Below are 112,330 nucleotides of genomic sequence, written 5' to 3' on the forward strand. Positions count from 1 at the left end.
TGGCGCGAGACATTGAATTGTCTCTACACATATTCTTCTAGCGCTTAACAGAGCCATTCACTGTCTCGCGCGTCGCAAATATTATCCCTTCGCATGGAAACATGGCGAAGGTGTTGGTGTTTGGGATAACGAAAAGCCATAGTGATAAAGCCATCCCCCCACCCTTAATCCCTCCCCACCAGGGTCATCCCTGCGTAGGCCGGAGCGGCGCGAGCATGGAAAATGCATTGCACAATGGGGCACCAACAGGCGGGGGTGCCGGGGTAATGAGCGCAGCGCATGACGGCGGCGTGAAAAAACCGCCCAATCTCCCTCCCCCTGGTGGGGAGGGATTTAGGGTGGGGTGACAAACGCTAAGCGGCCTTGGCGCTCACCGCTTCTGAAATCCAACCGCCACCTAGAACTTCGGTATTGGGACTGTCATCTGCGTAAAACACACAAGCCTGCCCCGGCGAAACGCCATGCTCTCCGCCCACTAATTCCACCTCAACAATGCCATCCACAACGCTCAAGCGTGCAGGCTGTGGTGGGCGAGTTGAGCGAACCTTCGCTTCAATTTCAATCGGGCCGTCGCGTTCAATATCTGCGAGAGACTTTGCGCCAAGCCAATTCACTTGCTTCAACCGCACCGACCGGGTGGCCAAAGCTTCATATGGACCCACTATGACTTGTTTCGTGTCTGGATCCAATTTGACCACATACAAAGGGTCGGGCGCAGAAATGCCCAGGCCTTTTCGTTGTCCAATCGTATAATGGATGATGCCCTTATGCTCGCCCAAAACCCGGCCATCCAAATGCACGATTTCGCCGCCCTCCATTGCATCGGGCCGAAGTTTGGCGATGATTTGCGCATAATTGCCGTTTGGCACAAAACAAATGTCTTGGCTATCGCTTTTCTCGGCGACCACCAAACCCATATCCCGGGCAATATCACGCACCGCATCCTTGGTCATGCCACCCAATGGAAAGCGCAAATAATCCAACTGCTCTTGATCTGTGGCAAACAGAAAATAGCTTTGATCGCGCGCGTGATCGTTTGGGCGGAACATGCCCCAGCGGCCATCCTTTTCAAGCGATTGAATATAGTGACCCGTCACCAAAACATCAGCGCCAAGCTCTTTCGAAACACGCATAAGATCGACAAACTTCACAGTTTGATTGCACTTCACGCAAGGGATTGGAGTTTCACCACGCACATAACTGTTTGCAAAATCATCAATCACCGCCTCACGGAACCGGCTTTCGTAATCGAGCACATAATGGGGAATACCAATAGCTGCCGCCACCCGGCGGGCGTCATGAATATCTTGACCCGCGCAACACGCACCTTTGCGGTGCATGGCTTCGCCATGATCATAAAGTTGGAGGGTTACGCCAAGGGTCTCATATCCCTCTTGCGCCATAAGTCCTGCCACAACAGAACTGTCCACGCCACCAGACATCGCCACCACAACGCGGGTGTCCTCGGGGCGCTTGTTTATTCCAAGCGAATTCATTTTTTTCTCCATCCAAATTGGGGTTAAGGGCCAACGGATGGGGCGATTTACCAACTTTGGCGACGAAAAACAACGGTTTTTGCTATTCTTGAGATTACTAACATCGGCATTTTCTGCCCCCTGCCACGCAAAACTTGCCCTTCCCAACACAATTTCTCAAGCAAAGATAAATGCAAAACTGACCAACCAACTGAATTTACTGACATATCTCAAAAGCCAAAAACTGGCCCGCTACTTGCATAAATGTGGGTGGACACATGTCACAAGTTTCGATGAGTGGGTAAAAAAACGTGCAATTTGGTTTATCAGCAACGGCGAGTTTTCCAGGCTTTGATCTGGCAGGCGAAATAACGACCAGTACCAATGGTGCAAAACCTGGCCAGCCCGGCGAAGGCGGAACAGGCTTTGAAGCGCTCTTGGCCGCACTTGTTGGTGGCAACGCCAACAGTCCAACCACGCTCAACATCAAAGAATTGAACGTTGATGGAGTGTCCCCAGAAAGTCAGGACATTATCGATGCTTTGGCCGGAATGGCCGAAGCCTTGGTACCGCTGGCAAACGCATTTGACAAACTGCAGATCCCGACAACCGAGCAGCTAAATCAAGCACAAGCGGCTCTGGGCAAACTTGTACAAAGCATCAACGCACATCCGAACCGCCCAGAATTGTCCATCAAGGGTCCCATAGGCTCGTTTGCTGCACAATTGTCTCAGCTGCAAAAAGCGGGCAATGATGCGAACAAAGAAGGCCTCAGCGATTTTGCCAAAGTTGGCAATCTGATGGAAAGGCTAGACAAACTTTTAAGCCAGATGACGGGCGCAGCACCGAACCCAGGCCAAGACGGAACTGGTGAAAAGTCGGCTCTAAGCATTCATCAAATGGTGGATCGGCTTAATCAATTGGCACAAAAGCTGCCCGCATTGTCGGCACAATTCAGGGGCCAACTATCATTTGGAAATTCCATTCTTGAGGCGCAAACATCAAACGAACAGAAAACAATATTTGCGGCCGGTCAAGCTGATGAGCTCCGTGAGCCAGCGCCGGAAAGACAACAAGCTAGCACACCGGCTATCAAACTTGGCACAGTCGACGGATCCACGCCTAAAACCCAGACAGCAAATCTGAACGTTACCCCCCTTACACAAAATGGCTTGACTGCACAAAAGCAAGCCATCTCAGGTGCACCGCTACCAACACCTCAACAATCAACAACACTGCCCACAGGTGATCAAACAACGCTTCAACAAGTTACCGCCGGCACCCAGTCGACCACACCAGTGCCAACGAACAGCCAAGACGGGGCTGAGCCCGACGTGTTGGCCCAATTGGCCACGCTTGGACAACAGCAAAATACAGAAGCGAAAAAACTGCAGAACGCCCCCTCAACTGCTACATTTTCTGACGCACTTGCCAATGATGAAGGTACAGACGCGCAACTACCCCGCATGACTTTTGCTCAGGCAACGCGCGAAGCAAATCTGCAGGCCAACAACGCTTATCCTGAAGCAAACCGGCAAGCACTTGCTGCGGCAGCGACAGCGCCATTGCCCACAGAGTTAGACGCCGTTGAAACCGGCACCGAGAAGCTGTTGGCACAACATAAGATTGACACTTTCCAGCAGCAAACCAATCTAATCGATGCAGCGAAAAGTCAAACAGCTGGACGCCAAGTCAACATACCGGGCGTTGCATTTGAAATAGTCCGCCAATTCCGCGCTGGCATGCAGCGATTTGAAGTTCGATTGGACCCACCTGAGATGGGGCGAATTGACGTGCGCATGGAAGTTGACGGCAATAATGTTACAGCCCGAATGGTCGTTGAACGCGCAGAGACACTAGATCTCCTGCAACGCGACGCCCGTGTGCTTGAGCGCGCATTGCAGCAGGCAGGGCTAAATGCTGAGCGTGCAAACTTACAATTCTCACTCAAGCAAGATGGGCAGAGCGCGGGCCAAAACTTCCAAAATCAAGGACGTGAGCAAAACACGTCAAAATCCGCCGCACTTGATGCTTCAATTGAAGAACAAACTCGACTAAGCGAAACCACTATTTATCGCGGAACAACTGGCCCTGGCGGCCTCAATTTATGGGTTTAGGAGCTTAAAATGGAACTCGCACCATCGAGTGGCATTGGCGCCACAAAGTCTGAACTCGCAAGCTCTCGCAAAACCATTGCGGGTAACTTCAACACGTTTCTGAGCATCCTAACCACCCAACTCAAAAACCAAAACCCGCTCGACCCGATGGACACCAATCAGTTCACTTCGCAAATGGTGGAGTTTACAGGTGTTGAACAACAGCTAAAAACCAACGAGTATTTGGAAGCGCTGATTAAAGCAAATGAAGGTGCCTTTGCCTCTCAGGCAGTTTCCTATATCGGAAAAGCCGTCACTGCTTTTGGTGACAGCGCAGACCTTAAGGACGGCAAGGCTGAGTGGACTTACGGTCTAACGTCTGACGCGCCAGAGAGCAAAGTGACCATCAAAAACTCAGCTGGCGCAATTGTTTATACAGACGACGTGGCTATGACCCAAGGTGAACACACCTACACCTGGGACGGCAAGGGACCGGACGGTGCATCGTTGCCCGAAGGGCGATATAGCATCGATATTGAAGCTAAAAACGCCGATGGTAAGATCATCGACAATTACACAATGACCAAAGGAATTGTTGAAACTGTCGACTTTGCAGGATCGGAACCAATTCTTGTAATCAACGGCAACAAAGTCAAACTGTCGTCAGTCGCCAAGGTTGGTCTGGCCAGTTAGACCAATAGCCAAGTCTCGATTTCACACTGATTTACCACTAAACCGTCGCGCACCTGCCACACAGGCGACCACGAGCACACTGACAGCAATCATTTGCCAGTGTACCTGCTCTTGCATAATCGTTGCGGCCAACATCAACCCCATAAACGGTTGAAGCAATTGCAACTGGCTGATCGCTGTTACCCCGCCCAACGCCAATCCCCGATACCAGAAAACAAATCCAATTAGCATGCTAAAAACCGACACATAGGCAAGTGCGGTCCATTCATCCAGCTGCACATGAGCAACTGATGTGGGCATTGTCCAAACAGCGAGTGGCGCCATAACAGGCAAAGAGATGACCAAGGACCAAGAAATAACTTGCCAGCCGCCCAATCGGCGAGACAACTTTGCGCCTTGCGCATAGCCTAAACCACATACAATTATGGCAGCCACCATCAACAAATCCCCGTACCAAGAACCACTTCCGCCTTGCGACAGCGCAAATCCAGCCACCAACACACTTCCCAATATGGAGAAGAGCCAAAAAGCGGGTTGAGGCTTTTCGCCCCCCAAAACCACACCAAAAATTGCCGTTGAAAGTGGCAGCAGCCCGATGAACACAATGGATCGAGCCGAATTGATGTGCTGCAATGCCAAGGCTGTGAGCAGCGGAAAACCAACGACAACGCCAACAGCCACTATTGCTAGATTTAAGTAGTCCTTCCTCAATGGACGAGAGGCACCTAATCCCAATAACAAGCCCACTCCAAGCAAGCCCGCAATAGTGGCGCGCACCAAGGTGAGAAAAACCGGGTCAAACGCCCCAACAGCAATACGTGTTGCAGGCAGAGACCCACTAAAAATCATCACCCCAAGCAAACCAAGAACAAATCCATTTTCCCAAAATCGCATAACCTACTCCTATGCGATCCATTTTGCCCAACTTCCCCATTGCTTCGCCAGCCACAGTTCAGTACAGTTTGAGTAAAGTGTATTGATCACAAAGGCAGAACAGATGCCCCAGAACCACACCGCTTCAATCCCTTTGGTTGAAAAGGTAATGCAAGAAATCCATAAACGCATTTCCAGTCGCAAAGCCTTATCGGGGAGCAAGTTGCCATCCGTTCGAGATATGGCGAATAAAATGCAAGTGTCCAAATCCACCGTGGTTGACGCCTATGATCGGCTGGTGGCGCAGGGTGTAATATTTTCAAAACCAGGATCTGGATTCTATGCCTCAGCACAGGCGCATCCATTTTCAGTTGCAGATGCGGGGCCAAAGCTTGATCGCGACATCGACCCACTATGGCTAACAAGACATGCGCTTGAACCCCAAGATGCAAAATTTAAGCCGGGCTGCGGGTGGCTACCTTCACACTGGATGCCCGAAGATGAGATCAAAAAATCCCTACGCAACTTGGCGCGCGCAAACCATGCAGACTTAACTGAATATGCGCCCCCAAAAGGATTGCCCGCTTTGCGCGATTACCTGGCGCGACGATTGAGCAACTCTGACATTCAAGCATCGGCACAACAAATCATCATCACTGAATCTGGCACACAAGCCCTAGATCTGATTTGTCGCTTTCTGATCAATCCGGGCGACGTGGTACTGGTCGACGACCCATGCTATTTCAACTTTCATTCATTGTTGCGTGTGCATCGCGCAAACATTGTCAGCGTGCCCTATACCCCATCAGGACCGGACCTAGAGCAGTTTGAAAAGATCCTTTCAACACACGCACCTCGGCTCTACATTACCAATTCAGCGCTGCACAACCCAACCGGGGCAACACTTGCACCACACGTGGCCCATCGCCTTCTCAAAATAGCGGATCAACACAATCTCTTGATCGTTGAAGACGACATTTTCGCTGATTTCGAGTTAGAGCCGGCAACACGTCTTGCCGCGTTTGATGGTCTGGACCGTGTTTTGCACATAGGCAGCTTTTCCAAAACCCTAACCGCTTCTATTCGATGTGGATATATCGCAGCGCGTTCTGACTGGATTGAGGAGCTTGTGGACCTAAAACTTGCAACATCATTTGGCGGCGCAAACCTATCGGCCCAACTGGTCCATTCTGTGCTTATGGATGGCTCATACCGAAAACACATGAATCGTGTGCGGGGAAAACTGGCAGATGCAAGAACAGTCGTTAGCGCAAACCTTAAAAGAATCGGGTTGGTCCCATGGATCGAACCTGAAGCTGGGATGTTCTTGTGGTGCAAATTGCCAAATGGGTTGGATGCGGCAAAAGTTGCCGACGCTGGCATGAAACTTGGCATTGTGCTCGCGCCCGGAAACGCCTTTAGCCTATCTCAATCCGCACCCGAGTTTATGCGCATCAATGTCGCCCAAAGCACACACGCACATGTCTTTCCCCTTATTGAGCAGGCCATGGCGATTTCAACGATCAAATGACGCGCAAAATGCGCTCCCCACCTCACTCTCCTTAATTCTTTAACAAACACCCTTAACCAATTCTAACCATTGGCTTAGTCAAATTTTAAGGCTGGTACGCTAGGTTATAAACATAATTGGTCAGGTTTTTGAGTAGTGAGTAGAATGACCGCACAGATGCGTCCACGAGTAAAATATGTAATTGGTCCAGATGGCAGCCCTCTAACGATTGCTGATCTGCCACCAACAAACACCAGAAGATGGGTAATCCGCCGCAAGGCTGAGGTTGTTGCCGCAGTTCGTGGAGGATTGTTGAGCCTTGAAGAGGCCTGCACCCGGTACACGTTAAGCGTCGATGAGTTCCTTAACTGGCAAGCGGCCATCGACAAGCATGGCCTAGCAGGCCTGCGCACCACATGGGTTCAACATTACCGCGACCATTAAGTCGCTGAACCCAAATCACTTTTGCAGTATGAGTTAAATAGCCCGCGTTTATCGCGGGCTTTTTCGTGATCGGCACATTTTTCCCCACAAAACGCCCCTTTTGCATCAAAGATTAACACTATGTTTACCACCTCCTAGGTAATTTTTGCCTAGCGGGATGTTTCCCGCGTTTTCGATTGGGAATCAATATTTTGAGTTGGGTGGAAGAGTGAACGGATTTGGCGAGTTTCTGGCGCGGTTGGGCATAGCCCGAGTTGCTGCCATGGCCGTAACAGCGGTGCTGATGGTTGGATTCTTTGGGTTTCTGATTTTCAGGGTCACATCTCCGCAAATGGCCCCGGTTTATTCTGGACTTGAATTTGAGGATTCGGCTGCCATCGTCAAAGAACTGCGCACCATGGGCGTGCAATTTGAGATCAAAGGTGACGGCGAAAGCATTTTGGTGCCACGTGACCAGATCACCACAATCCGCATGAGCTTGGCTGAAAGCGGTTTACCCAACAAAGGCCAAGTGGGTTACGAAATTTTTGACCAACAAAACACCCTTGGCGCCACAAGCTTTGTACAAAACCTCAATCACTTGCGCGCCCTTGAAGGCGAATTGGCCCGCACGATTTCATCCCTCACCCGTGTCAAATCTGCCCGCGTTCACTTGGTTTTGCCAGAACGCGAATTGTTTCGCCGTGAAGCAAAACAACCCTCGGCTTCAATCGTTCTTGAAGTTCGTGGTGTTCTTTCAGCTGGCGAAATTCGCTCAGTGCAGCACTTGGTCGCTTCAGCGGTCGATAGTCTTACCCCAAACATGGTGTCCATTGTAGATAGCGCGGGGCAATTGCTCGCTTCAGGTTCTGACGGCCAAGAAAGCGCGCTCACAGCAATTGGTGAGGAGCGCACATTGGCAATGGAAACGCGCCTGCGTACGCGACTTGAGCAATTGTTGTCTAATGTGGTCGGCGCAGGCCGTGCACGTGTACAGGTGAGTGCAGAACTCGATATGAATCGCTTCACACGCACGTCTGAAAGCTTTGATCCAAACGGCCAAGTTGTGCGTTCAGCACAAACCCGAGAACTCAACAACAACTCACAAGGTGCAGCAAACGGCGGCCAAGTGAGTGTGGCCAATGAGTTGCCCGGCGCGACCGCCAACCAAGGCGATGGCGCAGGTGCCTCAGAACAATCCGCCACCACAGAAGAAACCATCAACTATGAGATTTCAAAGACCACCCAGACGGAAGTTGTCGAAGCGGGTGCCGTCAAGCGCTTGTCAGTGGCAGTGGTTGTTGACGGACTTTACGTAACCAACGCGGATGGCGTTGCAGAATATACCGCACGCTCCGCCGCGGAAATCGAGCAAATCCGCTCACTTGTGAACTCAGCCATAGGCTATGACCAAACCCGCGGCGACCAGGTTGAAGTTCTCAACATGCAGTTCGCTGAACGTCCAGAACTCAACTTTGAACCAAGCGAAGCTGGCCTATTTGACTTTACACGCGATGACCTGTTTGCAGCAGTTGAGATGGCCGTAACCTTGCTTATCGGCCTAGCACTTGTGTTCTTCGTTATGCGCCCATTGGTCAAAAAAGTTCTTGAACCCGATGAAGCTCCAATGCTGGTGACCGCGCAAGAGGCTGTGGATGCTGAGGGCAACGCCGTAGGTGATTTGGCCGCAAAATCTCCCGAAGAGGAAGCGCGAGAAGCTTGGCTTGACGATGCACGCAGCCTCGGCAAAGCGCAAATTGAAGCCATTGAACGGGTGGGCACGCTCGTACAGGAAAACCCAAAACAAGCTTCAATGATTATCCGTAACTGGCTTTTGGAGGCGGCGTAAACCATGGCCAATGAAGTTGCAAAAGAAGGCATTGGCCAACAATTAGAAGTTGGAGAAGCCGCAAAAGATCGAGAGCTGCAAGGCGACGAACGCGCTGCGGTGGTGTTGATGGCGCTCGGTCCGGGTTACGGAAAACCGATTTTTGAAGAGTTAGACGACATTGAAATCCGTCAACTGTCGCGCGCCATGTCCAATATGGGTGCAGTCACACAAGACATGCTCGACAAAATCTTCGCCCAATTCGTTATGGGTGTCACCACCAATGGCGACCTAAATGGCTCGGTAGATTCAACAGAACGGCTCCTTCTCTCATTTATGCCCAAAGACCGGGTAGAAATGATCATGGAAGAAATTCGCGGCCCAGCTGGCCGCAACATTTGGGAAAAACTCTCAAACGTTCAAGAAGACATTTTGGCGAGTTTTCTCAAAAACGAATATCCACAAACCATTTCGGTCGTCTTGACCAAACTCGCGACAGACCACGCCTCTCGCGTGTTGGGCAGCCTGCCTGAAGAACTGGCCATGGACGTTGTTCAGCGCATGTTGGCAATTGAGCCCGTACAAAAAGAAATTGTTGAAAAAATCGAAGACACGCTCCGCAAAGAGTTTATGTCGACCCTCTCGCACACCCGACGCCGTGATAGTCACGAGCAAATGGCGGATATTTTCAACGCCTTTGACCGCCAAACAGAAGCGCGCTTTCTCACCAATTTGGAAGAACGCGACATTGAAGCGGCTGAGCGTATTAAATCACTGATGTTCACCTTCGATGACCTAGGCAACTTGGACGGCACCGCCATTCAAACCGTGTTGCAATCGATCGAAAAACCAATGCTTACATTGGGTCTCAAAGGCGCTTCAGATTCTACAAAAGATCTGTTCTTGAAAAACATGTCAGCCCGCGCCGCCAAAATGTTGCAAGATGATATGGAAGCCATGGGTCCTGTCCGCTTGAAAGATGTGGATGAAGCCCAGTCTGCCATGGTCAACCTTGCCAAAGACCTTGCAGCCAAGGGTGAAATTGTGATCACCAAAAACGGCTCCGACGAAGAAATGATTGGCTAATGACCAAACCCGCCAAATTCACATTTGATCTCGACTTAGCCAGAACATCGGCCAAGACGAAACTTATGGAAGAAAAGGATCTTGATCTGCTGATCGCCCAAGCGCGCGAGCAAGGTTTCAATGAGGGTTTGGAACAGGGCCAACAATCCGTCTTGAGTGAAACCAACCGTCAAATTGCCGCGGCAACTGAACAACTTGCGAACCGATCCGCCGATTTTCTCAAAACATTGGACAATGCCCAGAAACATCATTTAGCCCAGTCAACAAAACTGGCGGCAACCATTGGCCACAAATTGGCAGCTCATCTGGTTGAACACAATCCAACTCCAGAGATCACAGCCCTTTTGGAGGATTGCCTCGCCTCGTTAGGCAGCACCGCCCATCTGGTGATCCGCTGCAATGATCAGCTTTCAGATCAGATTAAACCCATTACTGAACAATTGGCTCACCAGGCCGGTTTTGATGGTCGATTGATCATCATGGGCGAACCAGAATTTGCCTTGGGTGACTGTCGCATCGAATGGTCTGATGGCGGACTTGCCCGAAATTTTGAAAATCTGGCACAAGAGATCGACCAAAAGGTAATGCAATTCGTCTCTCAAAAAACACCAAAGGTTGCGCCACTGGATGACCTACCAGCTGACGACGCAACCCAAACACCAAATCATCCAGAGGAAATCCAATGAGCGACACCGATGACCCTTCTGTCGTAATCCCGGACGACGGTCTAGCGTCCATGCTGGACGGCCTAGAAGAAATGGAAGCACAAGAAAAGCCAAAGTCATCAGACGGCGGCGAAAGAACGGCTGACGATCTTGAGGCCGTTTTTGATGTACCTGTGCGTATTTCGGCCGTGCTAGGCCGCACCAAAATGCCGGTGTCCCAACTGCTTGAAATGGATGCAGGCTCTGTTGTTGAGCTTGACCGGCAAGTTGGCGAAGCCATTGATATTTATGTGAACTCTCGTCTCGTGGCGCGCGGCGAGATTGTGCTTGTTGAAGACAAGCTCGGCATCACCATGACTGAAATCATTAAGGCTGGCTAAGCCTTGAACATTTAAGCCAGCAAGGAAAACAATATGCGTTTAATGATTATCGGAGCACTAGAGGGCCAACTCAGCCAAGCCACAAAACTGGCTATGGATGGTGGCGCAAAAGTTGCACATGCCGATACAATTGAAGTGGCGATGGCGAGCTTGCGCGCAGGACGCGGCGCGGACTTGTTGCTTGCCGACGTGATGGCCGACATTGCGGGCCTTTTGGCCGCACTTGAAGCTGAACGCATTCACATTCCTGTGGTGGCTTGTGGTACCGAAACAAATGCAGCGGCAGCGGTAAATGCCATTCGCGCTGGCGCAAAAGAATATATCCCACTCCCCCCAGACGCTGAGTTGATTGCCGCAATTATTTCAGCCGTGGCAAGGGAATCAAGTGACTTCCTTTATCGCGATCCATCCATGGCTAAATTGGTCAAATTGGCCGATCAAATCGCCCCTTCAGAAGCCAGCATATTGATTACAGGCGAGAGCGGCTCGGGAAAAGAAGTCATTGCCAAATATGTTCATGCCCGTTCAAAACGTGCATCCAAACCCTTTATCTCGATCAACTGCGCCGCTATTCCTGAAAACCTGCTGGAAAGCGAATTGTTTGGTCACGAAAAGGGGGCCTTTACCGGCGCGGTTGCCCGCCGAATTGGCAAGTTTGAAGAAGCAAATGGCGGCACATTGCTTTTGGACGAGATTTCCGAGATGGACATCCGTCTGCAAGCAAAATTACTCCGCGCCATCCAAGAGCGCATCATTGATCGGGTGGGTGGCACAAAACCAGTGCCGGTGGACATCCGCATTCTTGCCACCTCCAACCGCGATTTAGATGAGAGCGTTAAAGAGGGCCATTTCCGCGAAGATTTGCTGTTCCGCCTCAACGTGGTGAACCTTAAAATTCCCGCCCTTCGCGAACGCCCGGGTGATATTATTGCCTTGGCTGAACATTTCATCAAAAAATATGCTGTGGCCAATGGGGTGCCAGAACGCCCACTAGCAGAGGACGCACGCCAACAATTGGTCAAAGCACAATGGCCGGGCAACGTACGCGAACTGGAAAACACCCTCCACCGCGCCGTGTTGTTGGCCACAGGTGACGAGATTGATGCGGATGCAATCAGTCTACCTGACGGTTCAGGCTTAAGTGCTAATGCCCAAGATAATTCAGTAGCCGCTCAAGCTGCCAATGCAGCAGAAACAATTTCCAGAGCAATGGTGGGGCGCACTGTTGCTGAAGTTGAAAAAGAATTGATTCTGGATACGCTGGACCATTGCTTGGGCAATCGCACCCACGCTTCCAACATTTTGGGCATCTCTATTCGCACATTGCGCAACAAACTGAACCAATATGCAGATAACGGTGAACAGATTCCCGCGCCGGGTGAAAATCGCTCGTCAGGCGCAGCGTGAAAGGCAACAATGGGTAAATGAGTGACACTTCTCAAGCGCCAAGACCCAAAACTGTAAGAACTGCATCAGCGTTTCCGTCTCTGGGAAGCATGTTCGATATGTTGCGCCAAGGCGACATCGCTTTGGCCATCGGCGTTGTATCGATCCTTTTCGTTCTAATCATGCCCATGCCGGCAATTGTGTTGGATATGTTGCTGGCGATATCGATTGTATTTTCGGTGTTGATTTTGATGACCACTCTGTTCATCCGCACCCCACTTGAGTTTTCCGCCTTCCCCACGGTCCTGCTGATCGCGGCCATGATGCGTTTGGCGCTCAATTTGGCTTCCACACGGCTGATTTTGGCCAACGGGCACGCTGGCACCGATGCTGCCGGCAATGTAATTCAAGCCTTCGGCAACTTTGTCATGCAAGGCAATTTCATTATCGGGATTATCGTATTTGCCATCCTGATCATTGTGAATTTCATCGTTATCACCAAAGGCTCTGGGCGTATCGCCGAGGTTGCCGCCCGCTTTACTTTGGACGCAATGCCCGGCAAGCAAATGGCCATTGATGCGGATCTATCCGCTGGTATGATCGACGAAGAGACAGCCCGCACCCGGCGCAAAACGCTTGAGGACGAAAGCTCGTTCTTTGGGGCCATGGATGGTGCGTCCAAATTTGTGCGCGGTGATGCGATTGCAGGCCTGTTGATTACGTTCATCAACATCGCGGCGGGTATCATTATTGGTGTTGCCCAACAACAAATGTCACTTGGCGACGCGGCCAACAACTATACACTGCTCACCGTTGGCGACGGCTTGGTTTCACAAATTCCAGCGCTTGTTGTGTCAACCGCGGCTGGTCTGTTGGTGTCAAAAGCCGGTGTAACCGGGTCTGCCGATCAGGCGCTTGCAGCTCAGTTTTCTGGCTATCCACGGGCGCTCGGCATGACTGCCGGAGTGATGACCATCATGGCCATGCTGCCTGGCATGCCGATTTTGCCTTTTCTGGGCCTTGCCGCCGGGTCTGGTTACCTAGCTTTCAAATTTTCGAAAGACAAAAACGCCAAAGCTGACAATGATCTGGCAGAAATGGCCGCTAAGAAAATTGCCAAAGAAGCACCACCAAAAGATCCTCCAATCACTGACTCGCTTAAGATGGACGAGCTTAAGCTGGAACTGGGTTATGGACTTTTGTCTTTGGTGAAAGAAGATGATCAGGGCAATGATCGCTTAACCGAGCAAATCAAAGCCCTACGTCGCCAGCTGGCCACCGATATGGGCATCATTATGCCATCTGTGCGCATTCTGGATAATATGCAGCTGCAGCCAAATGACTATCTGGTGCGGATCAAAGAAGTTGAAGCGGGCCACGGCAATGTGTTCCCTGACCAATATATGGTGATGGACCCAATGGGGGGGCAAATTGACCTTCCCGGTCAACATACGATCGAGCCGACGTTTGGCCTGCCAGCTACTTGGGTTGATTCTGGCTTGCGCGATGAAGCAGAGATCAAAGGCTATACAATTGTTGATCCATCTTCGGTCATTTCTACACACCTCACCGAGGTACTCAAAACCAATGTGTCTGATCTGCTAAGCTATGCAAATGTTCAAGAACTCTTGAACAATTTGCCCGCAGAACAGCAAAAGCTGGTTGATGATATGGTCCCGAATATGGTCTCTGTATCAACCATCCAGCGGGTATTGCAGAGCCTCCTCGCCGAGCGCATTTCCATTCGCGACCTTGCCTCAATATTAGAGGGCATTGCAGAAGTTGCAGGTAACCTCACCTCCGCAAAACTGATCGCTGAACATGTACGCTCTCGTCTTGCGCGCCAATTATGCGCCGCCAACGCCGCGCCCGATGGCACCCTGCCGATAATCACACTTTCACCAGACTGGGAGCGTGACTTCACCGAGTCATTGCACGGCGAAGGCGCCGAACGGCACCTTGCCATGGCTCCATCTCGCTTGCATGAGTTCATTCAAGAAATTCAAACCGCATTTGAAAGTGCGGCCCAAATGGGCGAATTGCCCGTGTTGATCACTTCGCCACCGATCCGGCCCCATGTGCGTGCTATCGTTGAACGCTTCCGTCCACAAACCGTGGTGATGAGCCAAAATGAAATCCACCCCCGCGCACGCCTTAAAACGATAGGAAGCATCTAGATGACCATTGAAGGAAAATGCCATTGTGGTGCTGTTTCTTATCAATTTCGCGATCAACCAAAGTGGGCAACGCGCTGCAATTGCTCGATTTGCCGCCGGTTGGGCACACTATGGATTTATACGGACGCGGCCAATATCACGATCAATGCAAATGATACCAACACACTCAGCTATAGCCATGGCGACAAAGACCTAGATTTCCGCACATGCAAAACCTGCGGCACATCTATCATGTGGCAATCCACCAAGACCCCCGGCAAAGGGCGAACGGCTGTAAACCTAAACATGGCTGAACTTGACGTGATCACCAAAATTCCGGTGCGCCATTTTGACGGTGCCGATAGCTGGAAGTTCTTGGACGATCAGCCTGGCTGATAGCCGTTCTGCACTATGACGAGCCTCAATCAAGAGTATATCGATCCCGTGCTTGTTTCGCTTTATGGCGAACTCAATAGTTGGGCGCCAGACAATGATTTCTACATGGCGATGGCAGGCACGACACCAAAACGCATATTAGACGTCGGTGCGGGTATGGGCATTCAGGCCTGCGCATTGGCCAAAGCAGGCCATCGCGTTGTCGCAATAGAGCCATCCCCTCAAATGCTAAAACAAGCACAAAAAAGTATGGGCGCTGACTTGGTGCAGTGGCACCAGACTGACGCTGAAAACCTGCCATCCATAAAACCTGTCGATCTGACCATTTGCATGGGTCATGCCTTTCAAGTTTTCTTGGATCAATCCGCCGTTTCAACAGTTTTGCGAGCTATCCAAAAGACGCTAAAACCGGGTGGAGAATTCATCTTTGAAAGCCGCAACCCGTTGGCAAAGTCATGGGAAAACTGGGAGAAGAACACACACGTGCACCAAAGTCAGGCTTTTGGTGAAATAGAGTGCAAAACCACTGTCCATAGCTTTGAAAACGGGCTGCTGACTTTCGCAAATACCTACGAATTCCTGCGCAATGGCGAGACCAAAACATCGATCTCAACTTTGCGCTATTTCACCCACGATCAAATCACCCAACAACTCCGCAAAGCTGGGTTTTCAGTTAAAACCATCTATGGCGTCTGGGATCAAAGCCCATTCGCAGCTACTTCGCCAGAAATGATATTTGTAGCGGTTAAGGAATAGCCCTAACCGTTTCGCGCCAACCGAAATCCAACGTCGTCAATGCCATATGTCGGGTGGCTGCGCCTTCGGTTGGTGGCTAGGCACCCGCGCTCAGGATCATTCCATCCGCCGCCGCGAAACACGCGATAAGTGCCATAAACCTCAGCATCATAGACGTCAAAGCACCATTCCCACACATTGCCCAACATATCGAAAAGCCCGAAGGAATTGGCCTGTTTCTGCCCCACCGGGTGAGTTCTGCCCTCTGAGTTTTCTTTGTACCATGCCACATCCTCAACATCGCCATACCGAGGTTGTGCTTGACCACCCAAAGCTGCAAACTGCCATTCCGCATCAGTTGGCAAACGAAATCCATTTGCGTCTTGATTGATCAAAACGTCATCCTGATTTTCGCCCGTTGTGTAATAAGGTTGAAGCCCTTGAGCGTCTGAAAGGCTATTACAAAAGGCAATCGCATCATACCAAGAAACGTTTTCCACCGGGTGTTGATCACCAGTAAAACTTGAGGGATTGTTGCCCACAACTGATGCATAGAGTGCTTGGGTGACCTGAAACTTTGACAGACAAAAAGGCTTAAGCTCAACTTGCCATTGGCGTTGGACCCGATCGTCGCGCAAAGCGACGGCACCACCCCCAATGCGGACCATATTCGCATTGAGCATTTCCATTTTCTGAGCCTGTTTCATCACCCACCTTTAGGGCGATCAGCCGTTCTAATCAACAAGCGGGCAGCGCAACACTTAACCCGCCAAGCGAGGTTTCCTTATAGCGGCTGTCCATGTCCTTGCCCGTTTCATACATGGTTTTGATGCAGGCATCGAGCGGCACAATATGGTCTCCATCACCATTAAGCGCCAATGACGCCGCCGCAATCGCCTTGATCGCGCCCATGCCATTGCGTTCAATACAAGGCACCTGCACAAGCCCTGCAATTGGATCACAGGTCATCCCCAAATGATGTTCCAGCGCTATTTCAGCGGCGTTTTCCACCTGTTCATTGGTGCCTCCCAGCACCGCGCAGAACGCGCTAGCCGCCATTGCGGATGCTGAGCCGATTTCACCCTGACAACCCACTTCTGCGCCAGAAATCGAGGCGTTGTGTTTAATCAAACCGCCAACCGCTGCACCGACCAAAAGCATATCCATTGCTTTGGCCATGGTCGCGCCGGGCACATGGTTCAAATAGTATTTGATAACCGCAGGGAAAACACCCGCCGCCCCATTGGTGGGCGAGGTTACAACTTGGCCACCTGCGGCGTTTTCTTCATTCACCGCCATTGCGTAAAGCGAAATCCAATCGTTCGCCACATGTGGCATTTGCTGGTTTTTGCCCCGCTGTTCAACCAACTTATCGCGCACATCTGCGGCTCGACGACGTACATTTAGGCCACCGGGCAAAACACCCTTGCCTTCAAGTCCGCGTTCAACACAATCGTCCATCACCGCCCAAAGCTTTTTAAGCCCGATGTTGAGATCCGTTTCACTCATCCGTGTAAGCTCGTTGGCGCGTTTCATCTCAGCGATGGTTTTGCCGCTCTTTTTACCAAACTCAAGCATTTCCTTTGCACTGTGGAAAGGAAATGGAATCGCAATGGCCTCTACCTTTTTCTCAAGTTTATCAACGTTCTCATGCTCAAATTTGGTGAGCACAAAACCACCGCCAATCGAAAGATAAGTCTCCTCAAACCGCACGTCGCCATCTGGCCCCAATAATGAAATAATCATCGTATTGGGATGCGGCATTTCCACCGTGTCATAGTCAAAAATCACACCCGTTCCAGGGTCCAATCCTGCTTCAAATCCGTCCGCAATTTCAATGGTTTTGCCGATCTTGAGCTTGACCATTCTGTCTTCAGAATCTGCGCGGTCAAACGTTTCGGGCGAAAACCCGCAAAGCCCAAACAAAACGGCCTGGTCTGTGGCGTGGCCTTTGCCGGTAAAAGCAAGCGAGCCCTGCAATTTACATTGCACAGTGCAAGCATCACCCCGGTCAAAACGGCCCTTATTTTTGGCCAAATGCGCAATAAAGCGGTTGGCGGCCACCATTGGGCCCATAGTGTGCGAAGACGAAGGCCCAATCGAGACCTTAAATATTTCAAATACGCTGACAAACATGCGTTATCCCCTTGTCGATGCCGCGAACCTCTTTTGGGTTGGCTTCCATCGGTTGTCGTTGTTTGGGGTCTTTGACCCACGATCTGACAACAGGATTAACGATCAAACAGGGCCAGTGCAAAGAAATAACTGCACTACCCCATTCAACTTTGGAATTATCAGCGCATTAGGCGAAATAACCGAAGTAGGTAAAGACAGCACCAATCAAAACGCAAAAGGCCATCATGACGTTGATAAGGCCAGCATGCTGGGCAAAGGATGACACCAAACCCACACCGGTTGACACAGGCAGAACCAACAAAGAAACGCCTTTCAGCAAACCAATCCAGCCAAACATCGTGATGAGTACAGGCCAACCTGCAACCCAGTGATTGTGGAAAAGCACAATCAACAACCCAACAAGCAACGACAAAACACCCGACAAAAGCTGTATGACAAGCGTTGCTTTAAAGGATTTGACCAATTCAATATAGTTGGCACGGTTCACAAACCCACCAACACCAATGGCCAAATAAATCGGACCCAACAATTGGGCTATGAATTGACTATTTTGCATATGGTCCTCCCAAAACTTCTAGTTAAATACTAGCACTGGTGCCCCCAAAACAAAATGCGCCCCCAAACGGGGGCGCACTTTTAGGCTCAAAGGGATTTGGTTAGGGTCAACCCACGAAGCCATTTGCATATTGGAACACCAATCCGAACAACACCGCCCCAACAATTGCAAACATTAAATAAGCGGCAAATACTTGTTTTTTGACCAGTGACATCACCGCCATCATGGCAGGGATTGAAGTGACCGGCCCCGCAATCATAAAGGCCATCGCTGCGCCTTGGCTCATGCCCTGGTCTAATAGTCCTGCGATCAATGGAATGGCCGCATAGCCATTCAAGTAAGCGGGCGCACCCACCAAAGCGGCAAGACCAATTGTGCGGATGCCTTCGCCGCCCAGCACTTGCGCCACAAGTTCTGCAGGCACATAGGTCACGAACAAAGCTTCAATGACGTAGGCAAGCGCCAACCATTGGCCCAAGAACAACAGATTGGTGATGCCTTCTTTGCGAAACACCTGCACCCGTTCTTGTTCAGTCCAGAACGCCCATTTCGGCTTACCCTTAAATCTGTTCGCCCCACATGTTGAGGCTTTGTAGTCTTCACGCAAAGGGTCTGCGATGGCGCCGCGTCTGCCAATCATTTTGATCACAAACCCACCCATCAAGCCCAAGGATACAGCAAAGACAGCCCGCGAAAGAGCAAATTCCCAACCAAGTTCGGACACAGTAATAATGAAAGTTGGTGGGTCAATGAGCGGTGAAGCCAACCAAAATGCCATAACAGCAGAAAGGGGCGCACCAACGGCCAATAGTCCGGCGATAAAGGGGATAACTTCGCACGAGCAAAATGGGGCAAGCCCACCGATGAGGGCGGCCAAAAAAATCGCCTGAATTTCACGCCCCGCAAATGCCCTGCCAATCATGCTTTCTGAGCCTGTGGCTTTCAAATAACCAATCATCAACACCGCGAACAGGATAAACGGCAAGGTGCCCATAAATGCGCGGATGGCGAATTGCACAATGGCTGGCAATTGCGCAAAATCCAATAAGGCAACGCCTACGAGCAACATGGCGATGGCAAAGGGCACGCTCTTGATAATTTTGCTTAGTTTATATTTTGGGCGAAGCTTTTGCCCTTGAGTGATATCAGACATGATTACTGCTCCTTTGCCTTAACACTGTCATTGGCGTTGGCAGGGGACCCTCGGTCATCGGCACAACATTGATTGATGATGAAACCCGCAAGCTCTTCGAGCTGATCCAGCTGGGCAAAATTATGGATGCTGCGGCCCTCTTTTTCCTGCCGCACAATGCCCGCACCGGTCATGAACTTGAGGTGGTGATTAAGCGTTGAAGCGGGAATGCCTGTGCGTTCTTGAATATCGCCCACCAACAAGCCCTTGTTGCCTGCCCGCACCAAACACATCAAAACCTCTAAGCGAGGCTCTGATCCCATCGCTGCAAACGCTTGCGCTGCTTGTGTTATCTCTATTGTCATCACGCGCTCCATATATATTTCTATAATTCTAGATATATCGAATCAATGGAGCTGTCAAGTTGATGTATTTTGGACACGCCAATACGCAAAAGTCGCTGTTTCACCAAAAACCAAAGCGCAACCATGTTGCGCAACAGACTGCCTCGTGCTTATTTTTACCTCAGCTTCTGAACCGAGCTTTCATCCATACTTCCCCCGCATTTGCTCGGACCTATTATGCTGAAACGTTTTTTTTCATACTACCTCCCTCATAAACGATTGTTTTTCTTAGATTTTGGCTGCGCGATCGCGTCTGGAGTTTTGGAACTTTTGTTCCCCTTGGCCATCATGTTGTTTGTGGATCAACTCCTACCAAGTGGCGATTGGCCACTCATCGCCACCGTCGCGGCAGTTCTGCTGGGGGTCTATGTTCTTAATACATGCCTAATTGCCATCGTCTCTTATTGGGGCCACAAGCTTGGCATCAATATTGAAACAGACATGCGCAATGAGGCGTTTGACCATCTACAAAAGCTCAGCTTTCGCTTTTTTGACCACGCCAAACTGGGCAAGCTCATCACCCATGTCACCAAGGATTTGGATGATATCGGGGAAGTCGCTCACCACGGCCCGGAAGACGTCTTCATTGCTTTAATGACTTTCGCTGGCGCTTTGGCCATCATGTTTTTTATCAGTTGGGAAATGGCTCTGATCACGGGGGCGGTTACCCCGCTGATCACCTGGCTTTTGGCAAAATATGGCCGATCAATGACCGCCAACTATCGCTCACTGTTCGCCCAAATAGGTGAAATAAATACCCGCATTGCAGAAAGCGTAGGCGGCACACGATTGGTCAAAGCATTTGCCAATGAGGAACATGAGCAAAGCCAATTTCGCAATACCTCGGCCGAATATCGAACCATCAAACTGCAAGCATACAACTATATGACCCGGTCATGGGCGATCTCATATTTTGCCATCCGCTTTATGCAATTGGTGGTAATGGTGGCCGGCAGCTACTTCGTCACCACCGGACAATTAACCAGCGGCGAATTCGTGGGGTTTCTCATTATCGTTGGTATCTTTGTGCGCCCAATTGAAAAACTCAACGCCATGCTCGATCTTTACCCTCGCGGCATCGCAGGCTTTCGCCGCTTTCTTGAGTTAATGGATACCCAGCCCGACATTGTGGACGCACCAGACGCGATTGATGTCGATCATCTTAAAGGCGATATCAACTACAACAATGTCAGCTTTTCTTACGGCAAAGACGCACGCGTTTTCACAGGCCTAGATCTTTCCATCAAACATGGCGAAACCGTCGCCCTTGTGGGGCCCTCAGGGGCGGGCAAGTCAACCATTTGCGCTCTTTTGCCCCGCTTCTACGAAGTGGATAGCGGAGAAATCACCATTGATGGCACCGACATTCAGCAATTCACCCAAAGCTCTTTGCGCCAACAAATCGGCGTAGTGGCGCAAGAAGTGTTTCTGTTCGCCGGCACCATCAAGGAAAACATCGCCTATGGCCGACTTGGTGCTGGCGACGAAGAAATCCGTATCGCCATTCAAAAGGCTTCCCTTGCCAACTTTGTGGATAGTTTGAGCAAAGGGTGGGACACACTTGTGGGTGAGCGCGGCATCCGCCTTTCAGGTGGGCAAAAACAGCGTCTTTCAATCGCGCGTATATTCCTTAAAAACCCACCCATCCTGATTTTGGATGAGGCCACGTCAGCGCTCGACACCGCAACTGAAAAACAAATCCAGAGCGCGCTGGCCGAACTCTCCAAGGGCCGCACCACACTGGTGGTGGCCCACCGTCTTGCCACTATCCGCAAGGCCGACAGAATTATTGTGGTCACCGAAAAAGGGGTAGTTGAGCAAGGCAGCCACGATGAATTGTTGGCGCACGACGGGGTCTATGCCGGGCTCCACAACGCGCAAGTGGGATAAACGAAAAAACCGTGGGCGAAATGGGCTGGCGCGTTGCTCCGGCCCCTCACCTAAACTCAAATAGGCAAAGCCATCATTCTTCAACTTTTCCGCGCAGTTTCTTCACGTCACCACGCACCTTTTTGGCCACCAAACGGCGTTTCACAGAACCCCGCGTCGGTTTGGTCTTCACCCGAAATTTTGGCTTTTCCACCGCCTTCAGGATCAACTCCGCCAATCGTTCTCGTGCAATCTCGCGGTTGCGCGCTTGGGATCGTGTGTCCTGCACAAAAATCACAATTGCCCCTTCAAGCGTCCAACGCCGTCCGGCCAACCGCTTCAACCGCCGTTTTATTGGGTCTGTCAAATTCGGAGATCTTTCCGCCTCAAACCGCAATTCAACTGCGGTGCTCACCTTATTCACATTCTGCCCGCCCGGCCCACTAGCCCGCGTGAACTGTTCAGACAGTTCCCAATCGGCAAGCGTGATTTGGTCGTTGATGCGCATTGAGGCCTTTAGATCTGGAAAAACCAATTAGCTGCCAAACCGTTTTCTTCTGCATGACGACGTTGAATATAGATAAATCATCATCATTGGGAAACATCTGACCTCAACGTTTTTCGAAACAATTAGATGCTGGATTGCAGGTTTTTTCCAATGAGCGAACGTTTAGACAAAATAACGCACGGTTTGGTATGTTGCGATGCTGCAAATGAGAGACCCGATAATGCGCAAAAGCCAATCTTCGCGGATGTGACGTACAAAGATCGCCGCCAAGGGGGCGGCAAATACGCCGCCAGCGATCAATCCCGCAACTGGCAATAACATTGTTCCAAGTCCATCTGCAGCGTCCCAATGTCCAAATACCAGAGCAAAAAGGAAGGTCAAAGAAACCGAAAACGTGATCAAGAATTCAGCTGCATTTACTGTGCCGACAACGTATCGCGGTGTTCCGCCAGCGCCAAGCAGACCCGTGGTAACCACAGGCCCCCAGCCACCGCCGCCCGCAGCGTCAAGAAAACCACCTACGAATCCAAGTGGCGCAACAACCGACGCAGGTACTGGCTTGGATGGAATTTTCATGAATGAACGGATCAGCAGATATACACCGATAATGGCCAAATATGTGGTCACAAATGGTTTAGCTGCGGTAGCATCTATAGATGTGAGGACATAGGCACCTAGAACACCGCCCAAAATGCCAAACGGCGTGAGGCGCCAAAAGAGTTTCCAGTCGACATTTTTATTGTACAGATGCGAACCACCGGATGCAGCAGTCGTAAACATCTCCGCCGTATGGATTGCAGCCGATGCCTGAGCGGGCGAAACACCTGTTGCAATCAGGACCGTTGACGAAATCACGCCATAAGCCATGCCTAAGGCGCCATCTACAGCCTGCGCAAAAAAACCTATGACAAAGAACAACAAAAATTCGGACATGCTCTTCAACCTGACGAAATAGCCGCCAACATTTATCACATTCAAACTGTGTATCGCTAGCGCGAAATGCCATCATTCAATTGAATTTGCAGACGATGTTTTCGCTTTGTCACCGGTGAGTAGGATTACGTTTTGGGCGAAGGATTTGCTGTCAAAGTTGCCACAACAACCAACATCCCCACACCCCCAAAAAGGCCGCATACCATGTGGTATGCAACCTCTTAAAATTCCAGGGTAAGTGAGCTAAGCAAACAGCTTAGACGAACCTATTTGCGATGTCGGCGCATGAGGGCGATTTCGTCCATCTCCGCCTGATCTCGCTTGGTTTCTTCTGCCGCTTCACGCGCGTGTTCGCGTGCATCGAGCAGTTCAATCTTTTTCAGCTCTTCAACTGACTCGGCCAACTCGTCTTGAGCTGCTTCCAACTTCATGCGCATTTCATCCGCAGAAGCTGTTAGATTATCGCGCCGATCAGCCGCAGCTTTGGCAAATGTCGAATAGGCAAAATGGCCAACATCAGTGATGCCGGTTTTTTGGTGTTCGATTTCAATTTGCTGATCCAATTCGGCTGCCATGCGTTCAAAATCGGCAACCATCATTTCAATCTGTGTTACGGCGCGACGTTTTTCATCGACCGTAAATTTTCTCAAGCGAATGAGAGACTCATTGCGTGATTTCATGACTTGTACTCCTTACCCAACCAAGTCGTCATTCCCCGCCGCCTTCTACACTGGCGACAATTTGTGCAAGCTGGTTATACCCTTCTTCAAGGCTCACCTGCTCATCTTGCAGTTGAGACAAAAACGCGTCCAACTGCGGCGCAATGGAAATGGCCGTGTCCACTTTAGGATCTGATCCAGACCGATAGGCCCCCAAGCGAATCAATTCCTCCATGTCAGCAAATACTGACATATATTCGCGCGCCTTGGCCAAAACGGGCCGATATTCTTCCGGAACACAGCCCGGCATGGTGCGCGAAATGGACCTCAAAACATTCACCGCCGGGTACCTTCCCCGCTCGGCAATCGCCCTTTCCATTACAATGTGCCCATCTAAAATACCGCGAACGGCATCTGCAATTGGCTCATTATGATCATCACCTTCCACTAAAACGGTAAAAAGTCCGGTAACAGAACCAGAATTTTTTAGTCCAGGCCCAGCTCTTTCCAATAATCTTGGCAATTCTGCAAAAACCGTTGGTGGATAACCTTTGGCGGTGGGCGGTTCCCCCGTGGCCAAGCCAATTTCGCGTTGCGCCATGGCAAATCGGGTCAAGCTGTCCATCATACATAAGACACGCTTACCCCTATCGCGGTAATATTCAGCGAGTGTGAGGGTCATATAGGCGGCTTGCCGACGCATCAATGCCGGTTCATCCGATGTGGCCACAACAATCACCGCGCGCTTAAGCCCTTCGGGGCCCAAATTATCTTCAATAAATTCTTGAACTTCCCGGCCCCGTTCACCGATCAGCCCAATAATCGCCACATCAACATCTGTGTTACGCGCCAGCATGGACATTAAAACCGATTTACCAACACCAGAACCCGCAAAAATGCCCATCCGCTGTCCGTCGCAGCAGGTGGTGAACGTATTGAGAATTTTCACGCCCAAATCAATTGGCGGCCCAACACGCGCACGTTCATGCGCAGGCGGTGGTGAAGCTCGCAAGGGATAATGGTCCGCACCTTTTAGAATTGGTGCCCCCCCATCAATCGGGTCGCCGTTCGCATCAATAACGCGACCAAGCCAATCATCTGACGGTTGAGCGGTACCACCATGCGAATAAAAAATCGCCTTACAGCCCAGCCGAACCCCTTCAAGCGCTCCAAATGGCAGGCAAAGCGCATGATCGTTTTCAAAGCCCACGATTTCGCACATTAGGTTACTGCCAAGCCGTGTTTCAATTGCCACACGACCACCCACGCGCAGTTCGCGCACTGGGCCGATAACCTCAACCAACAGCCCTTGGACGGTTTTCACCCGGCCAAACACCTCAACGGCATCCATCGCGTCAATATCGGCAATTAGTGATTCCAAAGCGCTTTCAATCCTTTTGATTCGGTTAATGCTAACGATTCCTTTACGGAAACGCACTATTTTCACAGTTCAAGCGAAAAAAAATCTTCTCCCGCTTCCATTTCAAAACACATTCAGTGACATGTAATTCAACGAGTCGAAAGAGTCGGTTGAAACCTTTTCTTAAACTAAATTATTAAGTTGGTAACCACTATTTTTTACATATATATCAATAACTTAAACTAAATGAAGAAAGTTGTTCAGTGCATATTGCGGAACTGAATTAAACTTTGTTAACTATTTCTCACTAGGGTTGATTCATATCCAGTAGGATTCATTAACTGGTGCGCTGATGTTGGGCTGCACCACGTAGGTTCCATGACGGAACAAGGACAAGGGGAACGACATGCGGGTACTCCTGATTGAGGACGACAGCGCAACAGCGCAGAGTATTGAGCTGATGCTCAAATCTGAGAGTTTCAATGTGTACACAACAGATCTAGGCGAAGAAGGCGTAGATCTTGGTAAGCTTTATGATTATGACATCATCCTGCTTGACCTAAACCTTCCTGACATGAGCGGATATGAAGTGTTGCGCACCTTGCGTGTGGCAAAAGTTCAAACCCCGATCCTTATTCTTTCTGGCCTTGCTGGCATCGAAGATAAAGTTCGCGGCCTGGGCTTCGGCGCTGACGACTATATGACCAAGCCTTTCCATAAGGACGAGTTGGTTGCCCGCATTCATGCAGTGGTTCGTCGCTCAAAAGGTCACGCACAATCGGTCATCAATACTGGCGACCTTTCTGTAAACCTGGACACCAAAACAGTAGAAGTTGGCGGTCAACGCGTTCACCTGACGGGCAAAGAATATCAAATGCTCGAACTTCTTTCTTTGCGCAAGGGCACAACCCTCACCAAAGAAATGTTCCTCAACCATCTTTATGGTGGCATGGACGAGCCAGAACTAAAAATCATCGACGTATTTATTTGTAAGCTTCGCAAAAAGCTTTCAACGGCAACGGGCGGCAAAAACTACATCGAAACCGTTTGGGGCCGTGGCTATGTGCTGCGCGAGCCAGACGAGAACGAATTGTCTGAAAGCGCATAAGGCTTTTAGCGGCAAACACGAATTTCAAAGCCCTGCCATTTTGGCGGGGCTTTTTTGTTGCCCGTCAAACGGTTGGCTGAAACAGATTTTGATGTTCCCTAGTTGGCAAAAATTCGCCACACACCCCAACTAGCGTTTCGGCGGCGCCCAGCATCAAAAAACCGTCGGGGCTGATTTGTTTTTTGATTTTACCTAGCACGTGGCATTTGGTTTCGACATCAAAATAGATCAACACATTGCGGCAAAACACGATGTCCACCGGCCCCACCTGATGCAGGTTCTTCAACAAATTTAGTTCTTTGAACTCAATCAATTCGCGCAGTTGTGGTTTCACACGCCAAGCGATGCCTTCTTGTTCAAAATGCGTAATCAAGCGTTGCGCACTCAATCCACGCTGTGCTTCAAACTGTGTGTAAAGCCCGTCTTCGGCGGTAGCCAATGCGGCCTGAGAAATGTCGGTCGCCAAAATGGAAACATCAATATCTTCCAAAAGTCGCTGGTTTTCCAACACTGAAATCGCAAGCGAATAAGGTTCTTGGCCCGTTGCCGCCGCCGCGCACCAAATGCGCAAGGGCTGGCCGTTTGCCCGTTTTTCTTCCGCCATGCGGGGCAACATTACCTTTTCAAACAATTCAAACGGCGTCCGGTCACGAAAAAAGAAGCTTTCATTGGTGGTCATTGCGTCCACCACGGCTTGTCGCAACTCACCCGTTGCGGCCATCAATTGAGTGGCCAAATGCTCAAAGCTCGAAATGCCAAATTTCGACATCACCGGCGTTAAGCGGGTTTCCACCATATAGGCTTTGCCTTCAGAGAGTTTAATGCCGCTTTCCTGCGCCACAAACCGTGCAATGGCTTGATATGTATGTTCTTGCATCCCAATCTCTCTCATCCCTTAAGTTGCAACAAGCGCGGCCCGATTTTGGCCAATGGCAACATCTGATCAACTGCCCCGGCGGCCACAGCCGCGCCCGGCATGCCCCATACCGTGCTGGTGGCCTGATCCTGCGCCAGAACCAACCCGCCTTTTTCGTGAACTAGTTTCGCCCCATTTGCCCCGTCGCTCCCCATGCCGGTTAATACAACCGCTGCACAATCCGCGCCAAAATGCGTGCCAATGCTTGCAAACATCGGGTCTACCGCTGGTTTGCAAAAATTGATCGCATCATCATCCCCGAGCGCTATGCGCAGTGCCCCGGCCTCCTCAACGATCCGCATGTGAAAACCACCCGGCGCCATATAAAGTCGCCCCGGTACAACCAGCTCCCCGTCTTTGGCCTCACCACCAGGCAATCCAATGCGTTCAGCCAAATCGTCACCTAGTAGCTTGGTGAAGTGTGCGGGCATATGTTGGGTGACAAATACCGCACAGTCTGAGAATTGTTCTGACAATGCACCAAACAATTCGTTCAGCGCCTGTGGCCCGCCCGTTGATGCACCGATGGCTAGCGCACGCATTTGCCCTTGCCATCGCTTCGATTTTTTAAGTCCATCGACGTTTGCAATTGCTGCACCATCGGTGCTGTTCTTGCTCCCACCCAAAGCGCGCAATTTGCCCAACAGCTGTTCACGAAAATGCTCCCGTGAAACCGCTGCGTCAGGTTTTGCCAAATAATCCGTCGCTCCCGCTCGCATGGCCGCAAGCGACGCCCGCGCGTTACGGGTTGTCAGAGTGGACGCAATGAGAATTTTGACATGGGGCAGTAAGGTTTTGAGTTCGGGCAAAGCGTCCATGCCCGACATAACGGGCATTTCCAAATCTAGTATGATCACATCGGGCTGCACACGCTGAGCCTCAGAGATCGCCTCGTGCCCGTTAATGGCACTACCAACAACATCTAAACCACGTTCCGCATCAATCCAGCGCCGCATAATCCCGCGGATTACCGCAGAATCGTCCACAAGCATAACCCGCACCGACGGAGCAGTTGCCCCGGGCACCATTCGCGCCTTCATAAGGACGCTCCTTTCGACCCAAATTACTTTTGGTCGAGATCCTGGAATTTGCGCTCCATAATTTCCCGATCAAAAGGCTTCATCATATATTCGTTGGCACCTGCCTTAAGGGCCATGGCAATGTGTCCCACATCATTTTCCGTCGTACAGAACAAGATTTTGGGAGCCTCACCACCAATATAGCTGCGCAATTCTTTGACAAATTCGAGCCCAGTCATAACCGGCATATTCCAATCCACTAGGATTGTGTCCGGCATGCTTTTTGTGCATTTTTCAAACGCTTCGCGTCCGTCCTCTGCCTCATCAACATCGTAGCCAATGTCTTCAATTATGCGGCGGGCAACTTTGCGAATGACACTGCTGTCGTCGACAATAAGACAGGTTTTCATTGCGCTTCTCCTTCAAAATGCACGTTCAGGCAGCTTATGCAGCCTCTTGATCAAGAACTTTCGCGATCAATCTGTCTGCCATTAGAACCGCCATCAGCTCACCGTCGAGCCTTAGGATTCCTTGACAATAGATCGCCAAATTCCCATCAAGATTGATCGGGTTTGGTTTAATGTCGGCCATACAATAGGCAACGACATCCCCAACACTATCTGCGAGAAGTCCATAAGATTCGTTTAAATATTTGATATTCACCATCTGCCGCCCAACAATTGGCGCCTCAATAGGGGGCAACCCTAAAAGTTGGTCTGTATTGATCGCCACAATGATGCGCCCGCGCAGGTTCAAAATGCCCGCGATTTCAGGACGCACCGACGGGATGGGGGTAAACCGTTCAGGTTTGAAGACATCGTCCACCATCTCAAGATTTATCGCAAACAATTGGCCGCCAATCCTTAGCGTTACCAACTGAATCATTGCGTTTGACGCTTTGGTTTCCTCGCTCATGCTGCCTCCAACTGCCGCATGCTCATCGCGCGGCTCACTGCTCGCGTAAGGTGTTCTCTGTCCCCTTTTGCAACAAAGTCAAAAAGGCCAACTTCTTTTGCGCGACTTTGCACGTTGGGACCGTCATATGAAGAAAGCGCAATAATGGGCGTGCCCGCCATGTGCGCCAATTCTCTGACAGATTGAGCGAGCGAGAACCCATCCATACCGGGCATCTCAATATCAGTAACGATTAGATCAAAGGTCGAACCTGCCTGCAGCGCCTCATATGCTTCTTCACCGTCCGTGCACACCGTCACGTCAAATCCAGCACTCTTAAATATCGGCACCAACATATTGCGGTAGAATGCACTGTCCTCAGCGTAAAGTAGGCGACGCCGTTTACGTTGGGCCAAGTCGGCCTGCCGATCAAATGACTTGGGATGCTCTTGTGCCATATAGTAGGCCATATCCAATATTTCCGTGGCGCGCCCCTTAATGATAGCGGTCCCCAAATAACCGCCACGCCGAGCTTCCACATCAATTTCCATACGGTCGGCCACAATATCGAGCACTTGCGCCACCACAATGCCAAGTCGGAACCCACGATCTTCAAACACAAGCATCGACATTTTGCGCTCAATGCTTTGGGGCGGTTCACACAAGAAATTGATCGGCATCAACGCCCCACGATATTGCAACAAATGCCGCCCATCCACTTTTTCAAGGTCGCAAAGTTTAACAGTCTCCAATCGATTAACCAGCGAAAGTGGCACCGCTTGTCGAGCCCCTTCGCGCGCTTCAAATACCAGCAATTCGGTCAGCACAGACTGATTGTCCAATTCCTCCACAACCGGCTGGGTCCGGGCCAAATCGCCCATGTCGGTTTGTGCAACTGAACTGGCCAGCCCTGAAGGATCCATAATCATAATAACGCTGCCGTCGCCCAAAATTGTGGTGCCAGAAAAATGTTTGAGCCCTTGCAGCGCGCCCATCATTGGCTTCACAACGATTTCCTCAGTGTGGAACACCTCGTCCACCAACAGGCCAAAACAATATTGGCCAACTTCGGTGACCACCACATAACCCTCGTCTGGCACCTCGCCCGGCCGCATACCCAGCAGATCGCTTAACCCAACCACAGGCAACAAGTGATCACGTAATTGCAACACCAAACTGCCATTTAAACGCTCAACTTTATTGGCTTTTTTGTTTACCCGCACCAATTCGCGCACCGCGCGCTGCGGCAAGGCAAAGCGCTCCTGCCCCACAGCAATAATCAGCGCAGGCACAATCGCCAAGGTCAGTGGGATTTTTAAGCTGACAGTGGTGCCGACCCCAACTTGCGACTTCAAATCAATCGTACCGCCAATCAACTCAACATTTGAGCGCACCACATCCATGCCAACGCCCCGGCCTGAAACGCTGGTTACTTCACTGGCGGTGGAAAAACCGGGGTGGAAAATCAACTGTTGAACCTGCCCGTCGTTCATCCCGGCCAGTTCAGCTTCGCTAACGATATCTTTTTCTAGCGCTTTGGATCTAAGCGCCTCAACATCAAGCCCCCGCCCATCGTCCACAATTTCGATGACAATTTGCCCTCCCTCATGGAAGGCGTTTAAGCGCACCGTGCCCACACCCGTTTTGCCCGCGGCTTGCCGTGTTGCTTGATCCTCCAACCCATGATCCGCAGCATTGCGAACCATATGGGTCAAAGGATCTTTGATCTGCTCCAAGATTTGTCGATCAAGCTCAGTGTCCTCTCCCGACATTTCAAGGGAAATTTCTTTGCCCAAATCCTTGGACAGGTCCCGTATCAACCGTGGCATTTTTTGCCACGCGGCAGAAATCGGCTGCATCCGGGTTTTCATCACCCCATCTTGCAATTCCGCCGTGACCGAACAAAGCCGTTGCAGCGGCGCGTTGAACTCGCTTTCTCCACGGCCCCGAGAGATTGCCATCAATTGATTGCGGGTGAGCACCAATTCGCTCACCATGGTCATCAAGCCTTCAAGTACCGGCAGTTGCACCCGAATGGCGAGTGGGGCCGCAATGTTGGCGCCGCTCGCTTTAGTCTTCTCCACGGGCTTTGCTGCAAGGGGTTCGGCCGCAGCAGCTTCGGGCACATCATCTATATCATCGGGGCCAGGGGCTGCCAAAAATGCAACTTCAAGCGGATCAAGCGGCGGCTTTTCGATATGCAATGGATCTTGGGCAAAACAGTCTTCATGATTTGGCCCAGCCGCCAACCGATTGAGCGCATCGATGAGGTCAAGATCATCCCCTTCCGGCTCGACGCCCGTTTCGGCTAAATTATCTAGATGAACTTTGACCCGATCAATGGAATTAAGGATGGTCTCTACCCCATCGCCAATCACTGGCGCACCATCGCGATATTGCCCCATCAAGTTCTCAGCTGCGTGGGTCAAAGCTTCAAGACGCGGCAAATCCAAAAAACCGCATGTACCTTTGATGGTGTGCACCAAACGGAATATTCGGCGCAATATCTCTTGATCGTCAGGGTGTTTTTCAAAGTCGACGAGCTCGGCGTCAACCTGTTCAATGCTTTCCGCCGTCTCGGTCAAAAAATCGCTTAAAAGCTCGTCCATGTGCTCGCCCAAAAAATATGCCCGCAAGAAACGCCAGACAAAAAGTATGACGCAACATTGCGGGCACATTCGTTAACGAGTTCTTGAAGAAACCACCTATGCGTATTCACACCTAAGCAGACATCCCAAGACCAATTCTAGGCAGATGCAACAGCTTTAAGGGTCACCACATCGTCAACCATTTCAATGGTCACATCCAAACCGGACTCGCGGGCCAAAAGACCTGCATAATAAGGCTGAATAACCTGCGCATCGATGCGTCCATCTTCAGGCCGACCAGCCAACAAAGGACCCACCAAATGCGGGATCAATGTTTTCTTGCCAGTTGATGTGAGAATAACGCCTTCTTGCCCCATTGGTGCACCGTCCAATTCAACGGTAACGGTACCGCCGCGCGGCACTGAACCTGCTGAGATCAAAAGCAAGTTCAAGATCATTTTCACTTTGTTTTTCGGCAGCAGAACAGGATCAATTTTCCAAATGAGATCTGCTTTTTCGCCAGCCATGTAGCTTTGGGCCACTTTTTCAGCTTCTCGCGTATCAATCTCAGTACCTTGGGTCGAAGATGCACCAAAAGCCAAACGTGCAAATTCAAGTTTCGCGCGCGCTTGCTTTGCAGCATTGTTGATCAGCTCTTGCGCGAACTCAGCCATTTCTGCCTGTTCAGGGTCAGCCAGCACTTCAAGCCCATTACCAATCGCACCCACTGGGCTGATCAAATCGTGACACACGCGCGAGCACAGCATCGCCGCCAAATCATTCCCGTTTATTTCAACCAGTTCTGCCATTGCGTTCCCTTATAAGTGCAAAAGGTTGGCGCACATGATGATTGCCCAACCGAATCAAGTTGGCCCAGTTTAGCTCGAAGCCCAACAGGAGCAAGACATGGAGCGCATTATCCAAGCAACAAAAGGGGTTTGCTATTCTCTACTGGCGTGCCAACTGATCGCGCAATTCTAGCCAATTATCAAAAGCGAAGTTTACCATCGCGGCTTTCTCAAGCAAAAAAGCTTCACGGTTTCCGGCTGAATAAAACAAATAGAGGCGGCGGTTATAAACATAATAAATGCGCGGATTGCCGTTCGATAAATATCCACGTGCCAGACCCGCCAAACCATAGCCACCAAACTGGGGCACATAGGCTTCTGGCGCAGCGCGAAACACCTCTTTGTTCGCTTCTGTGGCAAAAAACCAAGAGACACCCTTCCACGAAAACTCGTAGTCAGACTTGCCCATTAAAGGCTCTGGTTCAGTGAAATAACTTACAGGGTCCATGCCCTCAATGGCAGAACCAGACAAAGGATCTGTGACATACATGGCAAGGAAATTGCGGCTCGTTTGCGCAAAAGAAGGCGCAACCAGATAAAAAACCGCACAAAGCGACAAACAAAGTACCGCAAGCCGGCTGATGGTTAATCTTTGTTTACTCAATTGCCGCATCATCGCCTTGTTTACACACTACCTGTTAGCGAACGAATTTAGACTAACAAAAAGTGTTGTCTGCTTTGTTAACGTTCAAATTAACACGGCGCGATCATCAAAGACCTAAGGAAATAGGGCCAATGTTTTCCAAGATTTGCAAGCTGCTCATCGTTATTGTTTCTGTAGTCGCGATGCCAACTATCGCAACAGCGCAGGACACTGTTTCAGACCGCTACACAGCGAACGAGTTGGTGACAGCCGGTGGCCAATTTTTTGGCAAAGTCTCCCAAGGTCTAGCGTCAGTTGTGGAACGCGCTGTTGGTAATTACGGTCTTCCAAATGGCTACATATTGGGCCAAGAAGGCTCCGGCGCTTTCTTTGGTGGGGTGCGATATGGCGACGGCGAACTCTACACAAAGAATGCAGGCAATCACATTCTATATTGGCAAGGCCCAACGCTTGGGTTTGATTTTGGAGCCGATGGCTCACAGGTCATGATGCTGGTTTACAATCTACCCTCAACCGATTCGATCTACGGGCGATATCCAGGGGTTGATGGCTCCGCCTATGTTGTTGGTGGTGTGGGCATGACAGTGATGAAATATAAAGATATCTATATTGTGCCCATACGTTCGGGCATTGGTGCCCGCCTTGGGATCAATGTAGGGTATTTAAAGTTCACACAAAGCCCCACATGGAATCCGTTTTGATGGCGTGATTGTTTGACATCAATCCATTAACCGCAATTGCCTTTGTGGCGTGACCACTAGCCCCAACTTGTGTTATTAACCATTTGTAAACACAACTTCATCTGAAGCTATCTTTTCGCATCATTGTGAATTAGCAATAGGATGTTGGATTGGGGAGTTTTTATGGTCATTGAGCTGATGATGTTTTACGCACTTGGTTTTTTGTGCGCCATCATTCTAGCCTTACTGTTTTTGCCTAGCATTTGGCGCAGGGCAGTTCGCTTGACCAAAAAACGCATTGCAGCCACCACGCCGGTCACCCTTTCAGAATTTCGCGCAGAAAAAGATCAACTTCGCGCGCAAAACGCTTTGAAACTGCGCAAGCTCGAGCTTCAGCTGGAAGACTTGCGCAAAAAACGCGCTACCCAATTGCGCGAACTCACCCAGCTTCGCCAAACTCAAGAATTGGCCGTGCATGAACATGAAGGCGCGCAAAGCATTGCCGCCGAATTGGTCGAACGCAATCAAGAACTGCAAGATCAAGTGCGCAACTACGAAGTTGAATTGACCAACATCAGTCAAAAACTGCGCTACCGCGAACGCGATCTAGCCGCGAAAATTGAAGAACTAGACCAAGCGCGCGCCGCCGCCAACATCGCCGCTTCCGCTGTTCTGCAAAACTTCGATGATGAAGAAGACATTCAGGCATACGAGGGCGATGCGAAAAAACTTGCAAAATCTCTGGCCGCTGAGCGCAAACGCAATGCCTTTTTGGAAGAACAGTTGCGCGCCTCAATGACCCGGGTGCAAGAGCTCAAAAACAAAGGCCGATCAAGCCACGACAAAACACTTACCCAGGATATTCCAGATTTGCTGGACGATGCGGAAGCCCATATTGCCATCGCCACGGAGCGGTTCAATGCCTTGCTGAACGCTCAAGCCAAGCCCAAATCTAACGATCAAGAACTACTGACCGAGAATGTGACGGACGAACAGGCAGCGCTACATGCAACCGCCCACATTCCTACAGCACCCACCACAAGTCTTGCTGAGGAACTGATGGTTGAGGATGAATTGGAAGATGTAGGCAGCCGCATTATGGCCTTAGAGGAAGACATTCTCACCCGCTTCTCTCAAGAAGCAAGCGACATTGACGATTTACGTGATCGTATGCAGAACATTGCCGTCGACATCAGCCATATCATTTATGCGCAAGACAGCGCAGGCGGTCCCGACGGCGAAGAAAGCCTCTTTGATCGCGTGCGCAAATATGCCGACGACGGTTTAGACGAAGCTGTGATGGAACCAACCGCCGACGAAAATGTCTTTGGCCGGGTCGCTGACCGCATGGATGCGCTCAAAAAGTCGTCTTAAGACTAGTTCGAGGGCACTTCTGCAATAATTGCAATGTCACGTACAACCTCACCAGATGTGGCGTTCACGACACGAATATTGGTCACATCACCCAGTTTGTAGGTTAGCGTAATCAATCCATCTTGAACCACGGCGGAAACGATTGTAGCCCCTTGCGGCACGCCAACACTTTGCGCTTGATACACATCATCGCCCGACTTTTGGTTCAAACGATAGACAAGTGCGCCCGCAACCGCCATAAACCCAACCATGAGGACGAGAACACTCACGCCAAATGAACGTCGGGCGCGGTTTATAACCGCCTCAACTTCAGGGGTAAGCTCATTGTTTTCGTCATTAGCATCTAAAGGTTTATCAGCACTCATGCACATGGGCTCCGAAAGCGAATTGGTTACATTTTTTGTCAGCGCCGAAGATCACGGCAAGCGATTAGACGTTGTTTTGGCTTCGCTCCTTGATGGACACTCCCGATCAAGATGCCAAGCCCTCATTCGCACTGGTGCGCTTTCAATTGACGGCGCGACCATAAGCGAGCCGAAATACCGCGTCAAACAAGATCAGCAACTTTGTTTTGCCGAACCCGCACCAACTGACGCAGATCCTGAACCCCAAGACATCCCGCTCAACGTTTTGTTTGAAGATGATGCGATCATTGTCATCGATAAACCTGCCGGCATGGTGGTCCATCCCGCCGCTAGCGTTGAAAAAGATACATTGGTCAACGCCCTGCTGTTTCATTGCGGCGACAGCCTTAAAGGCATCGGTGGGGTAAAACGTCCTGGCATCGTGCATCGCTTAGACAAAGATACATCCGGCGTCATGATTGCGGCCAAAACCGACGAGGCGCATAGGTCCCTTTCCGCTCAATTTGCAGACCACGGTAAGAATGGCCCTTTGCGCCGTACCTACAATGCTTTTGTATGGGGAGTACCAGACCCAGAAGCCGGCACAATCGATGCAATGATTGGTCGCTCGACACACAACCGCACCAAGCAGGCGATTGTTGAGAAGAATGGCCGCCATGCGGTCACCCATTATAAAACCCTTATGGCTTTCGGCGGCAACGCATGGACAGTAAGCAAAATTGCTTGTCAGCTCGAAACAGGTCGCACCCATCAAATCCGTGTCCATTTGGCCCACATTGGCCACGCCCTATTGGGCGACCCAACATATGGAATTGGTTTTGAAAGCCGTGAGCGCAATCTACCCATGTTGGTGCAAAAATCACTCAAATCCTTGTCTCGCCAAGCCCTACACGCGGTGGATTTGACCATCGCCCATCCCGTTTCTGGCGCCAAGATGCACTTTTCTTCCCCTGTTCCCACCGATATGGAAAATCTTGAAAAAACCTTGCAAACCGCTGATTCTTAGGCCAAGTTTCAGCTCTTTTGTCGATTTTTGAACATTTTTTCTCCCTCAAAGGGGTGAAATGCCATATATCGGCCCTATATAGTGTCCAACAATCAAATTGATTGCATGTGGTGCGTCCAGCATGGAGCATCAAATTGTGTCGGCTGAGTTTGATGCGACACGCAACGGGAATGAGGGGGTGCTAAATGGCCCAAACAAATTTGCCAACATTGTCTTCAGACAATGGCTTATCGCGCTATTTGCAGGAAATCCGCAAATTCCCAATGCTTGAGCCAAACGAAGAGTTTATGCTCGCCAAGCGCTATAAAGAGCATGAAGACCCAGAGGCCGCTCAAAAACTCATCACGTCGCACCTGCGCCTTGTGGCCAAAATTGCCATGGGTTATCGCGGATATGGATTGCCAATTTCAGAGGTGATTTCAGAAGGCAATGTGGGGCTTATGCAGGCGGTTAAACGGTTTGAGCCAGATAAGGGTTTCCGCCTGGCAACCTATGCAATGTGGTGGATCCGCGCATCAATTCAAGAATATGTGCTGCGCTCATGGTCGCTCGTAAAAATCGGCACCACCGCCGCGCAAAAACGCCTATTCTTCAACCTACGCAAAATCAAAGGTCAAATTGCAGCCCTTGATGATGGCGCCTTGCATCCCGACCAGATCAAACAAATTGCCACAACGCTAAAAGTGTCTGAGGCAGACGTTGTATCCATGAACCAACGCCTTACAGGCGATGCATCCTTGAACGCACCCATGCGCTCAGACGAAGGCGCATCACAGTGGCAAGATTGGCTGGTGGACGATGAACCAGACCAAGAAACCGCCCTTGGCGATGCGCAAGAATATGACGAGCGCATGAGCTTACTCAACAACGCCATGAGCGTTTTAAACGAACGTGAACAAGAGATATTCAAAGCCCGCCGCTTGCGCGAACCTGCCTTGACGCTGGAAGAACTTGCGCAAAAGTTTGAAGTCTCCCGTGAACGCATCAGACAAATCGAAGTGCGCGCTTTTGAGAAGGTGCAGATCGAAGTGAAAAAGCAGGCGTTGGAAAAAGCAGGGGAACCGGCCTAAAGGCCCTTTTTGATAATCGCTGCAGTCGCAAGGGCAGCTTGATCACCATCGTCGTGCAAACCTTCAACAACGGCGGCTTTATCGATGTTTTGGCGGTTCTGACTCATCTTCCATTTGCCAACGAGTTCGGTGATTTCAAACTCCAGCCCATAAAGCCCTTTGAGCTGACGCGCCAAGTAATCTGCTGGCGCATCCGAAACGGACCATGGGTCTACCCGACCTTCTTCCATCTGATCCGTCATAGATTTCAAATGGCATAGTTTCCATTTAGCATCATGCTTAAAATGCAACTTGCCCCGCGCGTGCACCACCACATAATTGTAGGTAGGCACTTCTTTGCCATGCTCTTTTTTACCCGGATACCACCCAGCGGAAATATAGTGCGCAGGCCCTTGAAAAATGGCCAAAGCCTCAGCCCCATCTTCACACTGCTCCAGCAAATCATTGCCGCGCGACAAATGGGCATGCAGCTGCTCGCCGTTTTTGGCCAAAACCATCGGCAAATGATTGGCTGTTAGCCCCTCAGAAATGTTGCAGACCAAGGCGGCCAATGGGTGCTGCGCAATTGCATCAAGCAATACTTCTTTGCGCGTCTCTTTGAAAGCCGGTGGTTGATACATTGGCGGGGTCCCAATTCGTTGGTTAGTACAGCTTATTCAAGATCGCGCCAAAATGTGTTCTTGGCAAGATGACAAGATATGGATCATCAAAGTCTTTTGCACAATTCAATTGCACTTTTGGCGCACAAGTTACGTTTGACGTACCAATGCGTTTCCCCACATCCAAGGTCAATCCATCTAACGGAAATTTCAGGCCAACCGACGACTTAAATTTTGCTGGGTGAAGCGGATAAACTGAAAACCTTGTCCTCACCGGTAAATCAATCTCAAAATCCCCCGCTACGCCAATACACATATCGACTTGATCCATCAAAACAATATGCTTTTGCGCCCCATATCGCGCAATGGTGTGAAATGCGGCGAGCGTATGATCGACCCTTTTGCCCAACATGCCAAAACATATGAACATGGGCGCATCAATTGAGTATAGGCATTTCTCAAAATCGGTGGTTTCTTGCTCGATAATTTCAATCATCTGAACGTTTGGATCAAACGCACTGCGATCCGCAATGGAATCAAAATCTCCAATCACAGAATGCAATTGAAGCCCAAGCGCCAACGCCGCGTCAGCCGCCCCATCAGCCGCAATCAACGCATAGCCACGTTCCACGAACTCGCGCAATTGGGCGGGGTCAAAATCCCCTCCACCCAGCACAATAACGGGCGTTGAAAATAGCAATAGGGCCTTTTGCGCACTCGACTTATTGGGGTCTTGCATAACAACTCAAATCGACTAAGTTAGCCCCATCTCGCTGGGGTGCTCCAAAAGGAGCTGAGAATAAACCCATATAACCTGAACCAGGTCATGCTGGCGGAGGGAGACCGAGATGACAAGTGCCAAAACGGCTAAAGATTGTCATTTCCCCTTTTATGCACGACCGCACATTGTTTGATATGAGGGACAGTACATGTCTTTGAAAAAACTCACGATTGCGGCGCTTATTACTCTTGTTCCATTTGCATCAACTGCAGTGGCAAACGATAAGCCAACGCTCACCATCTATACATATGATAGCTTCGCATCCGATTGGGGCCCTGGCCCACAAATCAAAGCTGGCTTTGAAGCCACTTGCAATTGCATCGTGGATTTTGTTGGCGCAGAAGATGCGATCAGCGCCCTGCGCAAAGCCCAACTTGAAGGCGACAGCACAAAAGCGGACATTATTCTAGGGCTCGACACAAGTGTTGCTGCTGAAGCAAAAAGCACCGAATTGTTTGCTGCCCACAACACCGATCTGTCAGCACTCAAATTGCCGATCGACTATACGTCTGATCAATTTGTGCCGTTTGACTATGGCTATTTTGCCTTCGTTTATCGCAAATCAGACTTCCCAAATGCACCAACTTCATTTGAAGATTTGGACAAAGCAGGCGAAGATTTCAAATTTGTTATTCAAGACCCACGCTCATCCACACCCGGCCTTGGCTTGGTGCTTTGGGCAAAAGCGGCCTATGGCGACGATACTGCAGAAATGTGGCCTGATCTAAAAGATCATATCCTAACCGTCACAAAAGGTTGGTCTGAAAGCTACAGCCTGTTCTTGGATGGGGAAGCGGACATGGTGCTAAGCTACACCACCTCGCCTTCATACCATAAGATCGCCGAAGAAGACGACAATTACGCCGCAGCGATTTTTGACGAAGGTCACTACCTGCAAATCGAATTGGCCGGTGTTTTGAAGTCCTCAAAAAACCAAGAATTGGCACAGAGCTTCATGAAGTATCTTGTGAGCCAAGACGCGCAAAAAATCATCCCAACAACCAACTGGATGTTCCCAGTGGTTGAATTAGAAGGCGGATTGCCTGAGGGTTTTGCAACACCTTTGACCAAAGAGCAGACGTTGCTGCTTGATGATCAAGACGTCGGCGCCAACACAAAGGCATATATTGATGCCTTCTTTGCCGGCATTGAATAATAATAAAACACGGTCTCGCCCTATGGGCGGGACCTTCCCCCTTTTGCGCGCGCCGCGCCTTTTGGTGGGCCTGCTCATTGCCTTATGCGTCGGGGCGCTCATTTGCGCCCTCATTGCCATCATTTGGCAAGCCGCTGATCTATTTGGTAATCCAAAAACCAGTTCGATCGATATTTTTCACCTGCTTCGAATGTCCGCCATTCAAGCGGGCCTTTCCGTTTTACTTGCTTTCGTAACCGGCAGCATTGTTGCCATTGCACTCACCCGTCTCACGTTCTTCGGTAAACCATTTGTTCTGGCCTTCCTGTCCGCCGGGTTGGTATTGCCCACCTTGGTCGTGGCGTTCGGCCTATTGGCCATTTGGGGGCGCGCTGGGCTAATCAACGACATCGGCCAATCTGTTGGTTTGGGAAAACTGCCCTTCACCATTTTTGGGCTTCAAGGCATTCTTGCCGCCCACACAATTCTCAACGGCTCTTTCGCAGCGCGGATATTTTATGATCGCTTGCAAGCATTACCCAGCGCCAGCTTAAAATTGGGCCAATCCCTTGGCCTAAGCGAATGGCAACGCTTCACAATCCTTGATTGGCCTGTTCTCAAAAGCGCCATGCCCGGCCTTGGCGCAACCATTTTCTTGATGTGTTTTACATCATTTTCCGTCGTGCTATTGCTAGGCGGCGGCCCTGCCAATGCCACATTTGAAGTTGCCATTTTTGAAGCGGTAAAGCTTGATTTTGACCTTCATCGCGCAGCGCTTTTAGCCGCAGCGCAATTGGCGTTTTGCCTGTTCATCATCATCCCCACAGCAGGTCTTAAAAGTAATTCAGTGCTAATTGGCGCCAGCCAAAACCACCTCTGGGCCGCAACAGGCAAAGTTAAATGGATAATCGGCGCCCTGCTGTTCGTGCTTATGCTCACCTATGCAAGCCCTTTGCTGATCATCCTCTATGAAGGCTTTGATCCCGCCATATTCAAGCTCATCAGCTCGCGAAAATTTCTCAACGCCCTAGCTACATCTTGTGTCATTGCTACCGCCAGCGCCACCATCGCGCTCACTTGTGCCATGTTGCTTGCTTTTGCACGTGCCGAATTGATCTACCAAAACGCTGGCGCAACCAGCACCAACATATTGCGCACGGTCATCAGCGCACCGGTTTTTGCCTACCTTGCGACACCGTCGATCGTCTTGGCTCTTGGATTCTTTTTGTTGGCCCGATTTGCAGGCTTGGACACATCAAAAGTGGGCATCTATGTTGTGGTCATTGCCAATGCGCTATTGGCTTTGCCGCTGGCAAACGCAACGCTTGGCCCGCCAGTTGAGAAAATAGCCAACAAACATTTTCGTCTGGTCAAAAGCCTAAACATCAACGGCTGGCGCAGGTTCCGCTTTATCGAACTGCCCCTTATCCGCAAAGAATGTGCCTATGTTTTCGCCCTTGGCTTTAGCTATTCATTTGGCGACCTTGGGGTCATCGCCCTATTTGGCACAGACGACTTCAGCACCTTACCTTGGATGATGTATCGCGCCTTGGGGGCATATCGGTCCAATGACGCCGCAATGCTGGCTGCAATTTTACTGTTCATCGCAGTATTTAGCTTTTACATTTTCCCCAAAATACTGGGAGGACGCGACAATGCTCACCTTCAATAGAGTAGAATTCGCCTATCCAAAAACCACACCATATCACTTTGACTTCAGAGTAAATCGCGGAGAAATCGTAGGCATTGCGGGGGCAAGCGGCTCTGGAAAATCCACACTGCTTGATTTGGTCGCAGGGTTTCAAACCCCCTCATCAGGTCAAATTGAACTAGATGACAACTCTCTTCTTAGGCTTGCGCCAGAAGAACGCCCCGTGTCCATTCTGTTTCAAAAAGACAATGTGTTCGCGCACCTTACCGCCGCCCAAAATGTGCAGCTGGGACGTAAAGACTACATCAATACAAGTGAAAAATTGGCGGAAGTGGGACTAGCGGGTTTTGAAAACCAAAAATGCGCATCTCTCTCTGGTGGACAACAACAGCGCGTTGCATTGGCCCGCACCTTGGCCCGCAATCAGCCCATTTTGCTGCTCGATGAACCATTCTCTGCACTGGATGGCGATACGGCCAGCCAAATGCGAGATCTCGTGAAAAACTTAGTAAAACAGCACAACTGGCACGCCATTTTGGTCAGCCATCACAGCCAAGATTTTGATGCCTTGGCCGATCAATTGTTCAATCTAAAGGATGGCAGATTAGAAGCGGTTGTGCGTTAGAGGGCCTATTCAGCGGCCCATGCTGCCAACACAGATTCAAAAATCGCTGCACCCTCTTTGCCTTTTTCCATGGTCACGATCGCTTTACGACCAGTGGAATAAACGACAGGCAAGTCAATCCAACCGCGTTTTGAAATCAAAGCAACATTCTTAGAAAGATCCGCTTCCGCAGCGCTTAGCGCAAAGAAGAATGAATTATCAAAAACCCTTGCCGATGCACCGATCAATGGATCTCCCTGTGCCAACTCTTGGTCCTTAAGCAAAATGCCCGGCAAACTGGCAATGCCGCCACCAAGAAAACTCTCCGTTACAGAGAAGTTGATCTCAAAGAGATGACTGGCGGGCAGAGCATCGTCACTGTTTTTTCTAAACAGCACATTTACGGACAAGTTGCGCGCAGGAACGGAAACAACCGCCTTGATCACCGGTGCTCCAGTTTCATCGACGTCTCGCGACCAAACGGTCTCCCCGGTAAAAGGCACAGCCCCACCAGTTCCGGTAATCTGCTCTTCAATCAACAACGACCTACTGCCAACCTCAACTGCCGTTTCGCTGGTATCACCCACATTGAGTTTTGGTTGATCAGGTTCGGTTGCGGCATCAGCCACTAACCGCTCTTCGGTTGATGCAACCGGCGTCTCACTAATTGGCGCCACTTCAGTTACAGGCAACGTCTCCACTGTTTCACTTGTGGGCACCTCAGGAGCAGTTTCAGTGGGCAAGCGCACCTCTGCAACGGGAGTGGTCTGTGGCGGCGTTTCACTCACCGTTGGCGTCGCATTTGTTGCGGTTACGTCGCGCACATTGCTTTGCACTGGCACACTATCATTTGTCGCAGGGGTCTGTTCAGCGGCCACACTTGGCGCTGTTGCAGTTTTGGTTGTTTTCTCCACCATGCCCAATTGCGCCATAAGCGGATTAAGATCGACAAAGCCTTCTTTCCAAGCCCAAAACGCACCGCCGCCAGCCCCGGCCAGCAACAAAACCACCAACATCAAAAACACAGTCAAACCGTTGCCGCCGGTTTCTTCGTCTTCAACAATTTGCGTTTCGCTCAAGTCATCAAGCAGCTTATCTGATGCTTTTTCACCTTTATCAGCCTTCGCTGCGGGCGCATCTTTTGGGTCTTTGCTCGCGCTGACCAGAGAAGTGGCGTCTTTGCCTTCTGCTTCCAGGTCTAATGCCTTAATCGCACGATCGATCGTGGCTTGCGGTTCGTCGCCACCAACATTTATGGAAGCGTCTTCAGTAAGGACTTCATCCACCTCAACTTCACGAACACTAGAAAGTGCAGGTGAAATCTCTGGCGTATCTCGCACATCCTTTTGGGCGTCTGGCCTCAGGGCGACAGCTGGTGGTGTAATCGCAGCCGCACTTGATGCCGCCTGCGCGGCCGCAATCACTTCATCGACAGGGTTTGGCGCGGGTTTTTCTGAGGTATCTTTGTCGGCTTTTGCAGGAACAACTATTGGTGCATCTTCACCTTCAGTTTTAGCTTCAACCTCAGGCTCTGCTTCAACCCCAAGTTCTTCGCTCGTCCCATCATCCTCAACGTCGGAAACATCGTCTTGTTCCTCGTCCGCCAATTCAGCTACGCAGACGTCTACCTTTGCTGTATGGGTCTGTTGAATTTGCTCACCTTCAGGCAGGTGATCTTCTTTAGCTGCATCCTCTTGCGCACGTACAGCATCATCCGCATCGGTATCAACTGCGCCATCTTTACGTTCAACCTGTTCTTCATCATCAGATGATTCGGCATCACTATCTTTGGCCGGCGCTTCGACTTCAGGTTCCTCAACCTCAGGCTCTTCAGCTTCTAACTCTTCAGGTTCATCAGCAAACTCTTCAAAAGCGACAGCTTGTGCCAATTCCTCTTCAACAGCCGTTTCATCCTCGACCTCCTCAGTTTCCTGAGGTTGCACAACGCGCGCAGATTCATTCTGGACGTTTGGTGTCGTCACAACCTTGGGTGCTGAGGCCTCTGTATCATTCTTCAGTCCTTGCAGCAGGGCCTCTGTGGCTTCCTGCTCCACTTGACGAATACAGTCCTCAAGCGTCAAGCGATGCTGGGTGATTTCACGCGCAGGCAATGGCGGCTCAATTGCGCGCAACTGCGTAACCAACGCTTCGCGCGCCTTCTCGTAAACAGCGCGTCGTGACGTGCCATTATTCTCTGGAAGGGCGTCAACCGCCCGTCGCAAAAGCTCTCGATAATCCGCCATCAGCTACTCAAACTTGCTCCCCGTTACCAGTTGTAACGAAAAAAACTTAGTCTTGGAAAGGGTCATGTACCAAAATGCTGTCTAAACGTTCCGGAGATGTGGACAAGACAGCAACTGGCGTCCCAATTAGTTCTTCAATTCTACGCACATACTTCACAGCTTCAGCAGGAAGATCCGCCCAACTGCGCGCGCCAGCGGTTGTGCCTTTCCACCCAGCCAATGTTTCATAAATTGGCGTAACCTCGGCCTGACCTTTCATGGTCGAAGGCAAATAGTCAATCCGCTCACCGTCCAATTCATAAGCAACACAGACTTTGATCTCTTCCATGCCATCCAAAACATCAAGCTTTGTCAAAGCAATGCCATTGAGGCCAGAAACTTGTGCCGTTTGTTTCACCAGCACGGCATCAAACCAACCACAACGGCGCTTGCGGCCTGTATTTACGCCCCACTCGTGACCTGTTTTGCCCAAATATTCGCCAATATCGTTGATTTGCTCGGTTGGAAACGGCCCCTCACCCACACGGGTTGTGTAAGCTTTGGTAATGCCCAAAACATAGTCCAGCGCTCCCGGGCCCAAGCCAGAGCCGTTTGCCGCTTGCCCACCAATAGTGTTTGATGAGGTAACGAACGGATATGTGCCATGCTCAATATCAAGCAATGCACCTTGCGCACCTTCAAACAAAATCCGTTTGCCATCGCGGCGCATGTTGTTGAGCTTTTCCCAAACCCGACCGGCAAACGGCAATATTTCGCCAGCAACATCCATCAACTCGTCATAAATTGTTTGCGCTTTAACTTCATCAATGCCCAATCCACGACGCAAAGCATTGTGGTGGCGTAAGTTGCGTTCAATCTTTGGCATCAAGCTTTCAGGGTCCGCCAAGTCACAAACTCGGATCGCGCGGCGACCAACTTTGTCTTCATATGCTGGGCCCATACCACGTTTTGTGGTGCCAATTTTCAAACCAGCATTTGAGTTTTCGCGGAAGCTATCGAGCTCGCGGTGCAACGACAAAATCAAACAAGCATTGTCAGCAATCATGAGGTTTTCAGGTGAAATCTCAACACCTTGCCCACGAAGCAAAGCCAGTTCCTGCACAAAGTGATGCGGGTCAACAACCACGCCGTTGCCAATGACAGAAAACTTGCCAGGGCGCACAACGCCCGATGGCAACAAGGCGGTCTTGTAGGTCACACCATCAATAACCAAAGTGTGGCCAGCATTGTGACCACCTTGGAAGCGCACGACAACGTCCGCGCGTTCGCTCAGCCAATCAACAATCTTACCTTTACCCTCGTCGCCCCACTGGGAGCCGACAACCACCACATTCGCCATTAAAATGTTCTCCTTGAGATCGAACGTTTTAGCCTTTTGAGTTGACCCTTTTGGCCAGCCCTGCCCCGACAAAACGCTCAAAACTGACAACAATACCCGTGTTGTTTGGTATATCGGGTACCGCCAAAACCTGTTAAGCGTCGCTGGTATAGCAAAAGTGATGCCATGACAAAACAACAATCCGCCCAAAAGAGGGCCAAAAACCCTCTAAATCACCTATTTAATCAACCCATTCTGCTTCTGGTGCTTACAGCGCTGTTTTGGGGCGGAAATATGGTGGCCGGAAAGATGGCTGTGGGCAACATCGCCCCAACAAATTTGGTGGCTGGGCGATTCCTTTTGGGCTTCTTGGTCATTTTGCCGTTCGCTTTGCCACACTTCAAAAAAGATTGGCCCGCGATCCGCGAAAAAGTCTTCTTTCTCGCGTTTGCTGGTGGCGTTGGCTTTGCTGGGTTCAACTTGTTTTTATATTTGGGCGCGCAGTATACAACCGCAGTAAACGGTGCCATTGAACAGGCATCGATCCCCATGATGGTGATGCTGGCCAACTTTATGTTTTACAGTGAACGCACAAAAGCGTTGCAAATCGTTGGGGTCATCGCCACCATTTTTGGGGTCTTATGGGTTGCAACCGCTGGTGCGCCTTTGCGCTTACTCACCCTGGATATCAATATGGGTGATGGTTTGATCCTTATTGCCTGCGTAATTTATGCAGCCTATTCAGTACTCTTGCGCTACCGTCCTAAAATCCACTGGATGAGTTTTCTTGCCACCACGTTCTTTTTCGCAACCCTTTCAGCAGTGCTTTATGAATTGGTGAGTGGCGGTTTACCCACCATGTTCGTCAATTTTACCAAGGTCACCACCACGGGGTGGTTATTGGTTCTTTACACAGGACTGTTCCCCTCCATCATCTCGCAACTTTTTTATGCACGCGGGGTGGAACTAATTGGCGCAAACCGCGCAAGCCTCTTCATCAATGCGCTGCCGTTGTTCGGCGCAATTTTATCGGTGCTGATCTTGTCAGAACAGCTTCAAAATTATCATTTTGTTGCTGCACTTTTCATTATTTCCGGCATAACGATGGCCGAATATGCAGTGCGCACCAAGAAAGGAAACAAAACCGATGAGCAGCACTAAAGATCTGGCATCACGCGTTGAAGCCCTTGAAAGCCACATCGCCCATCAAGATCAAACCATAGAAGACCTCAACAAGGCGATTACCGAGCAGTGGGCTCAGTTTGAGAAACTACAACGCGACATTTCAAAATTGCATGCCGAGTTGGAACAAATCGAATCTTCTGGCGGTGCTGGCGAAGCAGACGAACGCCCACCTCACTATTGATCCTAAAGATCAGGATGGGGGGGAGGCCCCTTCAACTCAAGCTTGTTGCCAAACGGGTCGCAGAAATAAAATGAATGCCCCAGACCGCGGGCGCCACCGTGATTTGCTTCACGTTCAATCTCAACACCATGCCGCGCAAGATGGGCCCGCAACTGATCATGATCAAACGGGCCTGCAGCCAAACAAACATGGTCAACATTGCGGCCGCCAGCAACGGGTGGCTTTGCGCCAATCCCACCTGGGTGCGTTTGATCCCACAAGACAATTAGCGCAGGGCCTGCCCACAATTGCTCCATGCCTAACTCGGGATAAGCATAACCGCGCTGACAACCAAGAACGTTCAGATAAAAATCCATCGCCAGCTGCATATCATCGACGATGAACACTATGTGATCTATTCCCGCCAAAGAAAATGGAACTTCACCGGTTTCTTGTTTCATCCATCCCCCCCAAGGGCCTTATGTAATCGATTACAGTATGGGCATTTTCACTACTACCCGTCAAGCCTGAATAGTGCTGAAACAAAAAAGGGCCGGCCCAAAAATGGACCAGCCCTTCTCAAAAAAACAGGCTGCAGCCTGCTACTGGAATTGCAATAACTTATGCGACCTCGAAATAGATCGGCTTAGCTTGTTGCACGCCTTCAAGCGCTGAGATGTTGGCAAGCTGCGCATCGGTCAATTTGCCATCAATATTGATGAGCGCAATGGCGTCGCCACCTTCTTTAACGCGGCCCAAGTTGAAGTTGGCAATATTGATGCCCTCATCACCCAAAAGCATACCCAAACGACCAACAAAACCAGGTTTGTCTTCGTTGGTGATGTAAAGCATGGATGGGGTCACTTCCGCTTCCATGTTCACGCCTTTAACTTGGATAAGGCGTGGCTTGCCGTCACCAAATACCGTACCTGCCACAGAGCGTTCTTGGCGTTCTGTCACAATGGTCAGACGAATGTAGTTTTCGTATACACCTTGCTGTTCGCGGTTCGTGGTTTCAACTTTCATGCCACGATCTTTGGCCAAAACAGGCGCGGACACCATGTTCACATCGCCAAGCAATGGCTTAAGTACACCGGTCAACAAAGCAGAAACCATCGGCTTGGTATTGAGATCCGCCACGTGGCCTTCAAATTCAATTTTAACGCCAGTAATTGCTGTTTCGGTCAATTGACCTGCAAAGCTACCCAAATTTTCTGCCAATTTAACAAATGGCATAAGCTTTGGAGCTTCTTCAGCGGAAATGGAGGGGAAGTTCAACGCGTTTGAAATCGCACCATGCATCAAGTATGCGCTCATTTGTTCTGCCACTTGCAGCGCCACATTTTCCTGTGCCTCGGTGGTTGAAGCGCCAAGGTGCGGCGTACAAATCACATTCGGCGCTTCAAAAAGCGGGTTGTCTTTTGCAGGCTCGACTTCGTAAACGTCAAGCGCTGCACCGGCAACCTTACCACTCTCAAGCGCCACTTTCAGCGCCGCTTCATCGATCAACCCACCACGTGCACAGTTCACAATCCGCACACCGTTTTTCATTTTTGCAAAGGCGTCAGCACCCAAAATACCGCGTGTTGAATCTGTTAAAGGCGTGTGCAATGAAATAAAGTCGGCACGGCCAAGCAACTCGTCCAGCTCAACTTTTTCTACGCCCAGATCAAGCGCACGTTCAGGTGTAAGGAAAGGATCAAACGCGATCACTTTCATTTTAAGACCCTGAGCACGGTCCGCAACGATGGCACCAATATTACCACACCCGATAATACCCAAAGTTTTGGCCGTTACTTCCACGCCCATAAACTTTGACTTTTCCCATTTGCTGGCGCGGGTTGACGCGTCCGCAGCCGGAATTTGGCGGGCGGTAGAAAGCAAAAGGGTAATGGCATGCTCAGCTGTGGTGATTGAATTGCCGAACGGCGTATTCATCACAATAATGCCTTTGGCCGTGGCTTTTGGAATGTCCACATTGTCCACACCAATGCCTGCTCGACCGATAACTTTTAGGTTGGTCGCCGCTGCGATGATCTTTTCAGTTACTTTCGTGGCAGAACGGATCGCCAAACCATCATATTGGCCGATGATTTCAAGCAATTTGTCTTTGTCTTTGCCCACATCTGGCAAAAAATCTACTTCAACACCATTGTCGCGGAAAATTTGAACCGCGGTTTCGCTCAACTTGTCTGATACAAGAACCTTAGGCATGAAAGCCTCCATCAATTTTTAAATCTGGAAAAAGGTTGGCGGACTGTTCCGCCAACTAAATCTGATCGTGTCGCTTTACGCAGCTTGCAAAAGCGCAGCTTTTTCAGTGGCAAACGCCCAATCAAGCCAAGCGGTCAATGCTTGCAAATCAGCCGCTTCAACTGTGGAGCCGGCCCAAATGCGCAAGCCCGCTGGTGCATCGCGATAAGCGCCAATGTCGTAAGCGACATCTTCTTGATCCAAACGCGTTGCAATCGCTTTTGCAAAAGCTGCCTGTTTGTCCGCATCCAGCGCAGCGATATCCGCATCAACGATTTTCAAACAAACCGATGTGTTGGACTGCGTTGCCCGATCAGCGGCCAAATTGGCAACCCAGTCGGTTGCATCAACCCAATCAGAGAGCACCTTAAAATTGGCATCAGCACGTTCACGAAGCGAATTTGGCCCCAGTGACTTGGCCCATTCCATCGCATCAATCACATCTTCAATCACCATCAAAGATGGGGTGTTGATGGTTGCAGCTTGGAAAATGCCTTCAATCAGTTTACCGCCTTTCGTCAGACGGAAAATTTTTGGCAAAGGTCGATCCGGCGTAAAGGTTTCAAGCCGCTCAACCGCTTTTGGAGAAAGGATGATCACACCATGTGCGCCTTCACCCCCCAAAACTTTCTGCCAAGAAAAAGTCACCACGTCGAGCTTTTGGAAATCTAGATCTTGGGCAAAAGCGGCAGAAGTCGCATCACAAATCGCAAGGCCTTCACGGTCCGCTCCAATCCAATCCGCATTTGGCACACGTGCACCAGACGTGGTGCCGTTCCAAGTGAAAACCACATCGCGAGCCCAATCGACCGCGTTAAGGTCTGGAAGATGACCGTAGTCAGCCTCCATTACCCGCACATCATCAAGCTTGAGTTGCTTGACCACATCTGTGACCCAACCCGCGCCAAAACTTTCCCATGCCAGCATATCTACGCCGCGCGCGCCAAGCATGGACCATAGGGCCATCTCAACTGCGCCGGTATCAGAACCGGGCACAATGCCGATCCGATAATCATCCGGTACATTCAACAATTCACGTGTCAGATCGATAGCGAGCTGAATACGTGCTTTTGCCGGCTTCGCGCGATGCGAGCGACCAAGATGTGTGTTTTCAAGGAAATTTGGCGTCCAACCCGGACGTTTAGTGCAAGGACCGCTAGAAAAACGCGGATTTACCGGACGAAGGTCCGGTTTCAAAATATCTGTCATGTGACTACCCTTTCAGATAGGCGCCTCTCGTTGGGGAGAGGTGGCCCACTGACCGGAATAGAGACAGTCAATGAGAATTGCAAACGAAAAATCGCAAAGCTGCAAATTCGTCGCAATTGTCTGACAAACAAAAAACCCCGCGCCATTGCTGACGCGAGGTCTAAAACTCAAACTAAGCCCTTAAAGAGCTTAGTGGAAACGGTACCGCAAGCTTGCACGAATTTCGTGTGCAATTGCGTCTTGGGCCCAAAAATCGGTCCCACCAGCGGTAGAGAAACCCTTCATCCAGAGCGCACGGTAGCCAACATCAGCAACCATATTGCCCATGTCGTAACCTACACCAACCATACCAGCGGCAGCCCAAGATGTCGCAGCGGCAGAGCCTTCAACTAGGTCTGCGCTTGTTGGGTGTGTAGCTGAAGCATAGCTCCAAGCTTTACCAACACCACCGCCCACATAGCCAACCCAACCACCTTCAGCGGAATGGTTGCCAAAGTCTTCAAGGCTAAAGTCATAATAAACGTTTGCCAAAGCAACCGTTGAGCGCAAGCTCGCTGTGTAACCGCCTGATTTCAGACCCGTATTTGAAAGGGCGTCGACGGTAATATCCGCACGCCATCCATCGCCAAATTCATAACCAGCACCAACACCATAGCTGTATCCCCAGCCCATGTCGGTAACTGTATTGTCCGTACAGCAAATCGAGACGTTACGCGCCCAAAGCGCATTTCCGCCAACTGAACCACGCAGATAGAATGAGCCTCCAAGCCCATAGTCAACTTCTGGCAATTCAGGATAAACTGGATATTCTGGTTCAGGCACAATCATGTCGGCAGCCAATACGCTGCTACCGAACATGCTTGCAACAGCCAGTGAGGCGGCCATTGTCCATTTTAGCATCATTCTAATCCTTATTACGCAAGCCATTTTCTGTGACTTCTCATTGGCCATTATTGCGCCTTTTTGTTAAAAGGCGCTTAACCTCAATATTTAACCCTAATATTTCAACAATCTCTTTAACGTCGATGGGTCTTGAGCACCCTATTTTGGTGAAATCATGGAAAACGAACAACGCGCAGCTTCCGATTGGCTTTGGCTTGCCAGCCTTGTGTTTATGTGGGGCAGTGCCTTCATTGCCATCAAGGTCGCTGTCGAACATTTGAGCCCCCTATGGCTGGTGGCGATTCGGCTGGTGATCGCCTCAATTTGCATGTTCATTTTTGCGAAGTGGCAAAACATTCGATTGCCAAATAGCTGGCGCGAGTGGCGGGCAATGCTGTTTTTGGGCTCATTCGGCACCGCAATTCCATTCATTTTGGTCTCCTATGCGGCCCCCTATGTACCATCGGCGATCGCTGGGTTGATGATGGCCACGATACCGTTTCAGGTTTTGTTGTTCTCGCTGGTTTTTTTGCCCGAGGAAAAAGCAACGCCGGTGCGTCTTCTTAGCCTGATTATCGGTTTTCTGGGTGTAGCAGCCATAATTGCGGGCAGCGGCAAGCACAATGACACTCAAACCATACTAATTCTACCGTTTGTCCTTTTGATCATTGCCACCACAGGCTATGCCACCAACGGCATTATTTCGCGCCGCATGATCGATATGCCAGCCATGACCAAATCTTACGGCACTATTTTGGTGGCAACAGGTACAGCCATCTTAGGGGCAATTCTTTTTGAACCCATACCGACCTCCATTAGTTGGCAAGGTTGGGCTTCAACTGCATATTTGGCCATCATCCCCACATGGGTCGCAACAATTGTCTACTACCGTTTGGTCGATAAGACATCAGCCGCCTTTTGCACCCAAACCAGCTATCTGATTCCCATCGTGGCCGTGGTGCTTGGGGCAATCATCTTCCAAGAACAATTGTCCCCAATCCAATTCGCGGGTTTCTTCGCGATTATTTTCGGGCTGTTGATCGCCGAAGGGATACTGAAAAAAAGAAAGCGGCGCCGTTTACCGACACCGCCTGCTTAATTGCATTCAACTTGGTAAATGACTAAGCCACCTGCTGAATGACATCCGCGATATCACCCACCACGTCATTCACAAGCTTTTCGTCGTCGCATTCACCCATCACGCGAATTAACGGCTCTGTGCCAGAGGCGCGAATGACCAAACGTCCGCTGTCGCCCATCTTTTCCTCACCGGCTGCTATGGCTTGTTTCACAAGAATATTTTCCAACGGCGCGCCACTTTCGTATCGCACATTGGTCAACAATTGGGGCACTGTGTCGAACAAGCGACAAACCTCAGATACAGGTTTATCTTTTGTCTGGATCAAGGCCATTATTTGAAGTGCAGAAACAAGCCCGTCGCCTGTTGTTGTATGGTCGGACAGAATGATGTGGCCGGACTGTTCGCCCCCCAGATTAAAGCCACCTTCTCGCATGCGCTCAAGCACATATCGATCTCCAACTTGAGTGCGTTCAAGCGACAGGTCGCGGCTATTCAAATAGCGCTCAAGACCAAGGTTTGACATCACAGTGGCCACAACCCCTTCGCCCTTCAGCTTGCCCTGTTCCTGCCAAAACATAGCAAGCGCAGCCATTAGCTGATCGCCGTCAATGATGTCGCCTTTTTCATCAACAATAACCACCCGATCCGCATCACCATCCAATGCAATGCCGATATCGGCGCGCGTTTCGCGGACCTTTTGTTGCAGCAAGTGTGGCGCAGTAGACCCGCAACCTTCGTTGATATTGTACCCATCGGGCGACACACCAATGGTGATTACTTCTGCACCAAGTTCCCAAAGAACTTCAGGGGCAGATTTATAGGCCGCCCCGTTCGCGCAATCCACGACCACCCGCAGGCCCGAAAACTCGGTCAGCCTTGGGAGTGTGCGTTTCGCATATTCAGAGTATCGACCACGCGCCTCTTCAATCCGGTGCGCCCGACCAATCTCGCGCCCGCGCACCAATTCATCCGCTAAATCGCTATTGAGCAAGGCTTCGATTTCGCTTTCCATTTCATCGGTCAGCTTAAACCCATCTGGTTGGAACAATTTAATGCCATTATCGTCATAGGGATTGTGGGAGGCAGAAATCATCACCCCCAAATCCGCGCGCAGCGAGCGGGTCAACATTGCGACCGCAGGCGTTGGCATTGGGCCGAGCAAAAACACATCCATGCCCACCGAATTAAACCCGGCGGTTAGCGCATACTCGATCATATAGCCAGAGCGGCGCGTATCCTTGCCAATCACCACCCGGTGGCGGTGCATGCCGTTCTGAAAAACTGTGCCTGCAGCTTGGCCAACTTTTAACGCCAATTCAGATGTGAGTTTGTGGCCGTTTGCCAGCCCCCGAATGCCGTCGGTACCAAAATATTTCTTTTTCATATGTCCCCAAGCCAACCAGCAAGTGCGCTCGTTTCGCGCAAATAATTGCACCAACATATGCGCAAAGAATAACCAAATTATGGCCAACTATGCGTCATCATTCTAGCGTGGTTAAAAATCTATTTCAGATCAACTAGCGGTCCAGCGCCAATTTGCCGCCTAACAATATCAAAAAGGAGCCGCCAGCCAGTTTTGCTCTGGCTGCACCGGTTCCAGATTTGCGCAAACGGCTAATCATCAGGCTTGCAAACAAAACACAAAAAAGATCCGCTGATGAAAACAACAAATTGACGATTGTGCCCAAAACAACCATTTGCAGCCAAACTGGCCATGCAGCTGATAAGTCCACAAATTGAGGCAAAAACGCCACGAAGAAAATCGCAGTTTTCGGGTTCAATACCTCAACAATAATACTTTCAACAAATGCCTGTCGCGCATCCTTTTGATGCCCTTCTTTTTGCGCAATTTGCTCATGGCGTTTTTTGATCATCATCACCCCAAGGAAGATCAGATAGAGCGCGCCCGACAACTTAACCAAAAAATAGACCTGTGGCACCAATGCCAGAAGCGCCGCAAGACCAAAGGCAGCCGCAATGACGTGAAAATAGCCGCCCAAGTGCACGCCGATCGAGGCCATCAACCCGGCTCTGCGCCCCCGTGCCAACGTTTGAGCAGACACATAAATCATTGCGGGGCCCGGCATATAAGCGAACATGGCGGTGGTCACAAAGAACGCAACTAATATTTCAAAGCTCGGCATTTGTCGTGTTTCCCCAAATTGATCACCACTATGAATCAAAAAGGGCCGCCTGTTAAGGCGACCCCATCAAATCGTGAAAGCGAAATAACTTTAGCCTTCAGGTTGCGGCTCAGTATCGCTACCAGCCAAACCATCGTCTTTTTTCTTTGTCGCAGCTTTACCAGCCTTTGGCACTGCTGAAACCTTAGGCTTGTCCGCATCGTCATCATCTTTGCGCTCGGGGCGTTTGCCCTCCATCAAAGCACGAAGTTCTTCGCCGGTAAGCGTTTCAAATTCGAGCAAAGACTGCGCAATATTTTCAAACAAGTCTTCGTTGTCATCAATGATCTTGCGTGCCTCAGTCTCAGCCTCTTCAACCAGCCGGCGCACTTCTTCATCAATCAAGCGCGCTGTTTGGTCTGATATTTCAGCCTTTGCAGCACCATAGAAGCCATTTGGATCAGATTTGAGAAGCACACGACCAAGTTTTTCGCTCATGCCCCATTCGGTCACCATCGAAGTGGCCAATTTGGTTGCGCCTTGAATATCGCCAGCAGCACCTGAGGTTACTTTTTCAGGCCCAAATTTATGGATTTCAGCTTCACGGCCACCAAACATCATCACCAATTGCGCCAACCCTTTTTCCTTCGAGAAGGAATATTGGTCAGATTCTGGCAAGCTCATCACCATTCCAAGCGCACGACCGCGCGGAATAATGGTGGCTTTGTGAATTGGATCAAGAATGTCCGACTTCAACAAAGAGATCAACGCGTGACCAGCTTCGTGATAAGCGGTGTTCTTCTTCTCGTCTTCTTTCATTGCCATGGTGCGGCGTTCAGCGCCCATCATCAATTTGTCTTTGGCGTCTTCAAACTCGGCCATAGTGACAAAACGCCGATTGCGACGGGCTGCCAACAATGCACTTTCATTGACCAAATTCATCAATTCAGCACCAGAAAAACCAGGTGTGCCACGGGCTAGAATTTTCAAGTCCACATCAGGTGCCAATGGCACTTTGCGCACGTGTACTTTCAAGATTTTTTCACGGCCACCAACATCAGGGTTTGGCACCACCACTTGACGGTCAAAACGGCCCGGACGCAGCAAAGCTGGGTCCAAAACATCAGGACGGTTGGTCGCTGCGATCAAAATAATGCTTTCGTTCTCTTCAAAACCATCCATTTCAACCAAAAGCTGGTTCAACGTTTGCTCACGCTCATCGTTCCCCCCGCCAATGCCAGCGCCACGAGAGCGGCCTACCGCATCAATCTCATCAATAAAGATGATACAAGGCGAGTTCTTTTTGGCTTGCTCAAACATGTCGCGCACGCGGCTTGCGCCAACGCCCACAAACATTTCAACAAAATCAGAACCAGAAATGGTGAAAAACGGCACTGCGGCTTCGCCCGCCACAGAACGTGCAAGCAATGTCTTACCCGTACCCGGAGGGCCCACCAACAATACGCCTCTTGGAATTTTGCCGCCCAAGCGTTGGAATTTGCCAGGATCGCGCAAATATTCAACGATCTCTTCCAAATCCTGCTTGGCTTCATCAACACCGGCCACATCTTCAAATGTAATTTTGCCTTGCGCTTCGGTCAGCAATTTGGCGCGTGATTTGCCAAAGCCCATCGCACCCCCTTTGCCGCCGCCCTGCATTTGGCGGATAAAGAAGAACCAAACGGCAATAATAACAATAAATGGCAACCAAGATGACAAGAGGATCGACCAAAATGGGCTACCCTCTGGGTCACGTGCTTCAATGCTCACCCCGCGAGCTTCCAAGCGTGAGATCACATCAACACCGGTTGGGATATTGGTTTCGAATGTGCTGCCATTGTTCAATGTGCCGCGAAGCACATTTTTGGTGATGATCACACTGCTTACATTGCCAGCATCCACCTCAGAGACGAACTCTGAATAGGTGCGATGACCAATGCTTGCGCTTTGTGTCGTCGTGTTAAAGACCTGAAACAGGCCCAACAAAAGGACCAAAATCACAGTCCAAATGGCGAAGTTTCTAAAATTGCCGTTCATTAATCCTGCCTTGGATTTGTCGCTCCGCGCGTGCGCGAAGCTGATCTCGAAATTAGTTATCGCGAATGTAGGCACCCTGCCCCTCAGTTACAAGGGGCGTTTCGCCTCAGTCTTGGACAACATTGCGTTGCCAAAATCTAACACTAAAGGTGTTAACGTTAGATCAGCGCATTTGGACCAAAAACGCGAAAAATATCCACCCCGTCGGCCAAAACGTGCTCCCCAATGGCCAAAATCTGTTGGTCCGCCACAATAAGGGGCGCAGCTTGAACCGCTTGCATGGGCACATGAGCCAAACCGGGCAATAGAGTGTCCAACATATTGCGTGTAATTTCAATCGCAGGTGCAACACAAACTGGTGATGTCCGATCTTGGGCCACGATAATTTGAAACCGATTATCCCAGCGCACCGAGCTGCCTGCCACCAAAGACATCGATTCGTTTCTCAGTCGCCCCGCCTCGCGAAAAATCTGCACGATCCCGTCTTTGAGAGTTATCCCACAGCCTCCAAGCGTGAGCCCCTTAAAACCAAATATTCCTGCCTGCAAATGCTCATAAAGCGTCTCCACCTGGCTAAGGGTCGGCATTTGGGTCGCACCACCCGCATCATCGAGCGCGCGTGCGAGCAACCGAATGCCAATCTCTGTTGGTTGTTTGATGAGTGCCGACAAGTCAAAAAACAAACACCCAAAAGGATCAATTACAAATTGATCTTCATAAAGCTGCTCGGTCAATTCGTTCAACGCCTGGTCAGCCCGGCGCAAGCGCTTGGCCGACAGACCGATCATATTTGCACTCAAACCAGCCTCTACCATCTTGGGCATAAAGCTGCGCCAGCGCACCCGTTCAAAATGCGCATCTGTGTTTGATGGATCATCGACTGGCGTCAATTCGTTTGCCCGCACAAATGCTTCAAGCTGTAAGTGTGTCACATCCAATAAGGGACGAAATACAAATAAGCCTTCGCGCACACTAATTTTTGCCATGCCCCCGAGGCCGCTCACCCCGCTCCCGCGCGATAAGCGCATCATCACGGTTTCCGCTTGATCATCACTATGATGACCGGTAAGCAAGCAATTGATCCCTAGTTCTTCCATGGCATTGCCGATCAGCCCATAGCGCAACGCACGTGCTTTCTCTTGCAATCGAGATTGTGGGTTGTCTATTTGACCAACGAGTATTTGAACATCAAAGCCTAAATCTTCTGCCACTGTTGCAACAAATTTCGTTTCCAATTTGGCTGCTTCGCGCAACCCATGGTCAACGCTGAACACAACAACTTTGGGCGGCGTGTCTTGCAATTCGCACCAGCGCGCGACCAGCAGCATCAACGCCAAACTGTCAGCGCCACCAGACACAGCAAGGCCAAGTTGATGTTCGTTTTGAACGGGCGCAAAAAGCAAGCTAACCCGGTCAGGATCGTCCAAAGGAAAATCGGTGATCGGCCCGCTTAACATTGGGACTTTCTTTGTTCTTCTTTAACGCGCGCGGTAAAGGCTTTGGCCTGGTTTGGATATTTGCGCAAAACTTCAATGAAAGTGCGGCAGGCGGTTTCTCGCTCACCCGTATTGGCCAAGACAATACCAAGCTTTAACACCATATCTGGTGCCCTTGCTGCATTTGGGAAGCTCTCATAACCCGCCAAGAAAACTTCTGCGGCTTCTTCGTTTTCTCCATTCTGCATCAAAGCTTCACCAAGCCAATGATAGGCATCAGCCGATTGTGGGTGCTTTGGATAAAGGGCGACGAACTGAGAAAACTGATCTTTAGCGAACAAATAGTCACCACGCACAATCGCTTCGTAACCCGCTTCATACTGCGCATCACCGTCCGCTTCGGATAATGTTGTGCCCGGGTTAAAACTCAGATCAAGGGGCTGCCCGCTTTCTTCAAGAACAATTGTGCCAAGCGTTGTTTCTGGTGCACCAAGTGTTTGGGTGTCAGCGGTTGTGGCTTCAGTTTGGGTCTGCGGCAACCCCTCAGACAGCGTCACGCTGTCCGGTTGGGGTGCCGCACTAGTTTTTCCCAAAGAACCGCCTTCCTGTTCTTGGAACCGAAATTCGTAATCCTCTTGCATCCGTTCGATCAACGTCTGCATTTGGGTCAGCTGAAACTGCAAACCTTCTACTTGACCGTTGAGCACCCGCATTTGGTTTTCAATCTGGTCAAGGCGCACATTTATTTGCCCAACTTCGCGGCTTTGCCCAACGCGAATGCGTTGGCTTTGAACAGGCGCCGCTGAACTGCCCAACAGGTTTTGCTGCATGGACAAAATATTGGCACCCAATTGGTCAGCCTGCACACTCAATGCATCAAGCCGCCCATCAACAGATGCGGGGTCCGATTTACCCGCAAAAGCCGAAAGGCTCAGCATGGCACCAACGAGCGCTGCGCCAACCATTAGCGGCACGCGCGATCGCTTTGATTTCATTCTCATTGTCATAGCCACTCCCGTCCAAAGTAAACGTAAACCGCCCAACTGTTGGGCTTTGTTCCTTTGTAAATCTGTTTGGGGACCCACGTAAAACAAAATTGCGACAAAAAAACGCCGGGATCGCATAACGAATCCCGGCGCCAGCCTCCAGTACTGAACGTTCGTCGTGTGATTAAGGCACCAACACCGTCACAGCACGACGATTTTGTGACCAGCACGAAATATCGTTACACACCGCTACAGGTCGCTCTTTACCAAACGCCTTTGTGGTCACACGGCTTGAATTCACGCCCCGGCTAACCAAATAATTGACCACTGCCGAACCACGTCGGGCGCTCAAAGCAATGTTGTACTCACGTGTGCCACGCTCATCAGCGTGACCTTCAATCAGCACGCGATAGTTCGGGTAACGTCCCAACCAAACAGCTTGTTTGTCCAACGTCACTTTCGCTTCATCAGTCAGTATTGAGCTATCGGTAGTGAAAAACACCCGATCGCCAACGCTAACCAAAAACTCTTGTTGCGTGCCAGGAGCCGCCTGCCCTGGCCCAAGATTGCCAACGCCGCCATTAGGTGTGCGCGCACAAGCTGCAACAACTGCAACAAGTGCGACAATCAAAATGCCTTTTAATAGGCTGGTGATTTTATGACCCATTTGCATGGTCCTTGCTCCGAAATAGGGAAAATTCTAACGCCAATCTTTACCCCCCGTTATCTTAAAACCGGGTTCTCAAAGAAGGTTAATGCAGACCTAATCAGGCCAGATTATGTCCAATCCTTACAGTTTAAGCGGTATTTCGTGCATTTAGAAATATACAAATGACCGCATGGAGATACTGCCCATATTAACATGTTCGTTAAAAAACGCCAATTGGTCGCCTTCATGGGCAACCGCTGCCACATAAATTGCGGGAGAAAAATGCTCAAATGTTGGGTGTGCTTTTGCAAACAGCGTTTGCTTTGACTGTAATCCAGTTAAACCAGCATGATCCCCATCGCGCAAATAATTCCCAACATAATGGTCAAACTCTAGCGCAAAATCGCGTTGTTCGTCGTCCGCCCGCGCCACATGCAGATTGTGCACCACATTGCCACTGCCGATAATCATAACACCCTTTTCACGGAGTGATCGCAGCTGCGCTGCCAAATCATACTGATCGGCCAAACTCATGCTCATATCTATCGAAAGCTGAAACACCGGCACATCCGCCGCTGGAAACAGATGGCGCAGCACGGCCCACGCCCCATGGTCCAATCCCCACTCCATCGTTTCATGTCCATTATGGTCCTGTAACAAGGCCGCGACTTCACGTGCCGCATCTGGGGCACCAACCGCTGGATATTGCACATCAAACAATTCTTGTGGAAAGCCGTAAAAATCATGGATGGTTTTAGGGCGTTCACTCACTTGAACAAGCGTTGTTCCGCGCGTTTCCCAATGGGCTGAAACACATAAAATGGCTTGCGGGGTTGGCAGCTTTTCACCCAGCTGCTGCCAACTCTTTGAAAATTCATTGCTGGTGATCGCATACATGGGGCTACCATGCCCCAAAAACAGCGCTGGCATTTTTGGACTTGGCTTAAGCTGATCCAGCAAAGCTTGAAAATCGATAACGGCAGGCATAGGGCACAACTCTTTGCTCTCCAGTCCCCGTTTTGAGGACAAAAAGCAAAGCTAAGAGCCACACACCTTTAGATCAAGTACGCACAAAAACCATACCGTGGAACTATTTCAACAATGGTGACCATGTTGGATCCGAGGCGAAAGTCTCTGTTGGGATACGCAATTCATTGCGCCCCCAAATGTCGATTGAATAGAGTTGGGGTCCGCTATCTCCACCCGGATCTTTAAAGAACATGAGTACCCGCCCGTTTGGTGCCCAGGTTGGCCCCTCCATCAAATAACTTGATGAAAGAATGCGCTCACCAGAACCGTCTTGGCGCATAGTGCCAATGTGGAACTGCCCTTCACTTTGTTTGGTGAAAGCAATTAGGTCACCTTTTGGCGACCACACCGGGGTCGAATAACGCCCTTCTCCGAAACTGATGCGCTGCGCACCACCGCCATTTGAATTCATCACATAGATTTGTTGCGAACCACCGCGATCAGACTCAAAGGCCAAACGCGACCCGTCCGGTGAAAAACTGGGGCTTGTGTCAATGGCTGCACCACTGGTTAATGCCGCCGGTTTACGCTGCTGCAAATTCATCAAATAGAGGTTAGTATTTGCGCCATTGGTCACGCTGAACGCTAGATTTTGCCCGTCTGGCGAAAAGCGCGGGGACAAGGTCATCTTGCCAAAATCCGCCACCCTTTGCTGTTTGCCGGTCGACAAATCTAGCAAATAAATCTGGGGCACATCGCCGGCAAAATTCATATAGGAAAGCAAATTGCCTCGTGGCGAATAACGAGGCGTGAGCACAATGCTGTCACCGCGCGTCAAATATTGAACATTGGCGCCGTCTTGATCCATAATCGCCAAGCGTTTTGTGCGGTTCGCTTTGGGACCGCTCTCTGCCACATAGACCACGCGGGTATCAAAATAGCCGCTTTCCCCGGTCAATTTGGCATAAATTGCATCCGCCACAATATGGGCAACCCGACGGGTGTTCTTGCGGTCCGCGGCAAAGCTTTCACCAAAAGCTTGCGCGCCTTCAACAACATCCCACAAGCGCACATCCGCGCGGATTTGCCCACCAACTTCATTGACACTCCCCATCACCAGAGCATCCGCTTGTGCGTTGCGCCACGCACCAAAGTCAGGATTTGCGTTCACATCCCCCTGCTTCAACGGTAGTTGACTTTCACTCATCGGTGCAAACAAACCTGAGCGCTTCAAATCCGCAACAACGATCGAGGTGATCTCGGCCGCCAATTGTGGGTCCGATGAAGAAAAAACCGGCACACCGATCGGCATGGGTTCAAAATCGCCACCCGACACAACAATTTTCACCAATGCGCTAGCGGGGTTTGAAAAGGCGGCAACGCCAGCACCGGCCATGCCCAGTTTCAACGCCTGTCGTCTGCTCAAATCAATCATGGTTCTTCCTAACAACCTTACATCCTCAAGATGCTACTAGAGCAAATCCTTGGGATCAAATTTAACTTCAATCTGGCGCCACTCATCAAACTTGCTTGCATCCAGTGTGTAGGGCGCACACCGTCTCACGGCCCGTTGCGCAGCGCTTGCGGTGGCAACGCCTACGCTATTTTGGATGGAGATCTCCAACACTTGCGGCGTACCCGCAACAGATCCATCCCGGTTCATATCAATCAACAAACGCACAAATAGCCCATCAACTTCTTTCGCCGAAATTGGTACCAACCAGCATTTGCGCATTTGCGCAGCAAGCGCGGCTTTTTCCGATTGGGTCAACCGCGCCGCAGTACCAGTTGTCTTGCCTGCCGTTTTGGTGCCCCCACTTCCTGTGGTTGCGCCGCGACTATCTTCTTTGTTGATAATGTCAGAAATCTTGTCCGCTTTTTCCGCATTGTCCGTTGTTTTTGACGTCTCGGCTTTGGGTGCAGATTGTGAACGCGCTTGGTCCAAAGCAGCCGTCAACATTGGCGGGCTTGGCGCCTGCACTTCCGCTTCCGTTGCTGCATCATTTGCCGCAATCACCTGCTCAATAGGGTCTGGCACTTGTGGCACTGGCTCTGGTGTTGGCTCGGGCTCCGGTGCAGGGGTTGGCGCTGGTGGCGTTGGCACAACAGGCTCAGGCTCTGGCACCACTTCAGGCTGTGGCCGCACAGGAATATTTTCCACCGGTTTTGGCTCAATCACCGGCTCCGGTTGCGGTTCTGGCGCTGTTTGATCGGTTGGCGCAGGCGTTACATTTTGAGTTTCTTCAGGCTTGGCCTGGTCTTCTTGTGTATTCCCCGTCGGTTCAGCAATTTGGGCAGCTTCAGTGCTGTCGACCGCTGACGGGGTTTCGGTTTCAATAACGGTACTATCAAGCGAACCAAACCGAACGTTTGAAATGCTTTCAATCGGCACCAATTCAATCGGGATCGCCTCAACTTCGGTTGGGTCAAACGGCTCCGCGCCGCCGAGCGACAAAAGCCCGACAGCCAACAAGGCCGTGTGAAGTGCAACTGAAATGCCTAAACCGATCCGCATGCTGGCTACTGCCCCTGCTCCTGCTCGGTAATCAAGCCAATTTTGGTATATCCAGCGCCAGACAATTGGCCCATGACTTTCATCACAGAACCATAATCAGCAACGGTGTCACCGCGCACATAAATACGTTCGTCCGTGCCATTTGGCGCTGCGGCTTCAATTGTTAAAATCAGCTCTGCTGGGTCAATCTTATCTTCCCCAACATAAATATCGCCCGACGATGTAACCGAAACGGTGACCGGTTTGCTCTCGGTGTTCAAAGACTTTGCTTGGCTTTGGGGCAGATCAATCGGCACACCAACGGTCAGCAAAGGCGCTGCCACCATGAAGACAATCAAGAGCACCAGCATCACGTCCACGAGAGGGGTCACGTTGATTTCGCTCATGGGCTGACTTTTGCCGCGCCGTCCTCTGCGTCTGCTCGAGCGACCACCGCCCACGCTCATACCCATTACTGACCTCGGCTTTCAAGCTGTCGGGTCAGAATAGACGAGAACTCATCTGCAAAGCCTTCCAATCGTCCGTTCAACTTGTTCGCATCACTTGAAAGCTTGTTGTAAGCAATAACCGCTGGAATAGCGGCCAATAGGCCAAGCGCTGTTGCAAACAAGGCTTCAGCAATACCCGGCGCAACAACAGCCAAATTTGTACTTTTGGACGCAGCGATTGATTGGAACGAATTCATAATGCCCCAAACCGTACCGAACAGGCCAACAAACGGGGAAGCTGAGCCAACCGTTGCGAGAAACGTTAAACGCGATTCAAGCTTATCGCTTTCCCGACCGATGGTGAGGTCTAACACTTTGTCCAAACGTTGCTGCACACCAAGATAAGAAGATGCGCCTTGCTCGTGGCTGCGCTTCCATTCTTTCATCGCCGCAACAAACACCGAAGCCATGCCACGGGTGTCTGTGTCATTGAGCTGCTGATAGAGTTCTTCCAGGCTTTGGCCAGACCAAAAATTCTTTTCGAACCGGTTCATTTCGCGCCGTGAACGGTCATACAGCATGGTTTTATCGACAATGATTGCCCAACTCCACACAGAGGCGACGAGCAAGCCAATCATGACCGATTTAACAACCCAATCGGCAGCCCAAAACAAGGCAAACAGTGAAAAGTCTACTTCAGCGGCTGCACTGGCGAGTTCTACTTCCATTTATCTTCCCCTAAATTGCCAACCCCCGTTTCACCGCGCAGTTGGCCCATCCACTCGACATGCCGCTCAATTTTGTCAAATTTAAGAGCGCAATTGCCGAATAAGCCTACAAATTGCCTTATAGCGACCCATAGGCTGATCCGGTAATTTTAGGGTTAATGAATTGTTGCTGAATTGAAGATGAACGATTTATCTACTCAAGCGCATTTCTAATAGATTGTGGCAATCGGGTCGGTTTTCCGTCCGTTTTGATCGCTACAGCGACCACTTTGGCTTGTGTGATCACATCCCCGCCTCGCCGCATAACCTGTTCAATGGTCAAGCGCGAGCCCTTCATTTCAATCACTTGAGAACTTACCTCAAGCAAATCATCAATATGGGCAGCTTGCAAATACTCGATGTTTAACGACCGCACCGCAAAGGCAACCCCGTTTTCCGCCAGCAGAGTTTCGTGGTGTACATTGTGCGCACGTAGCAATTCCGTGCGGGCCCGCTCGAAGAATTTCAAGTAAGCCGCGTGGTAAACATTGCCCGAGAAATCCGTATCCTCATAATAAACGCGCACCGGAAACAGATGCGCGCCATCGCTGGTGAGCTGCCCACCAAACTGATAATTTTGATTGTCCACGCTAGTTTACAACCCTTGCACACGTCATATCGCCAACCCCCTCGCATGGGGCAAATGTCATAATTTCGCTTTCGCTATCATCGTCAAACACCACCTGCACAGATAGTGTTTTTACGCTTTGTGAAGGTTGACGCATTGCTGTGGCTTCCCAGCCGGCATCACTTGGAATGGCAAACGGAATGGCTGGAATGCATCTCACCAAAGGAAAAGTTTGATCAAGCGCATCCGAATTCAACGAGTAGCGCACCTCTTTCATCCGGCAACGAAGGGTCACCAATGCACTAAAGTAAATCCATTGATGCCCATCATATTCGCGAAACGAAACCCAGCCCGAACCTTTGTTCGCATCCAGCATCATCTTATACATTGATAAATCAGGCAGCTCTTGCGCAGATGCCGTTGCAGGACCAAGCCCCATTAACAGCCCCAGTGCCAACAAAAGTTTTTTCATATTATCCTCCCCGAAACCAAATTATTCGTCCAATATAACATGCATGGGCGCTTGGGGCAGGTCAATGAACTGGGCGCGCAATGGGCCGGGTTTCAAATCAACTTGTGCCAACGCCTCAGGGGTCGCTTCAATCCACCGATAAAAATACGAATTGCCGCCATCCTCGTGGCTATGGCAATCCTTTCCAATCACAAATGGTATATTCTTGGGCCGCTCAACCTCAAAATAGAATGCCAGTTCATGAAACCGTTCATTATCGAGTGTGAAAAAACTCTCCGCAATAATTAGCGGGCTGCGAACAGTAATTTGAGCGTTTAACTCCTCCGCCAATTCACGTTGCAACGCCTCAGCACTCAACTCACCACGTTTTATGCGACCGCCAGGCAAGAAGCTGAAATCGATCCCCCGCTCATTATCACAAAGGATGTGACCCTCATGCTTGATGATCGCAGCACATCGCACGTTAAAGCGCTCGCCCGGTGACCTGAAACTTAAATCAATGCCCACAATCTCAATACTCCGGATCAACAACCGTGTGATGTTCAAACCCATCAGGCAACGTCAGCAATCGGGTGCGCATGGCCAAGGGGTGCAGGTTGACGCGGCACAGGTGATTGGCAGTATAGGGCACCCATTCAAAGCTTAGGGCCTTGCCGTCATCTTCGCCAAATTGGCAAACACCTTGAGTTACAAATGCAACATGAGCAGGCGGTTCAATTTCATAATAAAACGCAAATTCATGGAACTTCTTGCCATAGCGCCAGAAAAAATTTTCAATAATATATTTGAGTTGCGGCCCTTCGATTTTGGCGTTTAGCTCTTCGTTCATTTCCCGATGGATAGCATCCAACGAGCTTTCGCCCCGCTGAATGCGGCCACCAGGCAAGCACACAAAATCATCATCATCTTCGCGCACCACCAACACATGCCCTTCACGCCGGATAATCGCCACAGCGCGTACATTGACCCGGTTCTGGCCCTCATCAAAGGTGAGATTACTCATACAAATATGCCCCTAAAAATGATGCTTCAATACAACTCAATCAGGTTGATCTCTGGCGGCACGCCAAATCGAACAGGTAATATAGAACACCCTAGCCCGCCCGAGACAAGCAGATCTGAGCCATTTTCTTGAATATGACCATATGCATATTTGTTGCCAAACTTCGAAGGTACAACCGGCGAATAGCTCCCGAACCGAATTTGCCCGCCATGAGTATGACCACTCAAAGTCAACGCCACGTGATCTGGAACGCGCGGAAAAATGTCCGGTTCATGGGCCATGAGAATGACAGGGGCATCATCATTGATCTGAGCAAGAGTACCATCCAGATCATCCAGTCCAACATGTTTGCCCCGGGTTAGGCCTTTGTTGGGTTGCAAAGCCCATTGATCGGCCAACCCGGCCAGCCAAAAGCCCTTGCCATCTTTTTCTAGACGAACTGTATGATTTTCATAGACCGCAATGCCAACCGCCTTAAGCGCTTCACCAACCGCGGTTGGACCTTTGCCACGTTTTTGTGCAGCTTCATCTTCCCACCAATCATGGTTACCCAAAATGGCATGTACACCCAATGGCGCGTTCAGTCTGCTCAATGCCTGTGCCAATTCACTATTCGGCAGACTGGAAAACACAAGGTTCATGCCAGACAAGTAGTCACCCAACAGAACAATAATGTCAGCATTGAGCGAATTGGCGCGGTCCACAACCTGTTTTATTCGACGCGCATTCATCCATGGTTCGCATGCATGAAAATCGGCTAACGCTGCGATCCGAAGTGGCGGGCCATTATGCCACTGGCGCGGCGACAATCGATTATGGGTAACCCTTAATCTCACTAAAGGCTCCAAGCCAAATGCATAGCCAACAACCCCAATACCGCCAGCCATGGCAGCACCAAACAGCTTCAAGAATTTTCTGCGCGAAATCACCAAGGCCCTTTCAGAATTTTGGCGCAATCTGCACACACATTCTGGCGCAATTCGGGCGGATTATTCTTCGCTTCCCTCTTCTTCAAACAAGCTGGCTTGAACCCCCAAGAACCCTTGGGGCACGCCCATGCCCATGTGCTGAAACGCCATTGCGGTTAGCATGCGCCCACGCGGGGTGCGTTGAATGAAGCCTTGCTGAATGAGATAAGGCTCAATAATTTCCTCAACCGCATCGCGCGGTTCCGACAGTGCAGCAGCGATGGTTTCAATGCCTACCGGACCACCACTGTAGTTTGTGGCAATGGTGCCCAAATAGCGCCGATCCACCTGATCAAGGCCTTTTTTGTCCACGTCCAACCGCCCTAGCGCTTTGTCGGCCACGGCGGCGGTGATTTCGTCCACATCGTCAACTTGCGCAAAATCAGCGACACGGCGCAGCAAGCGCCCAGCGATCCGTGGCGTTCCTCGAGAACGACGGGCAATTTCCATTGCCCCGTCTTCACTCATGCCAATGCCCATCAGGCGCGCGCCACGGCGGACAATTTTTACCAGTTCCTCTGGTGTGTAGAATTGCAACCGCACCGGAATGCCAAATCGATCCCGCAACGGTGTGGTCAACAGCCCTGCCCGCGTGGTCGCGGCAACCAGAGTGAACTTGGCCAAATCAATCCGCACCGAACGGGCCGCAGGTCCCTCGCCAATAATCAAATCCAGTTGAAAATCTTCCATCGCCGGATAAAGCACCTCTTCAACCTGCGGGTTAAGGCGGTGAATTTCATCGATAAACAGCACGTCGCGTTCTTCAAGATTGGTCAGCAATGCCGCCAAATCCCCCGCCTTGGTGATCACTGGACCAGAGGTTGCGCGAAACCCAACGCCCAACTCTTTCGCCACAATTTGCGCCAAGGTTGTTTTGCCCAAGCCTGGGGGCCCAACGAACAGCACGTGATCGAGCGCCGAACCACGCTTTTTCGCCGCGTCGATGAACACTTGTAAATTGTCCCGCGCCTTTTCTTGCCCAACGAAATCATTGAACAACGAAGGGCGTAGACTAACGTCAATCTCGCCATCACGGCCCGCGGTGCTATCGGTTATGTCCGTCATAAATTACCTATTGTCATTCGTTTTAGGCGAATGTTTCGCACCGCCAATGAACCAGCATACATGCGCCCAAAGGAACGAAATGGCTGCACCTAAGAAGCCACCTAGTGCAACGCCCAACACCAATTCACCTACATTTGCCGCACTCAAGTCCGTGCCCATAAGGAAGTATAAGACCCCAATCAGCGACACCCCATAAATGCCACCCGCCATCACTGCGCGGCGCACAAATATCTGGCGCAGCAACAAGAAGCCTTTGTTCACACCAAGGGCGTATGAGCCAAGCGAGACAAGACTAAACGGCACCCCAACCACGCCAATCACCAGCGCTGTACCAAAAAGCCGCGCCACCTGCATCCAATAGCCGCCAACGGTTGGGTTAGTGATTGCGTTCCATAGGTCCGAAAACCCGAACATCAACATCACAAATAGCGCACTGCCGATTGGCCCAACCACAGCACTCACCCAAACAAACCGCGCCGCATCATTTTGCGGTTTCTTTTCCTCAGGCTCCGGCTTGCGCTTTTGCGACAGATCAAATTTTAGAACGTTATTCAACTGCTCAACTCCTTAAGCCCCATGCGGATGAGTTTTTCGGTGGAGACATCATCACCCTCTTTAGCGACGATGCGCGCCAGCGCGGATGAAGCTTGCATTTGCGAATAGCCCAAATTGGTGAGGGCTGATACCGCATCGGCCACATTGCTTGTGGCCACCCCTTCGCCAATCGCTTCTTGTAAACCTTGCACGCCCGCATCCACCGCGCCCATGGCGGGGATTTTGCCTTTGAGTTCGGTCACGATGCGCTGCGCCACCTTTGGGCCAACGCCCGGCGCGCGGCCAACCATAACTTTGTCTTGCAAGGCAATGGCGCTTGAAATTTCTGAAACCGTGAGGGTGGATAAGATCGCCAGCGCCACCTTTGCGCCAACGCCCTGCACTTTCATCAACAGCAGAAACCATTGCTTTTCTGACTGAGTGCCAAAGCCAAACAGCTTGAGCTGGTCTTCGCGCACATAGGTTTCAATGAACAATGTGGTGGCTTCGCCAACGCTGGGGAGATTACCCAAAGTGCGACCCGAGCAATGGCAAACGTAGCAAACGCCGTTCACATCAATCAGCACGCTATCATCTTCAAGTGCCTCAACAAGGCCTTTTAGTTTGCCAATCATTTATGCACTCGCTTTTTGATTTAAGGTGCCGCGATGGTGCGCGTGGGTTATCGCGATCGCTAACGCATCTGCCGCATCTGCGCTTTCAAACTTTGCAGTCGGCAGCAAGATATTGATCATCAATTGCACTTGGTTTTTATCCGCATGGCCCGCGCCAACCACTGATTTTTTGACCTTATTGGCCGAATATTCCCCCACCCGCAACCCACAGGTTGCCGGGGTCATCAAACACACGCCACGTGCTTGGCCCAACAAAAGGGCAGAGCGCGGCCCCGCATTGACAAATGTTTCTTCAACCGCCGCCTCATCTGGGCGGTGCAAAGCGATCAGATCCTTGATCCCATTGTAAAGCGCCAGCAAGCGTTCAGGCAGTTCGTCTTTTACCGGCGGTTGCACCACGCCGGAGGCCACATAAGTTAGCCGATTGCCGGTTTGATCGATAATGCCCCAACCCGTGTTCCTAAGGCCAGGATCGATTCCCAAAATTCTAATGGTTGAATTGCTCATCATCACCGCGCCAGAAAGAAAAAGAGGTGCAGTTGCCCGCACCTCTTTCTTTGAACATGTTCTTGTTCTGTACGCAAGTATTGCGCGCGAATTAGTGGTTGGCGTGGTCCATTGCTGGCGCACCAATTTTGGCCGCTGGGAACATGACGTCCACTTTGCCCCCATGTTCAAACTCAAGGGTGATTTTAACCATCTCACCAACGGAGATCGCTTTGTGCAAACCAATCATCATCATGTGGAAGCTGCCCGGTTTCAACTCAACAGTTGCACCCGGCTCAATCACCAGACCATCTTTGAGCTGCGCCATTTTCATCACGCCATTGTCCATGCTCATTTCATGCACTTCAACCGCCTTGGCCATTTCAGAAGAGGCGCCAACCAACCGGTCCGCCATATGGCCCTTATTGGTCAATGTCATAAATGCACCGCCTGCTGGCGCACCATTTGGCGTTGCCCGGGTCCATGCTTTTTCAATGCTCACATCACCAGCCATCACCATGCCCATTTGCTCATCCGCCTGGGCAGGGCCAAAATTCAACATAAGCGTAATTGCGCTCAACAGCGCGAGGATCGTTTTTTTCATGTTCATTCCAAATCTATATCCGCTGGGCACATTTGGCTCACAGCATTATTGTTCGATAGTTTTACAAGATCAGGAATAAATAGGAGGGGCTCTTGGCGCATGTGGCGAAAGCTGCAAACCGCGTCGCGCAACAAACAACTGGGGCAGGACCAAAGGAGAAGCGTCCAAATCCGGTTGGTCAAATTGCGGTGCGATTGGCGCTTGGGCCAAATCCGCAGCGGCTGATTGAGCGACGAGACACAAGGTCTCGCCCTCAAGAACAGTTTCAGAACGATCTGATGGATCAACAGCGATCAAGCCATGCGCTGTACAGAGCACCAAACGGTCTTCGCCAGACCATTCGGACAGCGCACCAGCATAGCTGGGCAACATGGCTTGAAACAAAAGGAATATGGCAAGCGTCAACGCACGTTCAGCACGCGACAATCGCAACATCCCTTTCATTTGCTTGAGCCAATTGCCCATCATCAAAATCGTTCCTTTGTCTTAATGCAGTAAGGCTTAGTCTTCAGCAGAGAGTTGGGCCATCACCTCTTCAGACATTTCAAAGTTGGCGTACACATTTTGCACGTCATCATCATCTTCCAATGTTTCGATGAGCTTCATCAGGGTCGCACCCTTTTCAGCATCCACCGGCACATTGTTTTGCGGTTTCCAAATCGGATTGACAGATTTTGGCTCGCCAAGTGCTTTTTCAAGCGCTGTAGAAACTTCATTCATATCTTCAAACGCGCAAATGATCGTGTGACCATTTTCGTCAGACTGACAGTCTTCAGCACCCGCTTCAATCGCGGCATCCATCAACGTGTCTGCGTCGCCTGCTTCAGCGTCATAAGTGATTTCGCCAACACGATCGAACATAAAGCCAACCGAGCCCGTTTCACCCAACGCGCCGCCATTTTTTGAGAATGTGGAACGCACAGTAGATGCTGTCCGGTTTCTATTGTCGGTCAAAGCCTCAACGATAACCGCAACACCGCCCGGGCCATAGCCCTCATAGCGGATCTCATCATAAGACTCAGCGTCACCACCGACAGCTTTTTTAATCGCGCGCTCAATATTGTCCTTGGGCATAGATTGCGATTTGGCGTTTTGAATCGCCAAGCGCAAGCGCGGGTTCATATCCGGATCAGGCAAGCCACTTTTCGCGGCAACCGTGATTTCCTTTGAGAATTTAGAGAACATCTTAGAGCGCAGTTTATCCTGACGCCCCTTGCGGTGCATAATATTTGAAAATTGTGAATGGCCGGCCATGTCTTCGGTCATCCCCCTAATTGGTTGAACTGATTTCGCATCTTATATGGCGTCGCCAGCACAAAATAAAGCCTCTCGACGCTGATTCTAACCATGGTTCACGCAACAAACTTTGCGCTAGGTCAAGTTGGCTTTCAAATTTGGAATGTTTGAGTGTGATCAAAGCCAAATAAGCCTCAACCTGCAAAACCTTCAACACCAATCATCGTCATGTCACTTAAGGGCAAGCGCACCGCCCTTGCTTTTTGATAATCATTAGAGGCGTAGAAATCATCAAAGTTTTGTTTTGACGGAAACTTGAGCATCACCAACCGGCGCGGCTGCAAGTGCGTGCCTTCAACCACATTGAACGCCCCACCGCGCACCAGATATTCACCGCCAAATCTCTCAACTGCAGGACGGGCCAGCGCCATATATTCTTTATATTCCTCTGGCTTGTCGATTTGCACATCAACAATCACATAATAATCAGTCATCAATTTCCTCATTGCTTTTTTCTCTGAAAACATGTGCACAGCATTGCCCATTTGTCACCTCCAATAGGACAAGAAACACCAATGCCCCCGCACGAAATTTTCGGCAAGGTTCAATGTGAAAAGTGCAGACACGCGAGGCGGTTAAGGTCTCGTGTTATTTGGTAGTAAGAATGAGACGTTAAACGCCTCGCGTGAAATGGCTTTTGCCTTGAAACTGAAATACCCCGGGGTGCTAAACCCTTCTATCCCCTTGCTCAGCGCTCCATCAAAACTGTTTTGATCGCCTTGATCATTTGATGAGTGCCAGTTGGCACAGGTGAGAAACAATACCCACCAAACATCTTACAAGCTGCCTTCGGTGTCAGGCTGGACATTTCAATTCAACGCGAACAACAACCGTCTTGTTGTTCGGCCATCCCCTTTTCTCTAAGAGTTACGCGCCGCCGTCGCAGACTTCGTCTGCTTCCCCGGCACCCCCGCCGATTGGTGGTCAACACCAACGCGTTGCGGAGGTCAGATAGCCCCCGGATCAACCCGCGCGGCGCAAGCGCCACTTGATTGTCCGGGGCAATGCGGGTGGAAATCAATTGTTCCTCTCGCACCGTCCCGCACTTGATGCGGGATCTACTTTAAAGCCCCCCACCCTTAATCCCTCCCCACAAGGGGGAGGGAAACCAGGGCAGTGCCATCACAACCCTCACCGCCCAACATTCGTCAATGCCCTGCGACGGTTTCAAGAAAAGGTCCGCATATTGTGGCATGAGCTATTGGGTGCGGGGATAAGTTTTGTCAAAAACCACCCCCAAACGCCTCACCTCACCCCGCGCGTCATCCCGGATTTAGTCCGGGATCCAGGCGAGAACAACCGCCAACAAATGTGTTCGTGGTTTACTCCGGCCTGGTTCCCTGCCTGCGCAGGGATGACGGATAATATTGGCGCGTGCGCCTTGCCCAAATTTGCTGATCGAAATGAGCTCTCTTTCACCGTTCGCCCACCACATCCATGGTTCGACAAGCTCACCATGAGGTTGGGGGGAAAAGTAAAAGCGCGGTGAGCTTGCAACCAGCGCTCGCTCAGGCACCCCAATTTAGGTCAGTCGGTTATCGGCCCTCACCCAAATTGTGGTGCGCACCGTAAGCGCATCTAAAAAGGCAAAGCCTCAGAAATACTGCCACCTACCCGCACTGGCGCCACATAGGTGCATAAGCCAGCCCCGTTGGTTTCAATCGCAACGCCGCAAACGCTGGGGTTGCCTTCGGCGGGGGTAAAACGTTCTTTGGGGATGCCGGTCACAAAACGGTTGATGGGTTCTTCAGCTTGCATGCCGATCACACTATCGTAATCCCCGCACATGCCCGCGTCGGACATGATGGCGGTGCCACCCGATAGAATGCGGTGATCAGCAGTTGGGATATGAGTGTGGGTGCCCACAACCAATGAGGCGCGACCATCACAAAAATGGCCCATGCCTTGCATTTCTGAGGTCGCTTCGGCGTGAAAATCTACAATTGCTGCATCTGCCACATCGCCGATGGGACATCCGTTAAGAGCATCGTCAACTGCTGCGAACGGGTCGTTGATCGGGTTCATAAACACACGCCCGAGCGCATTGATCACCAAAACGCGTTGCCCGCCTTGGCTTTCATACATCATCGATCCGCGACCCGGGGCTGTGTGCGACATATTGATGGGGCGCAACAAAGTTTCTTCACGCGCAATCACCCCAAGGGTTTCACGCTGATCAAACGCATGATCACCCAAGGTAATCACATCCGCGCCCGCTTCTAACAATTCGCGGTAATGCTTTTCCGTCAGGCCACGCCCATGAGAGGCATTTTCGCCGTTCACAATCACAAAATCAAAATTATAGGCGCTTCGCAGGTCAGGCAAATAGCGCTGCACACCTGCACGGCCACAGCGGCCCATCACATCGCCTAAAAACAATATCCGCATTAGTTTTTCTCCTGCGGGAGGAAGCGGCGCACGCCAGCCTCACTCACCACCATATCCAAAGGTTTATCGTGGGGTTCAGCGGGCATCACATCAACTTCTTGAGCCGAAAAGGCATAGCCAACCAAAATCACCGGCTTTTCGATCTGATCAATCGTGCGATCATAAAAGCCCGCGCCATAGCCAAGCCGGTTGCCATTCGCGTCAAACCCAAGCATGGGCAAAACCATCACATCAGGCACCACCACCGGCGCACCAGCTTGGGGCGCAAGGGTGCCAAAACCAGAAGGCGCGAGCGGCTGGCCCGCCTCCCACAATCGAAATTCAAGCGGCTGATCACGGCCCAAAACAACCGGCAAACAGACCTGATGCCCCTCGTCCATCAACTGAACAAGCAAAGGTTCGGTGCTCAATTCGTCCCTGATCGCCCAATAAAGCGAAACAATTTGGCCCGATTTTATGGGGACAGACGCTGTGAAGGTTTCTGCCGCGGCCAAAGCGGCTTCTGCGCGAAAAGAGGGGGAAAGGGCCGCACGCTTTTGATGGGCAGCATCGCGCATGTCAGACTTTGCGCGGAAAAGGTCGGTCGTGTCGCTCAACGTATTTGGCTTTCTAACCCAAAAAAATAAGGTGCCGCCCTGGCCGTCGGAAGGTATTTGATCCTGGGAACCTACTTACGTAGGTGGGCGCCGTATGTAAAAACCCACGGGTCTAAACAGGGACAGCTCCCTAAAGGATGCTTAAGGCCCCGGGAATGCAAAATTATCCGGCACGAGCCGGGCAGCGAAGAGCACATATAGGGGTAAAACGCCTTGGGGAAAAGGGTCTTGTGTGGTTTCATGCGCAAACGATATTAGCAATCTGCTTGCCATCCAGAAAAAAGCTGACACAATCATCGAACTTTTAGCGCATTACCCTATACATTTTTACAAATTATATTGCCCAAATGACCGATCAAACCGACCCCAAATACCAGTATAACCCATTCTGTCCGTTGGAAATTTCGGCTCAGGAAATTGCTGAAGGTTATGTCAGATATTTCGAGACCAGCCATTTGTCGAAGCGCCAGAAAATGGCTAAAGGCATTGATGATGATCAAGACTATGTGCACGCAATGTTCCACGCGGTGGAAACGGGTCCACTTGAGATCGGACTAGATGCCTGTGAAATCATTGCCAATAAATTTCCTGAAAGCGATGGTTATGAACAACTTGTCATTGGGCAATTTGGCAGCCTATTGAACAGCATGGCCGAAATTGAAGCGAAATCAATTGAGGCGATGCTGGAACAGATCGTTGAATCCCGCCCTTTAAACAAATTAGCAATAGAGGTCATAACCTGGTATTTGAGCACTGATGCGAAGATACTCTTGAACCAATTGCGCTTAAGGATCGCGAAACGCAGGAAGTGGTTAGATATGCCCACTCCTATTCCACTCTAGGAAAATCTCTGCTTAAGCCTGATCAATCTGGGTCGGCACGTCGCGTTGCGACGCATTTTCCAACTGAGCGGCGAGCAGTTCGACCCGTTCGCACACCATAACGATCTGTTTGGCGAAGTCTTCCTCTAGCGCGTCGCGCTCTTGCACCAATTTGTTGGACTTCATGGCCAACTGATCCAGCGCGTCTTTGGCTTTAGCCAATTCTTTTTGCAGCCCGGACAAATCGTCCATCACCGTTAATGCCGCCATCACGGTCAAGCGCGTATCGCCAGCTTCGCCGAATTCGCCCTTAAGGTCTTCCACGTAATTGGAAAACCGTGTTGCCAAATCACGTACGTGCGCTTCCTGACCATCTTCACAGGCCATGCGATATTTTCGACCATCGATTTCGACGTTAATTTCTGACATTAATTTTTACGAGGCCTCGTTCTCACCGTTTAATGCAAGCTGCACTTTTTCCATCACACCCATAATGCGCAATGAAACTTGTTTCGCCGACTGTTCGATTTCGCTGGCACGGGCCGTAGTTTTTTCGAGTTCATCAGCAAGCCGAGAACGTTCTTTGGCCAAATGTTGAACCTTTAGTTCCAATTCCGAAGCTGTGCCCAATTGCTGGCGCGTGCTGCGCAATTGCCGCTCCAATCGGTCCAACGCACCGTCTAAACGTTCGTTGGCACTGTCTAAATCAAAACTTTTTTCACCCATCAAATCGGCCAGACATCCCTCAGTGCGTAGGTTTTCCCAACGCCAACTTTACTTTGATTCTCTGTTATATATGCAGATAACCTGATCCGTTACCTAGTTTGCAACCAGCAATTAGCATAAAAATGGCGAAAATGGGGGAATTGACTCAAAAAGCGGACCTGATATGACATCGCCAGCAATTGTCGCCACTTAAATCCCATTTTACTGGGCAAAACATTTCGGGCAGGACTTTGATGACAGATCAAGCCAAAACCAGCGCAATGGCCAATGCAATTCGCGCGCTAACTATGGACGCAGTGCAAAAAGCCAATATCGGCCACCCTGGTATGCCAATGGGCGCCGCTGATATCGCCACTGTGCTTTTCACCAAAATCATGAAATTTGATCCAAAGGCGCCAAATTGGCCTGACCGCGATCGTTTCATTCTGTCCGCCGGTCACGGCTCCATGTTGCTTTATTCCGCGCTGCACTTGCTCGGTTATGAAGACATGACCATGGAAGACATCAAAGATTTCCGTCAGTTGGGCGCAAAAACCGCTGGTCACCCAGAGTACGGCCACGCCTCTGGCATTGAAACAACAACCGGTCCTTTGGGCCAAGGCATAGCCAATGCGGTTGGCATGGCAATGGCCGAAGCAAAACTTGCAGCTGACTATGGCGCAGACCTCGTTGATCACTATACCTACGCCATTGCAGGCGATGGCTGCTTGATGGAAGGTATCTCTCAAGAGGCAATCGCTTTGGCGGGTCACCTGAAACTGAACAAATTGATCGTGATTTGGGACGATAATGACATCACCATCGATGGCGCGGTGTCTTTGTCTGATTCGACAGATCAGCACGCGCGCTTCCGCGCATCGGGCTGGAACACGCTTTCTGTTGATGGTCACGACCAAGACGCAATTGAAAAAGTGCTGTTAGAAGCCCAAAAATCTGACAAGCCAACTTTGATCGCAGCAAAAACAGTGATCGGTTATGGCGCGCCAACAAAAGCGGGCACATCAGCTGCTCACGGCGCACCATTGGGCGAAGAAGAAATTGCAGGCGCACGCAAAGCCCTTGGTTGGGATCACCCACCATTTGTGTTGCCTAACGATGTGGTAGACGCTTGGCGTTTGGCCGGTCTTCGCTCCACCAAGCACCGCACCGCTTGGGAAGAACGCCTCGCCGCCAAAGACGCAGACTTTAAGGCTGAATTTGATCGCCGCGAAAATGGCTCTTTACCAACAAGCTTCAAAAAAGCGGTTACCGCATTCAAACGCGAAATTGCAGACGAGAAGCCAAAATGGGCAACCCGTGTTGCTTCGCAAAAAGCTTTGAACGTCATCAATGGCGTATTGCCTGAAATGTTTGGTGGCTCTGCCGATCTCACCGGCTCAAACAACACCAAGTCTGGCGATCAAACAGCCTTCACCGCAGACGACCGCTCTGGCTCATATGTTTATTACGGCATCCGCGAACACGGCATGGCTGCTGCCATGAACGGTATCGCACTGCACGGCGGCTTGGCACCATACGGTGGCACATTCATGGTCTTTACCGACTATTGCCGCCCAGCGATCCGCTTGTCTGCTTTGATGGGCATCCGCTCGATCTATGTCATGACACACGATTCTATTGGCTTGGGCGAAGATGGCCCAACCCACCAGCCGGTTGAACATTTGGCCGCGCTTCGCGCCATTCCAAACCTCAATGTATTCCGTCCAGCGGACGCCATGGAAACGGTTGAATGTTGGGAATTGTCCCTTAAAGCGAAGAAGACCCCATCTATTTTGGCCTTGACCCGCCAAGGTGTTCCAGCTTTCCGTGAGGCAACTGAAGAGAACCGATGCGCCAAGGGTGCCTACACAGTTTCAGGCGATAATGACGCTGAGATCGTATTGTTTGCATCTGGCTCTGAAGTGTCAGTGGCAATGGATGCGGCCAAAGAACTTGAAAAAGACAAGCATAGCGTACGGGTTGTTTCTGTGCCGTGCATGGAGCTGTTTGACGCGCAAAGCGCTGACTATCGCAAAGAAGTCATTGGCAACGCCAAATCTTATGTGGCCGTTGAGGCTGGCATTGAAATGGGCTGGCAAAAATATCTGGGCGTGAACGGCAAATTTGTGGGCATGTCCACATTTGGCGCCTCCGCACCGGGCAATCAATTGTTCGAGCATTTCGGCATTACGGCGAAAGTCGTGGTTGAAGCCGCAAAGTCGCAGCTGTAAATTATCAATCAATACGAAGGGGCAGGTCTGCCCCTTCTTTACTTTTTTCACCCCATTCACCTTTTTTGGAGATGACATATGGCAGTACGGGTAGCTATTAACGGTTTTGGTCGCATTGGCCGCAATATTTTGCGTGCAATTATTGAATCAGGCCGCACCGATATTGAAGTTGTAGCGATTAACGATCTTGGCCCAGTGGAAACCAACGCGCACTTGATCCGCTACGATAGCGTGCACGGCAAATTTCCAGGCACAGTAACTGTTGATGGCGACACAATTGACGTTGGCCGTGGCCCAATGAAAGTTTATGCGATCCGTGATCCAAAAGAATTGCCTTGGGGTGAGTTGGACATCGATATCGCAATGGAATGTACTGGCATTTTCACTGCCCGTGACAAAGCTCAGTTCCACCTTGATGCCGGCGCAAAACGCGTGCTGATTTCAGCCCCGGGTAAAGACGCTGACATCACCACTGTTTATGGCGTGAACCATGAAGACATTACTGCCGACCACAAAGTGATCTCAAACGCATCTTGCACCACAAACTGCTTGGCCCCATTGGCCAAAGTGTTGCACCGCGAATTGGGCATCGAAAAAGGCATGATGACCACTATTCACTCCTACACTGGCGACCAGCCAACATTGGACACCATGCACTCAGATCTTTACCGCGCCCGTGCAGCTGCAATGTCCATGATCCCAACATCAACTGGCGCTGCTAAAGCTGTTGGCCTTGTGTTGCCAGAACTTAACGGCAAATTGGACGGCATGTCAGTTCGTGTGCCAACACCAAATGTTTCTGTTGTAGATTTGAAGTTTATCGCAGGTCGCAACACAACCGCTGAAGAAGTGAACGCAGTTGTAAAAGCTGCCGCTGAAGGCGAATTGAAAGGCGTTCTTGATTACGATCCAGAAGCCAAAGTTTCAATCGACTTCAACCACGACCCACACTCATCAAACTTTGCAGCACAGCAAACCAAAGTCATGGATAATAACTTCGTTTCTGTGATGAGCTGGTACGACAATGAGTGGGGTTTCTCCAACCGCATGTCAGACGTAGCAGTTGTGATCGGCAAAACGCTCTAGTTTTTACAGCTTTTGCGAACCGAATTTTGTAAGGGGCTCTTTGGAGCCCCTTATTTTTGAGCTATAGATAGATCTAAGAATTTAAGTTCGCCCTTTTACGCGCGAAGAGAACGGATGAGACCGATGAGCGACTTCAAAAAACTCGAAGACTTTGACTTTAACGGCAAGCGCGTATTGGTGCGCGCTGACTTAAACGTGCCAGTGGCCGGCGGCAAGGTAAGCGACAGCACCCGCATCGTGCGGCTTGGCCCAACCATTAGCCACATTATCGAACATGGCGGCACACCTGTTCTGCTGTCACATTTTGGTCGCCCAAAAGGTGAAGTGAATGCAGATTTCTCGCTGGAGTTCATTGTAACCGCGATCCAAAACGCCTTTGGTCAGCCCGTCGACTTCATCAAAACCGATTGGGTAGACGTCACCTCGGCCAAAGCGCAATTGGATGCAGGCGCAAAAGGCACCATCTATGTGATGGAAAACACCCGTTTCCACCCCGGTGAAGAGAAAAACGACACCGAGCTTGCGGCCCGCATGGCCAGCCTTGGCGATATCTATTTAAACGATGCTTTTTCCGCGGCACACCGCGCCCACGCCTCAACCGCTGCAATTGCGCACCAATTGCCATCAGGCGCAGGTCGCGCGATGGAAATGGAATTGTCTGCCCTTGAAGCAGGGCTTGGCAAACCCAAAAAACCGGTAATTGCATTGGTGGGTGGCGCGAAAGTTTCAACCAAACTCGACTTGCTTGAAAACTTGATCCACAAGGTGGAAGCCTTGGTGATTGGTGGCGGCATGGCAAATACGTTTCTTCACTCGCAAGGTATCGACATTGGTAAATCGCTTTGCGAAAAAGACCTCGCAGATACCGCCCGCCGGATTTACGATAAAGCGGCAGACGCCAATTGTGCTATCATTTTGCCCATCGACGGCGTTGTTGCCTGGCATTTTGAAGCCAACGCCCCAAACCGCACCTATGGCGTAGAAGCCATGGACCCAACGGGCATGATGCTGGACGTTGGCGACCATTCCATTGAGCGCATCAAAGGGGCAATCGACGAAGCCAAAACTTTGATCTGGAACGGCCCGCTTGGCGCGTTCGAACTAGACCCATTTGGCAAAGGCACAATAGAGGTTGCACAACACGCAGCCAAACGCACACGCGACGGCAAATTGGTTTCCGTTGCTGGCGGCGGTGACACCGTTGCTGCATTGGCTAAAGCCAAAGTGGTCAATGATTTCACTTACGTTTCTACAGCAGGCGGCGCATTCCTTGAGTGGATGGAAGGCAAGCCATTGCCGGGCGTTGAAGCGTTGAAAGCATAGAGCCAACCATTAGAAGCGCCCATCAGCAAGCCCAATGGCATTGTTGATGGCGCGCCCTTCGTTTGCGGCCTGATAGGTTGGAAATGGATGACGACTGGTCAGGTCAATTTTCCGTTCGAGCCAATTTCGTTCTTCCAATTTGACAAGCGACATCGACAGCGCGCGATCGCTGATCGTTTGCAGACTGTCCTTAAGCGTTGAAAAACGGGTGGGACCTGATGTCAGTGCCAAAATTGGAATTGACCAAGCCCTGCGCAACAACACAAATCCCTTATCGTCGGGACTAAGCCCGACGATTTGATGCGCAACTCGTGCCGCGACTTTCCCCTGTTCAGTCAACCTAAACTCCGGCCTTAATGGATGACCATGGCCTGGGTTCTTCTCCAACATGCCAATCTCAACCAAGTGCAAAAGGCTCGCGGCAAACGCCGTGCGACCTGCACTGGTTTTCGCAAGCAGCGGCGCCTGCCGGCCCGGCACACCTTCATGCATCAACGCCAAAATATTTAGCGACCACGCTCTTGAACTTAGGTTGACAATCGTATTTATGTCCATAAAGTATAGTAACACTATTTTTTAAAAAAGGAAACCTTATGTCTGTTGTATCTTTGGAAAACACAATTACCTTGGCGATATCGGTTCGCGACCGGCACGCAAGTGCGGCGTGGTATCAAGAAATGTTGGGTTTTGAACTCCTTTATCACGCTGATGAAGCGGGCTGGAGCGAGCTTAAAACAAAGACTGAAGGCGTAACATTGGGGTTGGGGGAGCAAACTGAACCCGTACCAGGCAACAGCGTTCCCGTGTTCGGCATCGCAGATATTGCCACGGCCCGAAAAGCCCTTGAAGCCGCTGGCGTGCAATTTGACGGCCCAACTGACACAGTTGAAGGCATGGTCAGCACCGCAACCTTTTACGACCCAGACAAAAACGCGATGATGTTGGCGCAGGACCTAACCTAGCGAATAGGCTCTTCAAGCACCCAAAAAATGCGTGGCCCTCGGTGAGCAAAACACCAAGGGCCACGCATCTGTGAAATCTATAAAGTCAGAAATCGAAGAAAGGCTATTCAAAACCCGTCACAAGCACGGTGCCTTGTCTATCACCAACCCATGAACCTTTTTGGACCCTGGTAATGGGAACATTGCCTGTTATGCTTTCAACCGTGACATTGCCAGCCGCCATCGCGCAATAGTTTTGCTGAAACCGCACTTGGGCTCTGTCCCCAGGTGTTGGGCCTGCAAATGTCAATGTGCAGTCAGGTCCGTGCAAATAAGCTGCAGCCATCGTTGAGCCATTTGGGGTGATATTTGTGATCTCACCATGTTCGCAATCGTCGCTGCCAACAAAAGCGCCAACAATGCGCCATCCCGGCATCTGCAAATCGATAACCAAGTCATTGCATGACCCAGCAAACACTTGTGTGCTCATCGCTGAAATGGCAACAATCGCCGCTGCGCGAATTATGGTTGATTTCATTAGTTTACTCCCTATGCGTATTTACGCGTCGGTGCCCAAAAGATGCGAGCACTTTCATTTCAAAAAGCTTTTGTTCAAGCTTAGTTTGTTGAATGGGACATGGCAAACTTGCCAAAACCCACTCAAAATCTGGGATCCAATCAGCTATCCGCTGCGGCGGTATCGCGCGGCTCTTTGCCCATGCGAACAAAGCTCTTGTTTCCGCAATGGTAGATGTAGCGCACATCCTTGATGCGGATAGTCGACCTTTGATTAAGAGCGCTCATCTTGCTTTTGCCAATCGTAATTTTGATCGTTTCCTTGCCATTACCCAAGTTGAGCTGACGTGCCGATTGTTTTGATCAACAGACGCAATTTCACCATTACCCCCCCTAAGCAGGCATCAGCCCCAATGCCTGTTCAACCCTGGCTCCATTGTTCAACATTTCACATGAGAATAATAGTAATTACTTAGTCTGATGGGAGTGGAACCAATTTGGTCGGCACTTTTGGTGGAAATTGCACACCAACCCAATCCGAAAACTGGGTTGATGTGCATTGGTCTATTTCGTCAATTGCGCGCGATATTCAGGCACGGGCAAACCGCCGATCCCCCAATCTTCCAACTCCACTTCGTCAATCACAACAAACGTGGTTGCTGGGTCTTTATTGAGCACCTTGACCAATAGATCTGATACGCCTTTGATCAGTTCCCCCTTTTGCTCTCGCGTTACGCCCTCATTCGTCACTTTGATGTTTACATATGGCATGTTCTAGCTCCTTGGTATGATATGAAAAATTTTCGCCATGATCTGCCAGTGCCCATCCACACGCACCAGCGTCAAAAAGTCGACAAAGTCAGTCGCCCCAATTGAACAGCGCACCCTTGCAAAAGCCGTGTTTTCGCCCGCAAATTGGATCTCATCAATAACATCGCGCCGCGCTTCGCCTTTAGACGCAGGTGATTGCCGTGCGGCGATCACATCAAAATATTCGTCCATATTTCGGTGTAACAAAGGGGTTTCATCCGCTGTTGCATAGGTTGCTTTGGGGTGAAACACGGCCTTAAAAATCTCAAGATCACACGTATAAAGCCCATCAAAATAGGCATAGATCAACGCCGCAACGCTGACGAATTTCTCCCCCTCATCCCACTGCACATTAATATCTGGCGCACTGTTACGCACCTCAACAGTTCTGGTCTTTGTCATTACTCACTCCATACTGATCATTCTGCTCCATCACATCTAACACTCTAATTTCCATTGACAAGCTAGTAACCACTGGTTACCAGTTGAATTGGGTTACCGCTGAGAAACCTAGGGAGATGGGCCGGAGGCAACACCGTTGCTCGGGAACCGCTGGTAACAAAAGACAACTGCTCTTTGCCGCAGCGTTGCCAAATTGTCCTTTGCTCAAATTGGGAAATTCCACATGGCGCTAAAAGTCAAAAAGAACAAAAGCCCAGAACCGCCAATTGGCTGTGATTTAACCGAATGTATGGCCATGCTGGCCGGGGCATGGGCACCAAACGTCATTTGGCACTTGCGCGCAGGGCCGCGCCGCTTCAACGAACTGCGCATCGACATCCCGCCCATTTCAGCCAAAGTGCTTTCCGCCCGGCTCAAAGACCTACAATCGCGCGGCGTGGTGAAACGACAAGTAAAACCCACTTCCCCGCCGTCAGTCGAATATCAACTCTCCGAACTGGGCAAAGAATTGGTGCCTGCGCTTGAGGCCATTGTTACAGTTGGTCATAAGCTCAAAGAAAGAACTTGAAATTGACTAGACATCCCCCCACTTTCCATGAAGATCTTGGGGGGAAACAATGCGCGCATTTATCTGCACGAAATATGGCAATGCCGGTCAACTGCAATTGCATAAAGTTGCAAAACCTTCTCCCAAACCCGATGAAATCCTGATCAGGGTGAAAGCTGTTTCGATCAACAGTTGGGATTGGGACATCCTTTCAGGCAAACCAATTATCCGCATGATCGGCCCTTTCAAACCACCCTATAAGACGTTAGGTGCTGACCTATCCGGGGTGGTCGAGGCTGTTGGCGAAAACGTTGATCAATTCGAAATTGGCGATGAAGTTTTTGGCGATGTGTCAGATAGCGGCTGGGGCGGTTTTGCTGAATTTGTGACAGGCAAGGCAGAAGACTTTTGCTGCAAACCAGAAGCCCTCAGCTTTGAAGACGCTGCCTGTCTGCCTCAAGCAGGGTTGCTTGGCTATCAAGGCGTGCGCACTTTTGGCCAAGTCAAACCCGGCGACAAAGTGTTGATCAATGGCGCGGGCGGTGGTGCTGGCATGTTCGCTTGCCAGATCGCCAAACTTGATGGGGCTGAAGTCACTGGCATCGATAGCGCTGATAAACATGAGGCCATGCGCACATTCGGAGCTGACCACATTTATGACTATAGGCAAGTTGATTACACCAAACTCGATCAACAATTTGACGTGATCATCGATGCGGTTGCCAACAAATTTCCTCCAACCTATCGCCGCGCACTAACACCCTCGGGGACCTTTGTGATGATGGGTGGCAAGATCCCTGCAATCATTGGCATACTCTTGGCCAGCCGCAAAAACACCGACGAAGGACAGAAGTTCAAGATTCTCATGTGGAACGTCAATGACACCGATTTGCTGGATTTAGCGCAATTGGTCATCAATAAAAAAATTTCGGTCCACAAAGAAAATATCCTCCCCTTTGAGCAAATACCATCGGCATTGCAACATGTTGGCGATCAAAAAGCACTCGGCAAACTGCTGATCAGAGTGAGCTAAAAACACATCATTTTCAAATGGATAACACTGTAGCGCCCCAGGGAGCGGGCGGGCGTTCCGCGGGTTTGCGCCGCCAACATATTAACCAACGTGTCACCTTCACTTGTCCATGTGTCAAATATTATTGACATCACGTCATGAATATCATACATAGTGTACAACAAACACGACCTATTGTACCAAATTCACGACAAAGAGATACGAGGCGAACATGTCTTATCAAGAACGAAATATCGTAGTTTACATCGTCAGCGGCATCATTGTGATGGCTGTTTACACCATGCATATGCAAGCCCTATTTGAAGCGGGCTTGCTTGAAAGCCCCAACGCTGGGGTTGAAATTGGCTGGAGCGTGCTCAAGCTCATTGGCGGCTCAATTATTGCCACGATTGTTGTTACGATCCTTGTCACCATCATCAACGCCATCATCACCAAAGAAACCGATGTGGACGCCAGCGATGAACGCGACAAACAGATCGATCTGTTGGGTATGAAGGTCGGCTTTATCGCCTTTTCCGTCATATTTATCGGCATTTTTATTGGCCTCATTTTCGGCCTTACAACAACAATGGCCATGATCGCCATGATCTACGCAATGTGGTTTTCGTCCATCATAGAGAGTGTTGTACGGCTCTATGTTTATCGGCAGGGTTTCTAACCATGGTTAAACCCAAAGGCACACTTGAAAACAACATTCGACGGTTACGATTTGACCATGACGAAATGAGCCAGAAGGCTTTGGCAGAAGCGGTCGGCGTATCTCGACAAACCATTGTGGCAATCGAGGCGGCAAAATACTCCCCATCGCTCGAACTGGCGTTTCTTATTGCGAATGTTTTTGAAACGCCGCTGGAGGATGTGTTCAATTACACACCGCCCGACAAATAGCACGTAGCACCTAGGCGCGGGGAAACCGCGCCACACCCAAACAGTTTCACCTTTTTTGAATTCACTTGAAAACCTCAAGATTGAAAGCGCTATCGCCATGTCAAAAATCCAGTCAAAATCGAGAAAGGCACTTCGCCATGTCCCCGCAGAATAATTTTTGGAACAAGCAGGCCGCTCGTTATGACGCGTCAATTTCCAACCATGACGCGCGTTATGAAGAACGGATCGAGCAATTCAGTTACCTATTGAAACCAACAGACGTTGTTTTGGATTTCGGATGTGCCAGTGGCGAAATTGCATTGGATTTGGCACCGAGCGTTAAATCGATCGAGGGTATTGACCCTGCAAATGCCATGATCGACATCGCCACCAAAAAGGCAAATGACCGAAACATCCAAAACGCCAGTTTTCTGGCCACCGACATCTTTGATTTGCGATTAGAGCCACAGACCTTTGACGCCATTTTGGCCATGAATGTGCTGCATCTTGTCAAGGATCACGATGAGGTTTTGTATCGTCTCAAATCTCTGCTCAAGCCGGGCGGCATGTTGTTTGTTGAAACCCCATGCCTTGGTGAATTCACTTGGTGGAAGCAAAAGGTCATCCTTGCGGCAAGCGCCCTGCGCCTCGCCCCCTTTATCCATGTGTACAAGTTCGGAGAACCAGAAGCCGAACTGATGGCCCACAATTTCCAAATTTTGGGCGCCGGCAACAAACCAGATCAAGATTGCCGCGCGTGCATTGCGGCACAAAAACCAACTGAATGAGAAGATAAATGACAAAACAATCCATGAAAGCACTTTATCAAGAAGCGTTTGGCGGCCCCGAGGTCTTGCAAATCCGTGATCTGCCCATTCCAGAACCAAAAGAAAACGAAGTTTTGATCAAGGTAGAAGCCGCTCATATGGGCAATGGCGACCAAGTGGCGCGCACCGGCAATTCGCCATGGCCCCTTATGAAGATCCCCGCAAAAATCATGATGGGTTTCTTCAAACCAAAGCTCAAAGTGCCCGGCGGCGAATTTTCCGGCACGGTGACGCGCGTCGGTTCAAACGTCAGCAAGTATAAGGTTGGCGATCGGGTGTTTGGCTTTACCGATATGCAATTTGGTGCCCATGCTCAATTTGTATGTCTGCCAGAAACAGCACCCATTGGCTTGCTGGACGACACGGTCTCGTTTGAAACTGCGGCCGCCATTGGTGGCTCCAACGCACAAACCGCCATGCATTTTGTTAGAACCGCCGATATCAAATCCGGCGATCAAGTGTTGATCAACGGCGCATCTGGCGGCATTGGCAGGGTCGCAACCCAATTGGCCAAAGCAAAAGGCGCAATCGTCACTGGCACCTGTTCAGCGCAAAATAGCGAGCTGGTTTTAGCTCTTGGCGCAGATGAAGTGATCGATTACCGCAAAACTGATTTCACCCAACAGGGCAAAAAATACGATGTGATCATCGACTGCGCTGGCTTTTTGCCTTGGCACAAAGTGGAGCCAGTTCTCACCCCAAAAGGCAAGCACCTCTTGGCCATGTTCGGTTTTTCCCATCTTTGGAAGCAACGCCAGACCAAAGGCAAAGGCGGCAAACAGCAATTATGTGTGCTTGCCCCCTCATCGCCCGACAAACTTGAAGAAATCGGCAAACGCCTGGCCGACGGATCGCTCAAACCCATCATTTCGCATCGTTTTTCGATGGACAAAGCAATCGATGCAGCATGGGCATATGAAAACAAAAGGCGCGAGGGCTGCATCGTTCTATTGCCCCAAGAATGGAACGGACAATGAGCCCCGGTTTTCTCCTATCGGCAATCGCTGCGACCTTTCAAACCCACTTGATGCTGTGGGAGCAACTCAACAGGCTTAAAAATGCCATCACTCAACACTCAGGAACCTAAAATGGCTGCGCTATCAATTTCAAATCCAAGACAACTGACCATTTGGGCCGCCATTTGTTATCTTGTTTTGCTTGTGGCAGGCCCAATTGGGCTGATGTATATGCCCGAGCAAATTGTGGTAGCTGGTGACGCCACCCAAACCGCCCAGAATTTGCGCACCAATATGGGCACGTTTCATCTCGGGCTGATGGCACAAATCGCTATTGTCTTCACCGAGGTCATTCTCACCGCCCTTTTGTTTGTGCTGATGAAACCGGCCGGGCGCACAACCGCGTTGATGGCAACATTCGCGCGCCTTGCCATGACAGTGGTAATGACCATCAACCTGTTGCCCCTTTTGATGATGGCGGAAGCAGCAAATGGCGCGGCCTATTTGGCAAGCTTTTCCCCAGCGCAGTTGGACAGTTTGGTGCTCTTGTTCTTCCAGTTCCACAATGGCGGCACAATCGCTTGGCAGCTCTTGTTTGCGCTGCACATGTTGCTGCTCGGCATTTTGGTTTTCCGCTCAACCTATCTACCGCGCATCCTCGGGCTTGCCCTGATCATTGGCAGCCCAAGTTATGCGCTCGATAGTTTCGGACAAATCTTTGGTTTGATGGACATTCCCGCATACGGCCTAGCCACCAACGCACTTCTGGGCGCATCTGCTGTTGGCGAAGTGGGCCTTGCGATCTGGTTCTTGTTTAAAGGGGTGAACCTAGAGAAGTGGCGGCAAAAGAACACGGCCTAATGCCCACGAGCACTGAAGCCGAATTAGGTCCCGCATCAAGTGCGGGACGGTGCGATGAGCTGACTTCTAATTTGCTTCTTGCACCGCCCCGCACTTGATGACGGGCAACTCTTAACATCCATCACGGGGCATCCCCGGACTTGATCCGGGGTCAAATTGGTCACAAAGAAAAGCCGCCAACGCGGCGAGCACATTCTATTCAATCTCAATCGCCACTTTGCCCTTAGCCCGCATGGTCTCGATATATTCAATCGCAATCGGCGTGTCCTTGAGCGGATAGGCGCGATCAATCACTGAGCGGATTTCCCCCGAAGCCAGCATTGCACCAAGTGTTTCAAGGTCCTCAGACGTCACTTCCGCGACTTTTAAAACAAATGCTTTGCCCATTTCTGAAAACAGCCAACGGCCAAATAAACCACCCATCAACATGTTCTTGAGATTAAAGCCAACCAACACCCATTTACTCACCGGGGCCATCGCGCGTTTTGTGTCCGAAATTGATCGGTTTGCGGCCAAATCGATAATCACATCATAAGCGACGCCGTTTTGGGTGAAATCTTCTTTTTTGTAGTCAATTACATGGTCTGCGCCAAGGCTTTTAACCAGCGCCACATTTGGTGTGCTGCACACGCCCGTCACCTCAGCGCCCAACGCTTTTACGATCTGAACCGCATAGGTCCCCACGCCCCCAGAAGCACCGTTGACCAACACCTTTTGCCCAGCCTTGACTTCGCCCCAGTCTCGCACTGCTTGCAAAGCGGTAAGGCCTGCAATGCCAACAACACCTGCATCGAGAAATGAAATTTCTTTCGGTTTCAGCGCCAATTTTTCAGGATTGGCAACGGCATATTGCGCAAAGGCCGCAGCGCCAATATCGCCAAACACCTGATCACCAACTTTGAACTTCTTCACGTTCGCGCCTACCTGCGCAATCACGCCAGCAACATCGGCACCCAAAACCAAATTCTTTGGTTTAAACAGGCCGCTGGCCGCCAACCGAATAAAAAACGGACTGCCGCGCAAAAAATGCCAATCATAAGGATTTACCGAGCTGGCTGCGACTTTGATCAACACCTGATTTTCATCAGGAACGGGCCGATCAACCTGCTCAAGCCTCATCACTTCGGGTCCACCATAAGCGCGGCTGGTTACCGCTTGCATTGTGTCACTCATTTGCCCCTCAATCGTTTCTTTGCCCTGCGGCATTGTGTCATAAAGTATTTATAGTCCTGAAATTGGGCGCAATTTCTTTGTTTCAAGGTCTTGAAACGGTATTCAGATCTTCACGTGGATCAATCCACTACACATTCCACAACTATGGTTAGCGTCAGGTCTGCAAGACACACTTATATAAATCAAGGAGTTAGGCAGCATAATAGATACCAAAACCATACCTTTATCACTCCAAAGTCTAACTCGACAAAATTTGCTCAAAGGGCCAGAAAACCAACAAATCTCACACATTTTTGGAGACATTTTAAATGGCCCGCATCACCCTTCGTCAATTGCTCGACCATGCTGCTGAAAACAGCTACGGCGTTCCAGCTTTCAACATCAACAATATGGAACAAGCTTTGGCGATTGCCGAGGCCGCGGACAAAACAGATTCTCCTGTCATCATCCAAGCATCCCGCGGCGCACGCTCTTATGCGCACGATGTGATGCTGAAGCGCATGATGGACGCGATCATTGAAATCTACCCGCATATCCCAGTGTGTATCCACCTAGATCACGGCAACGGCCCGGCCACTTGCATGACCGCCATTCAATCCGGCTTCACATCGGTGATGATGGATGGCTCGCTTGAAGAAGACGGCAAAACGCCTGCCGATTGGGATTACAATGTTGGCGTCACCAAAAACGTAACCGACACCGCACATTTGGGCGGCATTTCTGTTGAAGGCGAATTGGGTGTTTTGGGCAGCCTTGAAACAGGCGAAGGCGAAAAAGAAGACGGCCACGGCTTTGATGGTAAATTGTCCACAGAGCAACTTCTGACCGACCCAGAAGAAGCCGTGAAATTCGTGCAAGAAACCAAAGTTGATGCACTGGCAATCGCCATGGGCACCTCACACGGCGCATATAAATTCACCCGCCAGCCAGATGGCGACATTTTGGCCATGCATGTGATCGAAGAAATCCACCGCCGCCTGCCAAGCACGCACTTGGTAATGCACGGCTCGTCTTCTGTGCCCCAAGATTTGCAAGACATCATCAATGAGTTTGGTGGCGAAATGCCACAAACTTGGGGTGTGCCTGTTGAAGAAATTCAGCGCGGCATCAAAAACGGTGTGCGCAAAATCAACATCGACACCGATAACCGCATGGCAATGACCGGCCAAATCCGCCGCATCTTGCAAGAGAACCCAGGCGAGTTTGATCCGCGCAAATATCTAAAACCAGCGCGTGAAGCCATGACCAAATTGTGCATTGAACGGCTTGAGCAGTTCAACACAGCTGGCCAAGCGGGCAAAATCGGTCGCATCATCCCATTGGCAGACATGGCCAACCGCTATGCAAGCGGCGAATTGGACCCTAAAATCAGCTAATTTGCTGACCAACTTTGCAATTATTCGAAGCGGCGTGTAGGGCTCTCCTGCACGCCGTTTTTATTTCGTGTTGCAAATACTTGCACTCTATCTATTTTCTGCCCAAATTACCGGCCATTAGGCACATACAATTTCTAAGGACCAATATGCGCGCGCAGATTTATCTCATTACCCCGCCAGACGCTGAACCGGCATTTGCATCCACTCTTCAAGCCACCCTTAAGGGCACAGAAGTTGCGGCCGTGTTGATCCAGCGCGGCGAGCGAGAAGACGATGCATATTTAGAGGTCGCCAAAGCACTGACCCCGATCGCCCAGAATGCAGGCGCAGCTGCGCTTTTGGATAATATGCCGGAGGCGGTCAACAAGTTGGGCGCCGATGGCGTGCATATGACTGGCGCGGCAAAAGACATTCTCAACGCCGTCAAAAGCCTAAAACCGGCTTCTATTGTTGGCGCGGGTGGCATCCATTCAAAACATGACGCGATGACCAAAGGGGAGTTGAACGTAGACTATGTGTTCTTCGGTCACTTGGCTCCAAGCAAAGCAGCTGACGAATTTACGCCAGAAGAGCTGGCCGATTGGTGGGCAGAAACCATGGAAATTCCAGCCGTTGGGTTTAACCCCGAACAGACAGATACCAAGGTCCGTTTTGAGTTCCGCGCACTGCGCGAAAACGTCTGGTCTGCCCAAGACCCAGCAACACGGCTAAAACAGATTTTGGGAGCAGCTGAATAGATGCGAAAAAATCGTCACCTTTTGCGCACCTTTTTTGCTTTCGCCCTATCGGGTGCGTGCGCTGTGACGTTTGTTCCCTTAGTAAATGCACAAGACGCCACCGCGGAGCAACAAGCCAAAGAAGCTGCAGATATTTCACGTTCGGTCCTTGGTCCGCGCAAAAAAATCGACGCGGCCTACGGCGCTTTTCAGACAGGCTACTATTTAACCGCCCTTTCGCTGGCGCTGCCACGTGCGCAAAACGATGATGCCGCAGCACAAACACTCATCGCCGAACTTTATGCCAAAGGGTTGGGCGTGCCGCAAAACCATGCCCGCGCCTCTTCATGGTATGCCCTTGCAGACAAAAATGGCGACCTGAACGCCGCGTTTCAATTGGCTCTTCTTTATCAAAACGGATTGGGTGTGCCCAAAAACCGGCAAAAAGCCGCCGACCTCACCAAAAAAGCAGCCGCCGGTGGCATTTTGCCCGCCATCTATAATTTGGCACAATTGCACGTTGAAGGCCGCTTCGTGGAGCCAAATCTGAGCCGTGCTGCTGAACTGTTCAAACAGGCGGCTGATGCAAATATTGCCGATGCACAATATGACTATGGCAACGTGCTAATTGCCGGAGCTGGGGTTGCACCAAATCTGAACGAAGGCGTTTATTATATTGGGCTCGCCGCAGACAATGGCAATGTGCCCGCCATGGTTGAATATGCGACCTATTTGGTACAAGGAAAAGGCGTTCCACTTGATCTAGAAAATGCTGCCCTATGGTACAAAAAGGCGGCAGACCTGGGCAACCCTGTGGGTCAAGCCCGGTTTGGTCGCATGTTGGCCACCGGCAGCGGCGTGAAAGAAGATCTCATTGAGGCCGCAAAATGGCGCGCCTTGGCCCGCATGCAGGGGTTGGATGACAAAATTTTGGCAGAAATGCTATTGCCCCTTTCCCAAGCGGACATAGAAAAAGCCGAAAAGCAGGCGCGCGACTGGCCAGCCCGTTAAGCATTTACCGCCCAATCCACACCCGCAAACACCCAATAGCCTTGCGCAAAACCCAATATTAAGGCAAAAGGCAGGCCAACAGCTTTTGCGTGCAAGCCTGAGGTATGGCGAACGCAAGAATACGACCAATCTCGAAAGATCAACAAAGATGAAACTGAACGGCAACGAAATCCGCCCCGGCAATGTAATTTTGCACCAAGATCGCCTGTGGGTTGCAGTGAAAACACAAAGTGTAAAGCCTGGCAAAGGCGGCGCATTTGCGCAGGTTGAGCTAAAAGACATCGTATCTGGCACCAAGCTGAACGAACGTTTCCGCGCTGCAGAAACCGTTGAGCGTGTCCAACTTGAACAAAAAGAATATCAGTTCCTTTATGCACAAGGCGACGAGTTGGTTTTCATGGATATGGAAAGCTATGAGCAGCTTGAATTGCAAGCAGACTTTGTTGGCGACCGCGCCGCATTCTTGCAAGACGGCATGATGATTGAAGTGGAAAGCTATGAAGGCAAACCACTTGGCGTTAAATTGCCCCAGTTTGTGACATTGGAAGTCAAGGAAACTGAGCCCGTTGTTAAAGGCCAAACCGCTGCCAACTCATTCAAACCAGCGCTGCTGGAAAATGGCGTAAAAGTTATGGTGCCCCCATTTGTTGGCGAAGGCGAAAAAATCGTCGTCGACACCACCGAAGTCACCTATTCAAAACGCGCTGAATAATCGCTACCAAAATGAAGGCTAATATGTCATGGCACAATCTGCCCTTTTGACCATCATGACCGGAACGGCCCGCAAGGCCGCGCGTTCACTCAAACGCGATTTTGGTGAAGTTGAAAACCTACAAGTTTCGCGCAAAGGCCCAGCGGATTTCGTTTCCGCTGCAGACCAACGCGCTGAAGAAGTGATTTTTGAAGAACTCTACCGCTCGCGCCCATCTTATTCTTTTTTGATGGAAGAGCGCGGTGAAATCGCAGGCACCGACGGCCAACACCGCTGGATTGTTGATCCGCTTGATGGCACCACCAACTTCTTGCACTCTATCCCAGCCTTTGCTGTTTCTATTGGCCTTGAGCGCAATGGCGTTATGGTTGCTGGCGTTATTTACAACCCGATCACCGAAGAGCTGTTTACAGCAGAACGCGGATCAGGTGCTTATGTAAACAACCGCCGTTTGCGCGTTGCAGGCCGCAACCATTTGGCGGACTGTGTTGCTGTGACCGGCATCAAACACACCGGCCGCACCGCAGAAGACACAAAAACCATCGCAGAAGTTGCAAAGCTGAACCCAACAGTTTCAGGCATCCGCCGCACAGGTTCTGCAGCGCTTGATATGGCATGGGTTGCCGCTGGGCGCTTTGACCTGATGTGGGAAACAGGCCTTCAGCCATGGGACATTGCAGCGGGCATGCTGATGATCCGCGAAGCAGGTGGCACCGTAACCGACATCAACGGCAAAGAAATTAAACCCGAAAGTGGTTCTGTGCTTGCTGGCAACGAAAAAGTGCACGGCAAATTGCTTAAGGCGCTGAAAACGGTCTAGGCCCAGTTCGTTTTTAGAATTAATATTGGCCTCGGCATTCTGCCGGGGCCCTTTTTTTGTTCACGCGCAGCGGTTCAAATCTGTCCAATTGTGCAAACATTGCTGGAACACACCGGCAAACTAAGTAAAGATTTGACATGGATGCCGTTATCAGTGAATTCACCGCCATTGCAACGATTGCGATTGCCCTGTTTGGCGCTGTGATTTGCTGGACGCAATCTCGGTTTCAAAAAGTTTATCGAAGCTTTTCGTTGTTCTTGCTGTTCGTGGCCCTGAACAATTTGCCATCAGCCATAGAACGCGCGTTAGAACTTGCCCAGTTTCAACACACTGATTTATCGTTCCTTCCACTTAGTCTGTTTTCGTCCCTCTCTCTCGCTCCTAGCTTTTGGCTCTATGTCCATGTTTTGACGTCGAATGATCAAAACCGTCCAAACTATTTATCCATCCACATGGTGTTACCCAGCCTTGCAGGGCTTGCAGGGTTGGCGCTGTGGTTCGTGCCATTCGACATGCAAACCGCAATGCTTAGGGACGACCTCACATCGATTTCAGATTGGGCCATCACGGTTTTCGCTTTTGTCGGCATTCTAGAGCTTACAGCCTACGTCCAATTGGCGATCTATGTCGTTTTGGTCGTACGTCGACTATTGCACTATCGGCAGCAACTAAAGGACGTTTACGCGAGCACAGAGCAGCATGAACTGAACTGGATCATCGTCATCGGGTTGTTTTCTTTTGTGTTTTGGCTGGTCCAATTGCAGGGGTTATTGGCCCTCCTCGGGATATATGAGGCTTTGTTTTCTCCAGTTCTGTACAGCGTTGCGGGTTTCGCGTTGTTTTGCACCGCTGCATTTTGGGGATTGCGGCAGCGCCCTGCACTCGTTGCAAACAATGACGACAACTTCCAAGCAGAACAAGAAAATCGAAAATACGAAAACTCAGCGCTGACAGCGGACGCGCTAGAGCGTATTGAAAACAGACTCCGTGCCGCCATGCGCGATGAACAACTGCATAAAAATCCAAATCTATCCCTTTGGGATTTGGCCCAACATGTTGGCGCTTCTCCGAATTACATTTCGCAGACCCTCAACACGGTGATGAACCAGAACTTCTTTGATTTTGTAAACAGCTACCGGATTGAAGATGCAAAACACCTACTCGCGCACTCTGAAGCTTCAGTGCTGGCGATCACCTATGATGTAGGGTTCAATTCCCGCTCTTCATTTTATATGGCGTTTAAGAAAGTGACCGGGCACACGCCTTCCGCTTATCGAAAAAACTGTCCGAATGGGCACAATGAGACGACGAGCTGAGTTTAACCTGCAATTCCTGACCTCGTTATGAGATGTTAGGAGACCAAAAGTGTTATCTCGTTCTACCCGCAAAGTCCAACCAAACCCGGACAAACAAACTGCAATAAAACTCGCCACCCCACAAAAAAATATGGTTCGACCCATATCAATCAAGGGTGCGCTTGCTTTGATAGCTGGCTGTAGCGCGGCTCTGCTACTTTCTGCATGCTTTGCGGCACTTGGTCTCACTGGACGTCCCCAAGACCCAACTGACCGCCCCTATAAAATCGAAACCGTCCAGTTTGCTGGCGGCCCCGGTGTAACGCTGGCTGGCGAGCTCACCATGCCAGAGAGCAAAGGCCCGCATAAAGCGCTTGTGCTGATTTCAGGTTCGGGGCCACAAGACCGCGATGAAGCGTTGGCTGATCATCGCCCTTTCCTTGTTTTATCTGACCACTTAACACGTGCGGGTTACGCGGTTCTGCGCTTCGACGATCGCGGCTTTGGCGAAAGCACCGGGAACTTTGAAACCGCAACCCTGACCGACTTTGCAAATGACACCGCCGGCGCTTTTCGTTTCTTAGCATCTCAACCGGAGATAGACCCCGCAGGCATTGGTTTCTTTGGCCATTCAGAAGGTGGTTACATTGCGCCCGCTGCTGCAAGGCTCGTAGACCCCGCATTTATGATATTTGCAGCAGGGCCTGCCCGTTCGTTTTCAGACGTCCTAGCAACCCAAACAGCTGATACTCTGCGCGCTGAAGGGCAAAGTGATGAAGTGATTAAAAAAGCTGTCAGCGACTACCTCGAAGGCAACAAGATAATTGCCCAACAAAAGCCCATTAAAGAAATTCACCGGGAACTATCTGCATTCATGCTTTCAATTGGTTTGCCGAAAAACGAACTTGAAGACATTTTGAAGTCTTTTGCTGGGCCATGGGGATTGGAATACGCAACACACAAACCAGAGATAAACCTACGGGCATTCGATGGTCCAGTTCTTGCCCTTTTTGGCGACAAAGACCTGCAGGTTTCGGCAAAAGAAGAAGCCCCTGTTATGCGTAAATTACTCAGCAACGCAAGGTCCCAAGTCCATGTGTTTGCCGGACTGAACCACCTCTTCCAGCCAACCGAAACGGGTCTGCCTTCTGAATATGAAGAGATCGAAATCACCTTTGCTGAAGAGGTTTTGGACCACATCACCAAATGGCTCGATACTCTTTAATCAAAGCATCTCACGCCTGAAGTAACGTCAAGACATGAAAGCAACTTCTAATGTTGAAACTATCACTAAAAGCACTACCAATTGCTGCCACGTTGGGGCTATGCGCCTGCAGTTCAAGCAGCCTACATGCTATTCCGCCAGAACAAATGAGCTGCACAGAATTGGCCCGCGAAATCGGCCGGGCCCAGCAGGCAAAAGAAGATGCCGATGCAGATAGCTTCATAGGCACTTTTGGTGCTCTACTTGCGGATAATAAGGCCGATCAAACCGCCCATACCGTTGACGGTCTTGTCGGAGACATCACCAGCGCGTCAGCAGACAGCACGCTTAAAAAGCTCAATGCGGTGTTTCATCGCAACGGCTGCCGCTGACACCGATAGGCAACGAAACAATGTAGCGGCACGCCTATTCTCGGGGCGTGCCAGAACTAACCAACTTCGCTTAGTCACTTGTGTTGGAAAAGCTAAAGCAGTTCGGTCAACTCCGACATGCTGGATATGGTGTGGTTTGGCACAATATCGGTTTTGTTGGATTGGCCCTCTGCGTTGAACCATACAGAAACGGCACCGACCCCATTAGCACCCTTAACATCATGCGCCAAAGAATCGCCCACATGGCAAACCGTTGCGGGATTTTGAACTTTGGCAAGCTTGAACATCTCATGAAAAATCCGTGGATCCGGTTTCTTGAAAGAGAATTTTTCGCCCAACAGAATATGATCAAAAACACCTTCAAGCCCAGCGCGTTCTGGATCAGAATTGCCATTGGTTATAAGTACCAATTGGAACTGCTCTTTCAGTTGGCGCAAAACTTCCCGCGTATCGGGATACCAATAAACCGTGCCAAACCGAACATCTTCAAACAGCTGCATCGCCTGCTCTACGATCATGTCGCAATCGGGGTGACCTACCAAAACGCGCTGGAATGACAATCGTCTGATCGTCAACATTTCCATAGCGTGCCCACGGCTTTGTTCGTATATCTCGTCCCGAGTGCTTCTCAGGACTTGAGCTGAAATCTGCAAGCCAAAGTCATCATATAGAAACGCCGAAACTGCGTTTAAAGCATCTTCCAATGTGCGTTGAAAATCAAACAATGTTTGATCAGCATCAAATGAAACTGTCTTTATGCAAGTCATTCAACTCTACTAGGCATTCAAACTGAACAAGTAAATAGGCAACCAAAAACGCCAAGTATGCACTCATGCTGGACCTAAGGGCCCAACAATAACCAATGCTACCCAACGTACGCCACAACAATTCGATTTAAATATTGTCAGGCTCAACTGCACTGACCAAATTCGCAAGTTGGGAGCGTTTGGTATTCTGGGAGCCGCGGCAGAATTATTGGGGCATTCTTGTTGAAAATCGTACCGGAAACATGCATGCATAAGCCAATACATTTTGCAATTTTCATCAGAACTATTCTTTAAAGTAGTCCCATGCGTCGAAAAACTGGCACAAAACTACCAGCACCTTATTTAAAGCGCGTCTCACTTATGGCCGATCAATTGGTAGACAAAACAGGCTACCCTTATGACTTGCCTTGGCTGCAGGACCGTGAGTTCGAGCTAGACTTTACAACACCTGTCACCATCATTGTTGGTGAAAACGGCACAGGCAAATCTACCCTGATTGAAGCCATAGCAGCGCATAGCGGTTATGATGAAGCTGGTGGCAGCAAAGACCATGCTGCGGTGGACCACAGGAAAGCGATTGATAAAAGCGGGGCACTTTTAAAAGAGGTCCTCCGCGTAAGTTGGTTGCCAAAAGTTACAACCGGATGGTTTTTTAAGGCAGAAACATTTTTTTCTGTTGCGAGATATTTGGATGAGGTGGCCAGCCCATTTGCTGACTTCTTGTCAGCGAGCCATGGCGAAGGTTTCATCCGATTGTTTGAAGAACGCATGGCAGGGCAAGGCATATATTTTATGGACGAACCCGAAAGCGCCCTTTCCCCCCAGCGCCAACTCGAACTATTGCGCATTCTAAACAACATTCAAGAACGCGCAAATTCACAGGTGATAATGGCAACCCACTCACCTATCCTCATGGCACTGCCTAACGCTCGGCTCCTAGAAATCACCCAAAGCGGCATTAGCGAAACAAGCTATCGCAACACCCAGCACTTTAAGTTGTATCAGGCCTTCACGTCCGATCCAGAAGACTTCATCGAAGATGCGCTGCGAGATGATGGGCTTAAGGAGTATTTGCGGTTGCGCAGGCAAGAATAATTGCCAACCACCCGCGCCCGCCACAACAATACCACAACTATTCGATTTAAATATTGTCAGGCTCAACTGCACTGACTAGAATCGCAAGTTGGGAGCAATCGATCTGAGGGAAATGTCGTTAATGGCGCAGTCATACGATCCATATCATCTTGCAAGTCCAACCGTTTATCTTGTGAAGATGATCATCTTCCTCATAATCGTTGGCATGGTGGCGGTAATCATTGCGCCTCAACTGGTGGAAGCCTTTTGGGCCAACCCCTTCATTAACATCGTAATTTTGGCGGCATTGGGGATCGGCATCATCCTGTCGTTCCTGCAAGTTATGCGCCTATTCCCAGAAGTTCAGTGGGTGAATTCACTGCAGTCCGGGCAAATGGATGCGAATCGTCGGCAGCCTAAAATGCTATTGCCCGTCGCCGTGATTTTGCGTGACAACTTGGGGGAGACCATGATCACCCCCGCATCTTTGCGCTCGATTTTGGATTCAGTGGGCAACCGCTTGGACGAAGCCAAAGACACTTCGCGCTATCTCACCAGTCTTTTGGTCTTCCTTGGGCTGCTGGGCACATTCTATGGCTTGCTGCAAACCGTTGGCTCGGTTGGCGACGTGATCAAATCACTCGACATTACCGCCGGGGATAGCGGCAACTTGTTCTCAAATTTGAAGAACGGACTTGAAGCCCCCCTATCTGGCATGGGCACGGCCTTTGCTTCATCCCTCTTCGGTCTATCGGGCTCGCTGATTCTGGGCTTTTTGGACCTGCAAGCGGGCCAAGCGCAAAATGCATTTTATACCGATCTTGAAGATTGGATGTCTTCAATGACCGAACTTGACCACCCCATGACCCAAATGCAGGTGGATCAAATGGGGCTTGATGGTGCGGGCATGCAAGAAATGGTCGCGCAATTGGGCGCCACGATGCAAAATTCCTCGTCATCCCAAAACGCCATTCGCGCCATGGCCGAATTGGCCCACGGATTGGACGGGCTGACCAAAATTATCCGGCAACAGCAAGATGACTTGCGCACCCACATCACCGATCAGGGCGCAAATAACCAAAAAATGCGCGAGCTGGTGGACGCATTACTCAAAAGTGTTGAGCAAGAAGAAACGCCAGATAAACCAAACCCACGCACCAAGGGCAAATAGGATATGGCGCGCGCAAGACGGCAAGCACGCCAAGACTATTGGCCCGGGTTCGTAGATGCGATGGCCAGCCTATTGCTGGTCATTATTTTCCTATTGTCCGTGTTCATGCTGGCGCAATTTTTCCTGAGCCAAGAAATCTTGGGCAAAGATAGCGCCCTAACGCGCCTCAACAGCCAAATCGCTGAATTGACCGAATTGCTGCAGCTAGAGCGCACCAATTCAGAGGACCTGGAAACCACAATCGCTTCCCTGTCGGCTTCCCTTTCAGGTGCAGAAGCACAACGCGACAGCCTCAGCCAACAATTGGCCGGTCTTGGCGTGGGCACCTCAGAAAAAGACGGACAGATCGCCTCGCTTTCCTCTGATCTCGCCTCAGAACGCGAAATCAGTGCAGAAGCGGCTGCCCAAGTCGCCCTACTCAACCAACAAATGTCCGCTCTACGCTCCCAAATTGCAGCCCTTGAAGCCGCCCTTGGCGCTTCTGAATCCCGCGACACCGAAAGCCGCACCCGCATTGCCGATCTTGGTCGACGGCTCAACTTGGCGCTGGCTCAACGTGTGCAAGACCTGTCTAGATATCGCTCAGACTTCTTTGGGCAATTGCGCGAAATTCTGGCCGATCGCGACGATATAAGAATTGTGGGCGACCGCTTTGTGTTCCAATCAGAAGTGCTGTTTAGCGCCGGTGACGCGGAAGTGGCGGATGCTGGCTTGGCTGATCTCAACGCCCTCGCCAACGCCATCAAGCAACTCGAAACCCAAATTCCACCCGAGATTCCCTGGGTTTTGCGCATCGATGGACACACCGATAAACGCCCCATCAAAACCGCCCGTTTCCCCTCAAACTGGGAATTGTCTGCAAGTCGGGCGATCTCTGTGGCAAAATATTTGGTGGATCAAGGCATCTCCCCCACCCGCCTCGTTGCCGCTGGATTTGGTGAATTCCAACCCATCGACCCAGGTGACACCGACGAAGCCTACCGCCGCAACCGCCGGATCGAGTTTAAGCTGACGGACTAAAAGCCCGTCATACGGAGTTCCAATGCGTCTTTATTCCAGATGGCAAAATTCAGCTGGAGAACGAGTGCGCATTGCGCTCAACCTCAAGAGCATTGATTACGAATATGTCCCCATTAGCGCTCTATCTAAGCAGGAATATTTGCGCATCAACCCTCAAGGCTTGCTGCCGACGCTTGAAGTCGGCGGGAATTTTATCGCCCAATCTTCAGCGATTTTGGACTATTTAGAGGAAACCGTTCCAACACATCCCCTCTTGCCCACAGACCCAATCATCAAGGCCCAAGCAAAAGCCTTTGCGGCCCACATTTCGTCAGAAATGCACCCCCTAACGCAGATGCGCATTCAAAAAATGATCGGCACGGAATGTGCGCAAGACTGGGTTCAACATTGGCATAGGGTGGGGTTCAGCGCTCTTGAGCAAACCTTGAAACTAAAGAAAAAGAAAACCGATTTCTGTTTTGGCGAAGAACCGGGGTGGGCCGACCTACATCTGATCCCTCAATTGGCCAACGCACGGCGCTTTAACGTTGACCTGTCGCCATATCCGCTTCTGCTGACAATAGAAGCACGTTGCATTGAACTTGGCGCATTCAAAAAGGCACGGCCAGAGAACCAAATTGACTATCCAGACCGCAAAGCAACTTAGTCAATTCCCCCCCGTCACCCTCGGGCCTGACCCGAGGGTCCGGGGATGATGCAAGAGCGCACAAAGCTTTTGAATGATTTTCCAACCATGGGCTGGACCATTTGGACGACCAACACCCGCGCACCCACCAGCAGGAACCTACGCCCTTCAGCAATCTAGGCTGAACTCAGCCTTCAACACTCATGCCGATCGCTTGGTAGAATTCAACCGCACCATGTGGGTTATCACAAACAACTTTTAGCCGAACAACGTCGGATCCACGTTCTTGAAAACGCAGAAAAATATCGGCCATAAGCGCTTGCGCAATGCCGCGTCGTCGCCATTTTGGATGAACAGCAATGTCTTTAACAAATCCGCTGGTCCAGCAATGTGCAAATGCAACCAGTTCGCGCGTGTCACGACTGACCACCGGAAAACACAAGCTAGAATCATACTCTGCGTCTTTTGCAACAATTGACCACCACTCATCATATTGTTGCACTTCACCACCGCCATTGGCGTAACACAGATTTAGCAATTGGCGTGCTTGGGTGGCATGTTCTGCCGGCGAAAAGGCAACAAGTTGGACGTCCTTTGGCCAGGTGCCATGCGGAATAGGATTACCCAAATTCATTGCAAGCGTTAGATAATCGCTCACATGCCTCTCCTACTGTTGAAACTGCAGCTTCGCCAATTCAGCATAGCGACCACCTTTGGTCACCAACTGATCATGGGTGCCTTCATCGATGATATGCCCATCTTCAAGCACCAAAATACGGTCAGCATTTTTGATGGTGGCAAGGCGGTGGGCAACCACCAAAGTGGTGCGCCCAATCATCAAACGTTCAAGTGCTTGCTGCACTTTGGTTTCACTTTCAGCATCCAGGGCGCTTGTGGCTTCATCGAGCAGCAAAATCGGCGCATCTTTTAGCAAAGCACGGGCAATGGCCACGCGTTGTTTCTGCCCACCGGACAACATCACCCCGCGTTCGCCCACAATGCTCTCATAGCCATGTTCTAAGCGCTGTACGAACTCATCAACCAAAGCCACTCGCGCCGCTTCGCGCACCTCTTCGTCGCTCGCATCAGGCTTGCCGAACCGAATATTGTCCGCAATGGTGCCCGAGAACATGATCGCGTCTTGTTCCACATATGCAAAGCGTTTGCGCAATTCAGTAAAATCGGCCTCGCGAACATCAATGCCATCCACCAAAATAGTGCCGCCACTCACATCATAAAACCGTTGCAACAATGCAAATACGGTGGACTTTCCCGCACCAGAAGGGCCGACCAAAGCGATCGTTTCGCCAGATTTCACCTCAAAACTAATACCGTTCAGAACGCTTTCGTCGTTGCGGGTGAGATACTGAAAATGCACATCGTTAAATGATACTGTTGCCGGGCTTGGTACCGGAAACGCGACCGGATGCTTAGCGGCATCAATGCTGGGCTCTGTGCCCAAAATTTCAGTAATCCGCTCGGTTGCGCCGGCAACTGTTTGCAAAGTACCCAAAATCTCAGAAATGCCCGTAAGGGTTCCAGTTGCCATCATCGCATAAATCAGGAACTGGCTGAGTTCGCCGACAGTGATTTGCCCGCTTGAAACCAATTGTGTGCCCAACCAAATCAAACCAACAATGCCTGAAGCGGTCAGGAAAATCACAAAGGCGATCATCCCGGCACGCACCAGCAGGCGCGACACTTCAGACTGATAACTCGCCTCAGCATATTCGCCATATTCGTCATTGCGCTGCCCCTCACGGGTAAACGCTTTAATCGTCTTAATGGCGCCAAAAGTCTCTGTGGCAAGGGCTGCCAGGTCAGCAATTTTATCTTGCTGCTTGCGCGAAAGACCCCGGATATATTTCCCCAACCAGACCACTGGAAACACCAAAACCGGAATAATGACCACAACAGCAGTCGCCAAATAAATCGAGGTGACAAACATCATAATCACCGCACCAGCCAACATGACCGCCGAGCGCAAAACAACGGGCAAAGCGCTGTCCAGCGCACCGCGCACAATGCCCACATCTGAGGTAATGCGCGAAATCAACTCGCCCGTGCGGTTGGTATCAAAAAACACCACATCCATATTCATCAAATGATCAAACACCGCGCGCCGGATATCGGTAATCACCCGCATACCAATGACGGAGATGAAATAGAACCGTGCCGCAGAAGCAACAGCCAGCACACCGGCGATGGCAATAATACCAATTGAGTAAGAATTCACCACCTCCAGATTTTGGGTGACAAACCCTTCGTCGATTATGTTGCCCGCAAAAAATGGGATCGCCAGTGCAGCAAAGGCCGCAACCAGCAAAAACAATGCTGTAAACCCAAGTCGAAATGGATATTTTAGCAAAAACGGCAACAAAGCCTTGAGCGGCTCTGAGGAATTTGTTTGGCTTTCGCGATCCGCTGTCAGGATAATCTTTTCAAGACGCGATTTGCTATCGGTGCGCAAATTCGCGTCGTCACGCTTGTCCGTGGCTGGCTGGCTGGACAGATCAGTCATATTTTGATTTCCTTGAACGGCAAATTGTGGAGCTAAAATAGGTACTCCATGCGAACAACTCAATAGCCGTATGCACCAAAGCCTCAGATTCATCCCACCCAGCGCTTTTGCACACTTGCAGTTTCATCAAAGATCGGGTAGAACCCGCCCAACTGTTTCCCTGAGGTGGGCAGCAAGGCGTATTTTGGCGCCTGTGGAAAGCCCTTAACCTCATTATTTGAATTGAAGGCGCAACCAGATGAAAAAAGACATTCATCCAGACTACCACATGATCAAAGTGGTTATGACAGACGGTACGGAATTCACCACTCGTTCAACTTGGGGTGAAGAAGGCCAAACAATGCAGCTTGATATTGATCCAAAGACCCACCCAGCTTGGACTGGTGGCACAGGTCAATTGATGGACCGCGGTGGCCGTGTGTCTCGCTTTAAAGACAAATACAAAGGCATCTTGGGTTAAGCGATCCAGAGCTTTTAGCAGAATTAAAAAACCCGGCTGTTTTGGCCGGGTTTTTTGTGTTCAAAATTCAATATGGAACCAAACTACCCTTCAGTTTTGGCGCCAAAAGCATCGCGCAATCGCGCCAAATGGTTGTTGACCGGATTGACCTTTTGCTCCGCTTCTTCAGCGCCACCACGTTCCATTGCATCAAGCGCATGAATGCGTTTGTTTAAAGAATCAGCTTTCTCAATCATTTCGCGCATGGCCAAGGGCAGTGTTTCCCACATCGGCACGTCTTTATCCGCCATCTTTGTGTTCAATTCGACCCGTCGCTCTTCCGATTGAGCTTGCTCTTCGGTCAATTCACCCTCGCGCACGGCCCGCTGCAACAAAAGCCAACTTGCCAGCTGCATCAAACGTGTCGTCAATTGCATAGATTGTGAGGCGTAAAGCAAAGACGCATCGCGTTCCAACAATTTGCTCGCCGCCCGACCATCGCCATCAAGATAGGCCGCAGCTTCTTCCACCAACTTCATGCCTTCGCGATAAAGCGTGTCAAAACCACCCGTCGCAACAATGCGAGGGCCAATGGATTGCGCGTCGCGCGGTTGATCAGATTGTGTCAATGGCCTACCTGCTTCAAATTCTTTCGCACACAGCATATCTGTGTTTCTGCCTCATCGCTTTAACGCGATTCTACATGGAAACACTTAACAAACAAAATTTGCCGATTTTGTGATGTGCGAATGTAATCGAGATATTTCGCTCGTTAACTTCTCAGTAACCCGCAAGTAAACAAAAAAAGAGCCGAAAAAATCGGCTCTCGAAAGTTAACAGGGAGGCGTCGAACAGAGAGTAAAGAACCGCTCTGTCAGACCCAACAAGAATGTTGGATAAAACTAAGTTAACCGATAAACTTTAATGCAACCTTAACCACCAACATTTTCTTAACCGTCACTTTTTTAACTCTAAAAGTTAGCGGGCTGTTGTTTGTAATCTGCCAACAAATGCACAGCACATTGACAACAAGAAACGAAGGTGGCTCTTGCTATTGACCGGCTTCGGGCCTGGACAACATAGGAAACAGCGAATTGAACTTTTCCTTTTGTTTGTCCGCTTTTGAAGGTCGTTGCACTTCAATGGCCTGCTTGACCCGTTGCATCTCAGCAAACAACATCACCAAACGCTCATCAAGTTCTTCAACTGGCATGCCCTCAAGCGACATACCGACCTGATGTGATACCGGTTTCACGATTGCTTCATCTCCCATAATTTCTCACCTCGCTTTAATCGGCTTTTTTACCAATGACAAGAATGACGCATCACAAGTGAATTTGATCTAAACTGGGCCGATCAAATTTTAAAAACCGCATCAGCTGCGGCCTTGCTTGTTTTCTTCACCTCGATTTCGGCACGTAATCTTAGGATTTCTCTTTCCAACAATAAAATACGTTCGCCAAGTTCATCGACGGATATCGCATCCAAAGACATGCCCATTTCGTGCGAATTGGGTTTTACATAGTCGTCATCGTCCATTTGATCGCCTCGCTTGTTGAATTCCACCTATTCGCCCAAAATAATGGATATAGAATCACTATTTGGGCAACTCCCAAACTTGAAGATTTTTGTAATTTGTGGAGCAGATAAGCAAATGAGTGACCAAATGATGCGCGCGATCGCCATTGACCAGCCCGGCGGACCGGAGGTTCTAACCCCCATAGATGCGCCAATGCCCTATGCTTATGAAGGCGAACTGGTCATCAAGGTTCATGCGGCTGGGGTCAATCGTCCAGACATTTTGCAACGTATGGGCGCTTACCCGCCACCAAAAGACGCCTCACCTCTGCCCGGTCTCGAAGTTGCGGGCATGGTCGAAAAAGTTGGGCGTGGTGTCACCAAGTTCAAAGTTGGCGACCCAGTAGTGGCCCTATGCAATGGCGGCGGCTATGCCGAATATGTCTCCATTCCCTCAGGTCAAACCCTGCCCTTACCAAAGGGCTGGACCATGGCAGAAGGCGCAGCGCTGCCCGAAACACTTTTTACCGTGCAACAAACTATTATTGACCGCGCCCAACTGCGCAGCGGCAAAACGGTACTCATTCATGGCGGTGCGGGTGGCATTGGCGCAGCTGCTATCCAATTGGCAAAACTCAAGAATTGTTTTGTAATTGCAACCGCATCTAGCGAAGAAAAGCTCGCGTATGTAACAGCTGTCGGCGCTGATCTTGCCATCAATTATTTGACTGAAGACTTTATTGAGAAAACCAAAACCGCCACTCAAGGCAAGGGCGCCGATGTGATCTTAGACATTATTGGCGCTGACTATGTGGACCGCAATATTCGCGCTGCCGCGATGGATGGCACTATCGTGCAATTGGCCAATTTGGGTGGACGTGAAGCCACCATCACCATGGGTTTAATTGTTGCCAAACGCCTTACGCTTTTTGGGTCCACTTTGCGTGCTCAGTCCAATGAGGTGAAAAGCCAAATCGCCAACAACCTGCTGGCGCAGGTTTGGCCCGCTCTTGAAAGTGGGCAATTCATCAAACCACGCATTACTACTTTTGCGCTTGAGGATGCATCAAAGGCCCATGCGGCAATGGATAGCGCAACCCATTTCGGCAAGATTGTCCTTCTAACGCAATACAACCAAGATGAGCATAATGATTAAATACGTTTGCAATTTCACACGTTCAGCGCTATATGAGGCTAAATTCCCCATCAATTTTTAACAAATGAGGGGCGTGCAAGGTGACTAAAAGCCTCGCACCCGAGGAAAGAGATATACCATGGCCACACAACTATTAATGCCAAAAGCAACTGCCGTTTGGCTTGTTGACAACACAGGACTTACTTTCGATCAGATTGCAGCATTTTGCTCTCTGCACCCGTTGGAAGTACAAGGCATTGCCGACGGCGACGTGGCAGGCGGTATTAAGGGTGTGAACCCGATACAGAATGACCAATTGACCAAAGAAGAAATCATCAAAGCGGAAGCCGATCCTTCTTATCGCATGAACCTTTCTGGCCCCAAAACCATTGTGCCACAAGTCAAGCGCCGCGGTCCACGCTACACCCCGGTTTCCAAGCGTCAAGAAAAGCCAAATGCGATTTTGTGGTTGGTCCGTAATCACCCAGAACTAAAAGACGCTCAACTGATGCGCCTTGTGGGCACAACAAAACCAACGATTGAATCTGTGCGCGAACGCACACACTGGAACGCGTCCAACCAAACGCCGGCTGATCCGGTAACATTGGGCCTTTGCACGCAGGTTGAGTTGGACATGGAAGTGCGCAAGGCTGCGAAAAACGCACCTGCTCAAGAACGACGCGCCGAGGATTCTGGCCTGCTCACTGCAGAAGAAGCAATGGCAACAGCACAACCAACACCAGTGTTTGACCAAGGGTTCCTTGACGCTCAGCCTTCAGTTCTTGATCGCGACGATCACAAAGAACCAGAATATGATGCAGACAGTGTTTTTTCCGGCTTGAACAACCTAAAAAACAATCGCGACGACGACTAAGTTTCGTCACTGCCTTAATAGATCGTAAAAGCGGATCAGCCATCATGTTCTCTTAACGGAGGTACATATGGCAGGTCCGCTTTTTTCTTGGTCACTTCAAAATCACAGTGCAGATGAAAGGCGTGTTTAATGGAATATAGCTTCTTACTGGCTTGCCTGATTTTCTTGTCCGCAGCCGTTATTGTTGTGCCCTTGGCCAAACTGACCGGCCTTGGCCCCGTGCTTGGTTATTTGCTCGCGGGCGTAATTATTGGACCTTACGCCTTGGGATTGGTCGCAGATCCCAAAACCATATTTCACTTCTCCGAATTTGGTGTTGTGATGATGTTGTTTCTCATCGGGCTTGAACTCCAACCCCGTGAGTTTTGGCACATGCGGGTGCGATTGGTCGGACTTGGTGTTCCCCAAGTCATCATCACAGCCCTCCTGATCGCTGGTTTTGGCATTTGGCTTAACTTGCCTTGGCAGTCAGCCGTGGTGATGGGACTTGGCCTGTCTTTATCCTCAACCGCCATTGTGCTCAAAATCATCGACGAGCGCTCCATCATGCAACGCAGTGTGGGTCGGTCAGCCTTTTCAGTGCTTTTGGTGCAGGATGTGGCTGTCATCCCATTTCTTGCCATTATCCCTTTTTTGGTGATCCCAGAATTGGCAAACCACGCCCCAACGGACGCCCATGGCGCTGTTCCAACAGACGAAGGTGGATGGCAGGCAGGGTTGCGCGTCACCTTTGTGTTTTCATCCATGTACCTTGCAGGGCGATACCTTTTGCGCCCTGTCCTTAAGATCATCGCCAAATCTGGTGTGCGTGAAATCTTCACCGCCCTAGCGCTGTTGCTCGTTGTCGCGGCGGCCCTCATGATGGAATGGATCAATATTTCGCCCGCCCTTGGCGCCTTTATGATTGGCGTCATCTTGGCCGATAGTGAATATCGGCATCAGCTGGAAAGCGACCTCGAACCCTTCAAGGGCTTACTGCTGGGTCTGTTCTTTATCTCGGTTGGCATGTCGATCGAATTCTCGGTGTTTTTGACCAATGCATGGTCCATCATTGGCCTTGTGTTGGGCCTTGCAACGCTTAAGTTTGCCGTCCTTTTTGGCCTCGCAACCATCTTCAAGTTTCACATTGCTGATAGATTGCTGTTTGCCACCTTGCTTGCGCAGGGCGGTGAGTTTGCTTTTGTGTTGTTCCAATTTGCTTTGGGCGCTGGCGCCCTTGACCCTGGGATGGCCAGTATCCTCAATGTTACCGTCGCCCTTTCAATGATCATCACGCCGATTCTATTGATCGTATTTGATCGCATCGTTGTGCCCCGCTTGCCTTCCTTACAATCTGTGGAGCGCGAAGATGACGATATTAGTGTGCGCAATCGCGTTATAGTTTTGGGCTATGGGCGCTTTGGCCAAATCGTCACTCGCTTGCTGACCGCTCAAGGTTATGAAGCTACGCTGATTGACCATGACCCGGAACAGATTGAATTGATGAAAAAATTCGACGCCAAAGTGTTTTATGGCGATGCGCGTCGGCTTGATCTCTTGAAATCTGCCGGCGCAGACAAGGCCGAACTCATGGTGATATCCATCCACAGTCCTGAAATTGTGTCCGAAATTTCACGCATGGTGCGGGAGAATTTCCCACATATCCGCGTACTGGCCCGCGCCCGTGACCGCAACCATGCCCACGACCTTATGGACATTGGCGTGCATGAATTCGAACGTGACACATTCCACTCAGCACTCCAATTGGGCATCAAAGCTTTGGTGACGCTTGGGTATACAGAAGCAAAAGCCAAACGTTTGGCCAACGCTTTTGCCAAACACGACGTAGAAATGCTGCATGAAGCTTACGAATTACGTGGTGATGATGAAGCCATGATTGGGCACGTTAAAACCGCACGACAGCTTTTGGCGCAAGTGATGCAGGCCGACATCGATGAATTGGATGCAGACCAGGCGGTAGACAAAAACAAGGACAATAAATAGTCTGAAAAGCGCAACATCAACAGGGGACGCAATGGCAGCACAAAACAATCTCGATATCTGACAGGGGACGATGCCTTTTGCCAGTGAGATAGAATGACACTTACCGATGGCTATTGCACCTGTGGCGGTAGACTTCGAGCGGAACGCGTTAGTTTGCAAGTTTTCCGCAAGCAGGAATTGGAAGTAGCCGCGACAGCAAAGCGGTGAATCTGTCCCTCTTCTATCAAGCCTGAAAAGCGTTTTTTGGCCACGCGCCAAAGCGCTCAAGAACAAACGGAACCCTGATCCTTGATTTCTCCTCAAAGAAACAAGGATTCAGGATGTCGAGACACACCCAAAACGTGTCGTTCGAATGCGAACGATGCGCTCACAAAATCGAAAAACTTTCCAATGGCAGTTTCCGCAATCACTGCCCAGCTTGTCTATGGTCAAAGCACGTTGACATATTGCCAGGCGACCGCGCCAACCCGTGCAAAGGGTTGATGGAGCCAATCGGCTTACATTGGCACCCGAAGAAAGGGTGGCAAATTATCCATAAATGTTCAATTTGCGGGCATATTGGCCGAAATATTGCGGCGAGTAATAGCATACAGCCTGACAATGCAGACATATTGATCGCGCTATCGCAATCAGTTTGGACTGACTAAAGGTCCAAACGCCATTGTTTGATCACCTCTATTGGTGAAAACTCAATGACCTCGATGGCGTTAAAAACAACATCGAACTCGCCTATTTCATTATTGATATAGGCAAGAGCCGCTTCGCGATTGGCCGGGTCAATTTGCGTACCCAAAGTGCAATGGGGATGCCATTTACCGGGGAGATAATTTGCTCGACACTGCGCCGCATCAACCCTTGCATGAACTTCATGGTGCAAAGCAAGCAAACGCGGCACCTGCACTGGTGCTGCCCAAACCACCATAGGATCCACATCAAAGAAACGAATTTTATTAAATGTGACGCGAACAGGTTTTGCACGCGTAAATGCATCTCCCAATTGCCGTTTCAATTGCGCACCCGTGACGTGCTCGAACATGGCAAAGGTGAAGTGGGGCGGATATTGCAGCGTTGGCATAGATGGAGACGTTTCAAAGGCCGAGACTTCTTGCCATAGGTGCGTGATCGCACGCGCGCTCTTATTGCGCGCTACAAGCGAAACCGCACTCCCCATAACAAACATCCTTTCGTGGCCAGAATTTGCCATCAAGCCCTTGGCCAAGC

At 50.4% G+C, this 112,330-nt stretch carries 121 protein-coding genes, 1 other RNA gene and 1 riboswitch; of the genes, 53 read left to right on the forward strand and 69 right to left on the reverse strand.

Annotated elements, in window-relative coordinates; all coding sequences use genetic code 11:
* Positions 1-353: 353 nt before the first annotated feature.
* The gene (gene mnmA / locus O4H47_RS14715; protein WP_269394772.1) at positions 354-1,496 is read right to left on the reverse strand and encodes a tRNA 2-thiouridine(34) synthase MnmA; all 1,143 of its coding nucleotides are present in this window, start codon (positions 1,494-1,496) and stop codon (positions 354-356) included.
* A 290-nt stretch (positions 1,497-1,786) separates the two neighbouring features.
* Here mnmA and O4H47_RS14720 point away from each other — a divergent pair, with 290 nt between their 5' ends.
* Positions 1,787-3,592, forward strand: a complete 1,806-nt coding sequence (locus O4H47_RS14720; RefSeq protein ID WP_269394773.1) for a flagellar hook-length control protein FliK — start codon at positions 1,787-1,789, stop codon at positions 3,590-3,592.
* Positions 3,593-3,601: 9 nt separating this feature from the next.
* Positions 3,602-4,264 carry a flagellar hook assembly protein FlgD gene (locus tag O4H47_RS14725; protein WP_269394774.1) on the forward strand — a complete coding sequence of 221 codons (663 nt, stop codon included), beginning with the start codon at positions 3,602-3,604 and terminating at the stop codon, positions 4,262-4,264.
* A 21-nt stretch (positions 4,265-4,285) separates the two neighbouring features.
* On the opposite strand, the gene O4H47_RS14730 is transcribed toward O4H47_RS14725, so the two are convergent.
* On the reverse strand, positions 4,286-5,158 hold the full coding sequence (locus O4H47_RS14730) for a DMT family transporter (protein WP_269394775.1): 873 nt from the start codon (positions 5,156-5,158) through the stop codon (positions 4,286-4,288).
* 103 nt (positions 5,159-5,261) lie between these two features.
* Here O4H47_RS14730 and O4H47_RS14735 point away from each other — a divergent pair, with 103 nt between their 5' ends.
* From O4H47_RS14735 to O4H47_RS14780, 10 genes are all read left to right on the forward strand, one after another.
* Entirely contained in the window at positions 5,262-6,668 is a 1,407-nt protein-coding gene (locus O4H47_RS14735) for a PLP-dependent aminotransferase family protein (protein ID WP_269394776.1), read from the forward strand.
* 144 nt (positions 6,669-6,812) lie between these two features.
* The gene (locus tag O4H47_RS14740; protein ID WP_269394777.1) at positions 6,813-7,091 is read left to right on the forward strand and encodes a DUF1153 domain-containing protein; all 279 of its coding nucleotides are present in this window, start codon (positions 6,813-6,815) and stop codon (positions 7,089-7,091) included.
* 208 nt (positions 7,092-7,299) lie between these two features.
* Positions 7,300-8,919: a flagellar basal-body MS-ring/collar protein FliF gene (gene fliF, locus O4H47_RS14745; protein WP_269394778.1), complete on the forward strand. Its 1,620-nt coding sequence runs from the start codon at positions 7,300-7,302 to the stop codon at positions 8,917-8,919.
* A 3-nt stretch (positions 8,920-8,922) separates the two neighbouring features.
* The gene (gene fliG / locus O4H47_RS14750; RefSeq protein WP_269394779.1) at positions 8,923-9,984 is read left to right on the forward strand and encodes a flagellar motor switch protein FliG; all 1,062 of its coding nucleotides are present in this window, start codon (positions 8,923-8,925) and stop codon (positions 9,982-9,984) included.
* Positions 9,984-10,670, forward strand: a complete 687-nt coding sequence (locus O4H47_RS14755) for a FliH/SctL family protein (RefSeq protein WP_269394780.1) — start codon at positions 9,984-9,986, stop codon at positions 10,668-10,670. The genes fliG and O4H47_RS14755 overlap by 1 nt, the downstream gene beginning before the upstream one ends.
* 71 nt (positions 10,671-10,741) lie before the next feature.
* The gene (fliN, locus tag O4H47_RS14760) at positions 10,742-11,029 is read left to right on the forward strand and encodes a flagellar motor switch protein FliN (protein WP_269394980.1); all 288 of its coding nucleotides are present in this window, start codon (positions 10,742-10,744) and stop codon (positions 11,027-11,029) included.
* A gap of 33 nt (positions 11,030-11,062) precedes the next feature.
* Complete coding sequence (locus tag O4H47_RS14765) at positions 11,063-12,436, forward strand: sigma-54-dependent transcriptional regulator (protein ID WP_269394781.1); 1,374 nt, start codon at positions 11,063-11,065, stop codon at positions 12,434-12,436.
* A 17-nt stretch (positions 12,437-12,453) separates the two neighbouring features.
* On the forward strand, positions 12,454-14,592 hold the full coding sequence (gene flhA, locus O4H47_RS14770) for a flagellar biosynthesis protein FlhA (protein ID WP_269394782.1): 2,139 nt from the start codon (positions 12,454-12,456) through the stop codon (positions 14,590-14,592).
* Positions 14,593-14,967, forward strand: coding sequence for a GFA family protein (locus O4H47_RS14775; protein ID WP_269394783.1), 375 nt, complete (start codon positions 14,593-14,595; stop codon positions 14,965-14,967). It begins immediately after the preceding gene.
* Between the two features lie 15 nt (positions 14,968-14,982).
* Positions 14,983-15,723 carry a class I SAM-dependent methyltransferase gene (locus O4H47_RS14780; RefSeq protein WP_269394784.1) on the forward strand — a complete coding sequence of 247 codons (741 nt, stop codon included), beginning with the start codon at positions 14,983-14,985 and terminating at the stop codon, positions 15,721-15,723.
* Positions 15,724-15,725: 2 nt separating this feature from the next.
* On the opposite strand, the gene O4H47_RS14785 is transcribed toward O4H47_RS14780, so the two are convergent.
* From O4H47_RS14785 to O4H47_RS14805, 5 genes are all read right to left on the reverse strand, one after another.
* Positions 15,726-16,409 carry a formylglycine-generating enzyme family protein gene (locus O4H47_RS14785; protein ID WP_269394785.1) on the reverse strand — a complete coding sequence of 228 codons (684 nt, stop codon included), beginning with the start codon at positions 16,407-16,409 and terminating at the stop codon, positions 15,726-15,728.
* Between the two features lie 31 nt (positions 16,410-16,440).
* Positions 16,441-17,838, reverse strand: coding sequence for an L-serine ammonia-lyase (locus O4H47_RS14790; protein ID WP_269394786.1), 1,398 nt, complete (start codon positions 17,836-17,838; stop codon positions 16,441-16,443).
* A 166-nt stretch (positions 17,839-18,004) separates the two neighbouring features.
* Positions 18,005-18,394, reverse strand: a complete 390-nt coding sequence (locus O4H47_RS14795; protein WP_269394787.1) for a hypothetical protein — start codon at positions 18,392-18,394, stop codon at positions 18,005-18,007.
* A 106-nt stretch (positions 18,395-18,500) separates the two neighbouring features.
* Positions 18,501-19,547, reverse strand: coding sequence for a permease (locus tag O4H47_RS14800; protein WP_269394788.1), 1,047 nt, complete (start codon positions 19,545-19,547; stop codon positions 18,501-18,503).
* A gap of 2 nt (positions 19,548-19,549) precedes the next feature.
* Complete coding sequence (locus O4H47_RS14805; protein ID WP_269394789.1) at positions 19,550-19,891, reverse strand: ArsR/SmtB family transcription factor; 342 nt, start codon at positions 19,889-19,891, stop codon at positions 19,550-19,552.
* Positions 19,892-20,107: 216 nt separating this feature from the next.
* Between O4H47_RS14805 and O4H47_RS14810 the strand changes: the two genes are divergently transcribed.
* A complete protein-coding gene (locus O4H47_RS14810; RefSeq protein ID WP_269394790.1) occupies positions 20,108-21,820 on the forward strand; it encodes an ABC transporter ATP-binding protein in 1,713 nt (570 codons plus the stop codon).
* A gap of 73 nt (positions 21,821-21,893) precedes the next feature.
* On the opposite strand, the gene arfB is transcribed toward O4H47_RS14810, so the two are convergent.
* The 4 genes from arfB to fliI all read right to left on the reverse strand — a co-directional run bounded on the left by arfB (position 21,894) and on the right by fliI (position 25,280).
* Positions 21,894-22,307 carry an alternative ribosome rescue aminoacyl-tRNA hydrolase ArfB gene (gene arfB / locus O4H47_RS14815; RefSeq protein ID WP_269394791.1) on the reverse strand — a complete coding sequence of 138 codons (414 nt, stop codon included), beginning with the start codon at positions 22,305-22,307 and terminating at the stop codon, positions 21,894-21,896.
* A gap of 162 nt (positions 22,308-22,469) precedes the next feature.
* Positions 22,470-23,240 carry a sulfite exporter TauE/SafE family protein gene (locus tag O4H47_RS14820; protein ID WP_269394792.1) on the reverse strand — a complete coding sequence of 257 codons (771 nt, stop codon included), beginning with the start codon at positions 23,238-23,240 and terminating at the stop codon, positions 22,470-22,472.
* 266 nt (positions 23,241-23,506) lie between these two features.
* Positions 23,507-23,920, reverse strand: coding sequence for a flagellar export protein FliJ (fliJ, locus tag O4H47_RS14825; protein ID WP_269394793.1), 414 nt, complete (start codon positions 23,918-23,920; stop codon positions 23,507-23,509).
* Between the two features lie 28 nt (positions 23,921-23,948).
* Positions 23,949-25,280, reverse strand: coding sequence for a flagellar protein export ATPase FliI (gene fliI / locus O4H47_RS14830; protein ID WP_269394794.1), 1,332 nt, complete (start codon positions 25,278-25,280; stop codon positions 23,949-23,951).
* Positions 25,281-25,665: 385 nt separating this feature from the next.
* Between fliI and ctrA the strand changes: the two genes are divergently transcribed.
* Positions 25,666-26,367 (forward strand): response regulator transcription factor CtrA, encoded by a 702-nt coding sequence (gene ctrA, locus O4H47_RS14835; RefSeq protein WP_269394795.1) that lies wholly within the window; start codon positions 25,666-25,668, stop codon positions 26,365-26,367.
* A gap of 64 nt (positions 26,368-26,431) precedes the next feature.
* Here ctrA and O4H47_RS14840 read toward each other — a convergent pair whose 3' ends face one another.
* From O4H47_RS14840 to O4H47_RS14870, 7 genes are all read right to left on the reverse strand, one after another.
* Positions 26,432-27,244 carry a CheR family methyltransferase gene (locus O4H47_RS14840; RefSeq protein ID WP_269394796.1) on the reverse strand — a complete coding sequence of 271 codons (813 nt, stop codon included), beginning with the start codon at positions 27,242-27,244 and terminating at the stop codon, positions 26,432-26,434.
* A gap of 11 nt (positions 27,245-27,255) precedes the next feature.
* Positions 27,256-28,323, reverse strand: coding sequence for a chemotaxis-specific protein-glutamate methyltransferase CheB (gene cheB, locus O4H47_RS14845; RefSeq protein WP_269394797.1), 1,068 nt, complete (start codon positions 28,321-28,323; stop codon positions 27,256-27,258).
* Between the two features lie 23 nt (positions 28,324-28,346).
* A complete protein-coding gene (locus O4H47_RS14850; protein ID WP_269394798.1) occupies positions 28,347-28,712 on the reverse strand; it encodes a response regulator in 366 nt (121 codons plus the stop codon).
* 34 nt (positions 28,713-28,746) lie between these two features.
* The gene (locus O4H47_RS14855; RefSeq protein WP_269394799.1) at positions 28,747-29,217 is read right to left on the reverse strand and encodes a chemotaxis protein CheW; all 471 of its coding nucleotides are present in this window, start codon (positions 29,215-29,217) and stop codon (positions 28,747-28,749) included.
* Positions 29,214-31,805 (reverse strand): hybrid sensor histidine kinase/response regulator, encoded by a 2,592-nt coding sequence (locus O4H47_RS14860; RefSeq protein ID WP_269394800.1) that lies wholly within the window; start codon positions 31,803-31,805, stop codon positions 29,214-29,216. The genes O4H47_RS14855 and O4H47_RS14860 overlap by 4 nt, the downstream gene beginning before the upstream one ends.
* 137 nt (positions 31,806-31,942) lie before the next feature.
* Positions 31,943-32,593 carry a histidine phosphotransferase ChpT gene (gene chpT, locus O4H47_RS14865; protein WP_269394801.1) on the reverse strand — a complete coding sequence of 217 codons (651 nt, stop codon included), beginning with the start codon at positions 32,591-32,593 and terminating at the stop codon, positions 31,943-31,945.
* Between the two features lie 139 nt (positions 32,594-32,732).
* Complete coding sequence (locus tag O4H47_RS14870) at positions 32,733-33,236, reverse strand: YHS domain-containing (seleno)protein (protein ID WP_269394802.1); 504 nt, start codon at positions 33,234-33,236, stop codon at positions 32,733-32,735.
* 131 nt (positions 33,237-33,367) lie between these two features.
* Here O4H47_RS14870 and O4H47_RS14875 point away from each other — a divergent pair, with 131 nt between their 5' ends.
* Both O4H47_RS14875 and O4H47_RS14880 read left to right on the forward strand, forming a co-directional pair.
* Complete coding sequence (locus O4H47_RS14875; protein WP_269394803.1) at positions 33,368-33,937, forward strand: DUF1134 domain-containing protein; 570 nt, start codon at positions 33,368-33,370, stop codon at positions 33,935-33,937.
* A gap of 162 nt (positions 33,938-34,099) precedes the next feature.
* Complete coding sequence (locus tag O4H47_RS14880; protein ID WP_269394804.1) at positions 34,100-35,290, forward strand: hypothetical protein; 1,191 nt, start codon at positions 34,100-34,102, stop codon at positions 35,288-35,290.
* A gap of 2 nt (positions 35,291-35,292) precedes the next feature.
* On the opposite strand, the gene O4H47_RS14885 is transcribed toward O4H47_RS14880, so the two are convergent.
* Positions 35,293-35,655 (reverse strand): hypothetical protein, encoded by a 363-nt coding sequence (locus O4H47_RS14885; RefSeq protein ID WP_269394805.1) that lies wholly within the window; start codon positions 35,653-35,655, stop codon positions 35,293-35,295.
* On the opposite strand from O4H47_RS14885, the gene O4H47_RS14890 reads away from it, so the two are divergent.
* Together O4H47_RS14890 and rpoH are read left to right on the forward strand one after the other, a co-directional pair.
* On the forward strand, positions 35,654-36,661 hold the full coding sequence (locus tag O4H47_RS14890) for an RluA family pseudouridine synthase (protein WP_269394806.1): 1,008 nt from the start codon (positions 35,654-35,656) through the stop codon (positions 36,659-36,661). The genes O4H47_RS14885 and O4H47_RS14890 overlap by 2 nt on opposite strands.
* 185 nt (positions 36,662-36,846) lie before the next feature.
* The gene (gene rpoH, locus O4H47_RS14895) at positions 36,847-37,731 is read left to right on the forward strand and encodes an RNA polymerase sigma factor RpoH (protein ID WP_269394807.1); all 885 of its coding nucleotides are present in this window, start codon (positions 36,847-36,849) and stop codon (positions 37,729-37,731) included.
* Here rpoH and O4H47_RS14900 read toward each other — a convergent pair.
* Positions 37,728-38,351, reverse strand: coding sequence for an FMN-binding negative transcriptional regulator (locus O4H47_RS14900; protein WP_269394808.1), 624 nt, complete (start codon positions 38,349-38,351; stop codon positions 37,728-37,730). The genes rpoH and O4H47_RS14900 overlap by 4 nt on opposite strands.
* A gap of 22 nt (positions 38,352-38,373) precedes the next feature.
* Positions 38,374-39,069 carry a thiamine diphosphokinase gene (locus O4H47_RS14905; RefSeq protein WP_269394809.1) on the reverse strand — a complete coding sequence of 232 codons (696 nt, stop codon included), beginning with the start codon at positions 39,067-39,069 and terminating at the stop codon, positions 38,374-38,376.
* A 25-nt stretch (positions 39,070-39,094) separates the two neighbouring features.
* Positions 39,095-39,188: riboswitch (TPP riboswitch) on the forward strand.
* Between the two features lie 71 nt (positions 39,189-39,259).
* Here O4H47_RS14905 and thiB point away from each other — a divergent pair.
* Genes thiB through O4H47_RS14920 form a run of 3 tightly spaced genes read left to right on the forward strand, consistent with a single transcriptional unit; the run spans position 39,260 to position 42,522 of the window.
* The gene (gene thiB, locus O4H47_RS14910; protein ID WP_269394810.1) at positions 39,260-40,267 is read left to right on the forward strand and encodes a thiamine ABC transporter substrate binding subunit; all 1,008 of its coding nucleotides are present in this window, start codon (positions 39,260-39,262) and stop codon (positions 40,265-40,267) included.
* 22 nt (positions 40,268-40,289) lie between these two features.
* On the forward strand, positions 40,290-41,918 hold the full coding sequence (locus O4H47_RS14915; protein WP_269394811.1) for a hypothetical protein: 1,629 nt from the start codon (positions 40,290-40,292) through the stop codon (positions 41,916-41,918).
* Positions 41,902-42,522 (forward strand): ATP-binding cassette domain-containing protein, encoded by a 621-nt coding sequence (locus O4H47_RS14920; protein ID WP_269394812.1) that lies wholly within the window; start codon positions 41,902-41,904, stop codon positions 42,520-42,522. The genes O4H47_RS14915 and O4H47_RS14920 overlap by 17 nt, the downstream gene beginning before the upstream one ends.
* 5 nt (positions 42,523-42,527) lie before the next feature.
* Here the strand turns inward: O4H47_RS14920 and O4H47_RS14925 are convergent, their stop codons facing one another.
* Together O4H47_RS14925 and O4H47_RS14930 are read right to left on the reverse strand one after the other, a co-directional pair.
* Entirely contained in the window at positions 42,528-44,744 is a 2,217-nt protein-coding gene (locus O4H47_RS14925; protein ID WP_269394813.1) for a hypothetical protein, read from the reverse strand.
* Between the two features lie 46 nt (positions 44,745-44,790).
* A complete protein-coding gene (locus O4H47_RS14930) occupies positions 44,791-46,083 on the reverse strand; it encodes an adenylosuccinate synthase (RefSeq protein WP_269394814.1) in 1,293 nt (430 codons plus the stop codon).
* Positions 46,084-46,248: 165 nt separating this feature from the next.
* Here O4H47_RS14930 and O4H47_RS14935 point away from each other — a divergent pair, with 165 nt between their 5' ends.
* Entirely contained in the window at positions 46,249-47,223 is a 975-nt protein-coding gene (locus O4H47_RS14935; RefSeq protein ID WP_269394815.1) for a DMT family transporter, read from the forward strand.
* Complete coding sequence (locus O4H47_RS14940; protein ID WP_269394816.1) at positions 47,210-47,428, forward strand: SlyX family protein; 219 nt, start codon at positions 47,210-47,212, stop codon at positions 47,426-47,428. Before O4H47_RS14935 ends, O4H47_RS14940 begins: the two co-directional genes overlap by 14 nt.
* A gap of 2 nt (positions 47,429-47,430) precedes the next feature.
* Here O4H47_RS14940 and O4H47_RS14945 read toward each other — a convergent pair whose 3' ends face one another.
* From O4H47_RS14945 to O4H47_RS14960, 4 genes are all read right to left on the reverse strand, one after another.
* Positions 47,431-47,868 carry a VOC family protein gene (locus O4H47_RS14945; RefSeq protein ID WP_269394817.1) on the reverse strand — a complete coding sequence of 146 codons (438 nt, stop codon included), beginning with the start codon at positions 47,866-47,868 and terminating at the stop codon, positions 47,431-47,433.
* A gap of 160 nt (positions 47,869-48,028) precedes the next feature.
* Positions 48,029-49,621: a phosphoglycerate dehydrogenase gene (serA, locus tag O4H47_RS14950; RefSeq protein WP_269394818.1), complete on the reverse strand. Its 1,593-nt coding sequence runs from the start codon at positions 49,619-49,621 to the stop codon at positions 48,029-48,031.
* Between the two features lie 75 nt (positions 49,622-49,696).
* Positions 49,697-50,869, reverse strand: coding sequence for a phosphoserine transaminase (locus O4H47_RS14955; protein WP_269394819.1), 1,173 nt, complete (start codon positions 50,867-50,869; stop codon positions 49,697-49,699).
* A 189-nt stretch (positions 50,870-51,058) separates the two neighbouring features.
* Complete coding sequence (locus tag O4H47_RS14960; protein ID WP_269394820.1) at positions 51,059-51,769, reverse strand: outer membrane beta-barrel protein; 711 nt, start codon at positions 51,767-51,769, stop codon at positions 51,059-51,061.
* A gap of 157 nt (positions 51,770-51,926) precedes the next feature.
* On the opposite strand from O4H47_RS14960, the gene O4H47_RS14965 reads away from it, so the two are divergent.
* Entirely contained in the window at positions 51,927-52,850 is a 924-nt protein-coding gene (locus O4H47_RS14965; RefSeq protein WP_269394821.1) for a DMT family transporter, read from the forward strand.
* A gap of 22 nt (positions 52,851-52,872) precedes the next feature.
* On the opposite strand, the gene glmM is transcribed toward O4H47_RS14965, so the two are convergent.
* From glmM to ssrS, 27 genes are all read right to left on the reverse strand, one after another.
* Positions 52,873-54,216 (reverse strand): phosphoglucosamine mutase, encoded by a 1,344-nt coding sequence (gene glmM / locus O4H47_RS14970; RefSeq protein ID WP_269394822.1) that lies wholly within the window; start codon positions 54,214-54,216, stop codon positions 52,873-52,875.
* Between the two features lie 133 nt (positions 54,217-54,349).
* Positions 54,350-54,976, reverse strand: coding sequence for a LysE family translocator (locus tag O4H47_RS14975; RefSeq protein ID WP_269394823.1), 627 nt, complete (start codon positions 54,974-54,976; stop codon positions 54,350-54,352).
* Between the two features lie 90 nt (positions 54,977-55,066).
* Positions 55,067-56,992 (reverse strand): ATP-dependent zinc metalloprotease FtsH, encoded by a 1,926-nt coding sequence (gene ftsH / locus O4H47_RS14980; protein ID WP_269394824.1) that lies wholly within the window; start codon positions 56,990-56,992, stop codon positions 55,067-55,069.
* A 158-nt stretch (positions 56,993-57,150) separates the two neighbouring features.
* Complete coding sequence (gene tilS / locus O4H47_RS14985; RefSeq protein WP_269394825.1) at positions 57,151-58,449, reverse strand: tRNA lysidine(34) synthetase TilS; 1,299 nt, start codon at positions 58,447-58,449, stop codon at positions 57,151-57,153.
* Entirely contained in the window at positions 58,443-59,435 is a 993-nt protein-coding gene (gene ybgF / locus O4H47_RS14990; protein ID WP_269394826.1) for a tol-pal system protein YbgF, read from the reverse strand. The genes tilS and ybgF overlap by 7 nt, the downstream gene beginning before the upstream one ends.
* 163 nt (positions 59,436-59,598) lie before the next feature.
* Positions 59,599-60,087 (reverse strand): peptidoglycan-associated lipoprotein Pal, encoded by a 489-nt coding sequence (gene pal, locus O4H47_RS14995; RefSeq protein WP_419719637.1) that lies wholly within the window; start codon positions 60,085-60,087, stop codon positions 59,599-59,601.
* Between the two features lie 144 nt (positions 60,088-60,231).
* Positions 60,232-61,050, reverse strand: a complete 819-nt coding sequence (gene ygiD / locus O4H47_RS15000) for a 4,5-DOPA dioxygenase extradiol (protein ID WP_269394828.1) — start codon at positions 61,048-61,050, stop codon at positions 60,232-60,234.
* Between the two features lie 103 nt (positions 61,051-61,153).
* The gene (gene tolB / locus O4H47_RS15005) at positions 61,154-62,467 is read right to left on the reverse strand and encodes a Tol-Pal system beta propeller repeat protein TolB (RefSeq protein ID WP_269394829.1); all 1,314 of its coding nucleotides are present in this window, start codon (positions 62,465-62,467) and stop codon (positions 61,154-61,156) included.
* Between the two features lie 36 nt (positions 62,468-62,503).
* The gene (locus O4H47_RS15010; RefSeq protein WP_269394830.1) at positions 62,504-63,547 is read right to left on the reverse strand and encodes a cell envelope integrity protein TolA; all 1,044 of its coding nucleotides are present in this window, start codon (positions 63,545-63,547) and stop codon (positions 62,504-62,506) included.
* A 5-nt stretch (positions 63,548-63,552) separates the two neighbouring features.
* Positions 63,553-63,999, reverse strand: a complete 447-nt coding sequence (tolR, locus tag O4H47_RS15015) for a protein TolR (protein WP_269394831.1) — start codon at positions 63,997-63,999, stop codon at positions 63,553-63,555.
* Complete coding sequence (gene tolQ, locus O4H47_RS15020; RefSeq protein WP_269394832.1) at positions 63,999-64,703, reverse strand: protein TolQ; 705 nt, start codon at positions 64,701-64,703, stop codon at positions 63,999-64,001. The genes tolR and tolQ overlap by 1 nt, the downstream gene beginning before the upstream one ends.
* 193 nt (positions 64,704-64,896) lie before the next feature.
* Complete coding sequence (gene ybgC, locus O4H47_RS15025) at positions 64,897-65,331, reverse strand: tol-pal system-associated acyl-CoA thioesterase (protein WP_269394833.1); 435 nt, start codon at positions 65,329-65,331, stop codon at positions 64,897-64,899.
* Between the two features lies 1 nt (position 65,332).
* Entirely contained in the window at positions 65,333-65,782 is a 450-nt protein-coding gene (locus O4H47_RS15030; protein WP_269394834.1) for a hypothetical protein, read from the reverse strand.
* Positions 65,783-65,803: 21 nt separating this feature from the next.
* Positions 65,804-66,334: an NUDIX hydrolase gene (locus tag O4H47_RS15035; protein ID WP_269394835.1), complete on the reverse strand. Its 531-nt coding sequence runs from the start codon at positions 66,332-66,334 to the stop codon at positions 65,804-65,806.
* On the reverse strand, positions 66,294-66,785 hold the full coding sequence (locus tag O4H47_RS15040) for an NUDIX hydrolase (protein WP_269394836.1): 492 nt from the start codon (positions 66,783-66,785) through the stop codon (positions 66,294-66,296). Before O4H47_RS15040 ends, O4H47_RS15035 begins: the two co-directional genes overlap by 41 nt.
* Before the next feature lie 26 nt (positions 66,786-66,811).
* The gene (locus tag O4H47_RS15045; protein ID WP_269394837.1) at positions 66,812-67,714 is read right to left on the reverse strand and encodes a metallophosphoesterase; all 903 of its coding nucleotides are present in this window, start codon (positions 67,712-67,714) and stop codon (positions 66,812-66,814) included.
* Between the two features lie 60 nt (positions 67,715-67,774).
* Positions 67,775-68,818 carry a Holliday junction branch migration DNA helicase RuvB gene (ruvB, locus tag O4H47_RS15050; protein ID WP_269394838.1) on the reverse strand — a complete coding sequence of 348 codons (1,044 nt, stop codon included), beginning with the start codon at positions 68,816-68,818 and terminating at the stop codon, positions 67,775-67,777.
* Between the two features lie 3 nt (positions 68,819-68,821).
* Positions 68,822-69,373 carry a hypothetical protein gene (locus O4H47_RS15055; RefSeq protein ID WP_269394839.1) on the reverse strand — a complete coding sequence of 184 codons (552 nt, stop codon included), beginning with the start codon at positions 69,371-69,373 and terminating at the stop codon, positions 68,822-68,824.
* Complete coding sequence (gene ruvA / locus O4H47_RS15060) at positions 69,370-69,987, reverse strand: Holliday junction branch migration protein RuvA (RefSeq protein WP_269394840.1); 618 nt, start codon at positions 69,985-69,987, stop codon at positions 69,370-69,372. Before ruvA ends, O4H47_RS15055 begins: the two co-directional genes overlap by 4 nt.
* Positions 69,988-70,494: a crossover junction endodeoxyribonuclease RuvC gene (ruvC, locus tag O4H47_RS15065; RefSeq protein WP_269394841.1), complete on the reverse strand. Its 507-nt coding sequence runs from the start codon at positions 70,492-70,494 to the stop codon at positions 69,988-69,990. It lies immediately after the preceding gene.
* 91 nt (positions 70,495-70,585) lie between these two features.
* A complete protein-coding gene (locus O4H47_RS15070) occupies positions 70,586-71,077 on the reverse strand; it encodes a copper chaperone PCu(A)C (protein ID WP_269394842.1) in 492 nt (163 codons plus the stop codon).
* A gap of 69 nt (positions 71,078-71,146) precedes the next feature.
* A complete protein-coding gene (locus tag O4H47_RS15075) occupies positions 71,147-71,545 on the reverse strand; it encodes a hypothetical protein (protein ID WP_269394843.1) in 399 nt (132 codons plus the stop codon).
* Between the two features lie 33 nt (positions 71,546-71,578).
* Positions 71,579-72,331, reverse strand: coding sequence for a YebC/PmpR family DNA-binding transcriptional regulator (locus O4H47_RS15080; protein WP_269394844.1), 753 nt, complete (start codon positions 72,329-72,331; stop codon positions 71,579-71,581).
* A gap of 176 nt (positions 72,332-72,507) precedes the next feature.
* Positions 72,508-72,858, reverse strand: coding sequence for a DUF1330 domain-containing protein (locus O4H47_RS15085; protein WP_269394845.1), 351 nt, complete (start codon positions 72,856-72,858; stop codon positions 72,508-72,510).
* 1,093 nt (positions 72,859-73,951) lie between these two features.
* Positions 73,952-74,761 carry a TIGR00282 family metallophosphoesterase gene (locus O4H47_RS15090; protein ID WP_269394846.1) on the reverse strand — a complete coding sequence of 270 codons (810 nt, stop codon included), beginning with the start codon at positions 74,759-74,761 and terminating at the stop codon, positions 73,952-73,954.
* Complete coding sequence (locus O4H47_RS15095; protein WP_269394847.1) at positions 74,761-75,357, reverse strand: 5-formyltetrahydrofolate cyclo-ligase; 597 nt, start codon at positions 75,355-75,357, stop codon at positions 74,761-74,763. Before O4H47_RS15095 ends, O4H47_RS15090 begins: the two co-directional genes overlap by 1 nt.
* A gap of 27 nt (positions 75,358-75,384) precedes the next feature.
* Positions 75,385-75,548: non-coding RNA, 6S RNA (ssrS, locus tag O4H47_RS15100), on the reverse strand.
* A 156-nt stretch (positions 75,549-75,704) separates the two neighbouring features.
* Between ssrS and O4H47_RS15105 the strand changes: the two genes are divergently transcribed.
* Entirely contained in the window at positions 75,705-76,199 is a 495-nt protein-coding gene (locus O4H47_RS15105; protein WP_269394848.1) for a hypothetical protein, read from the forward strand.
* A gap of 12 nt (positions 76,200-76,211) precedes the next feature.
* Here the strand turns inward: O4H47_RS15105 and O4H47_RS15110 are convergent, their stop codons facing one another.
* Both O4H47_RS15110 and O4H47_RS15115 read right to left on the reverse strand, forming a co-directional pair.
* Entirely contained in the window at positions 76,212-76,607 is a 396-nt protein-coding gene (locus O4H47_RS15110; RefSeq protein WP_269394849.1) for a cell division protein ZapA, read from the reverse strand.
* Between the two features lie 6 nt (positions 76,608-76,613).
* Entirely contained in the window at positions 76,614-76,904 is a 291-nt protein-coding gene (locus tag O4H47_RS15115; protein ID WP_269394850.1) for a DUF4164 family protein, read from the reverse strand.
* Positions 76,905-77,137: 233 nt separating this feature from the next.
* Here O4H47_RS15115 and tkt point away from each other — a divergent pair, with 233 nt between their 5' ends.
* The 3 genes from tkt (at position 77,138) to O4H47_RS15130 (ending at position 81,523) form a co-directional block, all read left to right on the forward strand.
* The gene (gene tkt, locus O4H47_RS15120; protein ID WP_269394851.1) at positions 77,138-79,114 is read left to right on the forward strand and encodes a transketolase; all 1,977 of its coding nucleotides are present in this window, start codon (positions 77,138-77,140) and stop codon (positions 79,112-79,114) included.
* A 78-nt stretch (positions 79,115-79,192) separates the two neighbouring features.
* The gene (gene gap / locus O4H47_RS15125) at positions 79,193-80,200 is read left to right on the forward strand and encodes a type I glyceraldehyde-3-phosphate dehydrogenase (protein WP_269394852.1); all 1,008 of its coding nucleotides are present in this window, start codon (positions 79,193-79,195) and stop codon (positions 80,198-80,200) included.
* A 123-nt stretch (positions 80,201-80,323) separates the two neighbouring features.
* The gene (locus O4H47_RS15130) at positions 80,324-81,523 is read left to right on the forward strand and encodes a phosphoglycerate kinase (protein ID WP_269394853.1); all 1,200 of its coding nucleotides are present in this window, start codon (positions 80,324-80,326) and stop codon (positions 81,521-81,523) included.
* Positions 81,524-81,532: 9 nt separating this feature from the next.
* Here the strand turns inward: O4H47_RS15130 and O4H47_RS15135 are convergent, their stop codons facing one another.
* Positions 81,533-82,078, reverse strand: coding sequence for a winged helix-turn-helix transcriptional regulator (locus tag O4H47_RS15135; RefSeq protein ID WP_269394854.1), 546 nt, complete (start codon positions 82,076-82,078; stop codon positions 81,533-81,535).
* 38 nt (positions 82,079-82,116) lie between these two features.
* On the opposite strand from O4H47_RS15135, the gene O4H47_RS15140 reads away from it, so the two are divergent.
* Positions 82,117-82,485 (forward strand): VOC family protein, encoded by a 369-nt coding sequence (locus tag O4H47_RS15140; RefSeq protein ID WP_269394855.1) that lies wholly within the window; start codon positions 82,117-82,119, stop codon positions 82,483-82,485.
* Positions 82,486-82,588: 103 nt separating this feature from the next.
* Here O4H47_RS15140 and O4H47_RS15145 read toward each other — a convergent pair whose 3' ends face one another.
* From O4H47_RS15145 to O4H47_RS15160, 4 genes are all read right to left on the reverse strand, one after another.
* On the reverse strand, positions 82,589-83,002 hold the full coding sequence (locus tag O4H47_RS15145; RefSeq protein WP_269394856.1) for a hypothetical protein: 414 nt from the start codon (positions 83,000-83,002) through the stop codon (positions 82,589-82,591).
* Positions 83,003-83,142: 140 nt separating this feature from the next.
* Positions 83,143-83,268 (reverse strand): hypothetical protein, encoded by a 126-nt coding sequence (locus tag O4H47_RS15150; RefSeq protein WP_269394857.1) that lies wholly within the window; start codon positions 83,266-83,268, stop codon positions 83,143-83,145.
* Between the two features lie 276 nt (positions 83,269-83,544).
* Entirely contained in the window at positions 83,545-83,751 is a 207-nt protein-coding gene (locus tag O4H47_RS15155) for a tautomerase family protein (protein WP_269394858.1), read from the reverse strand.
* Between the two features lie 3 nt (positions 83,752-83,754).
* Positions 83,755-84,192: a nuclear transport factor 2 family protein gene (locus tag O4H47_RS15160; protein WP_269394859.1), complete on the reverse strand. Its 438-nt coding sequence runs from the start codon at positions 84,190-84,192 to the stop codon at positions 83,755-83,757.
* A gap of 223 nt (positions 84,193-84,415) precedes the next feature.
* Between O4H47_RS15160 and O4H47_RS15165 the strand changes: the two genes are divergently transcribed.
* From O4H47_RS15165 to O4H47_RS15195, 7 genes are all read left to right on the forward strand, one after another.
* Positions 84,416-84,760 (forward strand): winged helix-turn-helix transcriptional regulator, encoded by a 345-nt coding sequence (locus tag O4H47_RS15165; RefSeq protein WP_269394860.1) that lies wholly within the window; start codon positions 84,416-84,418, stop codon positions 84,758-84,760.
* 49 nt (positions 84,761-84,809) lie between these two features.
* Positions 84,810-85,772, forward strand: a complete 963-nt coding sequence (locus tag O4H47_RS15170) for an NAD(P)-dependent alcohol dehydrogenase (protein WP_269394861.1) — start codon at positions 84,810-84,812, stop codon at positions 85,770-85,772.
* A 211-nt stretch (positions 85,773-85,983) separates the two neighbouring features.
* Positions 85,984-86,430 (forward strand): hypothetical protein, encoded by a 447-nt coding sequence (locus O4H47_RS15175; RefSeq protein WP_269394862.1) that lies wholly within the window; start codon positions 85,984-85,986, stop codon positions 86,428-86,430.
* Positions 86,431-86,432: 2 nt separating this feature from the next.
* Positions 86,433-86,660, forward strand: coding sequence for a helix-turn-helix transcriptional regulator (locus O4H47_RS15180; protein ID WP_419719638.1), 228 nt, complete (start codon positions 86,433-86,435; stop codon positions 86,658-86,660).
* Positions 86,661-86,797: 137 nt separating this feature from the next.
* Complete coding sequence (locus O4H47_RS15185; protein ID WP_269394863.1) at positions 86,798-87,427, forward strand: class I SAM-dependent methyltransferase; 630 nt, start codon at positions 86,798-86,800, stop codon at positions 87,425-87,427.
* A gap of 8 nt (positions 87,428-87,435) precedes the next feature.
* Positions 87,436-88,443 carry an NAD(P)-dependent alcohol dehydrogenase gene (locus O4H47_RS15190; protein ID WP_269394864.1) on the forward strand — a complete coding sequence of 336 codons (1,008 nt, stop codon included), beginning with the start codon at positions 87,436-87,438 and terminating at the stop codon, positions 88,441-88,443.
* 111 nt (positions 88,444-88,554) lie between these two features.
* The gene (locus tag O4H47_RS15195) at positions 88,555-89,283 is read left to right on the forward strand and encodes a DUF4386 domain-containing protein (RefSeq protein WP_269394865.1); all 729 of its coding nucleotides are present in this window, start codon (positions 88,555-88,557) and stop codon (positions 89,281-89,283) included.
* 195 nt (positions 89,284-89,478) lie between these two features.
* Here the strand turns inward: O4H47_RS15195 and O4H47_RS15200 are convergent, their stop codons facing one another.
* Complete coding sequence (locus O4H47_RS15200) at positions 89,479-90,456, reverse strand: NAD(P)-dependent alcohol dehydrogenase (protein ID WP_269394866.1); 978 nt, start codon at positions 90,454-90,456, stop codon at positions 89,479-89,481.
* Between the two features lie 308 nt (positions 90,457-90,764).
* Here O4H47_RS15200 and fba point away from each other — a divergent pair, with 308 nt between their 5' ends.
* The 8 genes from fba (at position 90,765) to O4H47_RS15240 (ending at position 97,982) form a co-directional block, all read left to right on the forward strand.
* Positions 90,765-91,832 (forward strand): class II fructose-bisphosphate aldolase, encoded by a 1,068-nt coding sequence (fba, locus tag O4H47_RS15205; RefSeq protein WP_269394867.1) that lies wholly within the window; start codon positions 90,765-90,767, stop codon positions 91,830-91,832.
* 146 nt (positions 91,833-91,978) lie between these two features.
* Positions 91,979-92,569, forward strand: coding sequence for a thiamine phosphate synthase (locus O4H47_RS15210; RefSeq protein WP_269394868.1), 591 nt, complete (start codon positions 91,979-91,981; stop codon positions 92,567-92,569).
* The gene (locus O4H47_RS15215; RefSeq protein WP_269394869.1) at positions 92,570-93,559 is read left to right on the forward strand and encodes a tetratricopeptide repeat protein; all 990 of its coding nucleotides are present in this window, start codon (positions 92,570-92,572) and stop codon (positions 93,557-93,559) included.
* A gap of 148 nt (positions 93,560-93,707) precedes the next feature.
* Positions 93,708-94,271 carry an elongation factor P gene (gene efp / locus O4H47_RS15220; protein ID WP_269394870.1) on the forward strand — a complete coding sequence of 188 codons (564 nt, stop codon included), beginning with the start codon at positions 93,708-93,710 and terminating at the stop codon, positions 94,269-94,271.
* Positions 94,272-94,299: 28 nt separating this feature from the next.
* The gene (locus O4H47_RS15225; protein ID WP_269394871.1) at positions 94,300-95,091 is read left to right on the forward strand and encodes an inositol monophosphatase family protein; all 792 of its coding nucleotides are present in this window, start codon (positions 94,300-94,302) and stop codon (positions 95,089-95,091) included.
* A gap of 137 nt (positions 95,092-95,228) precedes the next feature.
* Positions 95,229-96,407, forward strand: coding sequence for a helix-turn-helix domain-containing protein (locus O4H47_RS15230; protein WP_269394872.1), 1,179 nt, complete (start codon positions 95,229-95,231; stop codon positions 96,405-96,407).
* Positions 96,408-96,456: 49 nt separating this feature from the next.
* Complete coding sequence (locus tag O4H47_RS15235; RefSeq protein ID WP_269394873.1) at positions 96,457-97,611, forward strand: alpha/beta hydrolase family protein; 1,155 nt, start codon at positions 96,457-96,459, stop codon at positions 97,609-97,611.
* Between the two features lie 50 nt (positions 97,612-97,661).
* A complete protein-coding gene (locus tag O4H47_RS15240) occupies positions 97,662-97,982 on the forward strand; it encodes a hypothetical protein (protein WP_269394874.1) in 321 nt (106 codons plus the stop codon).
* Between the two features lie 92 nt (positions 97,983-98,074).
* Here the strand turns inward: O4H47_RS15240 and O4H47_RS15245 are convergent, their stop codons facing one another.
* Positions 98,075-98,749, reverse strand: coding sequence for an HAD family hydrolase (locus O4H47_RS15245; protein ID WP_269394875.1), 675 nt, complete (start codon positions 98,747-98,749; stop codon positions 98,075-98,077).
* A gap of 303 nt (positions 98,750-99,052) precedes the next feature.
* Between O4H47_RS15245 and O4H47_RS15250 the strand changes: the two genes are divergently transcribed.
* The 4 genes from O4H47_RS15250 to maiA all read left to right on the forward strand — a co-directional run bounded on the left by O4H47_RS15250 (position 99,053) and on the right by maiA (position 102,660).
* A complete protein-coding gene (locus O4H47_RS15250) occupies positions 99,053-99,844 on the forward strand; it encodes an AAA family ATPase (protein ID WP_269394876.1) in 792 nt (263 codons plus the stop codon).
* A 121-nt stretch (positions 99,845-99,965) separates the two neighbouring features.
* A complete protein-coding gene (locus O4H47_RS15255) occupies positions 99,966-100,994 on the forward strand; it encodes a flagellar motor protein MotA (RefSeq protein ID WP_269394877.1) in 1,029 nt (342 codons plus the stop codon).
* Between the two features lie 3 nt (positions 100,995-100,997).
* On the forward strand, positions 100,998-102,014 hold the full coding sequence (locus O4H47_RS15260; protein ID WP_269394878.1) for a peptidoglycan -binding protein: 1,017 nt from the start codon (positions 100,998-101,000) through the stop codon (positions 102,012-102,014).
* A gap of 22 nt (positions 102,015-102,036) precedes the next feature.
* A complete protein-coding gene (maiA, locus tag O4H47_RS15265; protein ID WP_269394879.1) occupies positions 102,037-102,660 on the forward strand; it encodes a maleylacetoacetate isomerase in 624 nt (207 codons plus the stop codon).
* Between the two features lie 166 nt (positions 102,661-102,826).
* Here the strand turns inward: maiA and O4H47_RS15270 are convergent, their stop codons facing one another.
* Together O4H47_RS15270 and O4H47_RS15275 are read right to left on the reverse strand one after the other, a co-directional pair.
* Positions 102,827-103,297: a GNAT family N-acetyltransferase gene (locus O4H47_RS15270; protein WP_269394880.1), complete on the reverse strand. Its 471-nt coding sequence runs from the start codon at positions 103,295-103,297 to the stop codon at positions 102,827-102,829.
* 9 nt (positions 103,298-103,306) lie between these two features.
* Entirely contained in the window at positions 103,307-105,160 is a 1,854-nt protein-coding gene (locus O4H47_RS15275) for an ABC transporter transmembrane domain-containing protein (protein ID WP_269394881.1), read from the reverse strand.
* Positions 105,161-105,398: 238 nt separating this feature from the next.
* On the opposite strand from O4H47_RS15275, the gene rpmE reads away from it, so the two are divergent.
* Entirely contained in the window at positions 105,399-105,620 is a 222-nt protein-coding gene (gene rpmE, locus O4H47_RS15280; protein WP_269394882.1) for a 50S ribosomal protein L31, read from the forward strand.
* A gap of 83 nt (positions 105,621-105,703) precedes the next feature.
* On the opposite strand, the gene O4H47_RS15285 is transcribed toward rpmE, so the two are convergent.
* From O4H47_RS15285 to O4H47_RS15295, 3 genes are all read right to left on the reverse strand, one after another.
* Entirely contained in the window at positions 105,704-106,228 is a 525-nt protein-coding gene (locus O4H47_RS15285; RefSeq protein WP_269394883.1) for a DUF1465 family protein, read from the reverse strand.
* 422 nt (positions 106,229-106,650) lie between these two features.
* Positions 106,651-106,872 carry a DUF1192 family protein gene (locus tag O4H47_RS15290; protein ID WP_269394884.1) on the reverse strand — a complete coding sequence of 74 codons (222 nt, stop codon included), beginning with the start codon at positions 106,870-106,872 and terminating at the stop codon, positions 106,651-106,653.
* 83 nt (positions 106,873-106,955) lie between these two features.
* Entirely contained in the window at positions 106,956-107,138 is a 183-nt protein-coding gene (locus O4H47_RS15295; protein WP_269394885.1) for a DUF1192 family protein, read from the reverse strand.
* 115 nt (positions 107,139-107,253) lie between these two features.
* On the opposite strand from O4H47_RS15295, the gene O4H47_RS15300 reads away from it, so the two are divergent.
* The 4 genes from O4H47_RS15300 (at position 107,254) to O4H47_RS18195 (ending at position 111,756) form a co-directional block, all read left to right on the forward strand.
* The gene (locus O4H47_RS15300; protein ID WP_269394886.1) at positions 107,254-108,273 is read left to right on the forward strand and encodes an NAD(P)H-quinone oxidoreductase; all 1,020 of its coding nucleotides are present in this window, start codon (positions 107,254-107,256) and stop codon (positions 108,271-108,273) included.
* Between the two features lie 118 nt (positions 108,274-108,391).
* Positions 108,392-109,126 (forward strand): DUF1013 domain-containing protein, encoded by a 735-nt coding sequence (locus O4H47_RS15305; RefSeq protein WP_269394887.1) that lies wholly within the window; start codon positions 108,392-108,394, stop codon positions 109,124-109,126.
* Positions 109,127-109,255: 129 nt separating this feature from the next.
* A complete protein-coding gene (locus O4H47_RS15310; protein ID WP_269394888.1) occupies positions 109,256-111,109 on the forward strand; it encodes a monovalent cation:proton antiporter-2 (CPA2) family protein in 1,854 nt (617 codons plus the stop codon).
* Positions 111,110-111,429: 320 nt separating this feature from the next.
* Complete coding sequence (locus O4H47_RS18195) at positions 111,430-111,756, forward strand: RNHCP domain-containing protein (RefSeq protein ID WP_419719639.1); 327 nt, start codon at positions 111,430-111,432, stop codon at positions 111,754-111,756.
* Here O4H47_RS18195 and O4H47_RS15315 read toward each other — a convergent pair.
* Complete coding sequence (locus O4H47_RS15315) at positions 111,753-112,280, reverse strand: 2'-5' RNA ligase family protein (RefSeq protein ID WP_269394889.1); 528 nt, start codon at positions 112,278-112,280, stop codon at positions 111,753-111,755. The genes O4H47_RS18195 and O4H47_RS15315 overlap by 4 nt on opposite strands.
* Positions 112,281-112,330 lie beyond the last annotated feature (50 nt).

Source organism: Maritalea porphyrae (assembly GCF_027213965.1).
Classification (GTDB): domain Bacteria; phylum Pseudomonadota; class Alphaproteobacteria; order Rhizobiales; family Devosiaceae; genus Maritalea; species Maritalea porphyrae_A.

What these genes read in the sequence shown, in the direction of transcription:
- pal (WP_419719637.1), bottom strand. Translation starts at nt 60,087, where the DNA reads ATGCAAATGGGTCATAAAATCACCAGCCTATTAAAAGGCATTTTGATT.
- tilS (WP_269394825.1), bottom strand. Translation starts at nt 58,449, where the DNA reads ATGTTAAGCGGGCCGATCACCGATTTTCCTTTGGACGATCCTGACCGG.
- O4H47_RS15075 (WP_269394843.1), bottom strand. Translation starts at nt 71,545, where the DNA reads ATGATGGGCAATTGGCTCAAGCAAATGAAAGGGATGTTGCGATTGTCG.
- O4H47_RS15245 (WP_269394875.1), bottom strand. Translation starts at nt 98,749, where the DNA reads ATGACTTGCATAAAGACAGTTTCATTTGATGCTGATCAAACATTGTTT.
- O4H47_RS14905 (WP_269394809.1), bottom strand. Translation starts at nt 39,069, where the DNA reads ATGCAAGACCCCAATAAGTCGAGTGCGCAAAAGGCCCTATTGCTATTT.
- O4H47_RS15090 (WP_269394846.1), bottom strand. Translation starts at nt 74,761, where the DNA reads ATGCGGATATTGTTTTTAGGCGATGTGATGGGCCGCTGTGGCCGTGCA.
- O4H47_RS14795 (WP_269394787.1), bottom strand. Translation starts at nt 18,394, where the DNA reads ATGCAAAATAGTCAATTCATAGCCCAATTGTTGGGTCCGATTTATTTG.
- O4H47_RS15110 (WP_269394849.1), bottom strand. Translation starts at nt 76,607, where the DNA reads ATGTCAGAAATTAACGTCGAAATCGATGGTCGAAAATATCGCATGGCC.
- O4H47_RS14755 (WP_269394780.1), top strand. Translation starts at nt 9,984, where the DNA reads ATGACCAAACCCGCCAAATTCACATTTGATCTCGACTTAGCCAGAACA.
- O4H47_RS15030 (WP_269394834.1), bottom strand. Translation starts at nt 65,782, where the DNA reads ATGAAAAAACTTTTGTTGGCACTGGGGCTGTTAATGGGGCTTGGTCCT.
- O4H47_RS14820 (WP_269394792.1), bottom strand. Translation starts at nt 23,240, where the DNA reads ATGTCCGAATTTTTGTTGTTCTTTGTCATAGGTTTTTTTGCGCAGGCT.
- O4H47_RS15140 (WP_269394855.1), top strand. Translation starts at nt 82,117, where the DNA reads ATGTCTGTTGTATCTTTGGAAAACACAATTACCTTGGCGATATCGGTT.
- O4H47_RS14885 (WP_269394805.1), bottom strand. Translation starts at nt 35,655, where the DNA reads ATGAGTGCTGATAAACCTTTAGATGCTAATGACGAAAACAATGAGCTT.
- O4H47_RS15195 (WP_269394865.1), top strand. Translation starts at nt 88,555, where the DNA reads ATGGCTGCGCTATCAATTTCAAATCCAAGACAACTGACCATTTGGGCC.
- maiA (WP_269394879.1), top strand. Translation starts at nt 102,037, where the DNA reads ATGCGTCTTTATTCCAGATGGCAAAATTCAGCTGGAGAACGAGTGCGC.
- O4H47_RS14785 (WP_269394785.1), bottom strand. Translation starts at nt 16,409, where the DNA reads ATGAAACAGGCTCAGAAAATGGAAATGCTCAATGCGAATATGGTCCGC.
- O4H47_RS14925 (WP_269394813.1), bottom strand. Translation starts at nt 44,744, where the DNA reads ATGGCGGATTATCGAGAGCTTTTGCGACGGGCGGTTGACGCCCTTCCA.
- O4H47_RS14810 (WP_269394790.1), top strand. Translation starts at nt 20,108, where the DNA reads ATGCTGAAACGTTTTTTTTCATACTACCTCCCTCATAAACGATTGTTT.
- O4H47_RS15145 (WP_269394856.1), bottom strand. Translation starts at nt 83,002, where the DNA reads ATGAAATCAACCATAATTCGCGCAGCGGCGATTGTTGCCATTTCAGCG.
- O4H47_RS14775 (WP_269394783.1), top strand. Translation starts at nt 14,593, where the DNA reads ATGACCATTGAAGGAAAATGCCATTGTGGTGCTGTTTCTTATCAATTT.
- efp (WP_269394870.1), top strand. Translation starts at nt 93,708, where the DNA reads ATGAAACTGAACGGCAACGAAATCCGCCCCGGCAATGTAATTTTGCAC.
- ruvA (WP_269394840.1), bottom strand. Translation starts at nt 69,987, where the DNA reads ATGATTGGCAAACTAAAAGGCCTTGTTGAGGCACTTGAAGATGATAGC.
- ftsH (WP_269394824.1), bottom strand. Translation starts at nt 56,992, where the DNA reads ATGAACGGCAATTTTAGAAACTTCGCCATTTGGACTGTGATTTTGGTC.
- O4H47_RS14960 (WP_269394820.1), bottom strand. Translation starts at nt 51,769, where the DNA reads ATGCTAAAATGGACAATGGCCGCCTCACTGGCTGTTGCAAGCATGTTC.
- fliN (WP_269394980.1), top strand. Translation starts at nt 10,742, where the DNA reads ATGGAAGCACAAGAAAAGCCAAAGTCATCAGACGGCGGCGAAAGAACG.
- O4H47_RS14790 (WP_269394786.1), bottom strand. Translation starts at nt 17,838, where the DNA reads ATGTTTGTCAGCGTATTTGAAATATTTAAGGTCTCGATTGGGCCTTCG.
- rpmE (WP_269394882.1), top strand. Translation starts at nt 105,399, where the DNA reads ATGAAAAAAGACATTCATCCAGACTACCACATGATCAAAGTGGTTATG.
- O4H47_RS14900 (WP_269394808.1), bottom strand. Translation starts at nt 38,351, where the DNA reads ATGTATCAACCACCGGCTTTCAAAGAGACGCGCAAAGAAGTATTGCTT.
- O4H47_RS15215 (WP_269394869.1), top strand. Translation starts at nt 92,570, where the DNA reads ATGCGAAAAAATCGTCACCTTTTGCGCACCTTTTTTGCTTTCGCCCTA.
- ybgF (WP_269394826.1), bottom strand. Translation starts at nt 59,435, where the DNA reads ATGACAATGAGAATGAAATCAAAGCGATCGCGCGTGCCGCTAATGGTT.
- O4H47_RS15175 (WP_269394862.1), top strand. Translation starts at nt 85,984, where the DNA reads ATGTCTTATCAAGAACGAAATATCGTAGTTTACATCGTCAGCGGCATC.
- O4H47_RS15300 (WP_269394886.1), top strand. Translation starts at nt 107,254, where the DNA reads ATGAGTGACCAAATGATGCGCGCGATCGCCATTGACCAGCCCGGCGGA.
- O4H47_RS14930 (WP_269394814.1), bottom strand. Translation starts at nt 46,083, where the DNA reads ATGGCGAATGTGGTGGTTGTCGGCTCCCAGTGGGGCGACGAGGGTAAA.
- O4H47_RS14725 (WP_269394774.1), top strand. Translation starts at nt 3,602, where the DNA reads ATGGAACTCGCACCATCGAGTGGCATTGGCGCCACAAAGTCTGAACTC.
- O4H47_RS15200 (WP_269394866.1), bottom strand. Translation starts at nt 90,456, where the DNA reads ATGAGTGACACAATGCAAGCGGTAACCAGCCGCGCTTATGGTGGACCC.
- ctrA (WP_269394795.1), top strand. Translation starts at nt 25,666, where the DNA reads ATGCGGGTACTCCTGATTGAGGACGACAGCGCAACAGCGCAGAGTATT.
- O4H47_RS15115 (WP_269394850.1), bottom strand. Translation starts at nt 76,904, where the DNA reads ATGGGTGAAAAAAGTTTTGATTTAGACAGTGCCAACGAACGTTTAGAC.
- O4H47_RS15260 (WP_269394878.1), top strand. Translation starts at nt 100,998, where the DNA reads ATGGCGCGCGCAAGACGGCAAGCACGCCAAGACTATTGGCCCGGGTTC.
- O4H47_RS15010 (WP_269394830.1), bottom strand. Translation starts at nt 63,547, where the DNA reads ATGCGGATCGGTTTAGGCATTTCAGTTGCACTTCACACGGCCTTGTTG.
- O4H47_RS15305 (WP_269394887.1), top strand. Translation starts at nt 108,392, where the DNA reads ATGGCCACACAACTATTAATGCCAAAAGCAACTGCCGTTTGGCTTGTT.
- O4H47_RS14860 (WP_269394800.1), bottom strand. Translation starts at nt 31,805, where the DNA reads ATGGACGAGCTTTTAAGCGATTTTTTGACCGAGACGGCGGAAAGCATT.
- serA (WP_269394818.1), bottom strand. Translation starts at nt 49,621, where the DNA reads ATGCCTAAGGTTCTTGTATCAGACAAGTTGAGCGAAACCGCGGTTCAA.
- tolB (WP_269394829.1), bottom strand. Translation starts at nt 62,467, where the DNA reads ATGATTGATTTGAGCAGACGACAGGCGTTGAAACTGGGCATGGCCGGT.
- O4H47_RS14855 (WP_269394799.1), bottom strand. Translation starts at nt 29,217, where the DNA reads ATGAGCGAGGAAACCAAAGCGTCAAACGCAATGATTCAGTTGGTAACG.
- O4H47_RS15295 (WP_269394885.1), bottom strand. Translation starts at nt 107,138, where the DNA reads ATGGACGATGACGACTATGTAAAACCCAATTCGCACGAAATGGGCATG.
- O4H47_RS14935 (WP_269394815.1), top strand. Translation starts at nt 46,249, where the DNA reads ATGACAAAACAACAATCCGCCCAAAAGAGGGCCAAAAACCCTCTAAAT.
- O4H47_RS14735 (WP_269394776.1), top strand. Translation starts at nt 5,262, where the DNA reads ATGCCCCAGAACCACACCGCTTCAATCCCTTTGGTTGAAAAGGTAATG.
- O4H47_RS14740 (WP_269394777.1), top strand. Translation starts at nt 6,813, where the DNA reads ATGACCGCACAGATGCGTCCACGAGTAAAATATGTAATTGGTCCAGAT.
- O4H47_RS15180 (WP_419719638.1), top strand. Translation starts at nt 86,433, where the DNA reads ATGGTTAAACCCAAAGGCACACTTGAAAACAACATTCGACGGTTACGA.
- tolQ (WP_269394832.1), bottom strand. Translation starts at nt 64,703, where the DNA reads ATGGAAGTAGAACTCGCCAGTGCAGCCGCTGAAGTAGACTTTTCACTG.
- O4H47_RS14805 (WP_269394789.1), bottom strand. Translation starts at nt 19,891, where the DNA reads ATGACAATAGAGATAACACAAGCAGCGCAAGCGTTTGCAGCGATGGGA.
- O4H47_RS15170 (WP_269394861.1), top strand. Translation starts at nt 84,810, where the DNA reads ATGCGCGCATTTATCTGCACGAAATATGGCAATGCCGGTCAACTGCAA.
- rpoH (WP_269394807.1), top strand. Translation starts at nt 36,847, where the DNA reads ATGGCCCAAACAAATTTGCCAACATTGTCTTCAGACAATGGCTTATCG.
- O4H47_RS14765 (WP_269394781.1), top strand. Translation starts at nt 11,063, where the DNA reads ATGCGTTTAATGATTATCGGAGCACTAGAGGGCCAACTCAGCCAAGCC.
- O4H47_RS15130 (WP_269394853.1), top strand. Translation starts at nt 80,324, where the DNA reads ATGAGCGACTTCAAAAAACTCGAAGACTTTGACTTTAACGGCAAGCGC.
- thiB (WP_269394810.1), top strand. Translation starts at nt 39,260, where the DNA reads ATGTCTTTGAAAAAACTCACGATTGCGGCGCTTATTACTCTTGTTCCA.
- ruvB (WP_269394838.1), bottom strand. Translation starts at nt 68,818, where the DNA reads ATGACGGACATAACCGATAGCACCGCGGGCCGTGATGGCGAGATTGAC.
- O4H47_RS14850 (WP_269394798.1), bottom strand. Translation starts at nt 28,712, where the DNA reads ATGAAAACCTGTCTTATTGTCGACGACAGCAGTGTCATTCGCAAAGTT.
- O4H47_RS14965 (WP_269394821.1), top strand. Translation starts at nt 51,927, where the DNA reads ATGGAAAACGAACAACGCGCAGCTTCCGATTGGCTTTGGCTTGCCAGC.
- O4H47_RS15040 (WP_269394836.1), bottom strand. Translation starts at nt 66,785, where the DNA reads ATGAGTAATCTCACCTTTGATGAGGGCCAGAACCGGGTCAATGTACGC.
- O4H47_RS15155 (WP_269394858.1), bottom strand. Translation starts at nt 83,751, where the DNA reads ATGCCATATGTAAACATCAAAGTGACGAATGAGGGCGTAACGCGAGAG.
- O4H47_RS15165 (WP_269394860.1), top strand. Translation starts at nt 84,416, where the DNA reads ATGGCGCTAAAAGTCAAAAAGAACAAAAGCCCAGAACCGCCAATTGGC.
- O4H47_RS15255 (WP_269394877.1), top strand. Translation starts at nt 99,966, where the DNA reads ATGGCGCAGTCATACGATCCATATCATCTTGCAAGTCCAACCGTTTAT.
- O4H47_RS18195 (WP_419719639.1), top strand. Translation starts at nt 111,430, where the DNA reads ATGTCGAGACACACCCAAAACGTGTCGTTCGAATGCGAACGATGCGCT.
- O4H47_RS15070 (WP_269394842.1), bottom strand. Translation starts at nt 71,077, where the DNA reads ATGAAAAAAACGATCCTCGCGCTGTTGAGCGCAATTACGCTTATGTTG.
- O4H47_RS14730 (WP_269394775.1), bottom strand. Translation starts at nt 5,158, where the DNA reads ATGCGATTTTGGGAAAATGGATTTGTTCTTGGTTTGCTTGGGGTGATG.
- gap (WP_269394852.1), top strand. Translation starts at nt 79,193, where the DNA reads ATGGCAGTACGGGTAGCTATTAACGGTTTTGGTCGCATTGGCCGCAAT.
- O4H47_RS14880 (WP_269394804.1), top strand. Translation starts at nt 34,100, where the DNA reads ATGGTCATTGAGCTGATGATGTTTTACGCACTTGGTTTTTTGTGCGCC.
- O4H47_RS15035 (WP_269394835.1), bottom strand. Translation starts at nt 66,334, where the DNA reads ATGGGTTTGAACATCACACGGTTGTTGATCCGGAGTATTGAGATTGTG.
- O4H47_RS15315 (WP_269394889.1), bottom strand. Translation starts at nt 112,280, where the DNA reads ATGGGGAGTGCGGTTTCGCTTGTAGCGCGCAATAAGAGCGCGCGTGCG.
- O4H47_RS15225 (WP_269394871.1), top strand. Translation starts at nt 94,300, where the DNA reads ATGGCACAATCTGCCCTTTTGACCATCATGACCGGAACGGCCCGCAAG.
- O4H47_RS15190 (WP_269394864.1), top strand. Translation starts at nt 87,436, where the DNA reads ATGACAAAACAATCCATGAAAGCACTTTATCAAGAAGCGTTTGGCGGC.
- fba (WP_269394867.1), top strand. Translation starts at nt 90,765, where the DNA reads ATGGCCCGCATCACCCTTCGTCAATTGCTCGACCATGCTGCTGAAAAC.
- O4H47_RS15160 (WP_269394859.1), bottom strand. Translation starts at nt 84,192, where the DNA reads ATGACAAAGACCAGAACTGTTGAGGTGCGTAACAGTGCGCCAGATATT.
- tolR (WP_269394831.1), bottom strand. Translation starts at nt 63,999, where the DNA reads ATGGGTATGAGCGTGGGCGGTGGTCGCTCGAGCAGACGCAGAGGACGG.
- ruvC (WP_269394841.1), bottom strand. Translation starts at nt 70,494, where the DNA reads ATGAGCAATTCAACCATTAGAATTTTGGGAATCGATCCTGGCCTTAGG.
- mnmA (WP_269394772.1), bottom strand. Translation starts at nt 1,496, where the DNA reads ATGAATTCGCTTGGAATAAACAAGCGCCCCGAGGACACCCGCGTTGTG.
- O4H47_RS14975 (WP_269394823.1), bottom strand. Translation starts at nt 54,976, where the DNA reads ATGCCGAGCTTTGAAATATTAGTTGCGTTCTTTGTGACCACCGCCATG.
- O4H47_RS14800 (WP_269394788.1), bottom strand. Translation starts at nt 19,547, where the DNA reads ATGTCTGATATCACTCAAGGGCAAAAGCTTCGCCCAAAATATAAACTA.
- glmM (WP_269394822.1), bottom strand. Translation starts at nt 54,216, where the DNA reads ATGAAAAAGAAATATTTTGGTACCGACGGCATTCGGGGGCTGGCAAAC.
- O4H47_RS15105 (WP_269394848.1), top strand. Translation starts at nt 75,705, where the DNA reads ATGACCGATCAAACCGACCCCAAATACCAGTATAACCCATTCTGTCCG.
- O4H47_RS15080 (WP_269394844.1), bottom strand. Translation starts at nt 72,331, where the DNA reads ATGGCCGGCCATTCACAATTTTCAAATATTATGCACCGCAAGGGGCGT.
- O4H47_RS15310 (WP_269394888.1), top strand. Translation starts at nt 109,256, where the DNA reads ATGGAATATAGCTTCTTACTGGCTTGCCTGATTTTCTTGTCCGCAGCC.
- fliJ (WP_269394793.1), bottom strand. Translation starts at nt 23,920, where the DNA reads ATGAAATCACGCAATGAGTCTCTCATTCGCTTGAGAAAATTTACGGTC.
- O4H47_RS15210 (WP_269394868.1), top strand. Translation starts at nt 91,979, where the DNA reads ATGCGCGCGCAGATTTATCTCATTACCCCGCCAGACGCTGAACCGGCA.
- O4H47_RS14890 (WP_269394806.1), top strand. Translation starts at nt 35,654, where the DNA reads ATGCACATGGGCTCCGAAAGCGAATTGGTTACATTTTTTGTCAGCGCC.
- fliG (WP_269394779.1), top strand. Translation starts at nt 8,923, where the DNA reads ATGGCCAATGAAGTTGCAAAAGAAGGCATTGGCCAACAATTAGAAGTT.
- ygiD (WP_269394828.1), bottom strand. Translation starts at nt 61,050, where the DNA reads ATGCCTGCCGTTATCGATTTTCAAGCTTTGCTGGATCAGCTTAAGCCA.
- O4H47_RS15275 (WP_269394881.1), bottom strand. Translation starts at nt 105,160, where the DNA reads ATGACTGATCTGTCCAGCCAGCCAGCCACGGACAAGCGTGACGACGCG.
- O4H47_RS15230 (WP_269394872.1), top strand. Translation starts at nt 95,229, where the DNA reads ATGGATGCCGTTATCAGTGAATTCACCGCCATTGCAACGATTGCGATT.
- O4H47_RS14915 (WP_269394811.1), top strand. Translation starts at nt 40,290, where the DNA reads ATGGGCGGGACCTTCCCCCTTTTGCGCGCGCCGCGCCTTTTGGTGGGC.
- O4H47_RS15135 (WP_269394854.1), bottom strand. Translation starts at nt 82,078, where the DNA reads ATGGACATAAATACGATTGTCAACCTAAGTTCAAGAGCGTGGTCGCTA.
- O4H47_RS14940 (WP_269394816.1), top strand. Translation starts at nt 47,210, where the DNA reads ATGAGCAGCACTAAAGATCTGGCATCACGCGTTGAAGCCCTTGAAAGC.
- cheB (WP_269394797.1), bottom strand. Translation starts at nt 28,323, where the DNA reads ATGAAGGCGCGAATGGTGCCCGGGGCAACTGCTCCGTCGGTGCGGGTT.
- O4H47_RS15240 (WP_269394874.1), top strand. Translation starts at nt 97,662, where the DNA reads ATGTTGAAACTATCACTAAAAGCACTACCAATTGCTGCCACGTTGGGG.
- O4H47_RS14840 (WP_269394796.1), bottom strand. Translation starts at nt 27,244, where the DNA reads ATGCAAGAACATACATATCAAGCCATTGCACGGTTTGTGGCGCAGGAA.
- O4H47_RS15185 (WP_269394863.1), top strand. Translation starts at nt 86,798, where the DNA reads ATGTCCCCGCAGAATAATTTTTGGAACAAGCAGGCCGCTCGTTATGAC.
- chpT (WP_269394801.1), bottom strand. Translation starts at nt 32,593, where the DNA reads ATGGCAGAACTGGTTGAAATAAACGGGAATGATTTGGCGGCGATGCTG.
- O4H47_RS14955 (WP_269394819.1), bottom strand. Translation starts at nt 50,869, where the DNA reads ATGACAGATATTTTGAAACCGGACCTTCGTCCGGTAAATCCGCGTTTT.
- flhA (WP_269394782.1), top strand. Translation starts at nt 12,454, where the DNA reads ATGAGTGACACTTCTCAAGCGCCAAGACCCAAAACTGTAAGAACTGCA.
- arfB (WP_269394791.1), bottom strand. Translation starts at nt 22,307, where the DNA reads ATGCGCATCAACGACCAAATCACGCTTGCCGATTGGGAACTGTCTGAA.
- O4H47_RS14945 (WP_269394817.1), bottom strand. Translation starts at nt 47,868, where the DNA reads ATGAAACAAGAAACCGGTGAAGTTCCATTTTCTTTGGCGGGAATAGAT.
- O4H47_RS15290 (WP_269394884.1), bottom strand. Translation starts at nt 106,872, where the DNA reads ATGGGAGATGAAGCAATCGTGAAACCGGTATCACATCAGGTCGGTATG.
- O4H47_RS14780 (WP_269394784.1), top strand. Translation starts at nt 14,983, where the DNA reads ATGACGAGCCTCAATCAAGAGTATATCGATCCCGTGCTTGTTTCGCTT.
- O4H47_RS15250 (WP_269394876.1), top strand. Translation starts at nt 99,053, where the DNA reads ATGCGTCGAAAAACTGGCACAAAACTACCAGCACCTTATTTAAAGCGC.
- O4H47_RS14875 (WP_269394803.1), top strand. Translation starts at nt 33,368, where the DNA reads ATGTTTTCCAAGATTTGCAAGCTGCTCATCGTTATTGTTTCTGTAGTC.
- O4H47_RS15085 (WP_269394845.1), bottom strand. Translation starts at nt 72,858, where the DNA reads ATGGGCAATGCTGTGCACATGTTTTCAGAGAAAAAAGCAATGAGGAAA.
- O4H47_RS14920 (WP_269394812.1), top strand. Translation starts at nt 41,902, where the DNA reads ATGCTCACCTTCAATAGAGTAGAATTCGCCTATCCAAAAACCACACCA.
- tkt (WP_269394851.1), top strand. Translation starts at nt 77,138, where the DNA reads ATGACAGATCAAGCCAAAACCAGCGCAATGGCCAATGCAATTCGCGCG.
- O4H47_RS15150 (WP_269394857.1), bottom strand. Translation starts at nt 83,268, where the DNA reads ATGAGCGCTCTTAATCAAAGGTCGACTATCCGCATCAAGGATGTGCGC.